This window comes from Streptomyces sp. NPDC039609, from assembly GCF_055596705.1.
In genome coordinates, this window is sequence record NZ_JBVIUJ010000001.1 from 815,752 (window position 1) to 931,094 (window position 115,343).

92 protein-coding genes and 8 pseudogenes (2 of these 100 only partly in view) are annotated in these 115,343 nt (G+C 71.0%); 54 read left to right on the plus strand and 46 right to left on the minus strand.

The window, feature by feature from the left end; translation table 11 throughout:
* Positions 1-894, minus strand: the 5' portion of a protein-coding gene (locus ACZ561_RS03620; protein ID WP_470989166.1) for an MFS transporter. It extends 378 nt beyond the left edge of the window; only the first 894 of its 1,272 coding nucleotides appear in the window; the start codon lies at positions 892-894; its stop codon lies beyond the left edge, outside the window.
* Between the two features lie 105 nt (positions 895-999).
* Between ACZ561_RS03620 and ACZ561_RS03625 the strand changes: the two genes are divergently transcribed.
* Positions 1,000-1,515 (plus strand): hypothetical protein, encoded by a 516-nt coding sequence (locus tag ACZ561_RS03625; protein WP_470989169.1) that lies wholly within the window; start codon positions 1,000-1,002, stop codon positions 1,513-1,515.
* Here the strand turns inward: ACZ561_RS03625 and ACZ561_RS03630 are convergent.
* Positions 1,458-2,903 carry a purine-cytosine permease family protein gene (locus ACZ561_RS03630; RefSeq protein ID WP_470989171.1) on the minus strand — a complete coding sequence of 482 codons (1,446 nt, stop codon included), beginning with the start codon at positions 2,901-2,903 and terminating at the stop codon, positions 1,458-1,460. The genes ACZ561_RS03625 and ACZ561_RS03630 overlap by 58 nt on opposite strands.
* 69 nt (positions 2,904-2,972) lie before the next feature.
* On the opposite strand from ACZ561_RS03630, the pseudogene ACZ561_RS03635 reads away from it, so the two are divergent.
* Positions 2,973-3,602 (plus strand): annotated as a pseudogene (locus ACZ561_RS03635) (TetR/AcrR family transcriptional regulator); the annotation flags it as partial.
* 231 nt (positions 3,603-3,833) lie between these two features.
* Positions 3,834-5,446, plus strand: a pseudogene (locus tag ACZ561_RS03640) (amidohydrolase).
* A gap of 19 nt (positions 5,447-5,465) precedes the next feature.
* Here ACZ561_RS03640 and ACZ561_RS03645 read toward each other — a convergent pair.
* The 4 genes from ACZ561_RS03645 to ACZ561_RS03660 all read right to left on the minus strand — a co-directional run bounded on the left by ACZ561_RS03645 (position 5,466) and on the right by ACZ561_RS03660 (position 9,887).
* Complete coding sequence (locus ACZ561_RS03645) at positions 5,466-7,103, minus strand: amidohydrolase (protein WP_470989174.1); 1,638 nt, start codon at positions 7,101-7,103, stop codon at positions 5,466-5,468.
* A gap of 115 nt (positions 7,104-7,218) precedes the next feature.
* Complete coding sequence (locus ACZ561_RS03650) at positions 7,219-7,911, minus strand: formylglycine-generating enzyme family protein (RefSeq protein WP_470989177.1); 693 nt, start codon at positions 7,909-7,911, stop codon at positions 7,219-7,221.
* The gene (bla, locus tag ACZ561_RS03655; RefSeq protein ID WP_470989179.1) at positions 7,908-8,879 is read right to left on the minus strand and encodes a class A beta-lactamase; all 972 of its coding nucleotides are present in this window, start codon (positions 8,877-8,879) and stop codon (positions 7,908-7,910) included. The genes ACZ561_RS03650 and bla overlap by 4 nt, the downstream gene beginning before the upstream one ends.
* A 60-nt stretch (positions 8,880-8,939) precedes the next feature.
* On the minus strand, positions 8,940-9,887 hold the full coding sequence (locus ACZ561_RS03660) for a hypothetical protein (RefSeq protein WP_470989182.1): 948 nt from the start codon (positions 9,885-9,887) through the stop codon (positions 8,940-8,942).
* A gap of 206 nt (positions 9,888-10,093) precedes the next feature.
* Here ACZ561_RS03660 and ACZ561_RS03665 point away from each other — a divergent pair, with 206 nt between their 5' ends.
* Together ACZ561_RS03665 and ACZ561_RS03670 are read left to right on the plus strand one after the other, a co-directional pair.
* On the plus strand, positions 10,094-10,477 hold the full coding sequence (locus ACZ561_RS03665) for a hypothetical protein (RefSeq protein ID WP_470989185.1): 384 nt from the start codon (positions 10,094-10,096) through the stop codon (positions 10,475-10,477).
* A 104-nt stretch (positions 10,478-10,581) separates the two neighbouring features.
* On the plus strand, positions 10,582-11,469 hold the full coding sequence (locus ACZ561_RS03670; protein ID WP_470989188.1) for an alpha/beta fold hydrolase: 888 nt from the start codon (positions 10,582-10,584) through the stop codon (positions 11,467-11,469).
* A gap of 101 nt (positions 11,470-11,570) precedes the next feature.
* On the opposite strand, the gene ACZ561_RS03675 is transcribed toward ACZ561_RS03670, so the two are convergent.
* Positions 11,571-12,224: a Tat pathway signal sequence domain protein gene (locus tag ACZ561_RS03675; protein ID WP_470989190.1), complete on the minus strand. Its 654-nt coding sequence runs from the start codon at positions 12,222-12,224 to the stop codon at positions 11,571-11,573.
* A 478-nt stretch (positions 12,225-12,702) separates the two neighbouring features.
* On the opposite strand from ACZ561_RS03675, the gene ACZ561_RS03680 reads away from it, so the two are divergent.
* From ACZ561_RS03680 to ACZ561_RS03700, 5 genes and pseudogenes are all read left to right on the plus strand, one after another.
* Entirely contained in the window at positions 12,703-13,377 is a 675-nt protein-coding gene (locus ACZ561_RS03680; protein WP_470989192.1) for a TetR/AcrR family transcriptional regulator, read from the plus strand.
* A 211-nt stretch (positions 13,378-13,588) separates the two neighbouring features.
* Positions 13,589-14,245 carry a DUF6230 family protein gene (locus ACZ561_RS03685; RefSeq protein WP_470989194.1) on the plus strand — a complete coding sequence of 219 codons (657 nt, stop codon included), beginning with the start codon at positions 13,589-13,591 and terminating at the stop codon, positions 14,243-14,245.
* A 2-nt stretch (positions 14,246-14,247) separates the two neighbouring features.
* Positions 14,248-14,706: a DUF6114 domain-containing protein gene (locus ACZ561_RS03690; RefSeq protein ID WP_470989196.1), complete on the plus strand. Its 459-nt coding sequence runs from the start codon at positions 14,248-14,250 to the stop codon at positions 14,704-14,706.
* Between the two features lie 459 nt (positions 14,707-15,165).
* Positions 15,166-16,378: pseudogene (locus ACZ561_RS03695) on the plus strand (LamG domain-containing protein); the annotation flags it as partial.
* A gap of 256 nt (positions 16,379-16,634) precedes the next feature.
* Entirely contained in the window at positions 16,635-17,777 is a 1,143-nt protein-coding gene (locus ACZ561_RS03700) for a S1 family peptidase (protein WP_470989199.1), read from the plus strand.
* Positions 17,778-17,875: 98 nt separating this feature from the next.
* Here ACZ561_RS03700 and ACZ561_RS03705 read toward each other — a convergent pair.
* Positions 17,876-18,406, minus strand: a pseudogene (locus ACZ561_RS03705) (substrate-binding domain-containing protein); the annotation flags it as partial.
* On the opposite strand from ACZ561_RS03705, the pseudogene ACZ561_RS03710 reads away from it, so the two are divergent.
* Positions 18,399-19,280, plus strand: a pseudogene (locus ACZ561_RS03710) (flotillin domain-containing protein); the annotation flags it as partial. The pseudogenes ACZ561_RS03705 and ACZ561_RS03710 sit on opposite strands and share 8 nt — an antisense overlap.
* A 439-nt stretch (positions 19,281-19,719) precedes the next feature.
* Here the strand turns inward: ACZ561_RS03710 and ACZ561_RS03715 are convergent.
* The 3 genes from ACZ561_RS03715 to ACZ561_RS03725 form a co-directional block, all read right to left on the minus strand.
* The gene (locus ACZ561_RS03715) at positions 19,720-20,034 is read right to left on the minus strand and encodes a DUF3040 domain-containing protein (protein WP_470989202.1); all 315 of its coding nucleotides are present in this window, start codon (positions 20,032-20,034) and stop codon (positions 19,720-19,722) included.
* Between the two features lie 109 nt (positions 20,035-20,143).
* Positions 20,144-21,403 carry a cation:proton antiporter gene (locus ACZ561_RS03720; protein ID WP_470989205.1) on the minus strand — a complete coding sequence of 420 codons (1,260 nt, stop codon included), beginning with the start codon at positions 21,401-21,403 and terminating at the stop codon, positions 20,144-20,146.
* Positions 21,404-21,407: 4 nt separating this feature from the next.
* Positions 21,408-21,893: a cation:proton antiporter regulatory subunit gene (locus tag ACZ561_RS03725; RefSeq protein WP_470989208.1), complete on the minus strand. Its 486-nt coding sequence runs from the start codon at positions 21,891-21,893 to the stop codon at positions 21,408-21,410.
* A 257-nt stretch (positions 21,894-22,150) separates the two neighbouring features.
* On the opposite strand from ACZ561_RS03725, the gene ACZ561_RS03730 reads away from it, so the two are divergent.
* Both ACZ561_RS03730 and ACZ561_RS03735 read left to right on the plus strand, forming a co-directional pair.
* Positions 22,151-23,107, plus strand: a complete 957-nt coding sequence (locus ACZ561_RS03730) for a sensor histidine kinase (protein WP_470989211.1) — start codon at positions 22,151-22,153, stop codon at positions 23,105-23,107.
* On the plus strand, positions 23,104-23,763 hold the full coding sequence (locus tag ACZ561_RS03735) for a response regulator transcription factor (protein WP_470989214.1): 660 nt from the start codon (positions 23,104-23,106) through the stop codon (positions 23,761-23,763). The genes ACZ561_RS03730 and ACZ561_RS03735 overlap by 4 nt, the downstream gene beginning before the upstream one ends.
* A 94-nt stretch (positions 23,764-23,857) precedes the next feature.
* Here ACZ561_RS03735 and ddaH read toward each other — a convergent pair whose 3' ends face one another.
* Both ddaH and ACZ561_RS03745 read right to left on the minus strand, forming a co-directional pair.
* Positions 23,858-24,670 (minus strand): dimethylargininase, encoded by an 813-nt coding sequence (gene ddaH, locus ACZ561_RS03740; RefSeq protein WP_470989216.1) that lies wholly within the window; start codon positions 24,668-24,670, stop codon positions 23,858-23,860.
* 17 nt (positions 24,671-24,687) lie between these two features.
* Positions 24,688-25,635: a methionyl-tRNA formyltransferase gene (locus ACZ561_RS03745; protein ID WP_470989219.1), complete on the minus strand. Its 948-nt coding sequence runs from the start codon at positions 25,633-25,635 to the stop codon at positions 24,688-24,690.
* A 248-nt stretch (positions 25,636-25,883) separates the two neighbouring features.
* On the opposite strand from ACZ561_RS03745, the gene ACZ561_RS03750 reads away from it, so the two are divergent.
* From ACZ561_RS03750 to ACZ561_RS03765, 4 genes are all read left to right on the plus strand, one after another.
* Positions 25,884-27,236 (plus strand): lysine N(6)-hydroxylase/L-ornithine N(5)-oxygenase family protein, encoded by a 1,353-nt coding sequence (locus ACZ561_RS03750; RefSeq protein WP_470989222.1) that lies wholly within the window; start codon positions 25,884-25,886, stop codon positions 27,234-27,236.
* 128 nt (positions 27,237-27,364) lie between these two features.
* Positions 27,365-28,414, plus strand: coding sequence for an iron-siderophore ABC transporter substrate-binding protein (locus ACZ561_RS03755; RefSeq protein ID WP_470989225.1), 1,050 nt, complete (start codon positions 27,365-27,367; stop codon positions 28,412-28,414).
* A gap of 99 nt (positions 28,415-28,513) precedes the next feature.
* Positions 28,514-42,790, plus strand: coding sequence for an amino acid adenylation domain-containing protein (locus ACZ561_RS03760; RefSeq protein WP_470989228.1), 14,277 nt, complete (start codon positions 28,514-28,516; stop codon positions 42,788-42,790).
* The gene (locus ACZ561_RS03765; RefSeq protein ID WP_470989230.1) at positions 42,787-42,996 is read left to right on the plus strand and encodes an MbtH family protein; all 210 of its coding nucleotides are present in this window, start codon (positions 42,787-42,789) and stop codon (positions 42,994-42,996) included. Before ACZ561_RS03760 ends, ACZ561_RS03765 begins: the two co-directional genes overlap by 4 nt.
* Before the next feature lie 194 nt (positions 42,997-43,190).
* On the opposite strand, the gene ACZ561_RS03770 is transcribed toward ACZ561_RS03765, so the two are convergent.
* Positions 43,191-44,987, minus strand: coding sequence for an ABC transporter ATP-binding protein (locus ACZ561_RS03770; RefSeq protein ID WP_470989232.1), 1,797 nt, complete (start codon positions 44,985-44,987; stop codon positions 43,191-43,193).
* A gap of 113 nt (positions 44,988-45,100) precedes the next feature.
* A complete protein-coding gene (locus ACZ561_RS03775) occupies positions 45,101-46,789 on the minus strand; it encodes an ABC transporter ATP-binding protein (RefSeq protein ID WP_470989235.1) in 1,689 nt (562 codons plus the stop codon).
* A 277-nt stretch (positions 46,790-47,066) separates the two neighbouring features.
* Between ACZ561_RS03775 and ACZ561_RS03780 the strand changes: the two genes are divergently transcribed.
* The 8 genes from ACZ561_RS03780 (at position 47,067) to ACZ561_RS03815 (ending at position 54,913) form a co-directional block, all read left to right on the plus strand.
* Positions 47,067-48,134, plus strand: a complete 1,068-nt coding sequence (locus tag ACZ561_RS03780) for a FecCD family ABC transporter permease (RefSeq protein WP_470989237.1) — start codon at positions 47,067-47,069, stop codon at positions 48,132-48,134.
* A complete protein-coding gene (locus ACZ561_RS03785; RefSeq protein WP_470989240.1) occupies positions 48,131-49,234 on the plus strand; it encodes a FecCD family ABC transporter permease in 1,104 nt (367 codons plus the stop codon). Before ACZ561_RS03780 ends, ACZ561_RS03785 begins: the two co-directional genes overlap by 4 nt.
* A gap of 5 nt (positions 49,235-49,239) precedes the next feature.
* Positions 49,240-50,136 carry an ABC transporter ATP-binding protein gene (locus ACZ561_RS03790; RefSeq protein ID WP_470990056.1) on the plus strand — a complete coding sequence of 299 codons (897 nt, stop codon included), beginning with the start codon at positions 49,240-49,242 and terminating at the stop codon, positions 50,134-50,136.
* A gap of 18 nt (positions 50,137-50,154) precedes the next feature.
* Complete coding sequence (locus ACZ561_RS03795) at positions 50,155-51,735, plus strand: amidohydrolase (RefSeq protein ID WP_470989244.1); 1,581 nt, start codon at positions 50,155-50,157, stop codon at positions 51,733-51,735.
* A gap of 105 nt (positions 51,736-51,840) precedes the next feature.
* On the plus strand, positions 51,841-52,497 hold the full coding sequence (locus ACZ561_RS03800) for a hypothetical protein (protein ID WP_470989246.1): 657 nt from the start codon (positions 51,841-51,843) through the stop codon (positions 52,495-52,497).
* A 157-nt stretch (positions 52,498-52,654) separates the two neighbouring features.
* Entirely contained in the window at positions 52,655-53,080 is a 426-nt protein-coding gene (locus ACZ561_RS03805) for a hypothetical protein (RefSeq protein WP_470989249.1), read from the plus strand.
* A complete protein-coding gene (locus tag ACZ561_RS03810) occupies positions 53,080-54,438 on the plus strand; it encodes a hypothetical protein (RefSeq protein ID WP_470989252.1) in 1,359 nt (452 codons plus the stop codon). The genes ACZ561_RS03805 and ACZ561_RS03810 overlap by 1 nt, the downstream gene beginning before the upstream one ends.
* Before the next feature lie 4 nt (positions 54,439-54,442).
* Positions 54,443-54,913, plus strand: coding sequence for a hypothetical protein (locus tag ACZ561_RS03815; protein ID WP_470989254.1), 471 nt, complete (start codon positions 54,443-54,445; stop codon positions 54,911-54,913).
* A gap of 364 nt (positions 54,914-55,277) precedes the next feature.
* On the opposite strand, the gene ACZ561_RS03820 is transcribed toward ACZ561_RS03815, so the two are convergent.
* The 9 genes from ACZ561_RS03820 to ACZ561_RS03860 all read right to left on the minus strand — a co-directional run bounded on the left by ACZ561_RS03820 (position 55,278) and on the right by ACZ561_RS03860 (position 65,406).
* Positions 55,278-55,730, minus strand: coding sequence for a hypothetical protein (locus ACZ561_RS03820; RefSeq protein WP_470989257.1), 453 nt, complete (start codon positions 55,728-55,730; stop codon positions 55,278-55,280).
* 117 nt (positions 55,731-55,847) lie between these two features.
* Positions 55,848-57,248 (minus strand): aminobutyraldehyde dehydrogenase, encoded by a 1,401-nt coding sequence (locus ACZ561_RS03825; protein WP_470989259.1) that lies wholly within the window; start codon positions 57,246-57,248, stop codon positions 55,848-55,850.
* Positions 57,241-58,557 carry a flavin monoamine oxidase family protein gene (locus ACZ561_RS03830; protein WP_470989262.1) on the minus strand — a complete coding sequence of 439 codons (1,317 nt, stop codon included), beginning with the start codon at positions 58,555-58,557 and terminating at the stop codon, positions 57,241-57,243. Before ACZ561_RS03830 ends, ACZ561_RS03825 begins: the two co-directional genes overlap by 8 nt.
* Positions 58,558-58,593: 36 nt before the next feature.
* A complete protein-coding gene (locus tag ACZ561_RS03835) occupies positions 58,594-59,706 on the minus strand; it encodes an ABC transporter ATP-binding protein (protein ID WP_470990059.1) in 1,113 nt (370 codons plus the stop codon).
* 5 nt (positions 59,707-59,711) lie between these two features.
* The gene (locus ACZ561_RS03840; RefSeq protein WP_470989265.1) at positions 59,712-60,533 is read right to left on the minus strand and encodes an ABC transporter permease; all 822 of its coding nucleotides are present in this window, start codon (positions 60,531-60,533) and stop codon (positions 59,712-59,714) included.
* 218 nt (positions 60,534-60,751) lie between these two features.
* Positions 60,752-61,624: an ABC transporter permease gene (locus tag ACZ561_RS03845; protein WP_470989267.1), complete on the minus strand. Its 873-nt coding sequence runs from the start codon at positions 61,622-61,624 to the stop codon at positions 60,752-60,754.
* A gap of 1 nt (position 61,625) precedes the next feature.
* Positions 61,626-62,756, minus strand: a complete 1,131-nt coding sequence (locus tag ACZ561_RS03850; protein ID WP_470989270.1) for a polyamine ABC transporter substrate-binding protein — start codon at positions 62,754-62,756, stop codon at positions 61,626-61,628.
* A gap of 249 nt (positions 62,757-63,005) precedes the next feature.
* Complete coding sequence (locus ACZ561_RS03855) at positions 63,006-64,421, minus strand: aromatic ring-hydroxylating oxygenase subunit alpha (RefSeq protein WP_470989273.1); 1,416 nt, start codon at positions 64,419-64,421, stop codon at positions 63,006-63,008.
* A gap of 727 nt (positions 64,422-65,148) precedes the next feature.
* Positions 65,149-65,406 carry a hypothetical protein gene (locus ACZ561_RS03860; protein ID WP_470989276.1) on the minus strand — a complete coding sequence of 86 codons (258 nt, stop codon included), beginning with the start codon at positions 65,404-65,406 and terminating at the stop codon, positions 65,149-65,151.
* Positions 65,407-65,525: 119 nt separating this feature from the next.
* Here ACZ561_RS03860 and ACZ561_RS03865 point away from each other — a divergent pair, with 119 nt between their 5' ends.
* The 9 genes from ACZ561_RS03865 to ACZ561_RS03905 all read left to right on the plus strand — a co-directional run bounded on the left by ACZ561_RS03865 (position 65,526) and on the right by ACZ561_RS03905 (position 74,607).
* On the plus strand, positions 65,526-66,845 hold the full coding sequence (locus tag ACZ561_RS03865; RefSeq protein WP_470989278.1) for an NADH-ubiquinone oxidoreductase-F iron-sulfur binding region domain-containing protein: 1,320 nt from the start codon (positions 65,526-65,528) through the stop codon (positions 66,843-66,845).
* On the plus strand, positions 66,842-67,033 hold the full coding sequence (locus tag ACZ561_RS03870) for a ferredoxin (RefSeq protein ID WP_329124485.1): 192 nt from the start codon (positions 66,842-66,844) through the stop codon (positions 67,031-67,033). Before ACZ561_RS03865 ends, ACZ561_RS03870 begins: the two co-directional genes overlap by 4 nt.
* 1 nt (position 67,034) lies before the next feature.
* Positions 67,035-69,308, plus strand: coding sequence for an acetate--CoA ligase family protein (locus ACZ561_RS03875; RefSeq protein WP_470989281.1), 2,274 nt, complete (start codon positions 67,035-67,037; stop codon positions 69,306-69,308).
* Between the two features lie 149 nt (positions 69,309-69,457).
* On the plus strand, positions 69,458-70,630 hold the full coding sequence (locus ACZ561_RS03880) for an acyl-CoA dehydrogenase family protein (protein WP_470989283.1): 1,173 nt from the start codon (positions 69,458-69,460) through the stop codon (positions 70,628-70,630).
* Positions 70,631-70,730: 100 nt separating this feature from the next.
* Positions 70,731-71,918, plus strand: a complete 1,188-nt coding sequence (locus ACZ561_RS03885) for an acyl-CoA dehydrogenase family protein (RefSeq protein WP_470989286.1) — start codon at positions 70,731-70,733, stop codon at positions 71,916-71,918.
* Positions 71,915-72,799 (plus strand): 3-hydroxybutyryl-CoA dehydrogenase, encoded by an 885-nt coding sequence (locus ACZ561_RS03890; protein WP_470989289.1) that lies wholly within the window; start codon positions 71,915-71,917, stop codon positions 72,797-72,799. Before ACZ561_RS03885 ends, ACZ561_RS03890 begins: the two co-directional genes overlap by 4 nt.
* A 70-nt stretch (positions 72,800-72,869) precedes the next feature.
* Positions 72,870-73,481, plus strand: coding sequence for a TetR/AcrR family transcriptional regulator (locus ACZ561_RS03895; RefSeq protein WP_470989291.1), 612 nt, complete (start codon positions 72,870-72,872; stop codon positions 73,479-73,481).
* Between the two features lie 246 nt (positions 73,482-73,727).
* Positions 73,728-74,018 carry a hypothetical protein gene (locus tag ACZ561_RS03900; protein ID WP_470989294.1) on the plus strand — a complete coding sequence of 97 codons (291 nt, stop codon included), beginning with the start codon at positions 73,728-73,730 and terminating at the stop codon, positions 74,016-74,018.
* A 106-nt stretch (positions 74,019-74,124) separates the two neighbouring features.
* Positions 74,125-74,607 (plus strand): GNAT family N-acetyltransferase, encoded by a 483-nt coding sequence (locus tag ACZ561_RS03905; protein WP_470989297.1) that lies wholly within the window; start codon positions 74,125-74,127, stop codon positions 74,605-74,607.
* Positions 74,608-74,661: 54 nt separating this feature from the next.
* Here ACZ561_RS03905 and ACZ561_RS03910 read toward each other — a convergent pair whose 3' ends face one another.
* Positions 74,662-75,561: an aminoglycoside phosphotransferase family protein gene (locus tag ACZ561_RS03910; RefSeq protein WP_470989300.1), complete on the minus strand. Its 900-nt coding sequence runs from the start codon at positions 75,559-75,561 to the stop codon at positions 74,662-74,664.
* Between the two features lie 836 nt (positions 75,562-76,397).
* On the minus strand, positions 76,398-77,519 hold the full coding sequence (locus ACZ561_RS03915; protein WP_470989303.1) for a serine hydrolase domain-containing protein: 1,122 nt from the start codon (positions 77,517-77,519) through the stop codon (positions 76,398-76,400).
* 130 nt (positions 77,520-77,649) lie between these two features.
* On the opposite strand from ACZ561_RS03915, the gene ACZ561_RS03920 reads away from it, so the two are divergent.
* Positions 77,650-78,306 carry a TetR/AcrR family transcriptional regulator gene (locus ACZ561_RS03920; protein WP_470989306.1) on the plus strand — a complete coding sequence of 219 codons (657 nt, stop codon included), beginning with the start codon at positions 77,650-77,652 and terminating at the stop codon, positions 78,304-78,306.
* 319 nt (positions 78,307-78,625) lie between these two features.
* On the opposite strand, the gene ACZ561_RS03925 is transcribed toward ACZ561_RS03920, so the two are convergent.
* A complete protein-coding gene (locus ACZ561_RS03925) occupies positions 78,626-78,841 on the minus strand; it encodes a hypothetical protein (protein ID WP_470989308.1) in 216 nt (71 codons plus the stop codon).
* A 10-nt stretch (positions 78,842-78,851) separates the two neighbouring features.
* Here ACZ561_RS03925 and ACZ561_RS03930 point away from each other — a divergent pair, with 10 nt between their 5' ends.
* The 4 genes from ACZ561_RS03930 to ACZ561_RS03945 all read left to right on the plus strand — a co-directional run bounded on the left by ACZ561_RS03930 (position 78,852) and on the right by ACZ561_RS03945 (position 83,191).
* Positions 78,852-79,217, plus strand: coding sequence for a DUF4253 domain-containing protein (locus ACZ561_RS03930; RefSeq protein ID WP_470989310.1), 366 nt, complete (start codon positions 78,852-78,854; stop codon positions 79,215-79,217).
* Between the two features lie 498 nt (positions 79,218-79,715).
* Positions 79,716-80,441, plus strand: a complete 726-nt coding sequence (locus ACZ561_RS03935) for an ATP-binding cassette domain-containing protein (RefSeq protein WP_470989313.1) — start codon at positions 79,716-79,718, stop codon at positions 80,439-80,441.
* A gap of 110 nt (positions 80,442-80,551) precedes the next feature.
* Positions 80,552-81,709 (plus strand): serine hydrolase domain-containing protein, encoded by a 1,158-nt coding sequence (locus ACZ561_RS03940; RefSeq protein ID WP_470989316.1) that lies wholly within the window; start codon positions 80,552-80,554, stop codon positions 81,707-81,709.
* 132 nt (positions 81,710-81,841) lie between these two features.
* Positions 81,842-83,191, plus strand: coding sequence for a S1 family peptidase (locus ACZ561_RS03945; RefSeq protein WP_470989319.1), 1,350 nt, complete (start codon positions 81,842-81,844; stop codon positions 83,189-83,191).
* A 207-nt stretch (positions 83,192-83,398) separates the two neighbouring features.
* On the opposite strand, the gene ACZ561_RS03950 is transcribed toward ACZ561_RS03945, so the two are convergent.
* Both ACZ561_RS03950 and ACZ561_RS03955 read right to left on the minus strand, forming a co-directional pair.
* Complete coding sequence (locus tag ACZ561_RS03950; protein WP_470989322.1) at positions 83,399-84,928, minus strand: hypothetical protein; 1,530 nt, start codon at positions 84,926-84,928, stop codon at positions 83,399-83,401.
* A 138-nt stretch (positions 84,929-85,066) separates the two neighbouring features.
* Positions 85,067-86,113, minus strand: coding sequence for an alpha/beta hydrolase (locus ACZ561_RS03955; protein ID WP_470989324.1), 1,047 nt, complete (start codon positions 86,111-86,113; stop codon positions 85,067-85,069).
* 227 nt (positions 86,114-86,340) lie between these two features.
* On the opposite strand from ACZ561_RS03955, the gene ACZ561_RS03960 reads away from it, so the two are divergent.
* Positions 86,341-86,808, plus strand: coding sequence for a MarR family transcriptional regulator (locus ACZ561_RS03960; RefSeq protein WP_470989327.1), 468 nt, complete (start codon positions 86,341-86,343; stop codon positions 86,806-86,808).
* A gap of 67 nt (positions 86,809-86,875) precedes the next feature.
* Here ACZ561_RS03960 and ACZ561_RS03965 read toward each other — a convergent pair whose 3' ends face one another.
* Positions 86,876-87,850: a helix-turn-helix transcriptional regulator gene (locus ACZ561_RS03965; RefSeq protein WP_470989329.1), complete on the minus strand. Its 975-nt coding sequence runs from the start codon at positions 87,848-87,850 to the stop codon at positions 86,876-86,878.
* 127 nt (positions 87,851-87,977) lie between these two features.
* Between ACZ561_RS03965 and ACZ561_RS03970 the strand changes: the two genes are divergently transcribed.
* The 4 genes and pseudogenes from ACZ561_RS03970 to ACZ561_RS03985 form a co-directional block, all read left to right on the plus strand.
* Positions 87,978-88,718, plus strand: coding sequence for an NIPSNAP family protein (locus ACZ561_RS03970; protein ID WP_470989332.1), 741 nt, complete (start codon positions 87,978-87,980; stop codon positions 88,716-88,718).
* Between the two features lie 47 nt (positions 88,719-88,765).
* The gene (locus tag ACZ561_RS03975; protein ID WP_470989334.1) at positions 88,766-89,146 is read left to right on the plus strand and encodes a hypothetical protein; all 381 of its coding nucleotides are present in this window, start codon (positions 88,766-88,768) and stop codon (positions 89,144-89,146) included.
* 218 nt (positions 89,147-89,364) lie between these two features.
* The gene (locus ACZ561_RS03980; RefSeq protein WP_470989337.1) at positions 89,365-89,745 is read left to right on the plus strand and encodes a nuclear transport factor 2 family protein; all 381 of its coding nucleotides are present in this window, start codon (positions 89,365-89,367) and stop codon (positions 89,743-89,745) included.
* An 86-nt stretch (positions 89,746-89,831) separates the two neighbouring features.
* A pseudogene (locus tag ACZ561_RS03985) lies at positions 89,832-90,485 on the plus strand (hypothetical protein); the annotation flags it as partial.
* Positions 90,486-90,563: 78 nt separating this feature from the next.
* Here the strand turns inward: ACZ561_RS03985 and ACZ561_RS03990 are convergent.
* The 4 genes from ACZ561_RS03990 to rhaI all read right to left on the minus strand — a co-directional run bounded on the left by ACZ561_RS03990 (position 90,564) and on the right by rhaI (position 96,109).
* Positions 90,564-91,112: a GNAT family N-acetyltransferase gene (locus tag ACZ561_RS03990; RefSeq protein WP_470989340.1), complete on the minus strand. Its 549-nt coding sequence runs from the start codon at positions 91,110-91,112 to the stop codon at positions 90,564-90,566.
* Between the two features lie 280 nt (positions 91,113-91,392).
* Complete coding sequence (locus tag ACZ561_RS03995) at positions 91,393-92,856, minus strand: rhamnulokinase (RefSeq protein WP_470989342.1); 1,464 nt, start codon at positions 92,854-92,856, stop codon at positions 91,393-91,395.
* Positions 92,853-94,892 (minus strand): bifunctional aldolase/short-chain dehydrogenase, encoded by a 2,040-nt coding sequence (locus tag ACZ561_RS04000; RefSeq protein WP_470989344.1) that lies wholly within the window; start codon positions 94,890-94,892, stop codon positions 92,853-92,855. The genes ACZ561_RS03995 and ACZ561_RS04000 overlap by 4 nt, the downstream gene beginning before the upstream one ends.
* A 56-nt stretch (positions 94,893-94,948) precedes the next feature.
* Positions 94,949-96,109, minus strand: coding sequence for an L-rhamnose isomerase (rhaI, locus tag ACZ561_RS04005; RefSeq protein ID WP_470989347.1), 1,161 nt, complete (start codon positions 96,107-96,109; stop codon positions 94,949-94,951).
* 375 nt (positions 96,110-96,484) lie between these two features.
* Here rhaI and ACZ561_RS04010 point away from each other — a divergent pair, with 375 nt between their 5' ends.
* The gene (locus ACZ561_RS04010; protein WP_470989349.1) at positions 96,485-98,077 is read left to right on the plus strand and encodes an MFS transporter; all 1,593 of its coding nucleotides are present in this window, start codon (positions 96,485-96,487) and stop codon (positions 98,075-98,077) included.
* Positions 98,078-98,109: 32 nt separating this feature from the next.
* On the opposite strand, the gene ACZ561_RS04015 is transcribed toward ACZ561_RS04010, so the two are convergent.
* Entirely contained in the window at positions 98,110-99,273 is a 1,164-nt protein-coding gene (locus ACZ561_RS04015) for a Rieske 2Fe-2S domain-containing protein (RefSeq protein WP_470989351.1), read from the minus strand.
* Positions 99,274-99,402: 129 nt separating this feature from the next.
* Between ACZ561_RS04015 and ACZ561_RS04020 the strand changes: the two genes are divergently transcribed.
* Entirely contained in the window at positions 99,403-99,642 is a 240-nt protein-coding gene (locus ACZ561_RS04020; protein WP_470989354.1) for a hypothetical protein, read from the plus strand.
* Complete coding sequence (locus ACZ561_RS04025; protein WP_470989357.1) at positions 99,642-100,019, plus strand: fic family toxin-antitoxin system, toxin component; 378 nt, start codon at positions 99,642-99,644, stop codon at positions 100,017-100,019. The genes ACZ561_RS04020 and ACZ561_RS04025 overlap by 1 nt, the downstream gene beginning before the upstream one ends.
* A 28-nt stretch (positions 100,020-100,047) precedes the next feature.
* On the opposite strand, the gene ACZ561_RS04030 is transcribed toward ACZ561_RS04025, so the two are convergent.
* The 3 genes and pseudogenes from ACZ561_RS04030 to ACZ561_RS04040 all read right to left on the minus strand — a co-directional run bounded on the left by ACZ561_RS04030 (position 100,048) and on the right by ACZ561_RS04040 (position 101,607).
* On the minus strand, positions 100,048-100,620 hold the full coding sequence (locus tag ACZ561_RS04030) for a GNAT family N-acetyltransferase (protein ID WP_470989360.1): 573 nt from the start codon (positions 100,618-100,620) through the stop codon (positions 100,048-100,050).
* 107 nt (positions 100,621-100,727) lie between these two features.
* A complete protein-coding gene (locus tag ACZ561_RS04035) occupies positions 100,728-101,078 on the minus strand; it encodes a hypothetical protein (RefSeq protein ID WP_470989363.1) in 351 nt (116 codons plus the stop codon).
* A 108-nt stretch (positions 101,079-101,186) separates the two neighbouring features.
* Positions 101,187-101,607: pseudogene (locus tag ACZ561_RS04040) on the minus strand (MerR family transcriptional regulator).
* Between the two features lie 55 nt (positions 101,608-101,662).
* Here ACZ561_RS04040 and ACZ561_RS04045 point away from each other — a divergent pair.
* Positions 101,663-102,634: an oxidoreductase gene (locus ACZ561_RS04045; RefSeq protein WP_470989366.1), complete on the plus strand. Its 972-nt coding sequence runs from the start codon at positions 101,663-101,665 to the stop codon at positions 102,632-102,634.
* A 335-nt stretch (positions 102,635-102,969) separates the two neighbouring features.
* Here ACZ561_RS04045 and ACZ561_RS04050 read toward each other — a convergent pair whose 3' ends face one another.
* Both ACZ561_RS04050 and ACZ561_RS04055 read right to left on the minus strand, forming a co-directional pair.
* Positions 102,970-104,853, minus strand: coding sequence for an FG-GAP-like repeat-containing protein (locus ACZ561_RS04050; RefSeq protein WP_470989369.1), 1,884 nt, complete (start codon positions 104,851-104,853; stop codon positions 102,970-102,972).
* A 425-nt stretch (positions 104,854-105,278) separates the two neighbouring features.
* Positions 105,279-105,737 carry a PaaI family thioesterase gene (locus ACZ561_RS04055; RefSeq protein ID WP_470989372.1) on the minus strand — a complete coding sequence of 153 codons (459 nt, stop codon included), beginning with the start codon at positions 105,735-105,737 and terminating at the stop codon, positions 105,279-105,281.
* 254 nt (positions 105,738-105,991) lie between these two features.
* Here ACZ561_RS04055 and ACZ561_RS04060 point away from each other — a divergent pair.
* Positions 105,992-106,087, plus strand: a pseudogene (locus ACZ561_RS04060) (Lrp/AsnC family transcriptional regulator); the annotation flags it as partial.
* A gap of 119 nt (positions 106,088-106,206) precedes the next feature.
* On the opposite strand, the gene ACZ561_RS04065 reads toward ACZ561_RS04060, so the two are convergent.
* Positions 106,207-106,500, minus strand: a complete 294-nt coding sequence (locus ACZ561_RS04065) for a hypothetical protein (RefSeq protein WP_470989374.1) — start codon at positions 106,498-106,500, stop codon at positions 106,207-106,209.
* A 168-nt stretch (positions 106,501-106,668) separates the two neighbouring features.
* Positions 106,669-106,974 (minus strand): hypothetical protein, encoded by a 306-nt coding sequence (locus ACZ561_RS04070; protein WP_470989377.1) that lies wholly within the window; start codon positions 106,972-106,974, stop codon positions 106,669-106,671.
* A gap of 246 nt (positions 106,975-107,220) precedes the next feature.
* Here ACZ561_RS04070 and ACZ561_RS04075 point away from each other — a divergent pair, with 246 nt between their 5' ends.
* A complete protein-coding gene (locus ACZ561_RS04075; RefSeq protein WP_470989380.1) occupies positions 107,221-107,607 on the plus strand; it encodes a helix-turn-helix transcriptional regulator in 387 nt (128 codons plus the stop codon).
* Positions 107,608-107,754: 147 nt separating this feature from the next.
* Here ACZ561_RS04075 and ACZ561_RS04080 read toward each other — a convergent pair whose 3' ends face one another.
* Positions 107,755-108,564: a DUF4232 domain-containing protein gene (locus tag ACZ561_RS04080; protein WP_470989382.1), complete on the minus strand. Its 810-nt coding sequence runs from the start codon at positions 108,562-108,564 to the stop codon at positions 107,755-107,757.
* A 315-nt stretch (positions 108,565-108,879) separates the two neighbouring features.
* Between ACZ561_RS04080 and ACZ561_RS04085 the strand changes: the two genes are divergently transcribed.
* Together ACZ561_RS04085 and ACZ561_RS04090 are read left to right on the plus strand one after the other, a co-directional pair.
* Positions 108,880-109,473, plus strand: coding sequence for an NAD(P)H-dependent oxidoreductase (locus ACZ561_RS04085; RefSeq protein ID WP_470989385.1), 594 nt, complete (start codon positions 108,880-108,882; stop codon positions 109,471-109,473).
* 218 nt (positions 109,474-109,691) lie between these two features.
* Positions 109,692-109,964, plus strand: a complete 273-nt coding sequence (locus ACZ561_RS04090; RefSeq protein WP_470989387.1) for a hypothetical protein — start codon at positions 109,692-109,694, stop codon at positions 109,962-109,964.
* Positions 109,965-110,088: 124 nt separating this feature from the next.
* Here the strand turns inward: ACZ561_RS04090 and ACZ561_RS04095 are convergent, their stop codons facing one another.
* Positions 110,089-110,610, minus strand: coding sequence for a hypothetical protein (locus ACZ561_RS04095; protein ID WP_470989390.1), 522 nt, complete (start codon positions 110,608-110,610; stop codon positions 110,089-110,091).
* A 76-nt stretch (positions 110,611-110,686) separates the two neighbouring features.
* A complete protein-coding gene (locus ACZ561_RS04100) occupies positions 110,687-111,553 on the minus strand; it encodes a PhzF family phenazine biosynthesis protein (protein ID WP_470989393.1) in 867 nt (288 codons plus the stop codon).
* Positions 111,554-111,794: 241 nt separating this feature from the next.
* Here ACZ561_RS04100 and ACZ561_RS04105 point away from each other — a divergent pair, with 241 nt between their 5' ends.
* On the plus strand, positions 111,795-112,124 hold the full coding sequence (locus ACZ561_RS04105; RefSeq protein ID WP_470989396.1) for a hypothetical protein: 330 nt from the start codon (positions 111,795-111,797) through the stop codon (positions 112,122-112,124).
* Between the two features lie 236 nt (positions 112,125-112,360).
* Positions 112,361-114,037: a long-chain fatty acid--CoA ligase gene (locus ACZ561_RS04110; protein WP_470989399.1), complete on the plus strand. Its 1,677-nt coding sequence runs from the start codon at positions 112,361-112,363 to the stop codon at positions 114,035-114,037.
* A 237-nt stretch (positions 114,038-114,274) separates the two neighbouring features.
* Here the strand turns inward: ACZ561_RS04110 and ACZ561_RS04115 are convergent, their stop codons facing one another.
* Positions 114,275-115,343 carry the 3' portion of a chloride channel protein gene (locus tag ACZ561_RS04115; RefSeq protein ID WP_470989402.1) on the minus strand. The gene runs 284 nt beyond the window's last position, so 1,069 of the gene's 1,353 nt are visible here — the last part of the coding sequence; its start codon lies off the right edge, out of view — the gene reads right to left on this strand; the stop codon is at positions 114,275-114,277.

Below are 115,343 nucleotides of genomic sequence, written 5' to 3' on the forward strand. Positions count from 1 at the left end.
CGTCGGCGCTCCCGCGGCCAGCGAGATCAGTGAGCAGGAGACGAGGAAGGCCACACCCGATCGTCGGTAGGCGGCTCCGCCGGCGGCGGGGGAGTCGACGGCGCGGCTGGCGCGCACCTGGCAGGCGATGACGATGACGGTGTTGACGAGCATCGTGCCCGAGATGAGCCAGCGCGGTGCGGTGACGGCGGTGATCAGCCACAGAGGGATGGCCACGGTGAGCACCTTGAACTGGATGGCCATGATGCCGTCGAGAGCCGTGATCAGAAGATAGGGCCGGTCCCGCAGGGCGACCCAGCGCGGGCCGTCCACGGCGGGGCCCGGAGCGACCGGCGGCAGGAGGACCAGGATCACCGCGGAGGCCGCGAAGGCGACCGTGTTGCCGACGATCAGGAGCTGGTACGCGGTGTGCGTGCCCACCTGGACGACCCAGCCCGCCAGCAGGGCTCCGAGCGAGATGCCGATGTTGGTCACCGAGCGGAGATAGGCGCGGAACCGCTGCGGCCGATCCCCTCCGTAGTGCCGGATGAGGGGACTCCGTGCGGCAAGCCCCGCTGCCTGAGCCCCGGTGGCCGCGCAGACCGCCATGACGAACAGCCGGAAGTCGTCGGCGAACACGAATGCCGCCGTCGCCGCCGTGCGCACCACGAGGGTGACCGCGTACACACCGCGTGCTCCGCGAGTGTCCGCGAGGCGGCCCACGGCGATGCCCACGGCGAGCGAGACGAACCCGGCGATCCCGAGCCCCAGGCCCACCTGGCTCGCCGGAAGGTGCACCGCCTGGGTGAAGTACAGGACCCCGGCGGTCAGATAGAGGCCACTGCCGACCGTGTTGACGAAGTTCGAGGCGGCGATGACGCGTTGAGGTCCGGTGTCCGGCAACAGAGGGGGCATGACGGGGCTCCGTGTCCAGGCAGGGAGTAAGGACCCGGATAGCTTGTTGCATATTACTTGCAACAGCAAGAGGAATGCGGAAAGTGAACCCCTTACGCTGGCGGCATGGACCGGAACCGGAGGCGCGACCGCAGGCTCACCCGGCGCGCGCGGGTGGGCGCGGCCGGGGTGACTGCCGTGCCGGACGTGGTTGTTGCCGGGAGCGGCCTGGTTCTGGTGGGGTTCTTCTCCGCCCGCCGGAAGGACTTCGGCGCCCTCATGGAGGCCGCGACCGGAGAGGTGGCGGCGCGGGGCGGGCGGGTCGTGGGGGAGGTCGTCCAGCGCCGGGGCGTGTCCAGTGGCGGGGCGCGGCTGATGGGGTCGCCGTACTCCTCACGGACCGTGCTCGGCTCCGGCAAGCTGCGCGAAGCCGTCGAGCTCTGTGAGCGGACCGGGGCCGACGCCGTCGTCTTCGTCACGCCGCTGACGGAGCATCAGCGTCACGTGCTGGCGGGGATCTTCGCCCGTCCTGTGGCGAGCCTGGCCGACGCCCTCCGAGGCCACGCCCCGTCCGACGCCGACGCTCAGGCGCCCGCGCGGGCGGCGCGTACGGAGGCGGAGTTCCGCATCAGCAGTGCGTAGACCGCGGAGGTGACCGCGATGCCGGCGGGCAGCGCCAGGTCCACGCCGGTCAGGGCGGCGGCGACCGGGCCCGTGTACGCGGTGTTGACGCAGAGGGCGGCCGCGGTCACGCCGGCGCCGAGTGCGATGGCGCCGGACCGGTTGACACCACCGGAGTACCAGAACGGGCTCTGTCGGGTCTCGTCCATGAGCGCGAGCCCGTCGTAGCGGTTGCGGCGCAGCAGGATGTCGGTGGCGTAGAGGGCCGTCGCCGGGCCCAGCAGGACGACGGTCAGCTGGAGCACGTTGCTGACGGTGTCCAGGAAGTTGGACACCAGCAGCGCGTACAGGGTCAGCGCGGAGGCGACCGTGCCGTCGACGATCACGCTGAGCGAACGGCGGATGCGGATACCGACGGCCTGGAGGGCGAGACCGGCGCTGTACGCGGTCAGGGCGTTGATCGAGATCGTGCCGAGGACCAGGGCGATCAGGAAGACCGGGTAGAACCAGCCGGGCAGGATCTCCTCCAGTGCGGTCTGCGGATCGGTCATGTCGACCGCCGTCGCGGCCAGCGCGCCGAGCGAGCAGACCACGACGCTCGGCAGGAAGCCGCCGAGTGCGGTCCAGCCGACGACCGCCCTCGGGGAGGCCGTGCGGGGCAGATAGCGGGAGAAGTCCGCGCTCGTCGTGTACGAGAGCGGGCCGGAGGCGATGACGGTGACGCCGGCGAGGAGGGTCGCCCACAGGTCGACACCGGTCAGCGGCGCGACGGGTCCGTGGCCGAAGTCCGCGCGCATCAGCACCGCGTAGGCGACCACACCGAACGCGGCGGTCAGGGCGATCGTGATCGGCAGGTACAGCTTCACGATCAGGGCGTGCCCGTAGACGCTGATGGTCAGGGTGAGCGCGGCGATGGCCAGGACGACGGCGGTCTTGACGGCGGTGTTCGTCGGGAGGCCGACCTTCTCGACGAGGGCGAAGGCCGCGCTCGCGGCCGCGGCCAGATTCAGGGCGAAGTAACAGACGGAGATCATCCAGCCGGTGACCGCGTTGTTCACACGGTTGCCGCGGATGCCGTACATCGCACGCGTGATCACCTCGCTGGGCGCGCCCGCCGCCGGCCCGGACATCGCCAGCACTCCGGTGAGCAGCCAGAACAGATTGCCCACCACGATCACCAGGAGAGCCTGCCCCAGGCTCAGGCCCATGAGGATCAGAGCCCCGCCGATGACCAGGCTGAGGTAGTTCACATTGGCCGCCGCCCAGATCGCGAACAGCTCCCGAGGCCGTCCATGACGCTCGCCGTCGGGGATGTGATCGATGCCGTGGACCTCGACCCGTCCCGCCCGGTCGGTGACCGGCGGCGCGCCATCGGCGCCGGGGCGCGGGTCGGGAATGGTGGAAGTCATGAGGTCCTCCGGATACGTGCGGTGCGCACCTGCTTGCTTATTGGTCGCACACTCAATAGCATCGTCGGTATGTCGTCAAGCGTCCAGCGCAAACGAGTTCGCAAGTCACCGGAGGCCCGGCGGGCGGAGATCGTCGAGGCCGCGGCCCGGGTCGCCCTGACCGAGGGCCTCGAAACCGTCACCCTCCGGCGGATCGCCGAGGAGCTCGACGTACGACCGGGTCTGATCAGCCACTACTTCCCCTCGGTGGAGGATCTCGTCGCCGAGGCGTTCAGCACGGCGGCCACCGGCGAGCTCGACGCGCTGCTGCCTGCGGACCGGTCCGACGGGACCCCCACGCAGTACCTCGCGCGCTACTTCGCCCTCTCCGTCGGAGAGGCGTACGACGACATCAGCCGGCTCTGGATCAACGCCCGGCACCTCAGCCGCTACCGGCCCCTGCTCCGCGACCGGGTCGCCGAGCAGGAGCTGGCCTCCGACGACAGGTTGGAGGGGCTCATCCGGGACGGAGTCGGTACCGGGGAGTTCCGTACGGACGACCCCCGCGCGACGGCCATCCAGATCCTGGTCGTCCTCGACGGCCTCGGCGCCCACGCGAACACCGATCGCAGCAACCGGCCGGAGGTGGTGACGCGTATGGCCGTCACCACGGCGGAACGCGAACTCGGTCTGGTGAGCGGCAGCCTCGACCGGGCCGCCCCGCTACGGGATCAGGGCGCCGGGGAAGTCTCAGGCACCGGCACCGCGGCGCCCTCCGGCGAGGACATTTCCCCCGGCGGGGACGCTTCTCCCGGCGGGGACGCTTCTCCCGGCGAGGATGTCTCCCCCGGCATGGCTTCGTCCGACGAGGCCGACGGCCGCCCCGTGCCCACCACCCCCCACTGACCGACCACTGCCCCACCCCTCCTCCCGCTTCTTTCTGGAGCCCCTGTGCGCACCTCTCTCGTCCTGCTCTCCGCCCGCCTGCTCGATCCGGTCACCGGACGTCTCCTGCCGGAGAGTGCCCTGGCGTTGGCCGGAGGGCGGATCTCGGCCCTGGGGGACGACCGCGAGATCCGCGCGCTCGCCGACTCCTCGACGACCGTCGTCGACCTCAAGGGAAGCGTCGTCACCCCTGGCCTGACCGACGGCCATCTCCACCCCGTCTCCGGCGCCGAACTCACCCACGGCCTCGACCTGTCGGGCTGCACCGACCTCGACTCCGTACGCGAGGCCCTCGCCCGCGAAGTCAGGACGCTGGAGCGCGGCGCATGGCTCTTCGGCTGGGGCCTGGACCCGAACGTGTTCGGCGACCGGCCCGTCGAGTCGGCCGCACTCGCCCCCGTACTCGACGGCGTACCGGCCCTTCTCCAGCTCTTCGACGCCCACTCCATGCTCGCCAGCCCCCGCGCGCTCGAACTGGCCGGCGTCGACGGACCCCGAACCTTCGACCAGGCCGCCGAGATCGTCTGCGACGACGCCGGCCGGCCCACCGGCCTGCTTCTCGAGGACGCCGCCTGCGAGCTCGTCGAGCGCGCGGCACCGCAGCCCACGCATCCCGAACGCCGGGAGCGCCTCGCCGCCGCGCTGCGCGCCATGGCCGCGGCCGGCCTGACCGGCGGGCACGCCATGGACGCCAACGGCGAGAGCCTCGCCCTCTACGCCGAACTCGACGCGGTCGGCGCTCTTCCCCTGCGCCTGCGCGTCGCGCCCTGGTGCCAGCCCGGCAGCGACGCGGACGTGCTGCGCGCGCTGATCGAGCAGCAGGGCACCGGCGGCGCGCTCTGGCGCACCGCCGGAGTCAAGCTCTTCATGGACGGCACGATCGACAACGGCACCGCCTGGCTCGAGCACCCGGACTGCCACGGCGAGTCCACCCACGCCTTCTGGCCCGACCCCGCCGCCTACACGGCGAGCTGCACCGGGCCGGGGTGCCGACCGCCACGCACGCCATCGGCGACGCGGCCGTCCGCCACGTCCTCGACTCGGTGGAGAAGGCCCAGGCCGGCGACCGCAGCGGGGTACGACACCGCATCGAGCACATCGAGAGCGTGCCCGACGACACGCTGCGCCGCTTCGCCGAGCTCGGTGTCATCGCGTCCATGCAGCCCACGCACTGCTGCGACTTCACCCGCGCCGACCACACCGACAACTGGTCCCGCCGCCTCGGCGAGGAGCGGGCCTCCCGCGCCTGGCGCTGCCGCGACCTGCGGGACTCCGGAGCATCCGTCGTCCTCGGCTCCGACTGGCCCATCGCGCCGTTCCCGCCGCTCGGCGTCATGGCGGGCGCCCGGCACCGTCGCCCGAGCCGCGACCTCACCCAGCCGCCGCACGGCCTCGAGCAGGCGCTCACACCCCTGGAGGCGCTCCAGGGCATGACTCTCGGCCCCGCGTTCGCGGCGGGCGAGGAGCGCGAAGCGGGCCGACTGGCCGTCGGATACCGCGCCGACCTCACCGTCCTCGCCGACAACCCGCTCACCGTCGCCGCCACCGAACTGCCGGACCTGCCCGTCCTCCTCACCGTCCTCGGCGGCCGGTCCACCCACCGCGACGCGAGCCTCTGATCCGGGCGATCGGGACGGTTCAGCCCTCGAAGACGCCGAGGCCGCCGACATACGTGGCCTCCACGCGCAGGCCCGCCAGTTCCGGGGCGGACACGGCGTACGGGTCGCGGTCCAGGACGACGAGGTCGGCGAGCCCGCCCGGCCGCAGTGTTCCCGTGTCGTCGAGCCCGTTGACGTACGCGGAGCCGGCCGTGTAGGCGGTGAGCGCCGTGGAGAGGTCGAGCCGCTGATGCGGCAGGAAGATCCGCTCGGGGTCACGGCCCGGCTCGACCCGGTTGACCGCGACGTGAATCCCCTCCAGGGGCGCGGCGGAGCTGACCGGCCAGTCGCTGCCGGCCGCCAGCCGCGCGCCGCTGCGGTGCAGATCCAGGAAGGGGTACTGCCAGGCCGCGCGCTCCGGGCCGAGGAACGGAATGGTCAGCTCGTCCATCTGCGGCTCGTGGGCCGCCCACAGGGGCTGCAGATTCGCGACCGCGCCGAGCTGTGCGAAGCGGCCGATGTCGTCGGGGTGCACGACCTGGAGATGGGCGAGGTGATGACGGTTGCCGCGCTGTCCGTTGGCCTTCCGGGCGGCCTCGACGGCGTCCAGTGCCTCACGGACGGCGCGGTCGCCCAGGGCGTGGAAATGCACCTGGAAGTCGAGGGCGTCGAGCTCGGTGACGTACGCGCGCAGGGCGACGGGGTCGACGAAGCTCAGGCCGGCGTTGCCCGTGGCGCAGCCGCAGGAGTCGAGGTACGGAGCGGTCATGGCGGCCGTGAAGTTCTCGGCCACGCCGTCCTGCATGATCTTCACCGAGTCGGCCCGGAACCGGCCGTGGCGCAGCGCCTCGCGCCGCTCGACGAGGTGGGGGATCTGCTCGGCCCCGGCGTCGCGGTCCCACCACAGGGCGCCGTTGACACGGGCGGTCAGCAGACCGCTTTCGGCGGCCGTCAGATAGGTCTCGGAGACATCGGGATGGCCGCCGTACGAGCCGAGGATGGCGTCCTGCCAGGCGGTGACGCCGTACGAGTGCAACAGCCGCTGGGCGCGCTCGAGTCCGGCCAGCAGGTCCTGGGCGGTGGGAGCGGGCACGACCTGGCCGACCACGAGGACCGCGCCCTCCTGCAACATGCCCGAGGGGGTGCCGTCCGGCTCGCGTTCGATGCGCCCGTCAGCCGGGTCGGGCGTTGCGGCGGTCACGCCCGCCAGCTCCAGGGCGCGGGTGTTGGCCCAGGCGCCGTGGTGGTCCCGGTTGGTCAGCAGGACCGGACGGTCGGGCACCAGCTCGTCGAGCATCTGCCGGGTCGGCAGTCCGCCGGGGAAGCTCTCCATCGACCAGCCGGCCCCGGTGATCCACGGTCGCTCGGGATGGGCGGCGGCGTAGGCCGTGATCCGCCGCCGGTACTCGTCGAGGTCCGTGGTCCCCGACAGGTCGCAGGCCCCCAACTCCAGCCCCGCGTACACCGGATGCACATGCGCGTCCTGGAATCCCGGCAGCAGCGCGCGCCCCGCCAGGTCCACCACCCGAGTGTCCGGCCCGACCAGCTCACGTACCTCGTCGTCGCCGCCGACCGCGACGATCCGCTCCCCGGCGACGGCCAGGGCCGTGGCGCGGGGAGCTGAGGGATCCATGGTGAGGACGGCACCCGAGAGGAAGACGAGATCCGCGTGACGCATGGGGAGTTGCTCCTTGACGAGATGGTACGAGGTCGTACGAAGTGGTACGGGGCGGTAGGTGGTGGTTCGGGGTGGCGCCGATGGCGACGGCGTTCGTGGTCGCGCCCGTGCGCGGTCAGCGCGCGACGGAGCGTGCGACGCGGAAGCCGACGTCGTCGACGCGGAACGTCGGGTGGCTGCGGCGGCGCGCGGACGCCCGGCAGCTCCAGTGCTCGTCGAACCAGCCGCCGCCGCGCAACACCCGGTAGGACCCGTAGACCTCGGCGTCGTAGACGTCCCAGCACCAGTCCCACACGTTGCCGAGCATGTCGTGGAGCCCCCATGCGTTGGGCCGCCTGCCACCCACCTCGTGAAGGCGCTCGCCGGAGTTGCCGCGGTACCAGGCGACCTCGTCGAGGGGCCCGTAACGCGGTCCGTCCGAACCGGCGCGGCAGGCGTGCTCCCACTCGGCCTCGGTCGGCAGCCGGTAGCCGTCGGCCGAGCTGTCCCACCCGATGCCGTCGCCTTCACCGGTTTCGTCGATGGTGTAGGCGGGTGCGAACCCTTCCCGCTCGGACAGGTCGTTGCAGAACCGGACGGCATCCCACCACGACACCCCCTCGACGGGGAGCCGATCCCCGTGGGCGGAACTCGGCCGCTGTCCGGTGACGTCGGCGTAGCGCCCCTGCGTGACCGGGAACCGCGCGAGCTCGTACGGGTCGACGTCCACCGACCAACGGCGCTGCGTCCGCCGGTCCGACAGCGTCACCTGCCCGGCCGGGACGGAGATCATCGAGGTGTCCTCGGCGGCTGCGCTCGTGCGCGTCATGACAGGGACTCGGCGACGACGGCGGCAGCGTCGGCGATCAGCTTGTTGTCGTAACGAGCGTCCTCTGTGGGGCGGTTGGACATGACGGCCAGGACGACGGGCGCGCGACCGGGCGGCCATGCGACGGCGATGTCGTTCCGCGTGCCGTACGTGCTGCCCGCCCCGGACTTGTCACCGATCACCCAGCCCTTGGGCATCCCGGCCCGGATGAGTTCCGTACCAGTGGTGCTCGACTTCAGCCACGCCGCCAACCGGGCGCGTTCGGCGGCGCCCAGGACGTCACCCACGACCAGGGCGCGAAGGTCCTGGGCGAGGGCCTTCGGCGTACTGGTGTCGCGCGTGGCACCCGGCGCCCATTCGTTCAGCTGCGGTTCGCGGCGCTCCATCCGGGTGACCGGGTCGCCCCATTCGTCGAGCATCGCGTCGAGCCTCTCGGGGCCGCCGAGTTGATCGAGGAGGAGGTTGGCCGCGGTGTTGTCGCTGTGGCGCACGGCGGCGTCGCACAGCTCGTTCAGGCTCATCCCGGTGCCCACGTGCTTCTCGGTCACGGGGGAGTGGTCCACCAGGTCGCCCTGGGAGTAGGAGACCTTCTTCTCCATCCCGCTCGAGGTGTACGTGTCCAGCACGGCACCGGCGGCGAGGGCCTTGAAGGTGGAGGCGAAGGGGAAGCGGGCGTTGTCGTTGTACGCGACCTCACGACCGCTGCCGGTGTCGATGGCGTACACACCCAATCGTGCGTCGTAGGCCCGCTCGAGCTCCCGCAACCGCGCACTCACGGGCCGCGCGGCGGCCGCCCCGGGCGCGGACGCCCGCGGGGCCGAGGGCGGCGCTGACGACGGCGTGGCCGCGGTGCCGTCCCCGCCGCAGGCTCCGAGCGGGACGAGTGTCAGGACGGCGACCACGGCGAGAAGACAACGCCGGGTGCGGCCGACGGGGCGGGCGAGGGTGCGGTTGGGGACATGCGGCATGTCCCCAACCTACCGACCCCGCCGATCAACTGCGGCGAGCGGCGGGGCCGTGCGCCCGGATCAGCGGCCGAGGCGCTCGTCGCCCCCGAGGGCCGCGGTCACGGCCTGACGCACGGACTCCGGCGACGCCGCCTGCATCCAGCCGACCCAGTCGGAGGGCGAGGGCGGCCGTGGGGACCAGTGCTCCAGGGCCTCGCTCCTCACTTCGGCACGGGCCTGCTCAGGCACGACCACCGAGGGAACGAACCGTCCGCCCGCCATCCGTACATGCTCCGCCCAGTGGTCCTGCCAGAACTCGACCGTCCAGCCCGGCCAGCGGCCCGCCATGTCGGGCGCTCCCGCGACGGAGTCGAGCAGCCACCAGCCGACGCGTCGCCGCGCGGGATCGACATGGATCCCGGAATCGGCGGCGAGCGCGTACACACCGTGGTCCGGCGCGTCGGCGAGACGGTCGACGAGAGCGGGCCCTTCGGTGATGGGATGGTCGTTGACACCGGAGAGCACATGGCAGCGGGCGGTGTCCGGACCGCCGATCGTGACGATGCGCACCAGCGGGTCGGGATCCGCCAGCTCCTCGTCGTCGAGGTTCAGAGCCGACTCCGGGCAGATGGTGCGATGCGGTTCACGCACCTCCTCCGGGTCCATGCCCAGACGAGCAGCGAGCTCGGCCGAGCCGTCGTACGACCAGCGCAGCTCCCAGCCCGGCCACGCGCGCCGCAGCAGCTCCCAGGTGGCGGCCCGATGGCGCATCTGCGTGACCGGACCTTCCAGCGCGAAGAACAGAAGAGTTCTGCTCCGCAGATCGATCAGCGCGCCCGCCTCGCACATCCCGTCGTCACGCCACCGTCCCTCCACCCGGCTGCGTGAGCGGAGGAGAGGAACGACGACATCGGGCCCGGCCAGCAGGTCGAGGTCGAGGCCCACCGCTCCGAATCGCGCCTCGTACACCTCGTGGCCGTCGGTACCGCCGTCCTCCGGCACCACCACATACGTCGCCCAATCAGCCATGCCGGGAATGATCCCCCGGGGCGGACCCGGACGCCCAGCGAAATTCGGCGAGCCCGGCGTGCCGACGGAGGGTTCCCGGAGCATTCTGGAAGGACGAGAGGGGGCGCAGCGAGGACGGAGAGGACACCATGACGTCTCCTCCCAGCGGTCCGCGATGGGCCGCTCAGCCGCCTCCGCCCGGCCCGCAGCGAGGGCGTCGCACCTGCTTGACCACGACCCTGATCGTCCTCGTCGTGCTTGCCCTCCTGGTCGTCGGTGGCATCGTGGCCGTGATCCTCTCCTTCGACGACCCGGAGAGTGACGACCCCGACGGCCCGCTCGGCGACGTGCGGATCACCGCCTGCCAGGTCGACTTCGCCACGAAGTTGCCGCACGCGGACGTGACGGTCACGAACCGCAGCAGCAAGCCCAGCGACTACCTCATCAGCGTGGAGTTCGTGGTGCCTTCCGGCGACCGCGTGGCGGAGGCCAACGCGACCGTCGACCACCTGGCGCCGGGCCAGGCCTCGCAGGGCCGAGCGCAGAGCCTGTCGCAGGTCGCGGGCACGGTCGAGTGCAGGGTGACGGACGTGATCCGCACGGCCTCGTGACCGCCGGACCGACTCCGGAAACTCGTCTCGAGGGATCGCCGCGCGAGCGATGATTTCCTGGGGCGGAGGCGGTCTGAACCCATGACACCGTTACGTTGGAGGGAATGGTCATGGTTGATGTCGAGACCCGTACGCTCGAGGCCGCCGGCGCCACACTGCACTACGACATCCGGGGCACCGCGGACGGAGGAGCGGCCGATCACCCCACGTTGTTCATGATCGGCTCGCCCATGGACGCCACCGGCTTCGCGACGCTGGCGTCGCACTTCACCGACCGGGTCGTCGTCACGTACGACCCGCGGGGCGTCAGCCGCAGCGACCGCACCGACGGCGCGACGGAGTCCACCCCCGAGGAGCACGCCGACGACCTGCGGCGTGTGATCGAGGCGCTGGACGCGGGGCCGGTGGATCTGTTCGCGAGCAGCGGCGGGGCGGTCAACGCGCTCGCTCTGGTGGCCCGGCACGGAGACCTGGTGCGTACGTTGGTCGCGCACGAGCCGCCGACGGCGCAGGTCCTCCCGGACCGGGAGACCGCGCTGGCGGCCTGCGCGGACATCCACGACACCTATCTGCGGGAGGGGATGGGGCCGGCGATGGCGAAGTTCTTCGCGGTGGCGAGCCGCAAGGGACCCTTCCCGGCGAACTGGGCGGACGAGCCCGCGCCCTCTCCGGCCGACTTCGGTCTGCCGACCGAGGACGACGGCTCGCGCGACGACCCGCTGCTTGGCCAGAACATGCGCGGCTGCACGAGCTACCGGCCCGACTTCGACGCGCTGCGGGCGGTGCCGACACGCATCGTCATCGCGGCGGGCGAGGAGTCGGAGGGAGAGTTCCCCGCGCGCGCCGCTGCGGAGATCGCCACCGGGGTCGGCACCGGACTGACGCGCTTCCCGAGCCACCACGGTGGTTTCCTGGGCGGCGAGTTCGGTCAGGAGGGTGCGCCGGCGGACTTCGCGAAGACCCTGCACGAGGTGCTGGACAGCGACCACTGACGAGCCGTCACGGCATCGGGCATGTGCTGGGGAGACATACGTTCCCCGGACCTGAATCGGTCCGGGGAACGTACGTCTGCGGGGTGTGCGGCCGGTCCGGGTCAGTTCACGAAGACCGGGGCGCCGGCCTGCGTGGTGTCCTGGACGGGGCCGTACTTCGCCGAGAAGTAGCCGTTGGCCGGGCAGGTACCCGGGCCACTGGCCTTGGTGAACAACTGGTTCGTGAAGGTGAGCGAGTTGTCGGTGTTGGAGGGGGACGCGGTCAGTCCGGTGGCCCGATAGATGCAGGTCGTCACGCCCAGGACGGTGTTGATCTTCAGCGTGGTCTGGATCGGCCCGGTGCTGCCCGCGCTCACCGTGAGACTGCCGCCGGAGGTCACGGACGTGGTGTACGGCAGGTTGTTGACCGTGATGCTCTGCACACCGGTCGCCCCGAAGATGTTGGTCGTACAGCTGCTCAGAGTGTGGGAGTTGAGCGTCTCGGTGGCGGTACCGGGCGCCGCGGGGTTGCTGGTGACGGTGGCCGAGAAGGCCGAGGCGTTGCAGGTGATGCCGGTGCTGCCGCCCAAGGCGGTGGCGATCTTGGCGGTCGTGCCGGAGGACAGCGACGCGGCGACGACATCGCCGACGGCGACGGCGGGTCCGCTCGCGCTGCCGGTCGTCAGCACACTGCCGGCGGCGGTGGCCGCAGAGGTGGCCGCCAGGACGGCGGCGACGGCGGCACCGGCGGTTGCTAACAGGGCTCGCTTGTTCATGGTGGGGGTTCCTTTCGATCCTGCGGTGAGGGTGGTGGGGCTCGGCTCTGCCCCGGGGGATGCCGGACAGCGCCGAGCACGGCTCCCAGCGGCGTCCGCCGGGGGTTCGGCGGGCGTGGGCGGCGGGGGGCGTGGGGAAGGGGGCTGGGGGAAGAGGAGCGAGAGAAGGAACGGTGCGGCCGGGCAGCGTGGGGTGCGGCACGGCGGAGAACGCCGATCGAGGGGGAACACGGCTCGTACGGGCGTGCAAGCGGTACGCGATCACCACCGGGCCGATCCGGCGCCACGGATCGGCGGAGCGGTGTCGCGGGGCACGGTGGAGCGTGATACACGGAGGAGCGGGATACGCCGTGCGGTGTGTGGTGGTGGAGACGATCCCGTCCCGCGGAGCTCCTCCACCGGACACACGAGAGGAAAACCCATCAGGGTTGTAAACCTGCCGAGTATGTGACGTCAACAGCCCTGGGAGATGTGGCCGATGAAGAGCGCTCGCCCGACCGAGGAGAGACCGATCCTGCCGGGAGCCCGCACGGGCCGCGAACCGGAACGCTCCCTGCGCCCGGGACCGCGGCGGCTGACGCCCGAACAGGTCGCGTCGCGGCAGCGGGAGCGGCTGCTCGACGGTGTCGCCCGAACCGTCGCGGCGAACGGGTACGGCGGTGCCCGGATCAGCGACATCTGTGCTGCCGCGGGGGTGACCCGTCCGGTGTTCTACGCCCTGTTCACAGGCAAGGAGGACGCCGTGCTGGCCGCGTACCGCGGCGGTACGCAGGTGGTGGTGGGGGCCATGCAGGAGGCTTACGACACGGCGGGCGGCGGAGCGCAGTGGCCGACGGCCGTACGGGCCGGGCTGCGGGTGATGCTGACACTCCTCGGGCAGACGCCCGCCTTCGCGAGAATGGTGGTCGAGATCGAGTCCACGGGGCCGGCCGGGCGACGGACCCGTGCCGAACTTCTGGCCAGTTTCCGGCGGTTCTTCGTGGACGCACCCCCCGCTCCGCCCGGTGTGGAGAGGGAGGAGCTGGTGGCGACCGTCGTCGGGGCCGTGCACGCGGCGGTCCACCGCGCGGTCGACGAGGACCGGACCGGGGAGCTTCCGCGGCTCCTCGACATCCTGGTGCATGTCGTCGTGTCACCGTTCACGAGCCCCTGAGGCCCCACCGGCACCATCGGTCTGCATCGCCAACACCCGCTATTCGCACAGTAGTTGACTCGGGAGTAATGTCGGGCGTACGGTCCGAGAGGTTCCCTGCGGCATGCCGCCTCGGCACGAGTCCGAGGAAGACCCAGGCAGGTGGGGGAACCGTCCGCGCCAGGACATCGCCGCCACAGGTCTGTTTCCTCACTCATGTCAGGAGCACCTCATGGCTCTGTCCGAAGACCCCACGGGCACCACCTCCCCCTTATCCCCGGCCGACGGCTCCGAGCGCCGTGGCAGAGTGCGCTTCCGGCGCGCGGCCCTGATGGGCGCACCCGCGTTCGCGATCGCCTCCACCCTCGTCGTCCTCACCGCGCAGGGCGCGCTCGCCGCCCAGTTCGCCATCTCCGGCATGCCGTTCACCGTGACGGCCGACACCCTGCAGGGCACCGGCTTCGGTCAGTTCGGGGGCCTGGACAACATGCCCGAGGGCAGCCCCAACGCCGGCGACACCGGCGGGCAGGTGCTGGTCATCATCACCGCCATCCGAGAGGCGGAGCTCACCAACCTCTGCCAGAGCGTGGAGCTCGGCGGCACCTTCCTGCACATCACTGCGGGCAACAAGGGCACACCGGTGAAGGCGTCGGGGCTGACCACGGACTCCACCGAGATCTCCGGCAAGGTCGCCGCGTTCGACAACATCGAGATCGGCGGGGACGCCAGCACCTTCGACAAACCCCCGGTCAAGGGGCCGCTCGGAGTCTTCGGCCAGCAGGCGGACACCGTCACCATCAAGAATGTACGCCAGACCAACTACGCCACCACCGCGACCCGGTTCACCCTGCCCGACCTGCACATGAGCTTCAGCTCGAAGGGCTGCTGACCATGGCGGCCGGGTCGGATACCACCGTCGAACCCGCGGACACCGGCCCGCCCGCCCCGAGCGGGCGGCACCCCTGGCGGACGTTCCGCCGATGGCGCCACCGCCGCCCCTTCGGGGCGGGCCTCGCCATCGCCCTGGGCGGCGCCGAGATCCTGCTCACCCAGCAGGCGAGCATCTCCGTCGTCCTCACGGCGGGCGCGGACAGTCTCGTCGGCTACGTACTGCCGGTGATCATGATCCTGTGCGGCGCACTCATCGTCCTCAACCCACGTCAGCGGCTGTTCTACTCGATCGTCGCGGTCCTGGCCTCGCTGGCGACCTGGGTCACGTCGAACCTGGGCGGCTTCTTCGTCGGCATGCTCCTCGGCCTCCTCGGCAGCTCACTCGCCTTCGGCTGGCTCCCCGACCAGCCGAGGCGCCGATGGCGCCGCGCGGGCACGCCCCGGGAGAAGCAGGCGTGACACCCTGACCGATACCTGACCCACGCACCCGCCGGGCGCCGGCTCCACAGAGCCGGCGCCCGGCAGCACGGTCGGCCACCGTCCCTGTCCTCCCGTCGGCCCACGGGGGCGATGTCGGTGGGGCATGCGACGATCCAGGCGTGATCGTCTCGCTTGATTCCTTGGTGCCCACTGCCGATACGCATCTCTCGACGACCTATGCCGACTGGGTCGCCCCACACGACCCGGACGCGGCCGTGACCGCCCGTGACCTGATCGACGACATGGGCTCCGAACGCAACCGGTCCTGGACCAAGCCCGGTCGGTTCGTCGACTCGATGGCCGCACACGCGCGGCGGCTGCCGCCGGCCCACCTGCCGTGGTTCTGGGACACCGTGGGCCACCGGCTGATCGGCTACGGCAGCAGGCCGGGCGTACGCGGCGGCGCGGGCGGCGGAGGCGCAGCACGGGTTGCCATGTGTCGACCAGGGGCGGGAGATGATGCGCCAGCACCACAACGCGCCGTCCGTCATCGGCTGGATCGTCTTCGACGAGGGCTGGGGCGAGTGGAACCGCGAGGAGACCGGCCGTATCGCCGAGTCCGTGAAGCAGGCCGACCCCTCCCGTGTCGTCAACGCCCACAGCGGTGTCAACTGCTGTAACTCCAAGGGTGATTCGGGCAAGGGCGACATCATCGACCACCACGACTACAACAACACCGACCCGGCCTTCCCCGATACGAAACGGGCCGCGATGGACGGTGAGCACGGCGGCTTCACCCTGCGCACCCCCGGCCACATGTGGCCTGGCGCCCCGACGGTGATCTACAGCGGTGTCGCCGACAAGGAGGCACTGACTCGCACGTACGTCGAGAACACCGAGAAGTACTACCTGGAGGCCGCCGGCGCCGAACTCTCCGGTTCGTCTGCACCCAGATCTCCGACCTGGAGAACGAGCTCAACGGCCTCTACACGTACGACCGTCGGGACATCAAGATCGACCCGGTGCGGGTACGGGAGATCAACCTGAAGGTCATCGCGGCGGGCGCCGCCGCCGGCGAGCGCGACCAGCTGAAGGGCGGCGGATCCTGGGCACTCGACGAGGGCGCAGGCACCACGGCACGGGACGCGGGCCCAACGCCAAGCCCCTGAAGCTCACCGAGGGCACCACCTGGACCGCCGGGGTGAGCGGCAGCGCCCTGACGTTCGACGGCCAGGGTCGGTACGCCCAGACCGACGGCCCCGTGCTCGACACCACCACGAGCTACTCCGTCTCCGCCTGGGCGACGCTCGACTCCCTTCCCGGCAACTACGCCACCGTGGTCAGCCAGGACGGACGGCGCCAGGAGAACCCCTTCTACCTGCAGTACGGGCAGGGCGCCTTCGCCTTCAGCACGCCCGGCGGCAACCGCGCCCGCTACGTCACCACCCCCGAACCGGGCCGCTGGTACCACCTCGTCGGCGTCCGTGACGCCGCGAAGAACGAGATCAGGCTCTACGTCGACGGCGCTCTCGTGGCGACCGCCATCCCCGGACCGGCGGACGTGAGCACCGGACCGTTCTCCGTGGGCCGCGCTCGGTGGAACGGCGGGAACGTCGACTTCTGGAACGGTTCGGTCGACCAGGTCCACGCCTACGACAGGGCCCTCACCACCCAGGAGGTGGCCGCATTCAACGCCCAGGAGAAGCCGTAGTACCGAGCGGCGCGGCCGGAGGGCCGTGCCGCTCGATCCGTCGCTGCCCGGCGCACGCCCCGCGCGTGTGCCGGGGGAGCGCATGCCGGTGCGGTGGCTCCGCGTGTGTGCCGCCCCGTCGCGAGCGAGCCTCGCGACGGGGCGGTTGCCGCGAGTGTGCTTGGTATGGACCTGACAAGCATCTCCCGCTAGCGTGGTCGTGACGCTCGCTGAGAGCGCTCTCAGATGGTTCCGACTTCCCTCACCAGGAGGCTCCGTGAGACGCACATCCGCCCTCCGCGCCGCCGTCGCGGCCCTGTTGCTGACCGTCGGACTCGGCGGTGCCCACTCCGGAACCGCGAGCGCCGCCCCCGCGGCCGATCCGCCCACGGTGTCGTCCGGACTCCTCGATGCCATGCAGCGGGACCTCGGTCTGACGAAGTACCAGGCCGAGAAGCGGTTACGGGCCGAGCAGGCGGCGACGCGCGTGGAGAGCGACGCACGCCGCATTACGGGCCGCTCCTACGGCGGAGCATGGTTCGAGGCGACCACGGGACGACTCGTCGTCGCCCTCACCGACCGGAACGAGGAGGCCGACGTCCGCGCGCTGGGCGTCGACACACGCCTCGTACGCCACAGCGCCGCCACGCTCGACCGCGCCAAGTCCCGCCTGGACGCGCTCGCCGCTCCCGCCGGCGTCGCCGGCTGGCACGTCGACCCGAGGTCCAACAGCGTCGTCCTCACGGTGATCCGGGCTGCCCGCGCCGAGCCCGCCGTGCGCGCCTTCGTCGCACGAGCGCGCACGACGGGCCCCGTCACCGTCGTCGAGACGGCGAACGCTCCGCAGACCTACGCCGCGGGCACCGTGGGCGGCGATCCGTACTACACCGGCAACGTCCGCTGTTCCATCGGCTTCTCCGTGCACGGTGGATTCGTCACCGCCGGGCACTGCGGGCGGGCCGGCGCCGCCGTACGCGGCTGGGACGGCTCCGCCATGGGCACCTTCCAGGGCTCCTCGTTCCCCGGCGACGACTACGCGTACGTCAGCATCCACAGCGGCTGGTGGACGGTGCCCGTGGTGCTCGGCTGGGGGACCGTACCGGACCGGCTCGTCCGCGGGTCCGCGGAGGCTCCCATCGGCGCGTCGATCTGCCGCTCGGGCTCCACGACCCGCTGGCACTGCGGAACCGTCCTGGCCAAGAACGAGACCGTCAATTACAGCCAGGGCGCCGTGCACCAGATGACGAAGACGAGCGTGTGCGCGGAAGGAGGCGACTCCGGCGGGTCCTTCATCAGCGGCGACCAGGCCCAGGGGGTCACCTCCGGCGGCTGGGGCAACTGCTCCTCCGGCGGTGAGACGTGGTTCCAGCCCGTCAACGAGATCCTCGGACGTTACGGCCTGACCCTCCACACCGCCTGATCGGCCGGTCGACGACGCCCGGTCCGCGCGGACGCACGCGCGCAGGCTCGGGGCGGGGGAGTACGCAGGTGGTCGCGGACCGTCCGGGGTCCGGGCGGTCAGCGACGGCCGAGCGTGCTCTCCCGCTCCACCGCTCGAAGTCCGCCTGCACACGTCGGGGCACGTACTCCTTGTCCAGGAGACCGGCGAGGACGGCCTCGACGGCGGCCCGTGCGATGGCCGGCTTGTCGGGCGAGACGGACGTGAGGGTCACCGCGCCGTAGCGCCCTTCGACGACGGCGTCGAACCCCACCACGGCGACGTCCTCCGGCACGCGTAGTCCACGCTCGGACAGTACCCGCATGGCGCCGATGGCGATCAGGTCGTTGTACGCGAACACGGCGTCAGGGCGCCGCCCCGAGTCGAGGAGATATGCCATGGCGCGCGCCCCGTCGGCGTGCCCCCAGCCCTCCGTGGTCGCCACCAGGCCCTCGTCGTGGGGCAGACCCGAGGCGTCGAGCTCCTCACGCCACCCCCGCAGCCGCAGCAAGGGCGGGACGGCTCTGCTGCCCGCGCCGTGCCCCCAGGAACGCCAGGTCCCGGCGGCCCAGGTCGATCAGATGCCGCACGGCGACCCGAGCGGCGGCGACGATCCAGGACATCACCACCGAGGGCTCCTATCTGGAGGACCTCGGCCGTCCGGAGGCCGCCCGTGCCAAGCAGGAGGCCGACATCGCCGAGGCCGTCGCCCGCCGTGCGGCCGAGCAGGCCCGGTTGAAGGCCGAGGAGGAGATCGCGATCGCTCAGCGGACTCTCTACCTGAAGCAGGCCGAGATCAAGGCCCAGACCGATGAGGCCGCCGCTCAGGCGAACGCCGCCGGTCCGCTCGCCGAGGCCGACCGTCAGCAGCAGATCCTCGCCGAGCAGGAGAAGGTCGCCGAGCGTCAGGCGGCCCTGACCGACCGTCAGCTCGACACCCAGGTCCGCAAGCCCGCCGACGCCGCCCGCTACCAGGCCGAGCAGGAGGCAGAAGCCCGCCGGATCGCCCTGGTCAAGGAGGCCGAGGCCGACGCCCAGCGCTCCCGCCTGACCGGTGAGGGCGAGAAGGCCCACCGCGCCGCACTCGCCGACGCCGTACGCATCGAGGGCGAGGCGCAGGCCGCCGCGATCGCCGCCAAGGGCTCCGCGGAGGCGGAGGCGATGCGGAAGAAGGCCGACGCGTTCGCGCAGTACGGCGACGCGGCCGTCCTGCAGATGCTCGTCGAGATCCTGCCCCAGGTCGTCGCCAAGGCGTCCGAACCCCTGTCCGCCGTCGACAGGATGACCGTCATCTCCACCGACGGCGCCAGCCAGCTGACCCGTACCGTCACCGACAACGTCACCCAGGGCATGGAACTCCTCTCCTCCACCACCGGCATCGACCTCGCCGCCCTCCTCCAAGGCATCACACGGCCCAAGCCGGCACCGGACACCACAACGGCCACACCGACCGACAACGGAGCCGTCGAGATCACCGACCACTGAGGCGTCCTGGGAGGGGAGGCATGACTCCCCTCCCTCTCAGCCACGATCGTCCACCACAGCCACGATCGTCCGCGGCCGCGGTGTCCGAAGGGGAGTCATGTCCGTAGTGCCGCCGACCGAGTGGCCACAGTCCGGTGAGCACATGCTCGTGTGTGGGGACGACGCACTCGCGCACCGCATCGCGGCGGAGCTCGCCGATGTCTACCGGCAGAGCGTCTCCTTGATCGTGCCCCCGGCCCGGGGTCTGGAAGGCGCGACAAGCTCGCCCGCGGGCGTACGAGAGGTGAACGCCTCCGCACCCGGCGAGCAGACCCTCAGGGAGGTCGGTGTCGGCCGGGCCGCGGCCCTCGCTCTGCTCTACGAGGACGACGAGATCAACATGCGGGCCGCGTTCCTCGCCCGGCCCGGGCGCGTGAGCGCGGCGGGGCGGACACGGGTGCTACATCCACGTCGTGGACGCGGGTGCGGACAGGGTGAGCGGGCCCGGCCCGGTGTCGTCGGCGGGCGGGGCCGGGGAAGCGCTCCAGATCATGGTGAGAAGGAGAGCCAGCACCGCGATGACGGCCAGGACGATCGCCACGACCACGCGGCGATCCCGCTTCGGGCGTACGTCCTCACCGCCTGACTCCGGTTCAGGCTCTTGAGGAACCCGCTGCTCCAACGTTCCGAACAGCGATGCCAGGCGGGGGTCCTCGCGTATGAGACCCTGCTCGATCTCCGAGAGGATCTGTCGGTCGTCTGCATGAGGACTCATAGCGGCCCCCTCCGGGTCGGCACACGAGCCGCGTCCTCTTCCATTGTGAACGCCAAGTCCCGATCCGGCAGCCCAGTGCCCGGCACCCTCGCTCACGTGGGACGCTCGCTCACGCGCGCTCCGCCGCGCCGCGTTCGTCCGCGCCGTCCACGATCTGCGACGCCCCGGGCATGGGGACGGTTTCCCTGGTGGTGAGCGCGGCCGGGGACGGGCCCCGGCCGCGGGTGAGGCGGGTGGCGATCGGCTCGGCGTAGCGGGCGGTGAGCGGTCCGATCACGACGAGGACCAGGACGTACGCGGTGGCGAAAGGGCCCAGCTCGGGCTGTACGCCGGCGGTGACGGCGAGGCCTGCGATGACGATGGAGAACTCTCCGCGCGCCACGAGGGTGCCGCCCGCCCGCCAGCGCCCCTTCGCTCCGATGCCGGCGCGCCGGGCGGCCCAGTAACCCGTGGCGATCTTGGTCAGGGCGGTGACGACGGCGAGGACGAACGCCGGGAGGATCACCGGCGGGATGCTGGCCGGGTCGGTGTGCAGGCCGAAGAAGACGAAGAAGACCGCCGCGAACAGGTCCCGCAGGGGGCTGAGCAGGGCGTGGGCCCCTTCGGCGACCTCACCGGACAGGGCGATGCCGACGAGGAACGCCCCCACCGCCGCCGAGACCTGGAGCTGCTGCGCGATGCCCGCGACCAGCAGGGTGAGTCCGAGAACCACCAGGAGCAGCTTCTCCGGGTCGTCGCTGGACACGAAGCGGGAGATCACCCTGCCGTAACGGACCGCGACGAAGAGCACCAGGCCCGCCACGCCGAGCGCGATCGCCAGGGTCGCGCTGCCGGCCGCGAGGCTCACCCCCGCGAGCAGCGCCGTGATGATGGGCAGGTACACGGCCATCGCGAGGTCCTCGAGCACCAGGATGCTCAGGATCACGGGCGTCTCACGGTTGCCGAGCCGCCCGAGGTCGCCCAGGACCTTCGCGATGACGCCGGACGACGAGATCCAGGTGACGCCGCCCAGTACGACGGCGGCCACCGGGCCCCATCCCAGCAGCAGTGCCGCCGCCGCGCCGGGCAGCGCGTTGAGCGCGAAGTCGACCAGCCCGGCCGGGTATTGGGTCTTCAGATTGGAGACGAGATCGCTCGCCGTGTACTCCAGGCCCAGCATGAGGAGCAGCAGGATCACACCGATCTCGGCGCCGATCGCGACGAACTCCTCGCTCGCCCCCAGCGGCAGCAGACCACCTTCGCCGAAGGCGAGTCCGGCCAGCAGATACAGCGGTATCGGTGAGAACTGGAAGCGGCCGGCGAATCGTCCCAACAGGCCGAGAGCGAGGATGATCGCGCCGAATTCGATCAGGAAGATCGCGGAATGCACGCGATCACTCCTGTCCGAGTATCAGGGCGGCGGCGTCGACACCCTCGCGGGTGCCGATGACGATGAGGGTGTCCCCGCCGGCGAGCCGGAAGTCCGGCGTCGGGGAGGGGATCGCACCGGACCGGCGCAGTACGGCGACGATGGATGCTCCCGTCTCGGTACGCATCCGCATCTCGCCGAGCATCCTTCCGTTCCAGTGGGACTGCGCGGACAGCTCGATGCGCTCCGCGACCAGTCCCAGATCGGTCGTGTGCAGCACGTTCGGACTGTGGTGGGCGGGCATCAGCGCGTCGATCAGCGAGGCCGTCTCCGCCTCGGTCAGATGGAGCGACTGGGCACATGCGTCGGGGTCGTCGGCCCGGTAGACGTTCACCGACCGGGTGCCGTCGCGGTGCGCGATGACCGACAGATGGCGGTGCTCACGCGTGGTGAGGTCGTATTGGACACCGATGCCGGGCAAGGGTGTCGTTCTCATCCGCGGAGCAGGCACAGGCCCGTCCCTTCTGCTCGTCACAACCAGGGTTCCGCCACGGGGGAGCGACGCTTCCGTCGCCCCGTGGCCCCGACATGGTGCCATCCGCGCCGAGGTGCGGGACATGGGTGTCGGTACGGATGGACATGACCCTGGGACACTGGTCAGGATGGAGCGGGGACATGGGCCCCGCCGCAGGTCACCGGGTGCCTGCGGGACGAAGAACATGCGCAAGGGGCCGGGCGGACGACGCGCCGGCCGGGAGAGGCAGGACCGTGTCGCTGTACTGGCGGATCTTCCTGCTGAACGCCGCTGTCCTCGTTGTCGCGGTGCTCCTGCTGCTGGGCCCGGTCACCGTCTCCACCCCTGTGCTCTTCGGTGAGGCCGTCGTCCTCGTGGCCGGGCTGGTCGCGATGCTCATCGTCAACGCATTCCTGCTCCGGGTCGGCCTCGCACCGTTCCAGCGGCTCACCCGGGCGATGCTGACCGCCGACCTCCTCAAGCCCGGCCGACGCACCGAGGTGACGGGCCATGGCGAGATGGTCGAGCTGACCCGCACGTTCAACACGATGCTCGACCGCCTCGAAGCCGAACGAGCCACCAGCAGCGCCCGTGTCCTGTCGGCACAGGAGGCGGAACGCCAGCGCATCGCGCAGGAGCTCCACGACGAGGTCGGCCAGACCCTGACCGCCGTACTCCTTCAGCTGAAGCACTCCGCCGACCACGCGCCGGACGCGCTCCGGGACGAACTGCGGCAGGCGCAGGAGACCACCCGCGGGAGCCTCGACGAGATCCGGCGCATCGCGCGCCGCCTGCGGCCCGGAGTTCTGGAGGAGCTGGGACTGCTCAGCGCGCTCAGGTCCCTGGCCACCGAGTTCTCCACCCGCGGAGTGACCGTACGGCCCCACATCGACGCCGGCCTCCCGAGGCTCGACCAGGAGACCGAGCTCGTCCTCTACCGCGTCGCCCAGGAAGGGCTCACCAACACCGCGCGTCACTCGGGCGCGAGCCGCGTCGATCTGCACCTGAGCGCTCTGCCCCAAGGCGGAGTACGGCTGCGGGTCCGGGACGACGGCCGGGGGATCGGACGGGTGGCCGAAGGAGCCGGCATCCGAGGGATGCGCGAGCGCGCCCTGCTCATCGGCGCGGATCTGACGATCGGTCCCGGCGAGGGCGGAGGGACCGAGGTCCGCCTGGACGCCACGGGCGGAGCGAAGGGGAGGACAGCATGACCACGGCGGGCTCCACCCGCATCCTGCTGGCGGACGACCACGCGCTGGTGCGCGGCGGTGTGCGTCTCATCCTGGACGCCGAGCCCGACCTCACCGTCGTCGCCGAAGCCGCGGACGGAGCCGAGGCGGTCGCCCTCGCCCGGACCGAGCAGATCGATCTGGCCGTCCTCGACATCTCCATGCCCCGGCAGACGGGCCTCCAGGCGGCCCGCGAACTCAGCCGTCTCCAGCCGCAGGTGAGGATCCTGATCCTCACGATGTACGACAACGAGCAGTACTTCTTCGAAGCGCTCAAGGCCGGCGCGAGCGGTTACGTGCTCAAGTCCGTCGCCGACCGCGATCTCGTCGAGGCGTGCCGGGCCGCGATGCGCGACGAACCCTTCATCTACCCGGGCGCGGAGACGGCCCTGATCCGCAAGTACCTGGACCGGGCCGAGCAGGGCAGACCGCTGCCCGACAAGGCCATCACGGACCGGGAGGAGGAGATCCTCAAACTCGTCGCCGAGGGACACACCTCGAAGGAGATCGGCGACCTGCTCTTCATCAGCGCCAAGACGGTCGAACGACACCGTGCCAACCTGCTCCAGAAGCTGGGGTTGCGCGACCGACTGGAACTCACCCGCTACGCCATACGCGTCGGACTGATCGAACCGTAGACGGGTTCGGATCCGGAGTGGTGCCGCGCGGGGCTTCGCGCCCTGCGCGGCACCACCCGCCGGTGGGCCCAGGACCGGCTGGGCCCACCGGTGCTCAGCCGGCGCTGCGCAGCTCCAGCGTGCAGCACTTCACGCTGCCGCCCGCCTTGAGGAGCTCCGACAGGTCCACCCCGATCGGGTCGAAGCCACGGGCGCGGAGCTGCTCGATCAGCGCCGTGGCGTTGTGCGGCAGCACCACGTGCCTGCCGTCGGACGTGGCGTTGAGACCGAAGACGGCCGCGTCCTCGTCCGTGGCGATGACGGCGTCCGGGAACAGGCGCCGCAGCACGGCCAGGCTCCCCGGCGAGAACGCGGGCGGGTAGTAGGCGATCGTCTGCTCGTCCAGGACCGAGAGAGCGGTGTCCAGGTGGTAGTAGTTCGGATCCACCAGGGTGAGGCCGACGACGGGACGTCCGAAGAACTCCTGGGCCTCGTCGTGCGAGCGGGGATCGCTGCGGAAGCCGGTGCCGGCGAGCAGCCAGTCCCCGGTGAGGAGATAGTCGCCCTCACCCTCGTTGACGAAGTTGGCCGTGCGCAGGTCCGGGAAGCCGTTGTCGCGCAGCCAGTCGTGGTACGCCGGGCCCTCCGCGATGCGCTCGGCGTCGCGGAACCTGGCCACCAGGGCGCGGCCGTCGACGACCGTGGCCCCGTTGGCGGCGAAGACCATGTCGGGCAGCCCGGGCACGGGGTCTATCACGTCGACGGTGTGCCCGAGGCTCAGGTAGACCTCGCGCAACCGTTCCCACTGGTCGATCGCCAGCTGGGTGTCGACGGGCTTCGCCGGGTCCATCCACGGGTTGATGGAGTAGACCACGTCGAAGTGGGTGGGCGGGCACATGAGGTAGTGCCGCGGCCGTGCGGTACGCATGAATGCGGGTCCGATCGTCAGGGGCGGCTGGAGAGGTAGCCGCCCATGGAGGTGAAGTACTCGGTCGCGCCCATCTCGTGCCCCTCCTCGGTGCGGACGCGAGTAATGGCCAGGCCGTGGTTGCGGCCGGTGCGGGCGTCGGCTCCCGCGACGATGACGACACCGTCGCCCTCGCGGTAGAAGATCCGGCCCGGAGTGCCTCCGTACCGGCCCTCGGAGACCACGGCGGACAGCACTTCGAGGCGCTTGCCCTTGTGGAAGGTGAACGCGGCCGGGTACGGGGCGGACTGGGCGCGGATCAGGCGCTCCAGTACATCGGCGGGCCAGTCCCAGTTGATCCGGATGTCCTCCTCGGCCCGCTTGTGGAAGAAGCTGGCCTGGGAACGGTCCTGCCGGGTGAACTCGGTCTGCCCGGAGGCGATCAGGTCGAGGGCGCCGATCGTGACGGGGGCGATGAGGTCCACCGTCTTGTGGAACAGATCCGTGGTCGTGTCGGTCTGCCCGACGGTGACCGCCCGCTGCACGACGATGTCGCCGGCGTCGAGCTCGTCGTCCATCAGATGGGCCGTGACGCCCACTTCGGGCTCGCCGTTGATCAGCGCCCAGATCAGGGGTGAGAAGCCGGCGTACTTGGGTAGCAGGGAGTCGTGGACATTGAGTGTGCCGTGACGGGGGAGGTTGAAGATGCGCGGCGGGATCCAGGTGCGCCAGTTGTTGGCCACGATGATGTCCGCGTCGGCCTCCTTGAGGCGCTCGAACAGTTCCTCGTCGTCGGGCCGGTTGCGGATGACGACGGGGACGCCGTTCGCCTCGGCCAGCTCGGCGACCGAGTCGCTCCAGATCTTCTCGTAGGCGTGCTCGCTTTTCGGGTGTGTCACGACAAGGACCACGTCGTGCTCGGAGTCCAGGAGTGCTTGCAGGGTGCGATGCCCCCAGGTCTGGTAACCGAACATGACGACCCGCATGGGGATCCTCCTCGAGAGAGCGACTGACCGGCGCCAAGTAAAGCAAGGCTTACCTAAGTGTGCAACAGTCGTGATTTTGAAGGGCGTTGAGGGCGATTTTCAGCCAAGGCGCCTCGCTCAACCGTCTCGACAGGTCGCTCAGATCAGGTTAGCCTCACCTAAGTTCCAGTTGGGTGTCGCTCTTGGCGTGCCCGACTCCTGTTCTCACCCACGCCTCACAAGCGGCCGTCCTGCACGATGGGAGTGACATGTCTCAGGTTCATCCTGGCGACGCACCTCTGGTCCACGACCTCATAGGAATCGGCTTCGGGCCGTCCAATGTGGCCATGGCGATAGCGCTCAGCGAGCACAACGCGCGTGTCGGCAGGCAGGAGGCGGTCACCGCTCACTTCTTCGAGCGCCAGGCCGGCTTCGGCTGGCATCGCGGCATGCTGATCGACGACGCGACCATGCAAGTGTCGTTCCTCAAGGACCTGGTGACGCTCCGGAACCCGGCCAGCGAGTACAGCTTCCTCTGCTACCTGCAGAGCAGGGAACGCCTCATCGACTTCGTCAACCACAAGAACCTCTTCCCGCTGCGCGTGGAGTTCCACGACTACTTCGAGTGGGCGGCGGCGAAGGTCGACGACATGGTCTCGTACGGACACGAGGTCATCGCCGTCGAGCCCGTCGTACGGGACGGGCTGATCGAGTACCTGGACGTGACGGCCCGCTCCGGATCCGAGACGGTGGTCCACCGGGCCCGAAACCTGGTCATCGGCACCGGACTTCGCCCGCTGATGCCGGAGGGCGTCGAGCGCACGGACCGCGTCTGGCACAACTCCGAACTGCTGGCGAAGGTCGACGGCCTGGAAGGCGCCGACCCCACCCGGTTCGTCGTCGTCGGCGCCGGCCAGAGCGCCGCCGAGAACGTCGCCTACCTGCACCGGCGCTTCCCCGAGGCCGAGGTCTGCGCGGTGTTCTCCCGCTACGGCTACAGCCCCGCTGACGACAGCAGCTTCGCCAACCGCATCTTCGACCCCGTCGCGGTCGACGAGTACTTCACGGCCCCCGACGCCATCAAGCGCAAGCTGATGGACTACCACGGCAACACCAACTACTCCGTGGTGGACATCGACCTGATCGACGACCTGTACCGGCAGGCGTACCAGGAGAAGGTCCTCGGGAAGGAGCGGCTGCGCTTCATCAACGTCTCCCGCCTCACCGGCGTCGAGGAGACCGACGGCAAGGTCCGTGCCACCGTCACCTCCCTCGTCACCGGGGAGGAGTCGACCCTGGACGCCGACGTCGTCGTCTACGCCACCGGCTACAGCCAGGCCGAGCCCCTCGGCCTCCTCGGCGAGGTCGGCGACCGCTGCCACCGGGACGACCAGGGCCGCGTCCGCGTCGAGCGGGACTACCGCCTCGCCACCGACCCCGCACTGCGGTGCGGCATCTACCTCCAGGGCGGCACCGAGCACACCCACGGCATCACCTCGTCGCTGCTCTCCAACACCGCGATCCGGGTCGGCGAGATCCTCGACTCGATCGTCGACCGGCGCCCGCAGAGCGACCCCGACGACCTGCGACCGGTCGCCGACGGGATCGGCACGGCCCGCTAGGAGCGCCGCTCCCGGGCCCGAAGCCCCACCCCCCCCCGCACGCCACCCCCACACTCCCCGCCCGCCGCAACGCCTTCGTGCACGGCGGTCGTGGCACGCACCGTGAAACCCCCGTGAAAGGAACATACGTGTCCACTGGAGCACGTCCCGCGCTCGCGCGGTTCGCCAGAAACATCCCCCGCGTGGCCATCGCCGCAGTCGCCGCGCTCGCTCTGGCCGCCTGTGGGGGCGGCACCGAGAAGACGGAGTCCAAGCCGTCGGCCGGGGCCGGTGACGGCTCGAAGGCCGCCGCCTTCCCGGTCACCGTCGCGCACAAGTACGGCAGCACGACGATCGACAAGGAGCCGAAGAAGATCGTCACGCTCGGCCTCTCCGACCAGGACGCCGTGCTGGCCCTGGGGATCAAGCCGGTCGGTTCGGTGGACTGGTTCAAGGAGAAGCCGTACGGCAAGTGGCCCTGGACGAAGGACAAGTGGGGATCCGAGCAGCCGCAGATCGTCGGTGAGCGCGACGAGTACAACATGGAGAAGATCGCCGCGCTCCAGCCGGACCTGGTCATCGCCCAGTACTCCGGCATGAAGAAGGAGCAGTACGACACGCTCTCCAAGTTCACCAAGGTCGTCGCCCAGCCCAAGGAGCACCCCGACTACGGCGCGCCCTGGCAGGTCATGACCCGGCAGATCGGCAAGGCGCTCGGCAAGGACACCGAGACCGAGAAGCTGATCACGGACATCGACACCCGCTTCAAGGCCGTCCGGGACAAGCACCCCGAGTTCGCGCAGAAGACCCTGGCCGTCGCCGACAGCTTCGAGGCCGGCAAGTACTCCGCGTTCACCAAGACCGACCCCAAGGCGATCTTCTTCTCCGAGCTCGGTTTCAAGCTGAAGCCCGAGATCGACTCCCTGGCCAAGCCGGGCTACAACGTCGCCGAACTGAGCGCTGAGAAGCTGAACGTGCTCGACGTCGACCGGCTCGTCTGGGTCACCTCCAGCACCGAGGCCAACGACCGGATCAAGGCCGAACCGCTCTACACGAAGCTGAAGGTCCAGCAGGAGAAGCGCGATCTGTTCGTGCCCTACCAGGACCCGGACATCGGCGCGGCCTTCTCCTTCAACACGGTCCTGTCGATTCCGTACGCGATCGACCAGATCGAGCCGCTGCTGGCGGCCATCAAGTAGTCGCAGCACCACCGCGGGTCCCACCCCGCCGCCATTCCGCGGCGGGGTGGGACCCGCACCGACCACTGGCGCACCACCAGGGAAAGGCCCTTTCGAACGATGTTTGACGTCGAGTCGGACCGGACGTCCGCCGCTTCCGGGATCCCCCTCACCGGTGGGCAATCCGGGATCTGGCTAGCCCAGCAGATCGAACCGGACAGCTCCGCCTACAACATCGTGTTCGTCCTTGACCTGCGCGGCGACACCGACCTCGACCGCCTCGGCGCCTCGGTGCGAACGGCCGTCGAAGAGGCCGAAAGCCTGCACATACGCGTCCGCGCCGACGACGGCGCACCCCGACAGACCCTCCACCGCGCCCCCGTCGACGTACCCGTCGTGGACCTGCGCGGCGCCCCGGACCCCGAGGCGGCCGCCTCCGCCTGGATGGCCGCCGACCGCGACCGGCCCGTCGACCTCGCCGGTGACCCGCTCTTCGCCCAGGCACTGCTCCGGCTCGCGGACGACCACGTCGCCTGGTACCAGCGGTACCACCACATCGTCACCGACGGCATGGGCGTCGCCTTCATCACCCGCCGGGCCGGAGAGCTCTACACCGCCGAGGAGCGGACACCCGCCCCGTGCGACTGGTCCCTGGCCAGCCTGGTGGACGCCGACCGCGCCTACCGCGCCTCCGACCGCCACGAGCAGGACCGCGCCTACTGGCTCGGCCGCATGGCCGGACGGCCCGAGCCCGTACGCCTCGTCGAGCGCGCGCCCTCGCCCATGACGCGTCGGCTGCGCCGCACGGCGGAGCTGTCCGCCGAGGCCACCGAACGGCTGAACGCCGCCGCCGACAACGCCGGCGTACGCCCCTCCCGCCTGCTGATCGCCGCCGTCGCCGCCTACCTGCACCGCGCCACAGGTGAGCAGGACCTCGTGCTCGGCCTGCCGATCGCCGCCCGCGAGGACGCGGTGTCCGCCACCGTCCCCGGCATGGTGTCCAACATCGTCCCGCTGCGCGTGTCCGTACGCCCCGGCACGACCGGCGCCGAGCTCCTGACCGACATACGGCAGGCGATCTCCGAAGCCGTCGCCCACGGACGCTACCGAGCCGAAGACCTGGCCAGGGAGCTGGGACTGGCCGACGGCGTGCCCGAACTCGTCGGCCCGACCGTGAACATCCTGCCCCGCGCCGAGGACCTGCGATTCCCCGGCCAGGAGGCCGAACTCGCCCCGATCTGGCTCGGTCCGGTCAGCGACCTGGCCCTGTGCTTCGCCGAGCGCGCGCCGGGCAACGGCGTCCGTGTCTACTTCGACGCCGACGCCGAGGTCTGCGACGAGGAGGCACTGCGCCACCACGAGCACCGCTTCCTCGCCGTCCTGCACGCCCTCACCACGAACCTCGACCGCCCGCTGGGCCACATCGAGCTGACCTCGGATGCGGAGCGCGTCCAACTCCTCGACGAGTTCGGCGTGTCACCGCGCGAGGTCCCCGAGCTGTCCTGGCCGGCCGCCTTCGAGCGACAGGCGCGCCGGGCGCCCGACACCGTCGCGCTCGTGTACGAGGACCGGGAGCTGACGTACGCCGAACTGAACGCGGCCGCCAACCGGCTGGCCCGTCTCCTCGTCGCCCGCGGAGTACGCACCGAGGACGTCGTCGGCGTGGCGCTCCCGCGCTCGCCCGAACTCGTCGTCTCCCTGCTGGCGGTGATGAAGGCCGGGGCCGCCTATCTGCCGCTGGACGCCGACCACCCGCAGGACCGCCTCGCCTACATGCTGACCGACGCGGGCGCGCGCACCGTCATCACCACGCGCGATCTGTCCGGCACGCTCCCCGACGCGCCCGGCGTCGCTCACCTGCTGCTCGACGAACCGTCCGTGACGGCCGAGTGCGCCGGTCTCGGCGACGCGGACCTCGACCTGCCGATCGCCCTGGACCAGGCCGCGTACGTCATCTACACCTCGGGCTCCACCGGCCGCCCCAAGGGGGCCGTGGTCTCGCACGACGGCGTCGGCAGCCTCATCGCCACCGCCACCGACCGCATCGGCATCACCGCCGACAGCCGTGTCGTCCAGTTCGCCTCCGTGGGCTTCGACGTGACGGTCTGGGACCTGATCATGTCGCTGTGCGTCGGTGGCCGCGTGATCGTCGTTCCCGCCGAGCGCCGCGTCGCCGGACCGGCCCTCACCGACTACATCGCCCGCCATCGCGCCACCCACATGATCCTGCCGCCGTCACTCGTCTCGGCGCTGCCCCGGGACTGCGAGCTTCCCGAAGGCTCGGTCCTGGTCGTCGGCACCGAGGCGGTGCCCGGTGAACTCATCGCGCGCTGGGCCGGACGGGTCCAGGTCGTGGTCGCGTACGGCCTCACCGAGGCGACGGTGAACTCCACCCTGTGGCTCGCCGAACCCGACCGTCCGGGACCGGCGCCCATCGGCCGTCCGGACCCCAACACCCGTGCCTACGTACTCGACTCGGCGCTCCGACCCGTGCCCGTGGGCGCCGAGGGCGAGCTGTACGTCGCCGGGCGCGGCCTCGCCCGTGGCTACCTCGGCAGGCCCGCGCTGACCTCGGAGCGCTTCGTCGCCGATCCGTACGGCGAACCGGGCAGCCGCATGTACCGGACGGGCGACCGGGTCCGCTGGGGCGCCGACGGCAACCTGGAGTTCCTCGGCCGCGCGGACGGCCAGCTCAAGATCCGAGGGCACCGGATCGAGCCCGGCGAGATCGAGAGCGCCTTCATGGCCTGCCCCGGCATCGCCCAGGCCGCCGTCCTCGTCCGCCAGGACCACCGGGGCGTCAACCGGCTCGTGGCCTACCTCGTCACCGAAGGCGGAACGACCGCCGCGGACCCCGACGCCGCCGTGACGCGGGCGCGAGCCCAGGTCGCCGAGACCCTCCCGGACCACATGATCCCCTCGGCCCTCGTACGCCTCGACGGGCCGCTGCCGCTGACGCCGAACGGCAAGCTCGACAGCCGCGCCCTGCCCGCTCCGCAGTGGACGGCGATGGCTGGGGACGACGCGCCCACGACGCCCACGGAGACCGCGCTGGCGGCGCTCGTCGCCGAGGTGCTCGACCTGCCGTCGGTCGGCGTGCACGACAGCTTCTTCGAGCTGGGCGGCGACAGCATCGTCGCGATCCAGCTCGTCAACCGCGCCCGCGGCGCCGGACTCGCGATCACGCCCCGGGACGTGTTCCGGCAGCGGACCGTGGCGGCGCTCGCCAGGAGCGCCGACCGGACGGCGGCCGACAGCACCCCGTCGACCACCCGGAACGTGCTGCTCGACGAGGACGCCCTGCCCGTCTCGCCGCTCCAGGAAGGTTTCTTCTTCCACTCGGAGTTCGACCAGGAGGCCGGCGACCTGTACGTCGTCCAGGAACTCCTCGACCTCGCCGACGCCGTCGAACCGGACCGACTGCGCCGGGCGCTCCAGCTCCTCCTGGACCGGCACCCCCTGCTGCGCGCCTCGTTCCGCCAACGACCCGGCGGTGACGTCGTCCAGCGGCTCGCCGACCACGTGACCCTTCCCTGGCACGAAGCCGACACCGAGCGGACCGCCCTGGAGGACATCCTGCGGCAGGACCGCTCCGAGCGGTTCGACCTGTCCCTGCCACCGCTGATGCGGGCCACGCTCATCAGGGACGGACAGCGCCACCGGCTTCTGCTCACCCTGCACCACATCATCGCCGACGGCTGGTCGGTCTCCGTCCTGCTGCGGGAACTGACCGCCGCCTACCGGGGCGGGACCCTGCCCACGCCCGCCGACCCGCACGCGTACCTGTCCTGGCTGGCCGGCCGGGACCGGGACGCCGCCCGCGACGCGTGGCGCCAGGCCCTGTCCGGCCTCGAGGGCCCGACCCGGCTGCCCGCCCTCACCACCGCACGCGGCGACGACCCGTCGACGCCTGCCGGGCACGAGCGCGTCGACGTCCGGCTCTCCGAAGCGCTCACCGACGAACTGACCGGCCGCGCCCGCACCCTGGGCGTCACCCTGAGCACCGTCGTCCACGGCGCCTGGGCCCTGCTGCTCGGCGGTCTCACCGGCAGCCAGGACGTCGTCTTCGGCACCACCGTGTCCGGGCGCACCACCGAGGTCGAGGGCCTGGACTCCGCCGTGGGCCTCTTCATCAACACCGTTCCGGCCCGGGTGAACCCGCTGCCCGAAGAGTCCCTCGCCGATCTGCTGCGCCGGATCCAGGACGAGCACGCGGCACTCCTGGACCACCAGCACCTCGGACTCGCCGACATCCAGCGGATCGCCGGCCAGGGACCGGGCGAACTCTTCGACACCCTCGTCGTGTTCGAGAACTACCCGACCGGCGACGGTCCCGCCGCCGAGGACGCCTTCGTCACCGGCGCCGAGGTGCTCGACACCGTGCACTACCCGCTCGCGTTGATCGTCGACCCGCGCGAGGGGCGTCTGTCGCTGCGACTCATGTACGACGCGGCCCGGCTCGACCGGATCGCCGCCGCCGTGCTCGCCCACCGCCTCGAAGCGCTGCTGTGCACCCTCGCCACCGACCCCGACCGCCCCGTCGCCCGCACGGGCCTGCTGTCCGAGCGCGAGCGGGAGCGTCTCACCGAGCTCAACGCCACCGAGCACCGGCTCCCCGAGGCGGACGCCACCCTCACCACGCTCTTCGCCGCCCAGGTGGCGAGGACCCCGGACGCCCCCGCCGTCGTCTTCGAGAACACCACCCTGACCTACGCCGAACTCGACCGGCGCGCCGAAGCCCTGGCCCGCCGACTGCGGGCGCGCGGGGCAGGCCCCGAACAGTTCGTCGCCGTCGCCGTGCCGCGCTCGGCGGAGCTCATGGTCGCGCTGCTCGCCGTGCACAAGACCGGCGCCGCCTACCTGCCCGTGGATCCCGACTACCCCGCCGACCGGGTGGCGTTCATGCTCGCCGACTCCGGGGCCCGCACGGTCGTGACCACCGCCCAGGCGGCCCGGCGACTGCCCGACGCGCCGGGACTCGAGCACGTGCTGGTGGACGCGGACGTCTCCGACACGCCCGTCGCCCACGGCGCGGACGCCCCGGACACACCGCTGGTGCAGCCGGGAGCCGACCACCCGGCGTACCTGATCTACACCTCCGGCTCCACCGGCCGGCCCAAGGGAGTCACCGTCACTCACCGGGCCGTCGTGAACCGACTCGCCTGGATGCAGGGCGAGTACGGGCTCGGCACCGACGACCGGGTCCTCCAGAAGACCCCGTCCAGCTTCGACGTCTCGGTGTGGGAGTTCTTCTGGGCCCTGACCGAGGGCGCGACCGTCGTCCTCGCCCGGCCCGACGGCCACCGCGACCCCGCCTACCTGGCCGAGCTGATCCACACCCGGCGGATCACCACACTGCACTTCGTCCCCTCCATGCTGGCCGCCTTCGTCCAGGTCATGGAGGCCGGCACGGACACCCCGGACTGGGCGGCGAGCCTGCGCCGCGTCTTCTGCAGCGGCGAGGCGCTCAGCGGCCCGGACGCCCGCCGCTGGTCGGAGCTGACATCCCGCCACGGACGAGGCCCGGTACCCCTGCACAACCTGTACGGGCCCACCGAGGCCGCCGTGGACGTGACCTACTTCCCGTACGAAGGCGGCACCGAGCCCGCCGTCCCCATCGGCCGGCCGGTGTGGAACACCCGGCTGCACGTGCTGGACACCCTTCTGCGTCCCGTGCCGGACGGGGTGCCCGGCGAGCTCTACCTCGCCGGGGTCCAGCTGGCACGTGGCTACCACGACCGGGCCGGCACGACCGCCGAGCGCTTCGTCGCCGACCCGTTCGGCGAGCCGGGCACTCGCATGTACCGCACCGGTGACCTCGTCCGCCGCCGCGTCGACGGCGCCGTCGAGTACCTCGGCCGCACCGACCGGCAGGTGAAGATCCGGGGCAACCGGATCGAGCTGGGCGAGATCGAGACCGCCCTGGCAGACCTGTCGGGCGTCGCCCGAGCGGCCGTGATCGTCCGCGACGGTGCGCTCCTCGGCTACGCGGTTCCCCGCCCCGGAACCGCCCTGGACGCCGCCGCCCTTCACACCGCGCTCGCCGAGGCGCTGCCCGCGGCGATGGTGCCGACCGCCGTCATGGCCCTCGACGAGCTGCCGCTGTCACCCAGCGGCAAGCTCGACCAGAACGCCCTGCCCTCGCCCTCCGTCGCTCCCGCGGCCGGCGGCCGGGCGCCCCGCGACGAGCGGGAAAGCGCCCTGTGCGCGATCTTCACCGACGTCCTCGACCTGCCCGGCATCGGTGCCGACGACGACTTCTTCATGCTCGGCGGCGACAGCCTCACCTCGATCGCCGTCGCCACCCGGGCCCGTGAAAGGGGACTGACCATCAGCCCGCGCGATGTGTTCGAGCACCGCACGCCCGCCGCGCTCGCCGCGGCGGCCGCGAGCGTGCCGGACGAGCCTGCCGAGCAGACCGCACCGACCGCGGAGACGCCCGCCACCGGTGTCACCGTCTCCGCCGCCGACGCCGGACAGGCCGCCGCCGCCCTCCAGGCGATGCTGGCCGCCCAGGCACAGTCCGGTGCGGCGGTCGACCCCGCCCTGCAGGCGCTGCTCGCCCAGTTGACCGCCGGAGCGCCGGCGGAACCCGAGGCCCCCGCCCCGCTGGGCGGACTCGAGCTCTCCCCGGAGGAGACCGCCCGCGTCGAGTCCGCCGCCGGTCTCCCCGTCGCCGACATCTGGCCGCTCTCCCCGCTCCAGGAGGGCATGTACTTCCACGCCACCTACGACGCGGGCGACGCGCTCGACGTCTACCTGTCGCAGGAGACCCTGGACTTCGACCACCGACTCGACACCGACCGGCTGCGCGCCGCCGGCCGGGCGCTGCTGCGGCGGAACACCAGTCTGCGCGCCGGATTCACCAGTGACGGCCTGCCCCGGCCCGTGCAGTTCATCGCCGACGGCGCCGAGATCCCCCTGGTGGAGATCGACGTGTCCGGGCTGCCCGCCGAGGAGCAGCGCGCCCGCGTGGACGAGCTGCTGGCCGCCGACCGCCGACGCCGCTTCGACCTCTCCGCGGCGCCGCTGTGCAGGCTGCTGCTCATCCGGCTCGGTGACGGCCGGGACCGTCTCGTCGTCACCCACCACCTCATCCTGTGGGACGGCTGGTCCGCGTGGCTGTTCCTGGAGGAGCTGTTCACGCTGTACGAGAGGGCCGGCGACGCCACCGGTCTGCCCGCGCCCGGTTCGTACCGCGACTATCTGGCCTGGCTGGACGAGCAGGACACCACGCAGGCCCTCGCCGCCTGGCGCGGCGCGCTCTCCGGATTCGACGAGCCGACCCTGGTCGCCCCCACCGGGCGCGACGCGGGCCCGGTCATCCCGGCCGACTTCGACGCCGTGCTCACCAGGGAGACCAGCGACCGGCTGCGTCACCTGGCCCGCCGCCACGGACTCACCCTGAACACCCTGCTGAACGCGGCCTGGGGCCTGGTCCTCTCGGCGATGACCGGCCGCGGCGACGTCGCCTTCGGCACGGCCGTCGCCGGACGGCCCGCGGACGTACCGAACGTCGCCGGCATCATCGGCATGTTCCTCAACACGATTCCGGCACGGGTCGCGTTCGCCCCGGACGAGCCGCTGCTCGACCTGCTGCGGCGGATGCAGTCCGAGCGCGCGGCCGTCATGCCGTACGAGCACGTCGGCCTCGGCACGCTCCAGCAGGAGACCGGCCACCGCCGTCTGTTCGACACCCTGTTCGTGCTCCGCTCCGCCGACGGCGAGGACCGGGCCGCGGCGCTCCGGCAGCGGTACGGGATCACCGACGTGTCGAACGTGGACGGCACCCACTTCCCGCTCACCCTGATCGTGACACCCGAGACCCGGCTCAAGGTCACGCTGGCGGCCCGTCCCGATCTGTTCGCCCCGGAGGACGCCACCGCGATCCTCGGACGGTTCACGGCCGTCCTGGAGCGGCTCGCCGAGACCCTCGACGACGCTGCCGCCGCCACCGCCCGGACCGTCGACGTCGACCTGCTGCTGCCCGCCGAGCGCGCCGCTCTGCGCGCCGGCTGGGAGGCGGGCCGCGAGTCCGTACCGAACGAGACCGTCGCCGACATGCTCGCCGACCAGGTCGCCCGCACCCCCGACGCGGTGGCCCTGGTCTTCGGCGAGCGCGCCCTGACGTATGCCGAACTGGACGCGCACATCAACCGGATCACCCGGCTCCTGCTCGCCCGCGGCGCGGGCCCCGAGAAGGCCGTCGCGCTCGCCCTGCCCCGCTCCATCGACATGGTCGCCGCCCTGTTCGCCGTCCTGCGCACCGGCGCCGCCTACCTGCCGCTCGACCTCGACCACCCGGCCGACCGGCTACGGCTGATGGCCCAGGACACCGGGCCTCTCTGCCTGGTGTCCACGACCGCCGTCGCGCCGACCCTGCGCGGCGGTACCGGCCCCGTCGCCCCCGAGCTCCTCCTGGACGACGAGGCCGTGGCCGCCGAACTGGCCGCCCTGCCCGGCAGCGAGATCACCGACGCCGAACGGCCCGCGTTCGCACACGATGTGGCGGACCGCCTCGAGTACCCGGCGTACATCATCTACACCTCCGGCTCGACCGGCCGGCCCAAGGGCGTCGTCACCCCCTACCGGGGCCTGACGAACATGCAGCTCAACCACCAGAGGGAGATCTTCGACCCGGCCATCGCCTCGGCGGGCGGGCGGCGGCTGCGTATCGCGCACACCGTCTCCTTCGCCTTCGACATGTCCTGGGAGGAGCTGCTCTGGCTCGTCGAGGGCCACGAGGTCCACGTCTGCGACGAGGAACTGCGCCGTGACGCCGAGGCGCTGGTCGCCTACTGCGACCGGCACCGCGTCGACGTGGTCAACGTGACCCCCACCTACGCCCAACTCCTCATCGAGGAAGGCCTGCTCGACCGGGACGAGACGACCGGGAAGCACCGCCCCGCGCTCGTCCTGCTCGGCGGAGAGGCCGTGTCCGACACGGTCTGGACCCGACTCCGCCGCACCGAGGGCACCTACGGCTACAACCTGTACGGCCCCACCGAGTACACGATCAACACGCTCGGCGGTTCCACCACCGACAGTGCGACCCCCACGGTCGGCATCCCCATCCGCAACACCCGAGCCCACGTCCTGGACGAGATGCTGCGGCCGGTCCCGCCCGGCTGCCCCGGCGAGCTGTACATCGCCGGCACCGGCCTCGCCCGCGGCTACCACGACCGCCCCGGCCTGACCGCCGAGCGCTTCGTCGCCGATCCGTTCGGTGAGCCCGGCGAGCGGATGTACCGCACCGGAGACCTCGTACGGCAGCGCCCCGACGGCCTCCTCGACTTCCTCGGCCGCACCGACGACCAGGTCAAGATCCGCGGCTACCGCATCGAGCTGGGCGAGATATCCACCGCCCTGTCCGCGCACCCCGACGTCGCCCACGCGGCGGTCGTCGTGAACGAGAGCACCGGGACGAAGCGCCTGGTCGGCTACTTCGCGCCCGAGGACGGCTCCGAGGCGGACGACGCCCTGATCCAGCGGCTGCGCGAGCACCTGAAGGCCGGCCTGCCCGACTACATGGTCCCCACCGCGCTCGTCCCCGTGGACACACTCCCGATCACCGTCAACGGCAAGCTCGACGTCAGGGCCCTGCCCGCCCCGGACTTCGGCGGCACCGGCACCATCCGCCCGCCCCGCACCCCGCGCGAGGAGACGCTCTGCGCTCTCTTCGCCGAGGTCCTGGGTCTGGCGGAGGGCAGCGTCGGCATCGACAGCGACTTCTTCGAACTCGGCGGCCACTCGCTGCTCGCCACCCGTCTCGTCAGCCGCGCCCGCACCGCCCTCGACGCCGAACTCGCCATCCGTGACCTGTTCGAGGCACCCACCGTCGCCGAACTCGTGCAGCGCGCCGCCGCCTCGCAGGGCGCCGCCCGCCCCGCACTGACGGCGACGGTGCGGCCCGACGAGCTGCCGCTCTCACACGCCCAGCAGCGGCTGTGGGTCATCCAGCAGATCGAGTGCACCTCGGCCGCGTACAACTTCCCGCTGGTCATGCGGCTGCGCGGCCACCTCGACATCGAGGCGTGGGGGACCGCCCTCGCCGATGTGACGGCGCGGCACGAAGCCCTGCGGACGGTGTTCGTGGAAACGGACGGCCAGGCCGTCCAGCGCGTGCTGCCCGCCGACGAGGCGCGGCCCGTGGTGGAGCGGCTGCAGGCCACCGAGGACCAGGTGCCCGCGCTCGTCGAGGCCGCCGTCAACCGGCCGTTCGACCTGGCCACCGAGCTTCCGCTGCGCGCCACGGTCGTCGACCTGGCGCCCGAGGACCACGTCGTCATCCTGCTGCTGCACCACATCACCACCGACGAGTGGTCGGACCGCCCCTTCCTCCGCGACCTGGCCACCGCCTACGCGGCCCGCGTCTCCGGTACGGCACCGGGCTGGGAGCCGCTGCCCGTCCAGTACGCCGACTACGCCCTGTGGCAGCAGCGTCTGCTCGGTGATCCGGCCGAGGCGGACAGCCTCGCCGCCCGGCAGCTGGAGTACTGGCGCACGACCCTGGACGGCGCCCCCGAGGAGCTGGAACTGCCCACGGACCGGCCCCGGCCGGCGCGGCCGGCCTTCTCCGGCGCCGAACTGGACATCGCGTTCGACGCCGACGTCCACGAGGGGCTGAAGCGGCTCGCCCGCGAGACCGGGGCCAGCATGTTCATGGTGGTGCACGCGGCCGTGGCCGCCCTGCTCCACCGCATGGGCGCCGGTACGGACATCCCCCTCGGCTCGCCCATCGCGGGGCGCGGCGACGAGGCCCTCGACAACCTGGTCGGGTTCTTCGTCAACACGCTCGTGCTGCGCACCGACCTGAGCGGCGACCCGAGCTTCACCGAGCTGCTCGCCCGGGTCCGGGAGACCGACCTGGCCGCGTTCTCGCACGCGGACGTGCCGTTCGAGTCCGTGGTCGAGAAGCTCAACCCGACCCGCTCCCTCTCACGCAACCCGCTGTTCCAGGTGATGGTCGGCTACCACGCCCGTACAGGCGACGGACTGGAACTGCCCGGCCTCCACGCCGACTATGTACCGTTCCGCATCCACTCGGCCAAGTTCGACCTGGTGTTCAGCTTCACCGAGCACAACCCTGCCGACGGCGGCACCGGTTCCCTGGGCTGCCGCCTGGAGTTCGCCACGGAGCTGTTCGACCACCGGACCGCCGAGCGCCTCGCCGACCGCCTCCAGAGCCTCGTCGCGGCCCTCGTCGCCGCACCCGAGCAGCCCGTCTCGACGGCGGAGATCCTCGGTGACGACGAGCGGCAGCTGGTCCTGGAGGGCTTCAACGCCACGGCCCGTGAGGTCGACGAGGAGTCCTTCCCGGCCCTGTTCGCGCAGCGGCTCGCGGAGCGCCCCGACACGGTCGCCGTCGTCGACCGCGACCGGTCCGTGACATACGCGGAGCTCGACGCCCGCGCCAACCGCCTCGCCCGGCTCCTCGCCGCGCGCGGTGCCGGCACCGAGAGCGTGGTCGGCGTGGCCGTGCCCCGCTCGGCCGACATGGTCGCCACGGTGCTCGCCACGCTGAAGCTCGGCGCCGCGTTCCTGCCGCTGGACCTGGTCCACCCGGCCGACCGCCTCACGTACATGATCGAGGACTCCCGGACCGCGCTCGTGGTCGGCACCGAGCCGGTCGCGGGCAAGATCCCCGAGGTCGCGGGCGTCCCCGTCGTGCTGCTCGACGAGCCCTCGGTGGTCGCCGAGTTGGAGACCCTTCCGGAGACAGCGCTCGACAGCAAGCCTGTCCTCCTGGACCAGGCCGCGTACGTCATCTACACCTCGGGCTCCACCGGCCGCCCCAAGGGTGTCGTCGTCCCGCACGAGGGCATCTCCAGCCTGGTCGCCACCGCCGTGGACCGGATGGGCCTGGAGAGCGACAGCCACGTCCTCCAGTTCGCCTCGATCGGCTTCGACGTCTTCGCGTTCGAACTGGCGATGGCGCTCTGCCACGGCGGCCGACTCGTCCTCATCACCGACGAGGCACGGGTCGCCGGACCGGCGCTCACCGACTTCCTCGCCGAGCAGCGGATCACCCACATGATCCTGCCGCCGTCCCTCGTGTCGGCCCTGCCGCCCGGCTGCGAGCTGCCCGAGGGGTCGACCGTCCTGGTCGGTACGGAGACGGTGCCGCCGGACGTCTTCGAGCGGTTCGGCGCCACGGCCCACCTCATCTGCGCCTACGGACTCACCGAGGCGACGGTCAACTCCACGCTGTGGCCCTCCCGCGAGCACGGCGGCCGCCCGTCCGGGCGCGTGCCGATCGGCCGGCCCGACCCCAACACCCGCGCCTACGTCCTGGACGACCACCTGCGGCCCGTCCCGCCGGGTGTCGTCGGCGAGCTGTACGTCTCCGGACGCGGCCTCGCCCGCGGCTACCTCGGCAAGACCGCGCTGACCTCCGAGCGGTTCGTCGCCGACCCGTACGGCCCGCCCGGCAGCCGGATGTACCGCACCGGTGACCGCGCCCGCTGGCGCGCGGACGGCAACCTCGACTTCCTCGGGCGCGTCGACACCCAGGTGAAGGTCCGCGGCTTCCGCATCGAGCTGGGCGAGATCGAGGCGGCCCTCGCCGGTCACCCGGCGGTCGCCCAGGCCGCCGTACTGCCCGACCGCGATGGCGACATCGTCCGCCTCGTCGGCTACGCCGTCCCCGAGGCGGGGGAGCTCGTCGAACTGGACCCGCAGGAGCTGCGCGCCCATGTGGCCGGGCAGCTGCCCGAGTACATGGTCCCGGCACTCGTCGTGCCGTTGGACGGCCCGCTGCCGCTGACTCCCAACGGCAAGCTCGACCGCAAGGCCCTGCCCGTGCCGGACTGGGCCGCGATGACCGGCGACACGCAGCCGGTCAACGAGACGCAGGCCAGACTCGCCGGACTGTTCGGCGAGATCCTCAAGCTGGAGAAGGTCGGCATCCACGACAACTTCTTCGCGCTCGGCGGCCACTCCATGGCCTCGATGCGACTTCTGGGCCGCATCCGTGCCGAGTTCGGCGTCGAGCTGAGCATCCGGGACGTCTTCGACGCGCTGACCGTCGCCGGGATCGAGGGCAAGCTCAAGGGCGCGTCCACGGCCCGCCCGGCGCTGCGCCCGGTGGAGGACCGTCACGAGCCCCGCCTCGCCGCCCCCGTCCAGCGACGGCAGTGGGACGCCTACAGCCGTACCCCCCGCTTCGACCACGCGCTCGTGCTGCGCTCGCTCGGCGGTCTGGACGCGGACGCGCTCTCGGCGGCCCTGGCCGACGTGGCGGGCCGTCACGAGCCCCTGCGGACGGCGTTCACGGAGGAGGACGGCACGCTGCACCACCGGGCCGTCCAGCCTCCGGCGCTGCTCCTGGAGCAGTGCGCGGACCTGGAGGCGCGGCTGACCGAGCTGGCCGCCGGATCCCCGGAGCCGGAGCACACCGCCCCGTTCGTGGCCCACCTGCTGACGGCGGCCACCGGCGAGCAGGCGCTGCTGCTGACCATGCACTACCTGACGGTGGACGAATGGTCGGTGGTCCCCCTCTTCCGTGACCTGACGACGGCCTACGCGGCACGTACGGAAGGCAGGGCGCCCGAGTGGCAGCCTCTGCCGGTCTCGTACGCGGACTACGCGCTGTGGGCCCGCGCGGTCCTGTGCGACCTGGACGACCCGGACAGCCGGGGCGGCCGGCAGCTCGCCTACTGGCGCGAGACATTGAAGGACGTACCGGCCGAGCTGGCCCTCCCGGCGGACGGGCCGCGCTCGTCCTCGCCCGGCGCGGACCATGTGGGCTTCGTCCTGGACGAGGAGCTGCACGCGGCCGTGGACGACCTGGCCCGAGCGACCGGCACCAGCATGTTCATGGTGCTGCACTCCGCCCTGGCGGCGCTGCTCACCGCCCACGGCGCGGGCACCGACCTGCCCATCGGCACGATGGTCGCCGGCCGTACGGACGACCAACTGGCCGATCTCGTGGGCTGCTTCTTCAACACGGTCGTGCTGCGTACCGACACCGCCGGCGACCCGACCTTCGCGGAGCTGCTGTCCCGCGTGCGGGAGACCACGCTCGGCGCGCTCGACCGGCAGGAAGTGCCGTTCGAGGAGGTCGTCCGGGCGACCGGACTGCCTCAGGAGGGCCCGCAGGTCATGGTGATCCACCATGAACAGGCCGACCTGGAGCAGCTGGAGGGCGGTGTCGGTTCCCTCGACGCCGTACCGACCGGCTCGACCAGGGCGCAGCTGACCCTCAGCTTCTACGAGCCGCGGGGTGCCGGGCCGGTCCACTGCGGTCTGATCCACGCGACCGACCTGCTCGGCTCCGCCAAGGCACGCCGGCTCGCCGACGAACTCCAGACCCTGCTGCGCACCGCGGCAGCCGATCCCCGACAGCCGCTGTCGGAACTGTTCACCGTGACGTCCCTGAGGAGTGACCACGCATGACCACCAACCCGTTCGAGGACCCGCAGGGCCGCTTCCTGGTGCTCGTCAACGACGAGAACCAGCACTCGCTGTGGCCCTCCTTCGCGGAGGTGCCGGCCGGTTGGCGGACCGTGTTCGGTGAGGACACCCGCGAGGCGTGCACCGCGTACGTCGAGACCCACTGGACCGACCTCCGCCCGGCGAGCCTCGTGGCCCAGCAGGGCTGACGCGGAACCGAGCGGCCCACGGACCGCCGCCCTCGGGGAGAGTTGCTTCCCGAGGGCGGCGGTCTCGTGCGTCGACGTGGAGGCGCGCGTCAGGGGGCTCGGGTCGCCGGCCTCACGCAGCCGGAACGAAGCCGCCCGCGGGGAGACTTCCCCGCGGGCGGCCCGCTCTGTGACGGCGTTCTGCGCGCCCGCCGTCACCCCTGCGTGGCTCCCTGCTCCGTCGACTCCTGCCGGCTGTTCGACCAGGCGGCCCAGAGAGATGCGTAGCGGCCGCCGGCCGCCACCAGCTCCTCGTGGGTGCCGGTCTCGACCACCTGGCCGTTGTCCAGGACGACCACGCGGTCCGCGGTGGCAGCCTGGGGGAGCCGATGAGCCACCACCAGGCCCGTACGGCCCTCCAGCGCCCGCAGCGCGGCGGTCTCCAGGACCCGGGCGCCCGCGCTGCCCGCATCGGCGGTGGCCTCGTCGAGGATGGCGATCGGCGGGTCGGCGAGCACGAGACGGGCCAGGGCCAGATGCTGGGCCTGGCTCACCGTGAGCTGGTGCCCGCCCTCGCCCACGACGGTGGCGAGGCCGTCGGGGAGCCCTTCGGCCCACTCCAGGGCCCCGACCCGGTCCAGCGCCGCACGCAGATCGTCGTCGGTGGCCTCGGGCCGTGCCAGTCGCAGGTCCTCGGCGAGCGGGCCGGCGAACACATGGACCTCCTGGCTGATCAGCGTCACCGCACGCCGTACGCCCTCGGCACCCAGCTCCCGGGTGTCCACCCCGCCCAGCGAGATCTGCCCGCCGTCCGGCTCGTGGACACCGGCCACGAGCTTGGCCAGGGTGGTCTTGCCCGCCCCGCTCGCGCCCACGAGCGCGACGCGTTCTCCGCTGCGCACCTCCAGGTCGACGTCGCGGAGCACCACGTGTCCGGTGACGTAGGAGTGGCTGAGGGCGCTCACCTTGACCGAGCCGTCCACCGGCGTGCCGGGCCGCTGCGGCGCGCTCTCCGCCGGGAGGTTCGACACCCCGACGAGGCGGGCGAAGCTGGCGCCCGCGGACTGCGCGTCGTCGAGGAGGAACAGCGCGGCGTTGACCGGGTTGAAGAGGCTGTGGAAGTACAGCGCGGCGGCCGTCGCCGTACCGATGCTCACCGAGCGGTTGTCCACGAGCACGAATCCGGTGCCCAGGACCGCCGCCAGTCCGATGAACTCCGCGAGGTTCAGCCGCGAGAAGAACCCGGTGACGATGTGGATGCCGCGCAGCGCGAGATCGCGAGCCGCCCGCGACCGCTCGTCGAGGAGGCCGGTGTGGCTGTCGCTCAGCCGGAAGGCACGCACGGTCCGCACCCCGCCGACACTGTCGAGCAGCTGGTGCTGCAACGCACCGGTGGCGACGCGGTGTTCGGCGTAGACGGGAGCGGCGCGGCGCAGGTACCAGCGTACGGAGAGCACCTGCACCGGCATGGCGAGCAGCGCGGCCGGCAGGAACCGCCAGTCGAGCACGGCGAGACCGACGAGGGTCAGGACGATGGTGAGGGCGGAGCGGGAGAACTCGGGCAGCGCCTGGCGCACCGACTTCGCGATCACGGAGACGTCGCTGGTGACGCGGGAGACCAGGTCGCCCGAGCCGGCTGCCTCGACCCGTTCGAGCGGCAGTCGCAACGCTCGTTCGATGAACCGCTCCCGCAGCGTCGCGAGCACGGTCTCGCCGAGGCGGGCGACGAGCGCGCTGCCGAGCGCGGTGGCCGCGCCGCGCGTCAGGGCGACCACGATCAGCAGGACCAGCGGGACCGTCAGCGCCTGCGCCCCCTGCTTCTCCACGACCAGGTCGACGATGTGTCCGAGCAGGGGGGCCGTGAGCAGGCCGATGCCGGTTCCCGCGACGAGGACGGTGAACGCGACCACCGCGAGGCCGCCGTGTCCGCGCAGCATCGCGCGGAGCGCGGCGAGGCTCTCGGCACCGGTTGCGGTGGGCAGGAGTGCGCGCTCGGTGCCGGGTGCGGTCATGGCCTCTTCCGCCTCTGTCTCTCTCGCGGGTCGTCCGTCCTGTCGTCGTGCGGTGGAGCCGGGCCCGTCGGTCGCTTCTTCCGTCGTGTCGCGGGCCGTGGTGTGTCCGGACGTCATGCGAGGACCACCGCCCGGTACGTCGCGTCGGCGGCGGCCAGGTCGGCGTGCCGGCCCTCGGCCGTCACGGCGCCGTCGTCGAGGACCACCACGCGGTCGGCGACGGCGAGGAGCGCCGGGCTGGTCGTGACGAGGACCGTGGTGCGGCCCTCGCGGACTTCGCGCAGGCGGGAGGCGATACGGGACTCGGTCACCGTGTCCACGGCGGTGGTCGGGTCGTGCAGCACCAGGACGCGCCGGTCGGCGGCGAGCGCCCGGGCGAGCGCCACGCGCTGTCGCTGTCCGCCGGAGAGGGAGCGACCGCGCTCGGCGAGCACCGTGTCCTCACCGTCGGGCAGCAGCCGCGCGACCTCGTCGGCGGCCGATGCCCGCAGCGCCTCCTCGACCGCGGTCGTCCCCGATCCGGCGCGTACGTTGTCCAGGAGACTGCTCTCGAACAGGTCGGCGTCGTGGTGGGCGACCAGGATGTGACGGCGCAGGGCGTCGGGGTCGAGGTCGGTCAGCGGCACGCCGTCGAGCGCGACGACTCCGTCGACGGGGTCGGTCTCCCGGGACAGGCAGCGCAGCAGATCGCCGGCGGCGGCCGGGTCCCGGGTGACGATGCCCGTCACGCTGCCGGGGTGGATGTCGAGGTCCAACGAGCGCAGGGTGCCCAGCGAAACGCCCCGCAGGGTGAGGAGCCCCGCCGCTTCGGCCGGCGTGTCCTCTCCGCCTTCCACGGCGGCGGGCGAGGCCAGGACCTCCGCGATCCGGCGGGCGGACGCGCGGCCCTGGGCGAACTCGGCGTTGACGTAGGTCAGAAGCTGGAAGGGGCCCAGCAGGAACTGCGCGAGCCCGACCGCGGCCACCAGGTCGCCGACGCTGATGGAGCCCCGCATCGCGAGATAGGCGCCCACCAGTCCGATGAGCGCGATGAAGACCCCGGTCAGGGCGAGAACGGCGCCTTCGTGGCCGGCTCGGCTCCGGGCCGCCCGCAGCGCCGCGGCCAGAGAGTCCTGGCTGGTCTCGCGGTAGCGGTCCACGGCGGCGGACTCGGCGCCCATGCCCTTGAGTACGCGCAGGCCGGTGACCAGGTCGGCGGCGACTCCGGAGGCGTGCGCCGCACGCTCCTGCTCGGCCTCGCTGCGTCGTTCGAGGGGGAGGCTGATGCGGTGCCCGAGCCAGAGCAGCGGCGGGATGCCGAGCAGGACGAGCAGGCCGAGGGGGACGGAGATCCGCAGGAGCGCGATCGCGCTGACCGCGAGGGCTGCGAGGGCGGCGAGCCCGTAGGTGAGGACGGTCGCCACCGAACCCACGCGGCGTGCGTCGTTGGTGGCGATGCTGGTGAGTGCGCCCGGCAGCCGGTTGGCGTCGGCGCCGCCCCGAGGGTCGAGCACCCGTGTGGTGAGCCGGAGCCGCAGTCGGTGCGCGGCGTGCTCGCCGGCGCCCTCGGTGATCCGGGCACTGGTGCGGTAGCACGTGGACAGGACGAGGAAGAGCCCCGCGAGGACCAGGAGCCAACGCAGCAGGGTGCCGGAGGATCCGGTCGCCACCGCCGTGTCGATGATGACGCCGATGACGACAGGGACGAGCGCCTCGCACACCTGGTGGGTCATGCCCAGCAGGGAGGCCGCGACGACCCGGCGGCGTTCCCCTCTGATCGTCTCGCGGAGGACGTGTCCTCCCGTCGGCCCTTCGGCTGACATACGGCTCTCCTCCGTGAACATGGGGAATAGTTAGGTAAGGCTATACTAAGTAGATCCTTTGGGGGAGGGTCCCGGGCCTCATTGTCGACCCGACCTCGACGGTCAAGGCGGCGGCCGGGATGGAGGGTTGTCCGACTCGTCGCCGAGTGCCGCACGTTGACCGGCCTGCCGCATTCACTTAGCCTTACCTAAGTTCCGACGATCCGTCGCAGGCACGTCCTCGTCGGAACGGCCCATGTCGTGCGGTACACCTGAGTTGACACCAGGGGAGTCGTCGTTGTCGGTGGAAGCCCGGGCGGTGTCCGGAGAGCAGGCGGCCCCTGCGGCCCTCCCGCGAACGGGCAGAGGCGCGACCGCCCTCCGGGGCACGGGGCTCCTCGTGCTGCTCGGTGCCCTCGTGGTGGTCGCGCTGCTCAGCGTCTGGGTGGGCACCCGAGGCATCCCGTTCACCGCGACATGGAGCGTGCTGTGGAGTCCGGACGGTTCGGAGACCTCGATCATCATCCATGACTACCGCATTCCCAGGACCCTCCTCGGACTGCTCGTCGGCATGGCACTCGGCCTGTCCGGGGCGCTGATGCAGGCCTTGACACGCAATCCGCTCGCCGACCCCGGCATGCTCGGCATCAGCCTGGGCGCCTCCGCCGGCGTCGTCGTGGCCATCGCGTTCCTCGGCGTCGGAACCGTCCTCGGGTACGTGTGGTTCGCCTTCCTCGGCACGGCCGTGGCGTCGGTCGCCGTGTATCTGCTGGGTTCCTCCGGGCGGAAACTGGCCACGCCCGAACGGCTGGTCGTCGCGGGCGCGGCGGTGACCGCCGTGCTCTACGCCTTCAACTGGGCGGTACTGCTGCTCAATCCGCGCGCCTTCGACCAGTTCCGCTTCTGGACGGTGGGATCACTGTCGGGCCGGTACTTCGACGTCGTGTGGGTCATCCTGCCGTTCGTCGCCGTGGGCCTGCTGATCGCCCTCGTACTCGCCCCGGCACTCAACGCCCTCGCGATGGGCGACCAGGTCGGCCGGGCCCTGGGACTGAACGTCGGTCGTACCCGTGCCCTCGGCGCCGTCGCGGTCATGCTGCTGTGCGGCGCCGCCACCGCCGCGGCGGGGCCGATCGGCTTCGTCGGGCTCGCGGTCCCGCACGTCGCCCGGTTCCTCGTCGGCCCGGACCAGCGCTGGGTGCTCACGTACTCGATGCTGCTCGCACCCGTCATGTTGATCGGCGCGGACGTCCTCGGCCGCGTGCTCGGTGCGCCGGGCGAGCTCCAGGTCGGGATCGTCACCGCGGTCCTCGGTGCGCCGCTGTTCATCGCGCTGTGCCGCCGCCGGAAGCTGGTGATGCTGTGAGCCCCGTAAGTCCCGTACGGGAGACCGACGCCGCCGCCAAGACCACGCGCGAGGCGCGCGTGGTCAGCGGTCTGGTCCTGCGCACCCGGAAGGGCGGTCTGTCCGTCCGTGTCCAGGGCCGGACGTTGGCCGTCACGACGGCCATGGTCGCACTGCTCATGGCCGGTATGGTCGTCACGTTGACGAGCGGCGACTACGAACTGAGCGTCGGCGAAGTGCTCCAGGCCGTGGTGGGCAACGGCTCGGGTGGTGCGGACTTCATCGTCAACACCCTGCGCATGCCACGCCTGCTGACCGCGATGTGTGTCGGCGCGGCGCTCGCCGTCAGCGGGGCGATCCTGCAGAGCCTCACCGGCAACGCCCTGGGCAGCCCGGACATCATCGGCTTCACCAACGGCTCGGCCGTCGGGGCGCTCGTGGTCATCATCGTGCTGCACGGCAGCATGACCCAGATCGCCGTCGGCGCACTGATCGGTGGACTGGCCACCGCCGCCGTCATGTATCTCCTCATGCTGGGCAGGGGACTGCAGGGCTTCCGGCTGGTGGTCGTCGGCATCGGCGTCAGCGCCCTGCTCCTCGCCGTCAACTCCTACCTGATCACCCGGGCGACCTGGCAGGAGGCCCTGGAGGCCCAGGCCTGGCTGATCGGCAGTCTGAGCAACCGGGGCTGGCCGCACGCCAACGCCATCCTCGTCGTCGTCGCCGTACTGCTCCCACTCGCCCTCGCCCTCTCGCGTCGCCTCTCGATGGTGGAGATGGGCGACACCACGGCCATGGCGCTCGGAGTGGGCGTGGCCCGCACGCGCACGGCGTTGCTCGTCATCAGCGTGGCTCTCGCCGCCTTCGCCACCGCCGTGACCGGCCCCATCTGGTTCATCGCCCTGGCGGCGCCCCAACTCGCCCGAAAGCTGACGAGTGCGTCCGGGCCCGCGCTGCTGCCCGCCGCGCTCATGGGCGCCCTGCTGCTGACCGCGAGCGATCTCCTCGCGCAGCGCCTCTTCGCTCCCGCGCTCCTCCCGGTCGGTACGGCGACCGGCATCATCGGCGGGCTGTATCTCATCTGGCTGTTGGTCACCGAGTCCCGAAAGAGCCGCGTATGACGGGCATGACGCACACGATCGACACGACCGGCACGCCCGGGCCGGAGCGGCAGGCTCCGCGCCTGCGGGCGGAGGACCTGACGCTCTGCTACGACCAGCGCGTCGTGGCCACCGGTCTCGGAGTCGACATCCCGGACCGCTCCTTCACGGTGATCATCGGGCCGAACGCCTGCGGCAAGTCGACCCTGCTCACCGCGCTCGCGCGGATGCTCAAGCCCCGAGCCGGGCAGGTCTACCTCGACGGCGCCGCCATCGCGTCGTACCGCTCCCGTGAAGTCGCCCGCAGACTCGGCCTGCTCCCGCAGTCCTCCACGGCGCCCGGCGGAATCACGGTCGGCGACCTCGTGGCCCGCGGACGCTATCCCCACCAGCGGATGCTGAAGCAGTGGTCCGCCGAGGACGAGGCGGCCGTGGTCGAGGCGATGCGGCAGACCGGCGTCCTCGACCTCGCCGACCGGCCCGTCGACGACCTCTCCGGCGGCCAGCGCCAGCGCGTCTGGCTGTCGATGGTGCTCGCCCAGCAGACATCCATCCTGCTCCTGGACGAACCGACGACCTTCCTCGACATCGCCCACCAGGTCGAAGTCCTCGACCTGTGCGCGGAGTTGCACGCACGCAAGGGACACACCATCGTCGCGGTCCTGCACGACCTGAACCAGGCCTGCCGCTACGCCACCCACCTCATCGTCATGAAGCCCGGCGGCACGGTCGCCGCCGAAGGCCACCCCGCTCGCGTCATGACGGCCGAGCTCGTCCAGGACGTCTTCGGACTCCCGTGCCGGATCATCAAGGACCCGGAGACGGGAACGCCACTGATGGTGCCGGCCGCGCCGAGACGGTACGAGCCGTCCGAGCCGGTCGCCGGTGGCGCCGACGCGATGACGGTTGCCGAATCCTCCTAACCCAGGGACGGACCTCTCATGCTCTGCACGAGGCTGACCAACGCACACATCATCACCATGGACCCGGACCATCCCGTCGCACACGACCTGGGCATCTGGCGGGGCCGTATCGTGGGCCTGGACGAGGCCGTCACCTCGCTCCCGGCACGCGAGGTGATCGACCTCCAGGGTGCCACCGTGGTGCCCGGGTTCATCGACAGCCATGTGCACCTGGCCTGGACGGGGTTGAAGGCGAGCACGCCGAGCGTCGCACCCTGCGAACGCGTCGAGGACGTGCTGGCGATCGTCGACGAGGCCGCCTCCCGCAAGGCCTCGCCGGGCGCGTGGGTGGACATCGCCGGGTACGACCAGAGGTCCCTGGGCCGCCATCTGACCGCGAGGGAACTGGACCGGGTCAGCCACGGTCGCAAGGTGTTCATCATGCACGACTCCGGACACGCCTGCGTGGTCAACAGCGCAGTCCTGGACATGCTTCCGGCCGACATCCCGCACCAGGACGGCTTCCTGGCGGAAAGCTCCATGACCGCGGCACGGCGGCTGCGCCTTCCGTACGCGCAGACCGAACTCGCCGACGCGATCGAGCACGCCGCCCGAGTCTGTCTCTCCGAAGGAGTGACCGCCTGCGCCGAGGCCGGCATCGGCGGGGGCCTGCTGGGCCACAGCCCCGTCGAGCTCGGCGCCTACCAGTTGCTGCGCGACCAGGGCCGACTGCCCTTGAGGGTCCAGCTCATGGCGGCCGGTGACACCTTGAGGCCGCTCGGCGCCCACGCGGACGACGGCATCCCGCGCGCCCTGGACCTCGGGGTGCGCACCGGCTTCGGCGACGACTGGCTCTCCCTCGGAGCCCTGAAGATCTACACCGACGGCGGCATGATGGCGCGTACGGCCGCCCTCACCTCCCCGTACGAAGGCACGTCCCACACAGGCCAGTTGCAGGACGACCCCGACCGTCTGGCCGACCTGATCGTCGACGGACACCTCGCCGGCTGGCAGCTGGCCGTGCACGCCATCGGCGACCGGGCGGCCGACCTCGCCCTGGACGCACTGGAGCGGGCGCAGCGCCTCCGTCCCCGACCGGAAGCGCGCCATCGCATCGAACACGCCGGCCTGATCCGCCCCGACCAGCTCCCACGCATGGCCCGCCTCGGAATCAGCGCCGTGATCCAGCCCAACTTCCTGCGCTACTTCGGCGACGACTACGCGACGATCATGGGGGAGGAGCGAGCGGCCTGGATGTACCGCGGTCGCGCGTTCCTCGACCACGGCGTCACCCTCGTCGCCAGCTCCGACCGGCCCGTCACGGACGGCGCGCCGCTGCGCGCCATCCAGTTCATGGTGGAACGTGCCTCCACCTCAGGCCGGATCATCGGCCCCGACGAGACCGTCACCGTCGACGAGGCCCTCCGCGCCTACACCGTCGCCGGTGCCTACGCCTCGCACTGGAACGACACCGCCGGCACCCTCACCCCGGGCAAGCGCGCCGACTTCGTGGTCCTGGGCGACGACCCGCACCGGGTGGATCCGTCGAGGATCGGGGACATCGAGGTCGTGTCGACGTTCGTGGACGGCCGGAACGCGACGGACGGCTGGAAGGCGTGAGTACACGGCCCGTGGGCGCCCGATGTCGCCGGAGCGGGTGTCCGTAGCGCCTGCTCCAATACCCTGTGTGCGCCCGACCCTGGGTGCGTACAAGGGGGAACGCCGATGCGACACGGACTTCGCGCTGCCATGGGAGCGGCGGCACTGCTGCTCACGGTCTCGACGGGCTGCTCGGGCGGTGACGGCAGCCCTGCCGCGCCGGCCGCCTCCGGCAGCTCGGCCTCGACCGTCGCGCCGTCTCCGTCGCCTCCGGACCTGACCGAGGTGATCGACCGCACGCGTACCGAACTGATCGCCTCGGTGGGCACGGGAGCCGACGCCCCCGGCCGGCAGGGGCTGATGCTGGTGGAGGCGTGGCCGGACGGCGCCGCCTACGCCTGGGAGACCCGCGACCGGCGCCTGTGCTCGGCCACGGTCGCCGTGACCTCGGTCCGGGTACGGAGCTGCGCCCACCGCCCCCTGGACCCGCCCGTCCGGTCCCCCAGGGGAGTTCAGGCGGTCTACACCCTCTTCACCGACGGCTGGGTGCAACTCTTCGCCGCCGACCACCAGGAGGTGACCTCCGCGGCCTGCGGCGACACGCCCGTGGAAGTACGCCGGGTCGGCACGGTCGCGAGCGGGGCACGGACGCTGTACGCGGTGTGGTTCCCGGACTACACGAAGGGCAGCCTCGCCCTGTCGCTGAGCCATGACGGCGCGGCATCCGAGGCCCTGTTCGACCTCGGCCCGGCCGGGGACCACGCCTGCGTACCGACCTCCTGAGCACCGCACGCCGGCCGGGCCCGCCACCGCGCTGCCCCGGACGCAACGCCGGAGCGCGAAATCCCGTGCGACACAACGACGTTCATGCAACTCGCACGGGTGTACGTGTAGCGTGAACAGCACTCCGCAGTTGCTGATGCATGTGCAAAGGGGGGACATGTCATTCGAAGAGGAGTGGGCGCAGCTCAGGACCGAAGCCGCCCGCAAGCAGGACGCGTCCATGCAGCTCGCCTCCACAGGAGGCGGGCCCACGAGGCCGCCCAGCCTGATGGATATGGATCTGGGCCTGACGGACGGCCCGATACGGACCAAGGCATCCGGCATTCGCACGGCGAACTCCGATGCCAAGGACAAGTCCAAGCTCGATGACGCGGAAGCGGTGGGGAAGATCCACTCGGGATGGGTCGCCGGCCCCGCGAGCAACGACTGTGTGACCGCCTGGCAGAACCGGCTGCACGAACTCAGCGACCTCGTCGAGGACGCTGCCGCCGCCCTGACCACCGCCATGGACAAGCAGATCAGCGACGACGGCTCCACCGCCCAGCGACTCAGGGCGCAGGCCGACTGGCTGGAGGACGCCTGATGGTCTCCGTCAACGAACTCAGCAGCGCCAAGCCCGACAAGTGGCGGGCCGCCGCCGACGACGCGGTCGCAGCCGCGAAACAGTGCGAAGGAATCGGGTCCTACGCCCGGGACGAGGTCGCGTCCACGCTCCGCCAGTGCTGGGTGGGTGACACCGGAACGGCCGCCCGCACCCGGTTCGTGAAGCACGCCGACGACTACGAGGCGGCGGCTCTGGCCCTCAGAGCCATGGCACGGGCCTACGACGACCTGGCCGTCGACATCACCGACGCGCAACGGGATCTGACCAGCGCACTCGACTACGCCCGCACCCACGAGTTGAAGGTCGACGACAGCGGACGGGTCCAACTGGCCAAGGCCGTCGCCGTTCCCGCGGGCAGCACCGAACACCTGGAACCGGTACGCCACGCCCAGGGCATCATCGACGACGCCCTGTCGAAGGCGACCCGCGCCGACACCGAGGCAGCACGCGCCCTGCGGACCGTCGAGGGGCTCACCGCCATCACCGACCCGAAGCTCGTCAAGGAAGCGCTCAACAGCGGCAGCCCGCTGAGCATCGCCCTGCGGCTGTCGGGCGGCCTCGACGGGCTGCATCCGATCAACGTGTCGCCGGCCCAACTGGCGGCGGTGGAGCGTGCCGCCCGCGAGACCGGCATGAGCAAGCGGCTCCTCCTCGCCATCCTGTGGCAGGAGCAGCAGTGGTACCAGAACCACAACCCCAGCCTGCGCGGACCGCTCAGCTCCTTCGGCCGGTTCTTCGACTGGACTCTTCAGCAGACCATCAAGCCGGACAAGTCGCTCGGCATCACGCACATGAAGCTGGAGACCGCGAGGACGGTCATCGAGAACAACAGGGAACGCTTCACGCTCGCGGACGGCACATACCTGGGCGACCTCGACGACTCCCAACTCACCAAGTACATAGAGGAGAATCCGAACGAGGACGTCCGGCTGAGCGCCTACCACCTCAAGCAGCTCCAGGAGCAGCCCTACGGCGCCGACACCGACAAGCAGCTGTTCACCCTCTACGCCGCGGACACGCCGGACGTCCGGGAGAAGAACGAGCAGCACGGTGACGAATCCGGGGCCCGAGGCGGCGACATCAAGATCCGCGGCGAGAACTGGGACAAGATCCAGCCCCATCTCGACGACGCGATGGCGTGGGAAGCACTGACCGACGAAGAGCGGTCCCAGGCGATCAAGCAACTGGAATCGGACACCCCCGCAGGACACCATGTCTCCATCGAACCGATCTACGAGGCGGGCGGCCCCACCACAGGCACCGGCAGCGGTGAACCCGAACCGGGCACACCCTCACCCAGCCCCAACCCGCCACCGACACCGCCCGGGAACGACTGAGCACATGAAGAAGATCACCCTCGCCCTCGCGGCCGTCGCGCTCACGGTCGGCCTGACCGCGTGCGGCCCGGCGGAGACCGGCGGAGGATCCCGCCCGAAGACGCCGATGCCCACCGGCGTTCCGACCGGGCCCGAGTACGCCACGGCGGATGCCGTGATGAACGCGATGGGCACGGGTGGCCTCGAGTGCAAGCTGCTTCGCCGCGCCCAGGCCAACTTCGGCTCGGGACTCGACTGCATGGCGGAGGTCGACGGAGCGGAGGTGGAGAACGAGATCCATGTTCTCGATCCGGCGAGGTTCAGCCGCGACGACATCGGCGACTCCATCGCCGGCCGACGCCAACCCCCGTACAGCCACACCATCGTGGCCGCGGGCAACTGGTACATCTGGGTCAGAAACCCGGACTACGCCCCCCAGGTCGCCAAAGCGCTGCGGGGCGTGGTCCTGAAGCCCCTGGGGGAGAGCAAGAGCTGAGAGGCGTCCTCGTTGGTGGGCGGCCGCGCAGGTTCGCAGGCGCCGGCCCCCACCAGCGGGTGGCGCACAGCACGCGCCGCCGTCGTGTTCGCCTGAGTACCCGTACTCATGTGCCCGTCCGCGCGATTGGGCATGGTGGCGGCCATGACCCGACCCTCCATGGGATCCGACCGTACCGGCGACCACGAAGACAGGGGCGCCGACATCGGCGCAGGGTGCGGGCTGATGTTCTTGAGCTGATGCCCGAGCAGCCCGGCATCGTCGTGGGGTGCCGTAGCGGCGGCGACAACAGCGAGTGCGCCCACACCGGGGGATGAAGCCGCCGACGGCAGTGGCCACATGCCGCCGCCCCGGCACAGGCGGCTCAGCGTCCGTACGTGTCGCGGCAGAGGCTGACGATGCCGGGTGAGACGACACCGTCGGCCTGGCGGCACAGCGATCGCATTCCCGGCGTCTGCTGAGGCGTGCGCTTCGGTGTCGACTTGCGTTGCTTCTTCGGCGCGGGTGCGGAGGGCTTCACGGGCTTGCGGTGAGTCGTCTTCCTCCGCTGAGGCTGGTCGGGATGGACCGGGCGCCGGGGCGGCGCGCTCCGGTGCTGCTGCTTGTCGGGTTCGGTGGACTCGAGAGCCTCGCGTGGCGGGGCCTGCCGGGGCGCGGGCCACTCCGCCACCGGCGCCGGAGGGCGTACGGCGGCGGGTGCGAGGTCGGCTGGGCGTGCCGGAGGCGCCGGGGGCGGGGTCCGGGGGAGGGAGACACATCCGGTGGTGATCAGGAGCGCGGCCAGGAGAAGAGGTGCGGCGGTGCGGCGAGGGTGCATGCGCCCACGCTGCCTGACCTGGCGCTGTTCGTGTACGACGCCGGGCATCGGTCCACCGTGACGAGTGAACGGAGGACCCGTCGGCGCACCGCAGACGGACACCGCCCTCTGGCCGACCTACAACATGACGTGCTTGACCTGCGTGTAGTCCAGGAGTCCGGACATGGAGAGGTCACTGCCGTAGCCGGAGTGCTTGACTCCGCCATGGGGCATCTCGGAGACCGTCGTGCCGTGGGTGTTGACCCAGACGATCCCGGTGTGGAGCGCCCGCGTCGCGCGCATCGCGCGGTCGTGGTCCCTGGTCCAGACGCTCGCGGCGAGGCCGAAGCGGACGTCGTCCGCGAGGTGGAGGGCCTCGGCCTCGTCGGTGAAGGGCTGGACGGTCACCACCGGGCCGAAGATCTCCTCCTGGACGATCTCGTCGCCCTGGCGCACACCGGCGACCACCGTGGGTTCGTGGAAGAAGCCCGGGCGTGGGACGTGCCCGCCGCCGGTGACGACGTCGGCATGGGCAGGTACGCGGGCCAACAGGGCCTGGACCGCAGCTAGTTGTGACGCACTGTTGAGCGGTCCCAGGTCCGTCCCGACGCGGAGTTCTCGCGTCGCCGCCACAAAAGCCGCCAAGAACGCGTCGTGGATCCGTTCATGGACCAGGAACCGAGTCGGGGCGGTGCAGTCCTGGCCGGCGTTGTAGAAGGCGACCGCGGCGAGGGCCGACGCGGTGGACTCGATGTCGACGTCGTCATGGACGATGACGGGCGCGTTGCCGCCCAGCTCCAGGTGGACCCGCTTGAGCCCCGCCGCCGCGGCGGCAGCGATCTCCCGGCCCGCACGGACGCTGCCCGTGACGGCGATCAGGGCGACGGAGCGGTGGGCGGTGAGGGCCCGGCCCGTGTCGCGGTCGCCGCAGACCACGTTGAGGACGCCCGGTGGCAGATGGGCCGCCGCGATCCGGGCCAGCAGCACGGCGGAGGACGGGGTGGTGTCCGCGGGCTTGAGGACGCTGGTGTTGCCGGCGGCGAGGGCAGGTGCGATCTTCCACGCCGCCATCATCAGCGGGTAGTTCCAGGGGGTGATCTGCGCGCAGACCCCGACCGGTTCACGGCGTAGCAGTGACGTACGGCCCTCGGTGTACTCCGACGCGGCGGCGCCCGGCAGGTTCCGGGCCGCTCCGGCGAAGTAGCGGACGGTGTCGACGATCGCGGGCAGCTCCTCGGTCCGGAACTGCTCGGGCGGCTTCCCGGTGTCCCCGCACTCGGCGACCGTCAGGGCGTCCGCGTGCGCCTCGATCGCGTCCGCCACGGCGAGCAGGGCGCGCTGCCGGGTGGCCGGAGTGGTCGTGGACCACTGCGTGTACGCGGCCGCCGCCGCGGCGCAGGCGGCGTCCGTGTCCGCCTGGCCGGAGCGCGGCGCGTGGCCGTGCACACGCCCGGTGGAGGGGTTCACCAGCTCCATCGTCCCGCCGGAGACGGAGGGGCGGTCCTCGCCCCCGATGTGGTTCTCCAGAGTGTCAGCCACGGCGCAGCGCCTCCTCGGCGGCGGCGCGCCCGGTGCGGACCGCGCCTTCCATGTAGCCCGCCACCCACTGGTCGGAGCCGCAGACGTAGAAGGGTGGTTCGTGTGTGCCGTGCCGGGGGCCGACGGCCATGACGTCCCCGGGCGTCCACTGGGTGACGTACCCCTGGGTCCACGGGTCGGTGCCCCACAGCCGCAGGTACGTGGCGAGGGGCCGGTGCGCCTCCTCGCCGTAGAGCCGGGCGACGTCGGCGAGGAGTTCGTCCGTGCGCAGCGGGCCGGGCACACCGAGCAGGACACCGTAGCGTTCCGGCGGGACCAGGGACGAGAGAATGCCGTCGCTCTGCGGCCAGGTGCTGCCGAGGACACCTTCGCACTCCGAGAGGCCGCTGAGACCGCGGTCGCGCCAGAAGGGCCGGGCGTAGGCGGCGGTGAACTTGGCGGCGAGGGCGTGGCGTTGGCGGTGGAGCGAGGCGAGGCGCTCGTCGGTCACGCCGGTGACGGCGACCGAGCGGAGCGGGCCGACCGGGAGGGCGCTGACGACGGCGTCCGCCGTGAGTGTCTCGCCACCCGCGAGGCGGACCGTGCAGCCACCGGGCCGGCGGACCGCCACAGCCTCGACGGGCGCACCCGTGCGTACCCGGCCCTCGAGCTCCGTCGCCATGCGCAGGGCGACCGTCGCCGATCCCTCGGCCACACGCAGCCCCTCCCACGCCTCGTAGTCGTAGTGCCCGGGCCCGGGCACGGCCGCGTGCTTGCGCAGGGCGGCGAGCAGGGAGGCCCGTTCGTACGAGCCGTCGGCGAGGGCGAGTTGGCCGATCTCCCAGAGACGTACGACCGCCGGGGTCGCGCCCTGCGCGCGCAGCCAGTCGCCGACCGACAGCCGGTCGAGAGCGGTGGCGTCCGGGTGGGACCACGGGTCATCGGGGTCGACGCTGCCCGCGAGCGCGGAGAAGTCGGCGGTGACCTTCGTGTGGCAGGCGTGGTCCCCGGGACCGAACCAGTGGGGCGGGTCCCCGGCGGAGATCCCTTCCGGGGTGGCGCGGACGAGGTCGCCGGGCTCGGCGACGTAACTGGGGACGAGGGTGAGGCCCAGCTCCGCGGCGAGGGCGATGTAGGCGGTGTGGGCCCGCCCGACCACCTCGCCGCCGAGCTGGACGAGACGGCCGTCGGGCAGCGCGGCCTGTTCGACCCGGCCGCCGACGCGGTCGCGGGCCTCGACGACGAGGACGTCGGCTCCGCCCGCGGCGAGGTCGCGTGCGGCGGCGAGGCCGGCGAGCCCGGCGCCGAGCACGATGACGTCGTGGTTCATGGGGTGTTCTCCGATCGGTGCCAGGGGCGGGGCGGGTCAGTCGAGGACCAGGCAGTGTTCGGGCTTCCAGCCGATCTCGACCTGCTCGCCGCCGCTCCAGCGGTCCTCCATACGGGAGCGGAACGTGTTCTGCTCCAGTACGTGCACGGTGATGCCGGGGGCCAGTTCGATGAGATAGGTGGTGGTCGGGCCGGAGTAGACGGTCTCCCGTACGACGCCGGTGACCTTGGCCATGCCCGCTTCGAAGTCGGAGAGCCAGATCTTCTCGGGGCGGAGGGAGAGGCTGACCCGGCTGCCGTCGGCGACGCCGGTGCGGGTGCCGACCGGCAGGGCGGGGCCCTGGTCGAGTACGACCTCGCCGGAGCGGTAGGTGCCGGGGACGAGGTTGGAGGTCCCCAGGAAGGAGGCGGTGAAGCTGCTGGTCGGCCGCTCGTACACGTCCTCCGGCGTGCCGCACTGCTCGATACGTCCCTCGTTCATGACCGCGAGTCGGTCCGACATGGTCAGCGCCTCGTCCTGGTCGTGGGTGACGAACAGAAAGGTGATGCCGACCTCGCGCTGGATCTGCTTGAGCTCGACCTGCATCCGGCGACGGAGCTTCAGGTCGAGGGCGGCCAACGGCTCGTCGAGCAGCAGGACCTGGGGACGGTTGACCAGGGCGCGGGCGAGGGCGACGCGCTGGCGCTGACCGCCGGAGAGCGTGGGCGGCTTGCGGTCGGCAAGATGTCCGAGCTGGACGAGATCGAGCATGTCGGCGACCCGTTGGCGGGTCTCGGCGCGCGCGATGCGCTTGCGCTTGAGGCCGAAGGCCACGTTGTCCGCGAGCGAGAGGTGGTCGAAGAGGGCGTAGCTCTGGAAGACCGTGTTGACATTGCGCTTGTTGGGCGGGAGGCCGGTCACGTCGTCGCCGCCGAGCAGAACGCTGCCCTCGGTGGGGTCGGCGAAGCCGCCGATCATGCGGAGCAGGGTCGTCTTGCCGCAGCCGGAGGGGCCGAGGAGGGAGAAGAACTCGCCCTGGGCGATGTCGAGGCTGATGTCACGGACGGCGTAGGCGTGTGCGGGGCTGTCGGGGGAGGCATGGGTGGCGGCGGGCGCGCCGGCGTACTGCTTGCTGACCCGGTCGAGCCGGACGGCGGGGTGCGGGTGCATGGAGGTCACTTCCCGGAGAGCAGGTCGAGGCCGCCGCGCCGGCCGAAGAGGCGCGGGATGGCGAGCGCGAGGACGATGAGTCCGATGGAGCCGGCCAGCATGAGGGTGCCGACGGCGTTGATGGTCGGCTGGACGCCGAACCTGATCGCCGAGTAGATGCGGACCGACAGGGGCTGCGGGTCGACGCCGGTGGTGAAGTAGGCGAGGACGAAGTCGTCGAAGACGAGGGCGAAGATCAGGACCGCCGAGGCGAGGATGCTGGGGAGCAGCGCGGGCAGCGTGACGAGGCGCAGTGCCTGCCGGCGGGTCGCACCGAGGTCCATCGCCGCTTCCTCGATCTCCGGGTTGAGGGCGGCGATGCGCGAGCGCAGGATCACCGTCACGTAGGAGATGGAGAACGTGATCTCGGCGAGCATCACGGTCGTGGTCGACAAGGTGATGCCCAGGCCCTTGAACAGGAGCATCGCGGCGACACCGGTGACGATCTCCGGGGTGATCAGCGGCACGAGCATGACCAGACCGGCGAAGGAGCCGAGCCGGCCTCGGCTTCGGACCAGACCGAGCGCCAGAGCCACGCCGAGGACCAGCGAGCCGGCCATGGCGACGAGGGAGACCTGCAGGCTCATGCCGAGCGAGTCGAGGAGCACGTCGTCGCGGAGGAACGCCCCGTACCAGCGCAGGCTGACGTCCTCGAAGACGGTGAGGGACTTCTGCGAGTTGAAGGAGAAGAGGACGACGACGCCGACGGGGAGGTAGAGGAGGGCGAAGAAGAGCGCGGTGACCGCGATGGCGAAGCGCGGCCGGCGTTCGGCTCCGCGGCGCGCCACGGGCTTTCGGCGGACGGGGGGAGGGGCGCTCGGGGGCGTGACGGGAAGCTTCGTAGGGGCTCCGGCCGGCGGGTCCGGCTGCGGGTCCGACGGGGTGTTCGCCAGGTCGGGTTCTGGGTCAGCGGTGGTGTTCGCCGGGTCGGGTTCTGGGTCAGCGGGGGCGTTCGCCAGGTCGGGCTGCGGGTCCGCCGTGGTGTTCGCCGGGGGAACCTGTCGCGTCATCGGGCCGCCTCCGCCTCGTCCTTGCGGGTACGTCGCAGATAGCCGAGCATCCCGAGGAACAGGACCGCCATCAGCAGCATGGTCAGGGCCGACCCGAGGGGCCAGTTCTGGCCCTGGAAGAACTTGTCCTGGATCAGGTTGCCGATCATGATCTGGTCGGGACCTCCCATGAGTTGGGCGCTGACGAAGTCACCCATGGCGGGTAGGAAGACGAGGACGCAGCCGGCGGCCGCGCCCTGCCGGGTGGCGGGGACGGTGACGAAGAGGAAGGTCCGCAGAGGACCTCCGTACAGATCGCGTCCGGCCTCGATGAGCGAGGTGTCCATGCGTTCCATGGCCGCGTACAGCGGGATGATCATGAAGACGACGAATCCGTAGACGAGTCCGGCGACGACGCCGACGCCGGTCTGCAGGATCCTTGTGCCGTCGTCGGCGACGCCGATCGCGCGCAGTGCCCTCAGCAGCGGCCCGTCGTCGGAGAGAACGACGGACCAGCCGTACATCCGTACCAGGTAGTTGGCGAAGAACGGCACGACGATCGCGGCGATCAGCAGGTTCTTGAAGCGTCCGCCGCTCATCGCGATGGCGTACGCGACCGGGTAGGCCACGGCCAGGCAGATGACACAGGTGATGAGCGCGTAGCCGAGGGAGCGCAGCAGGACGGTGCGGTACGCCGGGTCGGCCAGCGCGGCGATGTTGCCGAAGTCGAGTCCGAAGTGCGGGTTTCCGAGCGGGTCCGTGGTGCCGAACGCGAGGGTGGCCACCAGGATCAGCGAGGCGACGAGAAAGGCCGTCATCCACAAGGTGCCCGGCAGCATCAGCCAGGTCCACAGCCGGTCCGGCCGTCGCCGTCGATTGCGCAGTTCCATGTCAGCCGGCCTTCACATCGGTCCAGGCGGCGTCGCGGGCCTTCTCGCCCTGCGCCGTGCCGTTGCGGTAGAACAGGTCGTCCTTCAGGTCGGACGTGGTCACCTGACACTGGGGGAAGGGCTCCACGAGCGCGGCGTACGTGTCCTCGCTGCCGCGGACCGGCATCGGGTAGCCGATGTACTCGATGTTCTTCTTCACGTTCTCCGGGCGGAGCATGTAGTCGATGAAGAGCATCGCGGTGCCGGGGTGCTGCGCGTCGGCGGGGATGGCGTAGCAGTCGGAGTTGACGGGTGCGCCCTCCCGGGCGACCTGGAAGCCGAAGACGGACGGGTCCTTCGCCTGGGCGAGCATGGCGGCCATGTCCCCGCTCCACGCCTGGGTTATGTCGGCGTTGCCGTTGAGGAGGTTGTTGTAGCTGTCGCTGGAGAAGCCGCGCAGCCGGGGGCGGAGCGAGCGGAGGGTGTCGGTGACGATTTCGAGGTCGTCGGGGCTGTCGGTGGTGAGACGGAGGCGGTGCTTGAGCGCGCCGATGGCGAGCACCTCGTCGCGGTCGTCGAGGACGAAGACCTTGCCCTTGGCCTGGTCGTTCCACAGGTCGTCCCAGGAGCCGGTCAGATCGCCGAGCCGGTCCCTGCGCCAGCCGATGCCGGTCTTGTACATGGTGAAGGGGACCGTGTGCGCGGACTGCGGGTCGTACCAGGGGTTGGCGAAGTAGTCGTAGGTGCCGAACACCGCCTCGGCGTTCTTCAGCCGGGTGTGGTCGATCCGGCGCAGTCGGCCTCCCTGGGTGAGGCGCTCCGCCCACTTCGCGGTGGGGAAGACGATGTCGTAGCGGTTACCGGCGTTGAGCTTGGCGACCATGCCTTCCATCGAGTCGAAGTTCGACTGGACGACCTTGACGCCGTACTCCTTCTCGAAGCCGGCGAAGACGGCGGGGTCGACGAAGTCGGCCCAGTTGAAGTAGACGAGGTCGCCGTCGACCTCGACGTCGATCGGCTTGTCCTCGGCCGCCTTTCCGGCCGGGTCGCCGGCGGACGAGAATCCGCAGCCGGCCGCCGTGAGGCCGAGGGCCGCGGCGCTTCCGGCGCGGAGCAGTGAACGTCGGGACAGGGAACGTGCCTCGGGGGACATCTGGGTCCTCTCCGTAGGGCCGCGGGGGGACGGCGGAGGAACGAACGGGACGTCGGGGCGCGGTGCGCGAGGACGCGGTGTGCGGAGGTGGGGTGGAGTGACGTGCGGCGGGGTTGGGGTGCGGCGGGGTGGTCTGGTGCAGCTGGCCTCGGCCGCGGTGGGTCGGATGCGGCAGGCCTTGGCCGGGTGAGACGGGGTAGCGCGCCTGGGCCACGGTGGGTCGGAGCAGCGGGCCTCGGCCGCGGTGGCTCACCCGTCCGCTGCGTCGAGATCCGCCCGGATGCGCTCGGCGAACCAACCCACCGCCGACTCCCGTCGCGACAGCGGACCCGGCTCGAACCCGGGGGTGGAGAGCCCCCGTTGGACGCGGGCGACCAGTTCGGCGTCCTCGTCGTTGGTGATCCAGCCGATGTGGATGTTGAGGCGCCGGGCGAGCCGGGTGCGCAGGCTCGTGCCGCGGCGGGTGTAGAACCCGCCTGGTACGGCCACCCGTTCCGTCGCCGTCGGGATCGCGGTCCAGGCCAGGACGTGGTCGGGGTAGAAGTCGATGAGGGTGTTGGGGTAGATCACCGCGTAACGCCAGACCCGACGGTCGGCCTCGCCGAGGCCGGGCATGGGTGCGGCGATGCGCTGGTAGAGGCGTTCGGCCCAGTTCGAGGACGGCTTGTCCCGTAGGGGCGAGGTGAAGAGCACGTAGGACTCCTCGATCTCGCAGGTGTAGCCCTGGTAGTCGAGCAGTCGCATCAGGCCGGGGTGCGCGACCGGGACGTGGTACCCCTCCAGGTAGTTGTCGACCGCCACCTTCCAGTTGGCGTCCTGTACTTCGGCCCGGGCGAGGTCGTGGATCCGGTCGCGCCCGACCGGCACCAGATCGGCTCCGGCGTAGTGGCCGACCGCCTCGGCGAGTCCCGCGCACTGTTCTGCCAGCGGTACGGCGTCGAGGTCGAGGTTGACGAAGACGAATCCGAGGAACGACTCGACGCGGGCCGGGAAGAGACCGAGACGAGGCTTGTCGAGGCAGGGGATCTGCCGCGCCTCCGGGGCTCCGACCAGGCTTCCGTCGAGTCGGTACGTCCAGCCGTGGTACGGGCAGCGGATCGCCTTGCCGACCGGTTCGGGGTCGGTGACCAGGCGCGTTCCGCGGTGGCGGCACACGTTGAGATGGGCGGCCAGGCCGCCGTCCTCGGTGCGGACGACCAGCACCTCCCGGTCCGCGACCTTGGCGGCCAGCCGGGCTCCGGGATTCGGCAGGTCGGATTCGTGACAGACGACCTGCCAGGACTTGGCGAAGACGTGCCGCATCTCCGCGGCGGCGGTGTCGGGGTCGGTGTAGTACCGGGCCGAGAGCGCGGGACCGGGGACGTCCTCGACGGGCGCGCTCCGCCTCGGAGCGTTCCGGCCCGCGGCGTCCTGTGCGGGGTCGGCCAGGGTAGGGGTGTCCTGGGCAGGGGTGTCGTTCGTGGGGTCGGCCAGGGTGGGGGTGTCCGGGGCAGGGGTGTCGTTCGTGGGGTCGGCCAGGGTGGGGGTGTCCGGGGCAGGGGTGTCGTTCGTGGGGCCGGCCAGGGTGGGGGTGTCCTGGACGGGGGCTTCCTGGGCGGGAGCCACCTGGGCCGGAGCGTCCCGGCCGGGCGGGCTGAGGGGTGTTTCGGGGGCTCTGGATTGCATCGTGTGACTCCTCCGTGCCGGCCGTGCGGCGATCGGTGTCGGGCATCGATGTCGAGACGACCCAGCTGCGGGCAGGTGGTCGGGGCGGGCGCCGGGACCAGACTGACCGATTGGACAGCCAGAGTGCTGGCTGAATTCCGTCGGGTCAAGACTTGTACGCTGACCGATTGGTCAGCTAGCGTGATTCCTGGCTGACCGATCGGTCAGTGAGTCTGCTCCATGTCGCTGCTCCGGCGTTCATCCGCCTCTGACCTGCGCATCTGCTCGTCGGATCGGACGCAGCCCGGCGCGCCCCGGCACCCGCCAGGGGGCCGCGCACCTCTTCCTCCCTCCCTCTGCCGCACGCCACCGGCACTCCCGTGGCGAGCCCCGGGCCCACATACCCCGCCCTCGGCTCCCTCGGCCACCCGTCCGGTCCGGCCACGGCATCCCACCTCTCGCGGAGGCACCCATGAGCGCTCGTCGGCGTCTGGACTGGCTCGGGCTCACCCCCGAACCCGAGCGGGAACTGCCCGCGGCGGTCGCCGCGCTGCGCGTCGCCTCCGGCGCCGCATCAGGCACTGCATCGGGTGCCGCGCACACATCGTCCGCCGACCGGGCGGAGCTGGCGGCCGCCGAGCGGTGCCGCGTGGAACGCCTGGTCCTGCGGGGCAGCCGACACAGCTGGCTGCGCTACCTCGCCGAGGTCACGGCCCTGGTCACGGCCGTGGCGGCACGGACGGTGAGGTCAGGCGACGGCCAGGGCGACAGCCAAGGCCACGGTGACAGCCAAGGCCACGGTGACAGCCAAGGCCAAGGCCCAGGCCACGGCCAAGGCCACGGCCAAGCTCAAGGCCAAGCTCAGGGCCAGTTTCAGGGCCAAGGCCAAGCTCAAAGCCAGGTGCCCAACCAAAGCCGCGACCCCGGCCACGTCAAGAACAGCCCCCCACCTCCGCCCGACGACCACGCGGCCGCCCTCCTCGCCGCCGAGGTGGTCCTCGACCATCACCACATGCTCATCGGCCTCCCGGGCGCGGGATACGGCCGCACCTCGGGGGACCGCGCCGCGCTGGAACGGGCGGTACGGACCCTGCGCACCCAGCACCCCCGCACTGGAGAGAGCCGATGACCACGATCCGGTACCCGACGGCACAGTCCCCGGGATCCGTACTCGGAGCGGCGCCGGACGTCACCGAGAGCGCCGCCGCCTACCGCGCGACCGGCGGGTACGCCGAGGCCACCGACCCGGACGAGCTGCTGCGCCATCTCGAGGCGTCCGGACTGCGCGGCCGCGGCGGGGCAGGCTTCCCGGCCGCCGTCAAGCTCCGCGCCGTACGCGAGCAGGGCGGCGCCCCGGTCGTCGTGGCCAACGGGGAGGAGGGCGAGCCCGGTTCGGTCAAGGACCGCTGGCTCTTGCGGGCCCGTCCCCACCTGGTCCTCGACGGCCTCGCCCACGCTGCCGCGATCACCGGCGCCGTACGCGGCTACGTCTACCTCTCGGACCCGGAAGCGGGCGCACGCGTCCGCCGGGCCCTCGCCGAGCACCGCTCTCCCCTGCCCGTCGAGGTCGTGGAGACCGCCCACACCTACGTCGCCGGCGAGGAGACCGCGGTCGTACGCAGGATCGACGGCGGCCCGGCCCTGCCCACCGCCAAACCGCCCCGCCCCTTCGAGAAGGGCGTCGGCGGCGCACCGACCCTGGTCGCCAACGTCGAGACGCTCGCCCGGATCGCCCTGACGGCCGCCCGACCCGGTCTGCGCGAGCGGATCGCCCGGACCACCCTGGTCACGCTGTCCGGCGGCACCACGACCGCCGTGCTCACCGAAGTCCCGTACGGCGTCCCACTGCGCACCCTCGCGGCGCTGCAGGGCACCCCCGACGCGGCCGGAGCGCTCATGGGCGGGCTGTTCGGCGGACTCGTCGACGTCCGCGCCCTGGAACTCCCCCTCGAACCCGACGCACTCGCCGCGGCCGGAACCGCGCTCGGCTGCGGAGCGATCCGTTTCCTCGCCGCCGACACCTGCCCAGTGTCCACCGCCGCCGACGCGGTCGGCCACCTCGCGGCCGAGAGCGCGCGCCAGTGCGGAGTCTGCGTGTCCGGTACGGCGGCGATCCGCGACGCCCTGGACGCCCTCGCGGCGGGCTCGGCAGGGCCCGACACCGCCACCCACCTCCACCGGTGGTCGCAGGGCCTGCCAGGACGCGGCGCGTGCGGTCTGCTCGACGCCGCCGCGGGTACCGCCGGCAGCCTCCTGCACGCCTTCCCCGACCTCGTCCCGTACCACCTCGACCTGCCGTGCGCCGCCTGCGCCGCACGCCCTCGCACGGGCGCTCCCGGGCGCCTCACCGTGGCCGTGCCCGCGGTCACGGACGCCGCCGCCGGTTCCACCACCCCCGTCACCCCGTCCCGTACTCCGCTGCCCGTGCTGAAAGGAACGCCGTGAAACTCCTGTTGGACTCCACCCTCTGCCAGGGCTACGGACTGTGCCAGGAACACGCACCCGAGCTCGTCGAACTCGACGAGTGGGGGTACGCGAACGTCATCGCCCTCTCCGTCCCGCCCGCCGCCGAGGACGAGGCGCGGGCCTGTGCGGCCAGCTGCCCCAACTCCGCCCTTCGACTGGAGCGTTGACATGGGACGCGACCTGACCTCGCTCTTCGACCCCGGCTCCGTCGCCGTCGTCGGCGCCAGCGACGACCCGGCGAAGTACGGCCACGCCGTGGCCTCCCAGGCGCTGCGCGCGCCCGACCGGCGGCCCGTGCACCTCGTCAACCGGCGTGGCGGCACCGTCCTCGGCCGGACGGCGGCCACCTCCCTCGCCGAGATCGGCGAACCCGTCGAACTGGTGGTGATCTCCGTACCGGGCGCCGGTTTCGAGGCCGCCGTGGACGACGCGCTGGCGTGTGGGGCGAAGGCGATCGTCGGCATCACCGCCGGATTCGCGGAGGCCGGCCCCGCCGGACTGGCCCGGCAGCGGGCGGTCGCCACGCGCGTCCGTGACGCCGGAGCCGTCCTCGTCGGGCCCAACTGCCTGGGCATCGCCGACAACACCACCGAGCTGTACCTCGCCTCGGACCGGTTCGCACCCGGCGGCGTCGCCCTGCTGAGCCAGAGCGGCAACCTCGCCCTCGAACTACAGCTCCGCGGCGCGCCGCACGGTCTCGGCTTCTCCCGCTTCGTCTCCCTCGGCAACCAGGCCGACGTCACCCTCGTCGACCTCGTCGAGGACTGCGCCCGCCACGAAGCCACCTCGGTGATCGCCGTGTACGCGGAGGACTTCGGCGACGGCAGGGCGTTCGCCCGGGCGGCGGCCGAGGCGGGCAAACCGGTCGTCCTGCTCACCGCCGGCCGGGGCACCGCCTCGGCACGCAGCGCCCAGTCGCACACCGGAGCGCTCACCACCTCGGCGGACGTGGTCGCCGCCGCCTGCCGCGACGCGGGCGTCGAACTCGTCCGTACACCGAGGGAGATGACCATCGTGCTGGCCGCCCTGAGTGGTGGGGCGCGCACGAGCGGACGGCGGACCGCGGTCTTCACCGACGGCGGCGGCCACGGCGCCGTCGCGGCCGACGCCGCCGAGGACGCCGGGCTCGACGTGCCGGAGCTCGACGCGCCGGCGCAGGACCGGCTGCGGACGGTGCTCTGGGAGCAGTCCGCGGTCGGCAACCCAGTCGACCTGGCCGGGATGGGGGAGCAGCGCCCTCTCTCCTACGCCGACACCGTCGCGGAACTGCTCGCGTCGGAGGAGGTCGACGCCGTCCTCATGACGGGGTACTTCGGTGGCTACGCCGCCTCCGACGGCGGCCTGGGCGGGAGCCCCGCCGGCGGCTCCGTCCTGGCGGAGGGCGAGACGCGGGCGGCGAAGGAGATCGTCGCACACCTCGCCGCCACGCCGAAGCCCCTGGTCGTGCAGTCGATGTACCCGCAGTCGCCGAGCTGTCGGGTGTTGGTGGAGGGCGGAGTCCCGGTGTTCTCCGCCACCGAGGACGCCGCCCGCGCCTTGGCGGCGATGACGGGCAGGGCGGTGGTCTGTCCGCCATCGGAGGCGACGCCCGAGGCATCCGCCGAGGCGACCGCTGAGGTGCCCTGCGGGGCCTCTTCCGAGACGCCCTCCGGGCCTTCGTCCGGGGCGTCTTCCACGTCTTCCGCGTCTTCGTCCGGGGAGTCTTCCGGGACCGCGTCCCTTGCGGCCCCCGGAGCGTCGGCACGGCCGTCGTCCGGATCCGCATGCGACACGTCGTCCCGCATCGCGCCGCTGCCCGCTGCTCAGCCGCCGCTGCGGGACCCCGGCTACCACGGGATCCGGGCGCTGCTGGAAGACGCCGGAGTGCCGTTCCCGTCCGCCCGCGAGATCACCGACGAGGCCGGACTGCTGGCTGCGGCAGGGGAGTTCGACGGCCCCTACGTGCTGAAGGCCCTGCACGTACTGCACAAGTCCGACGCCGGCGGAGTGGCGCTGCGCCTGGCCGACCGCGACGCCCTCCTCGCCGCGTACCGGGACATGCATGCCCGGCTGGGCGCCCCCTCGTACTCGGTCGAGGCGATGGCCGACCTCTCGGACGGTGTCGAGCTGATCGTGGGTGTGAACCGCGACCCGCGGTTCGGGCCGGTGGCCATGGTCGGGCTCGGAGGGGTTCTCACCGAGACCCTGCGCGACGTCGCCTTCTCGCTCGCGCCCGTACCCGCCGGGCGGGCCGAAGAGTTGCTCCGCGGGCTGCGGACCGCCGCGCTGCTTGCGGGCGTACGCGGCCGACCGGCCGTCGACGTGGCCGCCGCGGCCGCCGTGATCGAACGCATCACCGCCGTGGCCGCCGCCCACCCGGAGATCGCCGAGCTGGAGGTCAACCCCCTCCTTGTACGCCCTGAGGGCGCCCTGGCCCTGGACGCCCGGGCCGTCCTCGGCTGAGATCGCCCACCCCAACCCCAACCCCAAACCGGCCCGGCCCAGGCCACGGCATCAGCCCGGCCCCGCCTCCAGCCCGGCCCCAGACACACGAGCCGCTTCACCGGCCGCCCGCCTCACGCCCCCTCCCACCCCCTTTCCCTGGAGGACACATGGACTTCCGCTACACACCCGAGCAGGCCGACCTCAAGGCGCGTGCCGCCGCCTACACCCGGCTTCTGATGAGGTACGAGGACCAGTCCGAGGAGGCCGGCGGCCCGCTCCCCGCCGACACCGTCCGCGAACTGACGCGTGCCGCCATCGACGCGGGCGTCTACGCCATCAACATGCCCGCCGAATGGGGCGGTGCGGGTCTGTCCCTCCTCGACCAGGTCATCGTCGAGGAGGAGTTCGGCAAGGTCACCAACTGCCTCTGGGACATCCCCTGGCGGCCCGCGAACGTCCTCGCGTACGGCACCGAGGCGCAGCGCGAGAAGTACCTGCTGCCCGTGATCCGCGGCGAGCGCTTCGACGCCTTCGCGGTGACCGAGCCCGGGGCCGGCTCCGACCCCGGATCGGGTACCAGCACCGCGACCCGCACCGAGGGCGGCTGGCTGCTGAACGGCGAGAAGTGGTTCGTGACCTGCGGGGACATCGCCGACTTCCTGCTGGTGCAGGCCGATGCCGGTCCGGAGCGGGCCGCGACCCTGTTCTTCGTGGACAAGCAGGCGCCCGGCGTGGAGATGACCCGGGTCCCGCGCTTCATGCACTCCGCGGTCAACGGGCATCCCGAGTTCACTTTCACGGACGTGTTCGTTCCGGACGAGGACGTGCTCGGCGGGGTCGGCAACGGCTACGAGCTGACGAAGGAGTGGTTCACCGACGAGCGGCTGATGATCGCCGCCAGGACCGTGGGGGCGGCCGAGCGGGCTCTGGAGCTGGCCCGCGACTGGGCGGTGGAGCGCCGCCAGTTCGGTTCCCCCATCGCCGACTTCCAACTGATCCAGGGGATGCTCGCCGACTGCGCGGTGGACATCGCCGTCAACCGCGCCTACACCCACCAGGTCGCCTGGGAAGCCGATCAGCCGCACACCGACCGCAAGACCCTGCACGCCAAGGCCTCGACGGCGAAGCTCGCGGCGAGCGAGGCCGCGGGGCGGGTCATCGACCGGTGCGTGCAGATCTTCGGCGGCCGTGGCTACGACCGCTCGTACCCCGTCGAGCGGATGTACCGCGAACTGCGCGTCGACCGCATCTGGGAAGGCACCTCCGAGATCCAGCGTCTGATCATCGCCAACGAGTTGATCAAGCGCGGCACACAGGCACTCGCGCTGCCCGGCAACTGACGACCGTCCCCCTGCCACGACGCCCCTCCGCACGACGTCCCACGACGTCGTCCCGCCTCCCCACCCCGCCGTCCCCACCACGACCCAGAGGAATCACCCCATGGACTTCCGTCTCACCACCCGTCAGGAAGAGCTCAAGGGCGCGGCGCGTGCCCTGACCGACTTCATCACCAAGTACGAGCTCGACTGCGAGGAGAACAACGGCCTGCCCCCGCAGGCCCACACCGAGATCCGCGACGCCGTCCTCGACAGCGGTCTGCAGGCGGTCAACATGCCGGCGGAGTGGGGCGGCGCCGGCCTCACCATCCTGGAGCAGGTCACGGTCCAGGAGGAGCTGGGCAGGCTCACCGGCGCACTGTGGGACATGGTGTGGCGCCCGGCCAACGCGCTTTCCTTCTGCACGCCCGAGCAGCGCGAGCGGTACCTCGTGCCAGTGATCCGGGGGCAGCGCCGTGACTGCTACGCGGTGAGTGAGCGGGAGGCCGGTTCCGACCCGCAGAGCCTGCGGACCACGGCGACGCGGACCACCGGCGGCTGGGTGCTCAACGGCGAGAAGTGGTTCGTCACCGTCGGCGACCACGCCGACTTCGTGATCGTGCTCGCCGTGGCAGGGGAGGAGCGGGCTCCCACCCTCTTCCTCGTCGACAAGGACACACCGGGCGTCGAGATGACCCGGGTGCCCCGCTGGATGCACACATTCGTCTACGAGCACCCCGAGTTCACCTTCACCGATGTGCACGTCCCCGACGAGGCCGTGCTCGGGGAGGTGGGCAACGGTTACGACATCACCCGTTCCTGGTTCTCCGAGGAACGCCTCATGATCGCCGCCAGGACCGTGGGGGCGGCCGAGCGGGCTCTGGAGCTGGCCCGCGACTGGGCGGTGGAGCGCCGCCAGTTCGGTTCCCCCATCGCCGACTTCCAGCTGATCCAGGGGATGCTCGCCGACTGCGCGGTGGACATCGCCGTCAACCGCGCCTACACCCACCAGGTCGCCTGGGAGGTCGACGAGGGCCGGATCGACCGCAAGACGCTGCACGCAAAGGCGGCCATCGCCAAGCTGTCGGCGAGCGAGGCGTCCGGCCGCGTCATCGACCGGTGCCTGCAGATCTTCGGCGGCCGTGGCTACGACCGCTCGTACCCGGTCGAGCGTCTCTACCGCGAGCTGCGCGTCGACCGCATCTGGGAAGGCACCTCCGAGATCCAGCGCCTGATCATCGCGGGCGAACTCGTCAAGCGCGGCACGGGTGTTCTGCAGATGCCGGCCGCGCGGGAGAGGGCCAACCGATGACCGACGTCGAACGGGTCGGGATCGTGGGTTGCGGCCTGATGGGCTCCGGCATCGCCGAGGTCTGCGCCCGCGCCGGCCGGGACGTCGTGGTGGTGGAGTCGGACGGGCCGGCCGCGGAGGCCGGCCTGCGCCGCATCACCCGCTCCCTCACGCGGGCCGCGGCCGCCGGAAAGCTGACGGCGGCCGAGCGGGACACCGCGACCGACCGGATCACGCTGACCACCGACTGGGACCGGATGGCGGACCGGGACCTCGTCGTCGAGGCGGTGGCCGAGGACGAGCGCGCGAAGCTGGAGGTCTTCGCCCGGCTCGACGCGACGGTGGAACGCCGGGACGCCGTGCTGGCGACGAACACCTCTTCCATCCCCGTCATCCGGCTGGCCGCCGCCACTTCGCGGCCGGCGCAGGTGGTCGGACTGCACTTCTTCAACCCCGTACCGGTACTTCCGCTGGTCGAGCTCGTACCGTCGCTGCTCACCGGGGAGGAGACCGCCCTGAGGGCGCGCGTCTTCGCCTCCGATGTCCTGGGCAAACGGGTCATCCGGGCACAGGACCGGTCCGGCTTCGTCGTGAACGCACTCCTCGTGCCGTACCTGCTGGCGGCGGTGCGGATGGCGGAGTCCGGCACGGCGTCCGCGGAGGACATCGACCAGGGCATGACCCTGGGCTGCGCCCACCCGCTGGGACCGCTCGCACTGGCCGATCTGATCGGCCTGGACACCGTCCAGGCCATCGCGCGGTCGATGTACGCGGAGTACCGGGAGCCGCTGTACGCGCCGCCTCCGCTGCTGGCCCGGATGGTGGACGCGGGCCTGCTCGGCCGCAAGACGGGCCGGGGGTTCCACACCTACCCGGCCCGAACGGGCGACGGGCAGGGATGATGGTCCGGCGGGACCGGCCGCCCGGGCCCGCCCACCCGCACCACAAGCACTGACACGGGGAGTAGCCAACGTGACCAAGGCCGAGCGCGCACTCGAGACGCGCGAGCGAATCCTCACGGCCGCGTGCGAGGTGATCGCCGACATCGGCTTCGAGAACATCAGTATGCGCAAGGTCGCCGAGCACGCCGGTGTGTCGAAGGCCCTGCTGCACTACCACTTCGACACCCGCGAGAAGCTCTTCGCCGAAGCGATGACACACTCCTTCGCCCAGACCGGCACGGACCTCGACGCCGACGCCGACCAGGTCCCGGCGGCGGTCGTCCTGGCCCGCATCGTGAGCACCATGCTCCCGACGGACGCCGAACTCCGCCAGGACTGGAAACTCTGGCAGGAGCTCTGGGTACGCGCGGGCCGCGACGCGACGGCCCGGCACCTCGCCGTCGACCTCTACGACCAACTCCACACCTGGGTCGGCGGGGCGGTCGAACGGGGCATCGCCTCAGGTGAGTTCACCGAGTGCGACGTCGCTTCGGTCAGCACCCTGACCCTGGCGCTCTGCGACGGTCTCGGCATCCGCGTGATGATCGACGACCCCCGTGTCGATCTCGCCACCGCCAGATCGACGATCTGGCGAACGATCGCCCCCACCCTCGGAATCGCGCCGGACTTTCCGGCGGTCTGACGCGACACGACGAGGGCGCCTTGGACGAACACGTCTCTCGTGGAGGGGGAGATCGATCGTGGGTGCGGATCCGGCTCCCTTCGTGGCACGATGACGACATGCTGATCAGAAAGGGCGATGCCGCGTAGGCGCCCGAAGGCCGTCCGCGCAGAGCGCTGGCGGCCTCGCAGACATGTTGTGGTTCGTCGGATCGGTGGGGTCTCCGCGAGGACGCGTGCAGCCGTCCGCCGCGTCGAGAACGAGCGGATGTGGACCGACGCGGTCGCCGACGCGCTCGACCGCTTCGAGTGGGCGTTCCAACAGCCCGGCCGCTATCTGAACGCGTCCCCCGTCTGGCAGCCGGGACTGGAGGTCGAATATGCGCGCGACGATCTGGAGGAGGCCATGCTGCACCTCCCTCGCGGTGCCCGGCATGATCTTGGCCGGCTGATCGCTCGCATCGACGACGAGTTCGAGCGTCGCACTCTGCCGAACCCTTGGCAGGTGAACGATCGGACAGCGGGCGGCTGGTGGTGGTCGAGGATCCGCGAGCACTGAGCCGAGGGTGCGCGACGGCCGCAGGGTTCGCCGGGTCCCGACCCGGTGCGAGCGTCACGGAGAAGTCGCGTGCGGCCGCGTCGCATGTCTGCGAGCATGCGTCGCTGTGGAGATCAACAACTGTGTCGTCCGTCGTGCGGTCGACTCCGATGCCGCTGCGATGGCCGAGGTGTGGCTGCGTTCCTTCACAGCAGCGCTGCCGAGCGTGCGCCGGGCGCATACGGACGACCAGGTCCGGTCCTGGATCAGAGAGGTCGTCGTGCCCCGCCAGGACGCGTGGGTGGCGACGGTCGGGGACTCGGTGGTCGGGATGATGGTCCTCGACGGCGAGGACCTGGACCAGCTCTACCTCGATCCGGACTGGCAGGGTCAGGGCATCGGCGGCCGCCTCGTGCAGCAGGCGAAACAGCGTTGTCCGGCCGGGTTGGCGCTGTGGACGTTCCAGGTCAACGAGTCGGCACGTCGCTTCTATGAGCGGCACGGCTTCATGGCTGCCGAGTGCACCGACGGTCACCGCAACGAAGAACGTGAGCCGGACATCCGGTATGTGTGGCGCCCCGGGCAGGTTCGCGCCGGCGACACCCGGTGACAGCGGCAGTCCGTTTCGATGACATGGCCGCTTGCGGACGCGAGGTGCGGACGGTCACACCGAGGCGCGCACCATGCGCGTGAGGATGGTCCGGCCGCGATGGACGAGGTTCGGTTCCTGCTTCGTGATCCCCGCGGTGAGGTAGGAAATGCCCAGACGTGCGGTGAAGAGGGGCAGAGCCCGCCGCTCGGTGTCGGACAACCAGCGTCCGTAGCCGTCGAGGAAGGCCGGCTTGAGATCCGGGCGTGTGGGCCAGGACGTGCAGCACAGCCAGACGAAGTCCTCGACGGCGATGCCGTAGTCGGACTTCTCGAAGTCGATCAGGCTGTGGGTGCCGCGCCTGTGGTCCCAGAGCCAGTTGCGAGTCGAGTAGTCGCCATGTCGGAAGACCAGCGGGAGATCATCGGCGAGCCCGGGCAGCTCGCGGCCCGCTCGCTGGACCAGGTCACGCTGGGCGTCGGTGAGGTACTCGGAGACGCGCTCCACACAGGCTGTGGCCTCGTCCGCCTTCTGGGCGACCGACGTCATGATGTCGTCGCGTACCCCCCGGGTGGCCGGCACGGGATGATCGTGCCACCGCCTGAGCAGCCGGCCGGCGAGCTCGTGTACGCGGGTTTCGGCATCGGCGGTGAGAGGGAAGCCACGGACGACGTGACCCGACAGAGGCGAGGTCATGATGGCCCGCAGGCCGAGATCCGAGGCCAGGAGACGAGGTGCCTCACCGGTGGCGAGACAGCGGGCCGCATGGCGGTAGCCGCGTACCTCGCGCGCGAAGTCCTCCGGGGTCGGGCTCAACTTCACGTACGCCGCTGCCGTGTCAGAGGCCACGCGCCAGACCTTGGAGTCGCCGCGCGGCCAGGAGACGTCCAGGACGTCCATGACGTTCGCATGGCCGGGCAGACGGTGTGCGACCCACTGCTGCAGGTCGGCGGGCATGGGGGCGTCGAGCGTCACGTACGACCCTTCTCCGGATCGCACGGACACAGGGGAGTGGGTGGGGGTGTCCGCAAAGGTGGCCTCCTCTTGCTCTGTGCCGCTCGCCCCGGCGATCGATCCCGCTGCCGGTCGCATCTAAAGGGGCGGCCGCGAGGCCGCTGAACGGCAAGCGCGCACGGCTACGGCGACTCTGGCCTTGTACGTGACCTCGACCGAGGGGCTCGAGCCACCGGCGCGGCGACTTCGCTCGTGAAGCGGCTCCTCGCACTCCCGTCCTACGGCTGCGCTATGAGACATGGGTACCGGCCTCGTGATCAGGGGGCGGACGTCGGCACTCCGACGTTTCCGGCCTACCCGCGCCACAAGCCGTCCTACGCGGTGATCGCCCCAGGTTCATCCGAACAGGAACACCTCGCAGCCATCCGCTGACGCCTGCGAGCGCGGCACGGGGCCCCGTACGCCAGATGGTTCACCCACCCCAGCGACAACCTGCGTCACACATCCACCCTGGGGAAGTCGCCCTACCCCTCCACGCCCTGGCGCCCGCGGCTCGCCGCACGATGGGCGGGCGCACCCCCGGCCGATGCGACCATTCGGCGGCGGTCGGCTCGGATCTCGGCGTCCTGCTGCAGGAACTCTGGAAAGGCCGCGAGCCGAACCCGGCCCCCACCCCGCCGGCCGATCCGCTCCCGTACCCGTCCCGTACCAGGGCGAGGAGCAGGGCGCCGCCGTCGCGTGCGGGGACACCCCCACCCCCCGGGGCTGCTCGTGGCTGCCCGCCCGGGCCCGGACCACGGCCCCGGCGCGGCGGCTGCCGGGCTCCCTCCAGTCGTACAGGCGCAGTGCGCGGCCGGTCATTCGGGCTTGCTGCAGTACCCCTGCTGAAAGGCGGCCCAGAAGTCGGTGTCGATCCCGGTATCGACGAACGAGCTCCAGTTGGTGTGGGCGACGAGCTGGCCGCGCCCGTCGCGGCTGTTGAGGGCGAAGGTCACGTACCCCGGCGCGGTACCGCCGTGGCCGTACGCGAGACCGCATTCGGTGGCGTAGACGTACATGCCCAAGCCGTACGCGACGGCCGGTGGGGCGCTGCCGGTCGTGGGGACCATGTCGGTGAGCATGGCGCGGAGGAGGGTCGAAGGAAGCAGACGTCCTTGCAGCAAGGCCCGGTAGAAGCGTGCGGTGTCGGCCGCGGTGGTCACCAGAGCGCCCGATGCGCCGGCCTCGGACGGGCTGAACGCGGTGACGTCGAATCGCGTGGCGTCCGGCGCTTTCGGCAACAGGAGCGAGACGTCCGCGTAGCCGTGGACATGCGCTCCGTCGATCGTGGTCCGCGCCAGCGGATACGAGGTGTCGCGAAGTCCGAGAGGCTGGAAGATGCGGCGTTCGAGATTGGTGCGCAGGTCGCGGTCGGTGACCCGTTCGACGATGAGGTCGAGTAGCAGATAGTTGGTGTTGGAGTACCGGAATCGGGTGCCGGGAGCCGGGAAGTAGCGCGGTTGGGCAAGGCCGATGCCGATGAGCTGCTCGCGGGGCCAGTACTGGTCGATGCTGCGGAAGTGCGGAAGCAGCCCGTCGATGTAGTCGTACAGCCCGCTCGTGTGGTTGAGCAGCTGGCGCACCGTGATGGGCTCGCCGGACAAGGCGTTGTCCGAACGGACCTGATCGGGCAGCAGACTCTGCACGGTGTCGTCGAGCCGTACCCGGTGCTCGGCGACGAGTTGCAGGACGACCGTCGCGGTGAAGGTCTTGGTGACGCTCCCGGCGCGGAACCTCAGGTCCGGTGTCATCGGCGAACCGGTGGCCCTGTCGGCGACGCCGGCGGCGCCGAAGCGGGCGGTCAGACCGTCGCGGACGAGCAGGAACGCGCCCGGGTTGGGGTTCGGGTCGGCCACGACCTGGTCGACCAGGGCCTGCAGAGCCGGGTCGCGATGGCTTCCCGCCGACCGTCCTTCGTGGGCCTGGCCTGCGGAGGCCATACCCGGTGGCAGGAGGAGGGCGAGGGCAAGTGCCGGACCTAACAGGCGGGTTGAGCGTCGTCGGAACATCGAGAGCTCCTCTCTGATAACAATATAGGCGTACGGTTATAGCACGCGGTACGGTCCTCTCGTGCCGAGAGTTGCCGACCATGACGCCCGCCACGGGCAGATCACCGACGCCGTCCAACGCCTGATCGTGCGGGACGGCCTCGCCGCCGTGACCGTTGCGCGGACCGCCGCTGAAGCGGGCGTGTCCGTCGGTCTGGTACAGCACTACTTCACGGCGAAGGACGAGATGCTGCTGGCCACGTTCACCCGGGTCAACGAGCGTTTCACCGCACGAGTGGAGGAGCTGGTGGACCGGGGCGAGGCCGAGGGCCGCACCATCGCCGAGATGCTGCGGCAGGCGCTGGCCGAGTTGATTCCGCTCGACGACGCCCGCCGCGCCGAGTTCCTGGTCCGACTCGCTTTCGGGGGGCAGGCCGCGCACAACGCCCGCCTTGCCGCCGTCCAGCGAGAGACCCTCGCGGGCATCCGTTCACGCGTCGCTCGGGCCATCGGCAATGGCACGGTGTGTGGCGAGGTCGCCCAGGAGGCCGACGCGGACGACGCGGCCCGGCGGATCGTCGCGTTCACGGAAGGGCTTGCCCTGCACACCCACATCGACCCCGACCGCACGCCGGTGTCAGCGACACTCGCCGCACTGGACGATCAACTCGGCGGCGTATTCACCGGAACCTGCCGACGTCCACAGCTCGGCCGGGTGAGGCAGGGATCCGCTCAGTGACAGGGTGGGTCACAGCGACCACCAGCAGTACAACTGCAGGCCGTCTGCTGGCAGGGGCCGGCGGCGGGCGGTCGGCTCCTGGCCCCGCCGGTTGCGCTTCGGATACCGCGGTCTAGGGTGCGGCCATGCCGTTCGCCCTGCCCGATGGTCTGCCTCCAGGCCGGTTCCTGTCCGTTGGTCCCGTGTGCGTGTGGGTCTCCGACGCACTCCCTCACGGCGTCGAACGGCTGTGGCCTCGCCTGCTGAGCGAGCACAGCGCACACGGTCTGGTCCCGCTCGTGTGCTCGCCCGAAGCCTTCGGGAGGCGGCTCAGCCTGGATCAGGTCGACTCCGTCCGCTTGGAGGAGGTGTTGGCCGCGGACTTCGCGGAGTACCGCCGCAGGAGGCTGCGGTCCTGGACGGACCCGACACCGGCCCCGGCACCTGAGGGAATCGAGCCGTGGCCGCACGATCCCGGGCCGCCCTTCGAGCAGTGGCCGGGCCTGGCACCGGAGATGCCGGTGAGGTCCGCAGGCCCGACGTCCGAGGTAGTCACGTCAAGCCTGTTGACCGGGCTCATCGAGACGGGCCAGTTGGGGCCGGACGAGTCTCACCTCGTTCTCGTCCCCGCCCGATGCGGCAGCGATGCCCTGGCGTCGATCGGCTGGTCCGCGGAGGCACCCCTGCCCCTGCTGTGTGCACTTCTGCGGAGCTGGGAGGACCGCTTCGGCGCACAGGTCGTTGCGGTGCTCCGCAGTGAGCTGCATGTCTCGGTCGCGAGACCACCCGTGGAAGCGGAGCATGCGAACCTGCTCGCGCTGGAGCATGTGCTGTCGACTGCGAACAACATCGTCGACGACCCGCCCACGCCATTTCCCGAGTACGCCACGGAACTGCTGGGACGGACTTCCTGGTCGTTCTGGTGGGATTAGGCGTGGACGGCCGGGCTGTTCCGCTTGGCCAGGTTCACTGCATCCGGTCCGACGGCGCGCCGGCGCCATCGGACCGCCATAGTCATGGCGTCGCTTGCGGATCCGCGCGACCGAGCATGTCGGCGAGCTGCGTGCCGGTTCGGGCTGCCGCGATTCGGCGCGCTCGCAGTTGGGCTCGGGTACGGGGGCGGAACTTGGGCTCCTTGCCGCAGCCGCAGGATTCGCGGCCCTCGTACCGCAGTCCGGCGTTCAACACCGCGGCCACCACACTCCATGCCCGGGTGTCCCGGCGCCGCGGGGCCGCGAAGTCGTGGCCGGCGCAGAGCATGGGCGCCGAACATCGGGGGCATCGGTGCTCTCCGGGCCTGGGGTGCCGCTTGAACGCGACGCGACAGGGCACGCACGCGTAGTGCAGCTTGTAGGGCTTCTCGGCGTAATGGCACACGAGGTGACCGTACCCCGTCAGGAAGTGCCGCCGCCGTGTCGGGTGTTCCCCGGGTGCGCCTGCAACTGGCTGCGCAGTGCGTTGAGTTGATGGGAGTGCTCGATGGCGGAGGTCTCGTCGAGTGCGGTGAGGCGAGCACGAGTACGTCGGCGACGGCGAGGCCGGTCAGTGGTTCGTTGGTGTTGCCGGTGGGGGGTAGGGGGCGAGGCCGGGGCCGACCCGCCCGCCGCGGCCGGCTGGCCCGTGCCCGCGAGATCCAGATGGTCTTACAGGACCCGTACGTCTCGCTCGACCCACGGCTGACAGCCCGCCAGTGCCTCCGCATCGCACTGCGCCTGCACGGTCACGATGCGACGGACGAGCGCATCGCCACGCTTCTGGACCAGGTCGGACTCGGTGCGCGCGAAGCGGACGCGAAGCCCCACGAGCTGTCGGGCGGCCAGCGCCAGCGCCTCGCCATCGCCCGGGCGCTCGCCGTGGACCCGCAGATCCTCGTCCTCGACGAAGCGGTCGCCGCGCTCGACGTCTCCATCCAGGCCCAGATCCTCCGACTCCTCGACGAGATCAGGCACGACACCGGTGTGGCTCTCGTCTTCGTCAGCCACGACCTGGCGGTCGTCCAGCACATCACCGACGAGACGGTGGTGATGCGCCGGGGCGTCGTGGTCGAACAGGGCCCGACCGGCCGGGTACTGACCGCCCCCGAGCACTCGTACACCCAACGCCTGCTCGCCTCCGTACCGCAGGAAGGCTGGGACCCCGCAAGCGCCTCCCCCTAAGGGAAGCGAGGCCCGTGGCTCATCCCTTCTCGTGATCACGGGAACGCCTCCACAGTCCTACGGTGAAGCCAACTCCACACGCCTCAACGACAGATGAGGAAGCCTCACCCATGTCGCACCGCAAGACCACCGCCGCGTCCGTACTCGTCGCCGCCGCCTTACTCGTCCCCACCGTCACCCCCGCCACGGCGGCCGCGCCGACAGTCGGCGTCGGTGCCGATCGGACCGCGCTCCAGCAGGCCCTCGACGCCACCGTCGCCGCCGGCGTCCCCGGAGCCGTGGCCGAGGTGCGGGACGGGCGCGGGCTGTGGCGTGGCAGCAGTGGGACTGCCGACGTGGGCACCGGCCGCGACGCCCATGCCGGGGACCGGTTCCGGGCCGGGAGTGTGACCAAGAGTTTCGTGGCCACCGTCGTACTTCAGCTCGTGGCCGAGGGCAAGGTGAAGCTCGACGACGACATCGAGAGCCGGCTGCCCGGTGTGGTTCCCGAGGGTGAGCACATCACCGTGCGGCAGCTGCTCCATCACACCAGCGGCCTGGCCGACTACACCGACGTTCTGCTGCAGAAGCCCGACCCGGTACGGGACGCGCAGAAGGCGACGTACACCCCGCGCCAGCTCATCGAGCTCGTCGCCGACCTGCCGAACAGGCCCGCCCCCGGCACGACCTGGGAGTACTCCAACACCAACTACGTCGTCCTCGGGCTGCTCATTGAGTACGTCACCGAGAAGCCGCTCCGTCACGAGATCGACCGACGCATCCTGAAGCCCCTTCACCTGAAGGGCACTTCTTTTCCGAGCACCCCGAGGGTTTCGGGTCCGCATCTGCACGGCTACGAGTGGCTCGAGGGCAGGGGAGCGGGTGCCGAGCCCACCGACCTCACCGTCTTCAGCCCCGCCGCCTACTGGGCCACGGGGACGCTGATCTCCACCACCCACGACCTGAACTCCTTCTACAAGGCGCTGTTCGGCGGCCGGCTGCTGCCGCCCCGTCTGATGAAGGAGATGCGTGAGATGCAGCCCATGAACCCCGCGAGGCCCGGGCGCTTCTACGGCCTGGGGCTGGAGAGCAACGGCAACACGTGCCCGTCCGACGGGCCGATCGTCGGACACACGGGGGAGGTCGTCGGATACCAGACCTTCAGCTTCACCTCGGCGGACGGCAAGCGGCAGGTCACTCTGTCCGTCAACACCGGCCTGACCATGCCCGACGAAGCGGCGAAGGCCGCGATGAAGGTGCTCTCCACCGCTCTGTGTCGAGCCCAGTGACCCACATGACTTCAGGTTCTTTGCGGAGGCGATGAACAGATCTCCTCCCGCCCCCGTATGAAAGGCCGGACGCGTCCCCCCGGTTGCCCTCGCGGCGACTGCAGTCCGTACCCCCACACAGGAGGCGAAGAGTTGAGTCACAGGCGAATACCCAAGCGGAAGGCCATTCTTGCGGGTGCAGGGGCGGTGGGCATCGTCGCGGCGGCGATCGTGCTGCCGCAGGCCAATGCCTCGCAGGACGGCGCGGGGGAGCAGTCGGGCTCGCCGAGAAAGATGAGCGCCGCATCGGCCACGCGACTCCTCCAGCAGCTGGGCAAGGAGCTCGGTGACTCCTACGGCGGCGCCTACTACGACGCGGACAAGCAGCAGCTCGTCGTGAACGTCGTGGGTGACAACAACAATGTCAACGTCGAGGTCACGAGGGCCGGCGCGGTTGCGCGCAGCGTGCAGAACAGCCGCTCGGCACTCACCTCCGCGATGAACTCGCTGAGCGACAAGGCATCGGTTCCCGGCACCGCGTGGGCGATCGACCCGAGGACGAACCAGGTCCTGGTCACCGCCGACCGTACGGTCACCGGTGAGCGTTGGGACAAGGTCGAGGACGCGGTCCGCGCGCTGGGCGAGGGCGTCGCCCGCATCCAGAAGTCCAAGGGCGAGTTCAAGCCCTTCATCGAGGGCGGGGATGCCATCTTCGGCGGCGGCTCGCGCTGTTCGCTCGGCTTCAACGTCACCACCCAAGACGGTCAGCCCGGCTTCCTCACGGCGGGACACTGCGGCGTCGCCGTCGCGCAGTGGTCGGAGCAGCAGAACGGCGAGCCGATCGGCACCGTGCAGGAGGCCGTCTTCCCGGGTGAGGGCGACTTCGCACTCGTGACGTACGACGACCCGAACACCGAAGCCCCGAGCGCTGTGGACATCGGCGACGGCCAGATCGTGGAGATCGGGCAGGCGGCCGACGCGGCGGTCGGCCAGGAAGTGTTCCGCATGGGTAGCACGACCGGTCTGCGGGACGGCCAGGTGACCGGCCTCGACGCCACCGTGAACTACCCCGAGGGCACGGTCTCGGGGCTCATTCAGACCAACGTCTGTGCGGAGCCCGGCGACAGCGGCGGCGCCCTGTTCACCCGGGACGGGAACGCCGTCGGCCTCACCTCCGGCGGCAGCGGCGATTGCACCTCGGGCGGCGAGACGTTCTTCCAGCCGGTGACGACCGCCCTGGCCGCCGTCGGCGCCCAGATCGGCGCGGGTGGCGCCGGTGACGGTGGCGCCGGTGACGGTGGCGCTGACAACGGTGGCGCCGGTGACGGTGGCGCTGACAACGGTGGCGCCGGTGACGGTGGCGCTGACAACGGTGGCGCCGACAACGGTGGCATCGGTGACGGTGGCGCTGACAACGGCGGCGATGTCGGCGACGGCAACGGCGACGTCGGCGACGGCAACGGTGGCATTGAGGAAGGCGCAGACGGGCACGGCGTCGGCTGACGGCGACGGAGGGGAGCGGCCCTGGGCACGGATGGCTGCCCAGGGCCGCAGCCCGTTGTCCAGGGCGGCGACGGATCGCGACGCGGTCCCTCCTGGACCTTCACCCCAGTCCCCCGAGATGCGGCGGGCCTCCACCCCCCTGCGGGGTCGCTCGTGTCGGGTGACAGAGACCGCACCGTACGGCGACGCAGCCGGCGGCCCGCCCGTTCAGCGGCCCGCTTCCGGCGGTCGAACGCCCGAGACGTAGGCGCGCAGGCCGGTCCAGTTGCCGAGGTCGGGCAGGGGATGGGCCGACCAGGCTGCGGCGTACGGCGGAGGCCGACCCCCGCCCCACACCACGATCGCGACCGGCTGGTCGAGGGCGGTGGCGGCCAGTCGTTCCGGCGTGATGCTCTCGTCGTGGCCGTCGGGCTGGCGGGAGGCGCAGCCGGCGCGGAACGCGACGCGGATGGCCTCCACGCCGCTGACCACGCACGGCGGCCGTACACCCAGAGTGTTGAGTTCGGCGGTGACGCGCCCGAGGTCGACCGTGTCGCGGCGCACCCGGTCGGCCGTGCCGTCGGCCATCGCGTACTGGATCGCCAGGTGCGCGGTCACGGTCAGGACCATGAGACCGACCACGATCCGGCGCCCGCGCGGCCGGGGCCGGCATGCCCGGACCAGGCCGTACGCGACGGGCAACGCGAGCAGCGCGTAGGCAGGCAGCAGGAAGCGCGGTGCCGCGTATCCGACGGTGAACAGGTACGGGGCGGCGAGCACCGTACCGACCACGGTCGCCACCGCCAGCTCGGTACGGTGGTGACGGGCGCGGACGGCGGCCCGTACACCCGCCGTGACCAGCAGCGGCAGCGCGACGAACCACAGGGTGGCGACGGGATATCGCCAGGGAACGTCACACGGGCGGCACAGCAACCGCCCGCCCAGGGCGCGCACATGGTCGTCGACGGAGAAGTACCAGCCGAGCCGGCCCTGGATCTCGCTGGCCCGGTCCAGTCTCTCGGCGAGCCCGTCGTACGACACGTACGCCTCCGCGATCCATTCGGCTGATCCGACAGCCAGACCCGCGCCGAGCGCGACCATCAGCAGCCACCACCGCCGAGCCCGCATCGCGGCGGCCGCGACGGCCAGCGGCAGGGCGAGCCACACGGCGTCCGTGGGACGCATCAGCGCGGCGAACGCCACCCCGGCGGCCATGCCGGCCGGCGCCCACCGGTCGTTCGGGTCCCGTACGGCCCGCAGGAAGCAGCCGACCGCGGCGAGCGCCCCGTAGGCAACCCAGAGGTTGGGCATTGCCTGCGAGGCGTAGAACATGGTGACCCACAGGCCGGCGAACAGCCCGCCCGCGAACCCGAGAACGGGTGCGGGCAGCAGTCGGCGCCACACCCACAGCGCGAGGAACAGTCCGCAGCCGGCCAGCACGGCCATGTAGACGCGTAGCGCTGTGATGGAAGGGGTCAGCGCGGTGAGAGGTGCGACGAGGTAGGTGATCCCGCGGGCGCGTGGGGCGCTGAAGAACGCCGCCGGTGCCTCTCCGCTCACCTGGCTGACGTACACCGTCTCGTCCCAGCCGAGCCCGAGCCCCGGCGCGATCAGGGCGAGATGGAAGAGTGTCAGGGCGGCGGAGACGCCGGCGAGCCACGGCAGCGGATCGCCGGCGGCCGTGCCGGCAGGCCGCCTCTCCCACGCTCTGCCCGCCACACCGGCCCGCACCTGGCTGATCACGCCGTTGTCACGCATGACAGTCAGGCTGCCGTCGGCGGCGGGCCGACTCCCGACCCGACGCGCGTTCCATTCAGGTGAGCCACTCCTGCGGGTGCCGACGGCCGCACGGCACGGGGGACAGCGGACACCACCCGCCCGGCGGCCGAACCGTGCTCAGCGGACGGGCCCGCCGTTCGCCTCGGGCTGAGTGAGGATTCGCCGAAGCCAGCGGGAACGGGTCTCGCGGGCATCCCGACTCAGCGCTGCCTCTGGCGCGAAGGTGTCGAAGCCATGGAAGGCCCCGGGCCATACGTGCAATTCGGCCTGGCCGCCGGCCCGCCAGATCGCGTTGGCGTACGCCACGTCTTCATCCCTGAAGGTCTCGGCCGACCCGACCTCGATGTACGCCGGCGGCAGCCCGGACAGATCCGTGGCACGGGCGGGAGCCGCGTAGGGCGGCAGGTCCGCGGCGCCGTAGCGGTCGCCCAGCAGCGCCTGCCACGCGGTCGCGTTGGAGGTCCGGTCCCAGGTGTCGACACCGGCCATCTGGCGGCTGGAGAACGTGTCGTCACGGTCGTCGAGCATCGGACACAGAAGCAGCTGACCGATCGGGGTGGGACCGCCCCGGTCGCGGGTCAGCAGAGCGAGCGCCGCGGCGAGACCAGCGCCGGCACTCTTCCCTCCGATGACGATGCGGTCCGCGTCGATGCCCAGTTCGGCCGCGTGCGCAGTCACCCAGAGAAGTCCGGCGTAACAGTCCTCCACGGGCCCGGGATACTGCACCTGCGGAGCCAGCCCGTACTCGACGGAGACGACCGCCAACCCCAGCGGGAGTGCCCATTCGCGCAGGACCTGCGGAAGCACGGACCACGCGTTGCCCATGATCATCCCGCCGCCGTGCACGTAGTACAGCAACGGCAGGGGGCCGGAGAGCGCGGCGGGCCGTGCGCTCACGAGCGTGACGTCCCGCCCGCCCGAGGCTCCCGGCACCCGCAGCTCATCCACCTCGAAGAGGCCATCCGCCCGGAGATCGCCGACCGTCGGCCTCGGCCGGGCCGCGGCATCCCGCTCCTGCCGCTCCGCAAGGTTCTCCGGCGTGATCGGCTCCCTCGCCTCGTCCCCGAAAGCCGCCAGGACCGCACGCAGTTCGGGGTCGAACGGGGGTGCAACCCACGTCGTCGGGACAGCACCCGGCTCCGACCACGCACCACCGCCACTCACGACAGGCCGCCTCGCCGAGGAAGGGAGTACCGGGCGACACCCCGACCGGAACTGGTTGTCGGCACAGCCGCCGTGCACGCAGGGAATGCTCGCGCGAGGTCCATGCGGCGTAGTCAATCACCTCGGTACGACACTGCCGCCCCAGAGCCACGTCGTCTCTTGACCTCAACCAAGCTTCAGATTTTACGGTGCTTGCACCAACGATTCGTACAAGGGGAGCACCGCACATGACGACACGACACCTCTCCGACACGGACCTCGCCGCACAGCCCGCCGCGTACTGGACCGGACTGGCCTACGAAGCCCTCATCGCGTCCACACGAGCCCATCTGGTCGAACTGGGCTTCACCCAGCCGCAGTTCTGGCTGCTGCGCAACCTGTCGAAGCGTGACATCTCACCCGACGGCCATGGCATGACGATCCCCGAACTCCGGCAGGCCATGAGCACCTACATCAGGCCCGAAGACGACCTCGGAGCCGAGGCCGAAGCGCTCCTGGAGCGCGGCTTCCTCACCCGTGACGACAGGGGACGACTGTGGATCACCGAATCGGGGGACGAGGCCCGGGTCGAGATCAAGCGGCACGCCCCGGCACTCCGCGGCCGTATCCACCGGGGCATCGACGACGCCGACTACGTCACCACCCTCAAGGTGCTCCGGCAGATGATCCGGAACACCGGCGGCACCCTGCCCTAGCCGTCCGCACGCCGACCCAGGCCGCGGAGCCCGGTCCGGCCACGCCCCTCGGAAACGCGTGCGGACGTCAGAGCCCGTATGTCCGGGCGAGTACGTCCACGATGCCGGCCATGGCCCGGCGCAGTTCGGGCGGTGCGACGACCTCGACGTCGATACCGAGCCGCAGCAGCTCGCCGCAGGCATGGTCGGTGCTCTCGGTCGGGATGACGGCCTCGACCCAGCCGTCGTCGCCGACAGCGGTGGCGGTGGATTCAACGGCCCGCACCACCTCGGGGGACACGTTGTCGGGCAGGCGTTGCAGTCCCCGCGGGGAGAGGCGAATGGTGGCTGTGCCGGTGTAGCGGCGGCTCCTGAAGTCGTCGAGGTAGGAGGCCCAGTACGTGCCCAGGTCGAAGTCCCGCGGCCGTTCGAACTGCTCGTCGCTCGGCGCGGCGTCGAGAACCTGCGTGATGCGGTAGGTCGCGATCCGGCTCCTCGTGGCGGCCACGAGGTACCAGACGCCGGACTTGAGTACCAGGCCGTAGGGGCGAACGCGGCGATTCACCTCCTGAGGCGCGCGCCAGCGGCGGTAACGCACGTCCACCGCATGTCGGGCGAGGACCGCATCGACGAACAAGCGGAGATGAGGCGTCTCCTCGGGCTCCCGGTACCAGCCGGGTGCGTCCAGGTGGAATACGGCCGCGGTCCGCGCCGCCTCCTCGCGCAGTCCCGCCGGCAGCGCGGCCAGTAGCTTCAGCCGCGCCGCCGTCACCTCCGCCGCCAGGCCCAGATCGGCGGCCGGCCCGGGCAGTCCGGCGAACAGCAGCGCCCGCGCCTCGCCCTCGGTCATCCCGGTGAGTCGTGTGCGATAGCCGTCGAGCAGCTGATAGCCGCCACCGGGGCCCGGCTCCGCGTAGACCGGGACCCCGGCGGTCTGCAGACGCGCCACGTCACGGTAGGCGGTCCGCACGGACACCCCCAGCTCGTCGGCGATGCCTCGCGCGGACATGCGGCCACGGGATTGCAGCAACAGCAGCAGCGACAGCAATCGACCGGCGGACATGGACACATTCTCCTCGGAAACACTGACAGCCCCTGACACGCGGCTTGCCTACCTTCGATACGCGCCCGGCTCCGCCCGAACGAGCCGGAAGCCACATCCGGGAACGCCCACCGAACAGGAGCCCGCCGTGCCCTCCACCGACCCCGTCGGCCACCCCGCAGTGATCGAGCTCCGCCAGTACACGCTGCGTCCCGGCCGGCGAGACGAGCTCATCGACCTGTTCGACCGAGAGTTCGTCGAGACCCAGGAAGAGACGGGGATGATGGTGCTCGGCCAGTTCCGGGACCTCGACGATCCGGACCGCTTCGTCTGGCTGCGCGGATTCCGGGACATGACGGTGCGCCACCGCGCGCTGACGGCCTTCTACGGCGGACCCGTCTGGGCCGAGCACGGACCCCAGGCCAACGCCACCATGATCGCCTCCGACGACGTCCTGCTGCTGCGTCCCCTGTCGACCGAGACCGGATTCACCGTCTCTCCGGCCCAGCGGCCGCGCGGCAGTGCGACCGCACCTGACCGGTTCATCTCCGTCACTGTCTGGTCCTTCCCGCCCGGACGGTCCGACGGCATCGCACTGATCCGGGACGGCCTGGTTCCCGTCCTACGCACGACGGGGCCCGCGCCGCTGGCCGTCCTCACCACGGAGACGGCGCACAACACATTCACCAGACTGCCGGTCCGTACGGGAGAGAACGTCACTGCGGTCTTCACCTCGTACCCGGACGAGGAAGCTCATCGCCGACACGTTGCCTCGATCCAGGTCCATCCCCTCGTGCGGGACGAGATCCTGCCGGGTATCGGCCGGGAACAGGCATCAGCCCCCCACACGCTCCGACTGGCGCCCACCGGCCGCTCACTCATCCGCTGAGCGGCCGGGCGGCCGATCCAGTCGGTGGGTGACGATAGTGTTCCGGCGTGACATCCGTGCCGCGCCGGTTCCCGCCCTACCCGATCCGTGGCGTGCGTGTGCGGCATCAACGGCAGAACTGCGCACCGCACTTCGCCCAGATCGAGGTGGACTTCGAGCCCGCGGACCAGGGCTTCTCGTTCGAGGTGGCCGAAGGGCTGACGGTGGACTTCGAACCCCGGGATCGCCTGCCCGGATTCTTCACCGCGATCGCCGAAGGGCTCGAGGAGCAGCTGAGCCGACCCGAGCACGGAATCGTGACCGCCACCCACGTGGTGTTGCGCCACGTCCGGGCCGAGGAGTTCGGCTCGCACGAACTGGCGTTCAGAATCGCCGGCTACCTCGCAGCCCGAAAGGCTCTGGAGCACACCGAGCCACCGCGCGCCTGAGGGCGGAGACGACGGCTGCGAGGATGGGAGACTCGGAGCTCGCCGGGCCGCCCGGAGCGGGGCCGCCCGGAGCGGGGCCGCCGGGAGCCGGGTCGCCCGGAGCGGGGCCGCCTGGAGCCGGGTCGCCCGGGAGGCGTGTCGCTCGCTCGGCTGCGCTGCCGCTCGCTCGTGGGTGTGCCTCTGCCGTTCGCCCGACGCCCGACCCTACGGTGAACACCATGAGCGACCCGGAGCAGAACAAGGACACCGCCAAGGCGTTCTACGACCTGATGTTCAACCAGTGCCGTCCCACCGAGGCCATCGATCAGTACGCCGGCGACACCTACACTCAGCACAATCCCGATGTTGCCGATGGCAAGCAGGCGTTCATCGACTATTTCGACCGCATGACTGCCGAGTACCCGGGCAAACGTGTCGAGTTCAAGCGCGCCCTCGCGGAAGGTGACCACGTCGTGCTGCATTGCCACCAGATCTGGCCCGACGACGAGTACGCGGGCATCGACATCTTCCGCTTCGACGAGAACGGCAAGATCGTCGAGCACTGGGACGTCCTCCAGGTCATCCCGTCCACGTCCAAGAACGCCAACACTATGTTCTGACTGCCGACGGTCAGGTCGCCCATCGGCCCCTGCCGCGGACGAAATCCACGAGCCAACGGGGCCGCCGGCCGGGCAGGATGCCCTCCGTGAACCCTGTCCTGCGTGGCCTCGCCGCCAATACCTCACTGCCGTCCGAGCTGGTCGACCGGCTGATCGCGGTCGCCGACACCGACATCGCCACAGCGCTGGCCGGTCGCTCGGACCTCAGCCAGGCGCAGGCGGTCGAGTTGACCTCGCGCGTCGAAGAGAGCGCAGGTCGGCTCGCGCACGAGGGCACGCTGACCGTCGCAGACATCGACCCCGTGGCGCAGCCGCACATCGCCCTCGCCCTGCTCCGTGAAGGCGCCGACCGCCCGGAATGGGCGCGCCGTCTCGCGGACGATCCGACGGCCGAGCGCCGGGAGCAGCTGGCTGCCTGCCCCGGCCTCCCGCTCGACGTGGTGGAGACGCTTGCTGTGGACACGGACGTACGGGTCGTCGCTGAGCTCGCTCTATGGACGACGCCGGAAGTCGCTGCGCGACTCGCGGCCCATCCGCACGCCGAGGTCCGCAGTGGGGTAGCGGCCAACGAGGCAACGCCCCCAGCCGTGCTTGAGGCGCTGATCACCGGCGAGGGGCTGCCTCTCGCACAGCGGTGCCTCGTCTGCGACCACGAAGAGACGCCGTTCGTGCATGATCCACAATGTCCCCGGCTCGACTGCGATCTGCGGCCGGGCGCGTCCTGCGACGGCTCCCACGACCGAAGCAGCGGCCGCCAACCCGTCGCTACCGCTTGCCGTGATGGCGGAGCTGGTGCCCCGGCCGCCGAGGCCGTAGAGCTACTTGGCCCGAATGGTGTCCGCCGGGACCTCGAAGATGATCTCGAGTCCGTCGTGCTCGTTCCCGCGCTCGCCGACGCGTGTGAACCCCAAGCCCGCGATGGTGGCCAGGGAGGCGTTGTTGTCGGATCTGATGGCGGCCCGAACCGTCCTGACGCCGGGTTCGGCAGCGGCCCTGTCGAGCAGCGCCGCCACCATGGCACGGGCGTAGCCCTGACGGCGGTACCCGGGCACGACGGTGTAGCCGATCTCGACCGTGCCGGCCTCGTCCGGCGGCCCGTGGAATCCGGCATCGCCTACGACGGTTCCGTCCGGCTCGGACACCGCGGCCCGCGTGATCCAGGGCGCGACGGAAGGGTCCTGGGCGAGCTGGTCGGCGCGATAGCCGAAGATCCAGCGGGCCCGTTCGCCGACGAAGTGTTCGTCGAGGGCGACCCCGGCCTCGGCGCTGCCGCCGGCGAGATCGCCGTCGGCAAGCGCCCGCAGCGCCTTTGCGTTGAGTTCGACGAAGCGGACGCGCTTGGGAAGGGAGTGAGGGGCGTGGTTCATCGCGGCGATACTCGCCCAGCGCCAGAGAGCTGTCCATCGCTTTACGGCGTCGGCGGGCGCCGTACCGGCCCAGGATGCGTTCCGTGCTGCTCACACGGCCCGGACCCGGCACCGTACGGGGGTGGAAGCGGCGGGTGCGTGCGACCAGGCGTCGGCCGGTGGCGAGCCGACACGCGGCCGATCGTTCCGCCATGCGCGCCGCGCAGTGGGCGTTCCGCCACCCCGCCTTGGCGGGTTCGAGGGTGACCCTGCCGCCGTCGCCTGCCGCCACCGACGGCGTTCATGCGCGGGCGAGTCGTTCCTCGGCCGCGCTCCAGGCAGCGGTGTCGCCTTGTGGCTCGTACCGTTCCAACGGCTGTGTGCCCGCGATCAGTTGGCGCATCGATGCCAGGTCGCCCACCAGGCCACGGCCCCTGGCCTGCACGAGCACGTTGCCGAGCGCGGCGGCCTCGGGCGGGCCGGCCACGACGGGCAGTCCGCAGGCATCGGCGGTGAGCCGGCACAGCAGCGCGTTGCGCGTGCCGCCGCCGACGATGTGGACCACGTCGACGGGGTGGTCGGCGAGTCGTTGGGCGTCCTCGATGGCCTTGCGGTGGGCGAGGGCGAGGGATTCGAGAATGCAGCGGGTGACTTCGGCGGGTGTCACGGGGACCGGCTGCCCGGATCCGCGGCACGCCTCGGCGATGCGCTCCGGCATGCGGCCCGGCGCGAGGAAGGCGGTGTCACCCGCGTCGACGACCGAGCGCAGTGCCGGGACCGCGGCTGCCTCGCGCAGCAGCCCGCCCAGGTCCGGGTCGCCCCAGGCTCGTACGCATTCCTGGAGCAGCCACAGGCCCATGATGTTGCGGTGGTAGCGGACGGTGCCGTCCAGTCCGAGTTCGTTGGTGAAGTTGGCGGCGCGGCTGTCCTCCGTGAGCACCGGCGTCGTCAGCTCCAGGCCGGCGAGGGACCAGGTTCCGGTGCAGATGTAGGCGAAACGTTCCCCGGTGGCCGGGACGGCGGCCACGGCGGAGGCGGTGTCGTGCGACCCGACGGCCGTCACCGGTACGGGACCGGCCAGCCCGGTCTGCTCCAGCACCTCGGGCCGTAGGACACCCGCCGGATCGCCGGGCTGACGCAGGGGTGCGAACAGGCGCAGGTCGATGCCGAGCCGGGTGGCGATGTCGCGGGACCAGTCCCGGGTCCGGGGGTCGATGAGCTGGGTGGTGGAGGCGTTGGTCAGCTCGGTCCCCTGCTCACCGGTCAGCCAGTACGTCAGCAGGTCGGGGATGAGCAACAGGCGCCGAGTTTGCGCCAGTTGGGTCGAGGAGGCTGCGGCCGTCAGTTGGTACAGGGTGTTGAACGGCGCGTACTGCAGACCGGTCGCCGCGTACAGCTCGGCTGCCGGGACGGTCGCCCACACCTTCTCCGCGACCCCGTCGGTGCGCGTGTCCCGGTAGTGGACGGGATTGCCGAGCAGAGCCCCGTCTGCGTCGAGCAGTCCGTAGTCCACGGCCCAGCTGTCGATGCCGACGGAATCCACCACCGCGCCGGCCGCCCTCAGCCCGTCCAGGATTCCCGTGTACAGGGACAGCACGTCCCAGCGCAGCCCCTCGGGCACCCGGACGGGCCGGTTCGGGAAGCGGTGCGCCTCGCTCAGCTCCAGGCTGCCGGGGCCCACGCGGCCGACCATGACGCGCCCGCTGGACGCGCCGAGGTCGACCGCCGCACAGTTCGCCGCCTTCGACTTCACGGCCGCGCTCACCGCAGGAAGGCGGCCGCGACGCCGGCGTCGACCGGAACGTGCAGCCCGGTGGTGTGCGTCAACTCGCCTCCGGTGAGGGCGAATACGGCGTTGGCGACATGCTCGGGCAGGACCTCACGTTTGAGGATGGTCCGCTGCGCGTAGAACTCGCCGAGCTTCTCCTCCTCGATGCCATACGTCGCGGCTCGCTGGGCGCCCCAGCCGCCGGCGAAGATGCCCGAACCGCGCACCACGCCGTCCGGGTTGACTCCGTTGACCCGGATGCCGTGCTCGCCCAATTCGGCTGCCAGGAGCCGGACTTGATGTGCCTGGTCGGCCTTGGTCGCGGAGTAGGCGATGTTGTGGGGACCGGCGAAGACCGCGTTCTTGGAAGCGATGTAGACGATGTCGCCGCCCAGTTCCTGCGCGATCATCACGCGGGCCGCCTCGCGGGAGACGAGGAAGGAACCGCGGGCCATGATGTCGTGCTGGAGGTCCCAGTCCTTCGCCGACGTCTCCAACAGCGGCTTGGAGATGGAGATTCCGGCGTTGTTGACGACGAGGTCGACCCCGCCGAAGGCGAGCGCGGCGACCTTGAAGGCATCGGCGATCTGCGCCTCCGAGGTGACGTCGACGGTCACGGCGACGGCCCTGTCCGGCCCGCCCAGTTCGTCGGCCACGGCGGTGGCGTTCTCGGTGTTGAGGTCGGCGACGACGACACACGCGCCCTCGGCCACGAGCCGGTGCGCGATCGCCTTCCCGATTCCGCTGCCCGCGCCGGTGACCAGGGCCACCCGGGTCGCCAGCGCCCTGGGCGCGGGAAGCCGCTGGAGCTTGGCCTCCTCCAGTGCCCAGTACTCGATGCGGAACTTCTCCGACTCCTCGATCGGTGCGTACGAGGACACCGCCTCGGCGCCCCGCATCACGTTGATCGCGTTGACGTAGAACTCGCCGGCCACGCGTGCCGTCTGCTTGTCCTTGCCGAAGGAGAACATGCCGACACCGGGGACGAGCACGATCGCGGGATCGGCGCCCCGCATGGCGGGGGAGTCGGGCTCGGCGTGGCGCCGGTAGTAGGCGGCGTACTCCCCGCGGTAGGCCGCGTGCAGTTCCTTGAGACGCGTGATCGCCTCGTTCAGCGGCGCGGTGGGCGCCACGTCCAGGACGAGGGGTCGCACCTTGGTGCGCAGAAAATGGTCCGGACAGGAGGTGCCGAGCGCGGCGAGTCGGGGGTGTTCGGCCCGCGCCACGAAGTCGAGCACGGTGTCGGAGTCGTCGAAGTGTCCGACCTGCGGCCGGTCCTGGGAGGCGATCGCCCGCGCGTACGGCGCGAGTGCGGCGGCCCGCTCACGCCGCTGGACCTCGGGCAGCGCATCGTAGCCCTCGATGACGGGGCCGAAGGGCTCCGGCTTCCCCCGCTCGGCGAGGAACACCTCCGAGGTCCGGATGATGTGCAGAGAGTTCCGCTCGCACTCCTCGGAGGTGTCACCCCAGGCGGTGATGCCGTGCCCGCCGAGAACGCACCCGATGGCCTGCGGATTGGCTTCCTTGACCGCCGCGATGTCCAGTCCCAGCTGGAATCCGGGCCGCCGCCACGGCACCCACACCACACTGTCCCCGAAGCACTCGGCGGTCAGCTTCTCCCCGTCGGCGGCGCAGGCCAGCGCGATCCCGGAGTCGGGGTGCAGATGGTCGACGTGGGCGGCGGCGACGAGCCCGTGCATGGCGGTGTCGATCGAGGGAGCCGCACCGCCCTTGCCGTGGAGGCAGTAGTCGAACGCGGCGACCATCTCGTCCTCGCGCTCGACACCCGGGTAGACGTCGACAAGTCCCCGCAGTCGGTCCACGCGCAGCACGGCGAGCCCGGCGTCGGTGAGCGTGCCGAGGTCACCGCCGGACCCCTTCACCCACATCAGCTCGACGTCCCGCCCGGTGACGGGGTCGGTGTCGGTGCCCTGAGCGGAGGCGTTGCCGCCGGCGTAGTTGGTGTTGCGGGGATCGGCGCCGAGCCGATGGGAACGGGCCAGAAGAGCTGCGGCCTCGGGATGGGGCGTCATGATCGGACTTCTTCCTTGCGTCATCGGAATGGTGCGGGTGTACGCGAGGCGAGGAGTCAGGCGCCCCAACCGGCCTGGGTGCCGCCGACCCGCTCGTCGGTGATGTGCTGCTGCCAGCCGGAGCGGCGGTAGGCGGCGACCGGGTCGGGGGCGAGCCCCGACTCCTCGCGGAGCTCGGCGAGCAGGGGCCGTACGTCCGTGTCGTAGGCGTCCATGAGCACGGCGTTCGCCGCGAGGACATCGCCTTCCCGCTGCGCCGCGGCGAGCGCGTCCCCGTCGACCAGCAGCGCCTTGGCCGTCGCCTCCTGCACGTTCATCACGGACCGGATGATCGCCGGGATCTTGGCCTCGACGTTGTGGCACTGGTCGAGCATGAACGCGACGTCGGAGGTGAGACCGCCGCCCCGCACCACCTCGTACATGATCCGGAAGAGCTGGAACGGGTCGGCCGCGCCCACCATGAGGTCGTCGTCGGCATAGAAGCGGGAGTTGAAGTCGAACCCGCCCAGCCTCTCCTCGCGCAACAGGGTGGCGACGATGAACTCGATGTTGGTGCCGGGCGCGTGGTGGCCGGTGTCGACGACGACCTGGGCCTTGTCGCCGAGCTTGAGGCAGTGGGCGTAGGCCGTGCCCCAGTCCGGTACGTCGGTGGTGTAGAAGGCCGGCTCGAAGAACTTGTACTCCAGGAGCATCCGCTGCCCCTCGCCGAGCCGCTGGTACACCTCGGCAAGTCCTTCGGCGAGCCGGTCCTGGCGCTGGTGGATGTCGTCCTGGCCGGGATAGTTCGTGCCGTCGGCGAACCACAGCTTCAGATCGCGCGAACCGGTCGCGTCCATGATGTCGACGCACTCCAGCAGATGATCGACGGCCTTGCGCCGTACGGCCGCGTCCGGATGGCAGATGCTGCCCAGCCTGTAGTCGTCGTCCTGGAACGTGTTGGAGTTGATCGCTCCGAGCTTCACACCGCGCTCTCCGGCGTACTTCGCGAGCGCCGCGTAGTCGTCGACCCTGTCCCAGGGGATGTGCAGGGAGACCGTGGGGGCCGCGCCCGTGAACTCGTGCACTTTGGCGGCGTCGGCCAGCTTCTCCTGCGGGGTGCGGGGCACGCCCTCCTGGGTGAACACCTTGAAACGGGTCCCCGAATTCCCGTACGCCCACGACGGCGTCTCGACGGCCTGGGTCTTCAGCGCGGCCTTCACCGCGGCAAGGTCGGTCACTCGAGGGCTCCTCCGGCTTGGCGCTCTGAAACGATTCAAGCGGAAGCTAGGGGTTGGCTGCTGAAGGTGTCAACCCCGCCTCAGCGCAAGCCCGATGGCAGAGCTCGGAAGTGCACGCGCCGCACGGAACCACCGCACCGGCCGTGGCCCCCGGTGGGCGCGGGGCGCCGCTCACGAGGCCGGCAGCACGGCATCGCACGTCTCGTGCCGGGGGGCGAGCGGGTCGGGCCGGTGGAGCGGATGCCGGCCGACGCCGACATCCGGGTGACGGCACCACGAAGGGGCGAGGAGGGCAGCCGACAGGCAATTCACGCCCACGGTCGCGGTGCGTCGCCCCGGCATGCACGTGCGACGGTCCGGGGAGATCATCCCTACATGGTTGGTACTTCCACGCCGTCCGGGCCGCCCGGAGTCGCGACCCCGCAGGCGCCCCGTCAGAAGCTCGCCCTGGCGGCCATGCTCTTCGCGGTGTCGATGACCTTCATCGACCAGACCATCGTCTCGATCGCCGCTCCGAGCATCACCGACGAGCTCGGGCTGTCCGCCTCCGGAATGCAATGGGTGGTCAACGCCTACCTGCTCGCCCTCGCCGCCTTCTTCGCCCTCGGCGGACGGCTCTCCGACCTCTTCGGGCACCGTCTGATCATGCTGCTGGGCACGCTGCTCTTCGTCGTCTCGTCCGTCCTCTGCGGCTGCGTGCCCGCCGGCGACTTCGCGCAGACCTGGCTGATCATCTTCCGCGCCACCCAAGGCCTCGGCGCCGCCCTGATGTTCCCCGCCGCGCTGGCCGTCGTCGTCGCCGTCTTCCCAGTCGACCGGCGCGGCCGGGCCCTCGCCCTGTTCTTCGGGCTGTCCGGGGCCCTGACCGCCATCGGTCCTCTGCTCGGCGGCTGGCTCACCCAGTGGACCTGGCGGGCGATCTTCTGGGTCAACGTGCCTGTCGCAATCGTCGCGATCGTGCTCACCGTGCTGGCCCGGATTCAGGAGAATCGCCGCCCGGAACGGCTGGACGTCGTCGGCGCCGTGCTCGTCGCCGCCGGCATGGGCCTGAGCGTGCTGGGCTTCCAGCAGGCGTCGGCCTGGGGCTGGAGCAGCTTCGCTACCTGGGCCTGCATCGTCGGCGGTCTGGTGATCCTGCTGCTGTGCTTCGGCTACGAGCGGCGCACGACGCACCCGCTGATCAATCTCGACGTCTTCCGGGACCGGGCCTTCACGGTCGACAGCCTCGTGCTGTTCTTCGCGATGCTCGCCTTCGTGCCGGTGTTCTTCTTCGCGTCCGTGTACGCCCAGGTCTCGCTGAGCGCCTCGCCGAACCAGGCCGCGCTGTTCCTGCTGTACTTCTTCCTCGGCTTCGGCCTCGCCTCCCAGTGGGGCGGGAAGATCCTCGACAAGCGTGGCGCCCGCCCGGCCATGAAGATCGGCTGCGCGCTCGGTGCGGTCGGCTTCTTCCTCTGGGCCCAGAAGCTGACCGACCTGTCGATGCACGACCAGTGGCCGTACGCGGCCATGGCGGGCGCGGGCATCGGATTCCTGCTGGCCCCCGCATCCACCGACGCAGTGAACCGCTCCATCGGCGCCTCGTACGGCGAGGTCACCGGGATCACCCAGACGATCCGTAACTACGCGGCCGCCGTCGGCATGGCCGTCTTCGGTACCGTCCTGACCCACGTCTCCACGGACCGGATCGCCGCAACGCTCCAGGAACGCGGTCTGCCACCGGCGGAGGCCGAATCGACGGCCGGTCAGGTCGCCGAGGCGATCACCGGCCACCCGGACGGTCAGGGCCCCACCGGCGACGGGCCGGTGGCGAAAGCCCTGCAGGGCGCGGGCGACGCGATCCGCATGGACTTCGCCGAGGCCAACCAATGGGTCTTCTACGGCATGGCGATCGCGCTGGCCGTCGCCTTCCTGTGCGCACTGGCGCACCCCGGAACGCGAGTCACCGATCAACCGCCGCAGAGCAGCTGACCCCACGTAGCTCCGCGAGCGCCGGCCAGGCCTCAACCATGTGTGGGAGACGACGAGAGTCCTGCGATGCCGCCGCATGAGCCAGGAGTGGCTGCGGGTGTGGGGCGGAGCGGGACACCGTTGGACCGCAACATGTCGCGGACATGGAGGATCAGCGGGAACACCTCCTGGTTCCAGTCCGCACCCTGCTCGTCCCAAGCGCGTTGTTCTGCCTCGACGGCCATCCGGTCCTCGGCGAATACCCGCTCGGTGAAGCGCCGGATCAACGGCCATGCGAGATGAAGGGCCCCGGGGATGGACGGTTTGGCGATCGACAGCAGCCCGAAGGTGTGGTTGACGCGCTGCTCGGCATCCTGGGGAACGTAGGCCGCCCACAGCGAGAACACCGGGAGCGCGGCATTCTCGGGGACCGCTTGCAGGGTCTGGTAAGGGTACTGGGAGCGGACGGTGACGACGTCGGGCGTCGAGGTGCCGCTCATCCCCTCGGCGGACAACAGGCCGGCACCGCGGTCCTTCCGGCCCCCGCCCGGTACGAACAGGTACCGAGCCTCTACGAAGTCCGGGCCCGTTTCGTACCCGAGGAGCTTCGGCTGGATTCTGCCGAGCACGCCCCGGTGCAGGAACTGGTGATTCATGTCCAGCAGGTTCTCGTGCATGAACGTGTAGTGGCAGCGAACGGTGCGGGAGAAGGTCATCGTCCTGTGCCCGGGGGAATGGAACGCGGGCAGCTCAGGGAGCCCGGATCCGAACGCCTTCTCGGGATCACCGGGAAAGACGAAGACGAGACCGTACGCCTCGCGGACCGGATATGCGCGCACACCACGCGGCGGCCGATCCGTCCCCTTGGGGAGATAGGGGATCTGCGAGATGCGGCCGTTTCCCCGATAGGCCCAGGCGTGATAGCAGCAGCGCAGCGCCTCGCCTTCCACGACGCCCATGCTCAGCGGTACCTGACGGTGGGCGCAACGGTCCTCCAGCGCGTAGACCGTCCCGCCCTCGCCCCGGTACAGGGCGATCCGCTCACCCGCGAACACGGCGGCAAACGTCCCTCCCTTGGGGACGCTTCCCGACACCGCCACCGGGTACCAGAAATCCGGATCGATTCCCGTGCGGCGAAGGTCGGCGACCTCTTCGGAGCTGCGATCCGACCCGGCAGGCATCGTCCCATCACCCCTGTCAGTTCGGGCCTCGGTCATGTGCTGCTCCCTCGCGAACAGGCCAGGCTCTTGCTCATGCCTTCCCCTGCGCCGCGCCGGGCAGGCTCCCCCCACCGAGTGACAAGGCGGCCTGGCAGCCAGCCGGTAACATCTGTTACCATGCGTGTCATGGCGAAGACACAGCTCGGTGCGCGAGTGGATCAGGACGTCGCGGAACTGGCGAAGAAGCGCGCCGCGGACCTCGGTCTGAGCGTCGGCGACTACCTCGCCCGCCTGGTGCAGGACGACGCCAGCGGCCTGCGCGCCCGCGCGGTGGACGCCGCCACCCGGTTCCTCGCCGAGCACCAGGACGTCTTCGACGAAGCCGAGAACGCACAGCAGGCGTCCCCCGGGGTGCGCGCCGCCTGATGGAACTGCACATCGACATCCCCTGGATCCTGCAGGTCGCCGAAGCAGCCGGGGCGAACGATCCCGCCCCCGACGACTACGGCGTCCCCGTCGCTGCCGTCGCGCGCCACCGCGCCGAGATCTTCGAGCAGTCCGTCTACGACAGCCCCTACGCCAAGGCCGCAGCCCTCGTACACACCTTGGGCCGCTGCCGCTGGCTGGAACGATCCAACATGGCCGTCGCCGCTGCCACCGGCGTCATGTACCTGGAAGCCGCCGGTATCACGGTCAAGCCCACCCGCGACGACGCCATCGCCCTCAAGAACCTCCTGATCGACCCCACCTGCACCGTCGGCAGGATCAACGCGCTGCTGCGCACCTGGTCGCGCGCGAACTGAGGACGTGGCCGGCCGGGACATCGGCGTATCAGCGCAGGTCGAGTCGCATCAGTACCCTCGGAAAGCCGGCCAGTACCGAGGTGGTGTCAGCGGCATGGGCGAACCCGGCACGCTCGAAGTTCTTTCTGATCCCCGCGTACGCCATCGTCATGTCGACCTTCGCGCCACCGCTGTCGATCGGGTACGCCTCGATCACCGGCGCGCCGTGCCCGCGGGCGAACTCCACCGCCCCGGCGATGAGAGCGTGCGAGATGCCGCTCTTGCGATGGCCGGGCCGCACGCGGATGCACCACAGCGACCAGACCGGCAGATCGTCGACGTGCGGGATCCTGCGACTGCGCGCGAACGACGTGTCCGAGCGCGGGGCCACGGCGGCCCAGCCGACCGGCTCGTCGCCGTCGTAGGCCAGCACCCCGGGAGGAAGCTGCCCGCGGCACAGCTCGGCGACGTACTCACCGCGCGCCGGCCCGCGCAGCTCCTGGTTGAGCTTCGACGGGATCCGGTAGCTCAGGCACCAGCAGACATTGGCTCCGGCCGACTTCGGGCCGAGCACAGCCCGGACATCCTCGAAGACCGAAGCAGGTCGAACCTCGATCGCCATGCCCACCACGATGCCACGCCCCGCGAGCCGATGCCGCCCGGCGGGCGAGGCCTGCCCGTTCCCGGGGAGCTGTGTCCTGCTTGACGCGTCCGACTGATCTTGTGACGTCATGTCTCGTACGGGTGGAGGCCGACGCTGTCCGCTCCCACGGTGATCTCCACCCACGTCTTGTCCCTGTCGCGGGGGACCGGTGAGGCGAGATCGAACAGCACGAGCCAGGAGCCCAACCGGAGATGGGCGGCGCCATCCGTCGTGAGCTCGAGGAGGCCGCGCATGACGACCTGGGCACCGTCCTGTCGGAGTTCCGGCTCGGCGACAGAGGCCGGCAGCGCGTTCTCGCCCCAGTCGATGTCGTCGTCGACGGTCCATTCGACGAGGTGGTGGCCGTTCGCTTCGTGCGGATCGCCATGCCAGAGCACGACGGCGACGCCGATCGGCGTGTGAACACGAACCGTCATGTGCCGTTCCGACGCCTGCGGCAGGCTCTCCGTGCGGACCGACATCGCTGCGCCTTCCATGATTCATGCTGCCTGCGTCAGGCCCGGCTGGTCCCGCTTGTTCCTGTCTCAGCCCGTAGGGTCCCAGAGTCCGCCGGCCCCGCCGCGGGCGAGGTGGTCGGCGTAGACGCCGACCTTCCTGGCGAAGACGGAACGGCACTCCTCCAACGCATGGATCTGCGCGTCGACGCGCTGCCGATGGGTGTCGAGCAGCCGCAGCCGTTCCGCCTCGTTGCCCGGACCGTGCCGCACCAGCGCGGCGAAGCGCTTGAGGTCGGCCGGCGGCATCCCGGATTCACGCAGCTTGACGCAGATCAGCAGCCAGTCGACATCCGACGCGGTGTACCTCCGCCAACCGCCGGAGGTGCGCCGGACCGGTCCGACCAGCAGGCCCTCACGCTCGTAGAAGCGCAGTGCGCACGCTGAGCCCGGTCCGCTCTGCCACTTCGCCGATGCTCAGTGGGTCCGAAGAGGTCTCGGGAGGCGCCATGCCGGCCAGTCCAGGACTTGATCTAGACCTCGCTCCAGATCGTAGCTTCGACGGCATGACCAGCACTCATCAGCAGCCGCTCGGCTCCCTCCTCTCTGCCACCAGCACCGCCGAGGACGTCATGACCGGCCTCGACCTCTCCGGCACGAGCGCCGTTGTGACCGGCGGCCACTCCGGACTCGGCCTGGAAACCACCCGCGCCCTCACGGCCGCCGGGGCCCAGGTCGTCGTTCCGGCATGCCGACCCGGCATCGCCCGCGCCGCGCTCGCCGATGTGGACGGCTGCGAGATCGTCCCCATGGACCTGGCGGATCTCGACAGCGTGCGCGCCGCGGCCGCTCGGATCAGCGACTTCCGCACCGGCCTCGACCTCTTCATGGCCGTCGCCGGAGTCATGGCCACCCCCGAGCGGCACGTCGGCCCCGGCTGGGAGAGCCAGCTCGCCTCCAACCACTTCGGACACTTCACCCTCGCCTGCGAGCTCTATCCACTCCTGGCCGCGGCCGGCGGTGCGCGCGTCGTCGTCAACAGCTCCGCCGGACACGCCCTGACCGACATCCGCTGGCACGACCCGCACTTCCGTGCCGGCTACGACAAGTGGCTGGCCTACGGCCAGGTCAAGACCGCCAACACCCTCTTCGCCGTACAGCTCGACGCCCTCGGACGGGGCGACGGCGTCCGGGCGGTCGCTCTCCATCCGGGCAAGATCATTACCGGTCCTCAGCGGGAGATGACACTCCGGGAACAGATCGAACGCGGCTGGGTCGACGCGCACGGCAATGTGATCGGTGCCGACTTCAAGACGCCCTCCCAGGGCGCCGCCACCGGTCTGTGGGCAGCCACCTCCCCACTCCTCGACGACCGCGGCGGCCTCTACCTCGAAGACTGCGACGTCGCGCGCGTCTCCGCCCCCGACGCGCCGATGGACGACGGAGGCGTCCGCGCGTACGCCATCGACCCCGACGCGGCCGCACGGCTCTGGGACCTGTCCCTCACCCCGACCGGCGCCGCCCCGATCACCCGATGAACCCACGCGCGCGACCCGCACCGAGCCCGTGTGATCCAGCCGTCGGGGCCCTCACCGACGCTGCCGTCGGCCCCGTCGGCCCCGTCGGCCAGGTCCGTGCTGGAGGGGCTGACATGCGAAGGGATCAGCCGCAGCGCTTGACACCGACGGCAAAAAGGGGCACCGGACCGCCCGTTAGGACGGCTGGTGCCCCTTTGCCGTCCATGACTACGCCGTGGTCAGACTGCCGTCATCGAGGCTGATGTCGGATGTACGCCCCGTACAGCTCCCATGGGCCCCAGACCTCTCCATTCGATCCGAGGCCGCACAGCAGCAACACCGGGAGGGCGGCTGGCTCAGCTGATGGCGGTGATCGTGTCCCAGCCGCTGTTGCCGACCACTGCCGTCGAGCTGCTGGCCGGGTTGCTGTAGAAGTTGAGGGTGCCGGTTCCCGTGGTGGCCCACATGTCCGCAGCACCGTCGACGTTCGCATCGGCGGCGCCGGCGATCAGCGGTCGGCTGGTCGTGGTGAACGCGAAACCGATCTGGGCGCGCGTGCTGAACATGGTGCTTCCGTCGTAGCGGTAGAGGAGACCATCCCGGGTGTCGCGGACGAGCAGGTCAGGGTGGCCGTCCTTGTCGAGATCGCCCGGTGCGGTGATGGTCATGGGCGACCAGCCGCCGTTTCCGATCTCCACGCGGGGCCAAACGGCCGGCGAGACAGCCGCGTTAGAGTCGTTCTCGTACAGCCACAGCTTGCCGCCGGCGGAGACGACGAGGTCCGCGTCGCCGTCGCCGTTCATGTCTCCGGCGGTGACGACCTGGGCGTCTGTCGGGAGGCCGTCGGCGATGACGGTGGGCGGCGCGAGGCGGGTGCCGATGAAGCGGCTCGGGTAGACACGAAGCTGGGTACCGACACGTGCCACGACATCTTCCAGACCGTCACGGGTGAAGTCCCCGCGGTGGCTGATCGACGCGCCGAGCCAGCCGCTGTTGCCGATCACCTCGGAATTCGTCGTAACGCCATTCACTGTGTGGGGGGCTGTGCCGCCCTTTCCGTCACCGTGGTACAGGTGCAGCTTTCCTGTGCTGTCGATGGCGAGCAGGTCGGGCTTTCCGTCGCCGCTCAGGTCGCCGGCAGCACGGGCACCGCCCAGACGGGCGATCACCGGGGCGTGGTCGGACCAGCCGTTCACCGCTTCGTTCGCCTCGTTCGGCGAGGTGTCCATGCGGCTCGTGTCGATGTCGCACGAAGAGAACGCACTGCCTTCGTCCCGCCGGGTGACGAAGAAGTGATCGAACTCGTGCCAGGTGTGATGGTTGTTGGTCGTCTGCCAGCCGTGGTGGGTGGTGCCGTCGATGCAATTCTCGTACGTGTCGGTCAGCGGCTTCAGGAGCTGCTCGTCGCGCTCCTTGCTTCCATCTGCGGACCTGACGTGGACTTGCTCGGTAGGTCGGTTGAAGTCGCCTCCCAGAGCGGTGTACTGAAGATCATGCTGGGCCCTGAAATTCTCGACGAATGTCCTGACCTTCTTGACTTGATCCTCGACCCGGGCGTCATCCAAGCCATTGCTTGCGATGATGTGCGTGTTGCACACCCCGACCGGCTTGCCCGCCACCGCCACGCACTGGACCGGAAGCACCAGCTTGTCCTTGGCCGGTGTCGTCACAGGTACCGAGTTCGTCGAGTCGGCCGCGCTGATCGTGCCCTTGACGGCGATCAGATTACCGAGCCTGCCCTTCGTGCCACCACCAAAGGCTTCGCCCCTGCAGGCACTGCCCCACTGATCCGCATTGGGGTCGAGCGTGTCGTCCCCTCGCCTCACCGAGCTGAAGTAGAAGCTCCACGTTTCCCCGGTCTTCTGGAGTGCCTTCTCCAGTTCGGCCTGGTGGGTACCTGGCCCCAGATTCTCAGGGAGCCCCTCCGGTGTGCCGCAGACCTCCTGGAGCACGATGGCGTCCGCGCTCTGCTCACTGACCAGCTCCGCGATCTCCTGGGCCTTGAGGACGTTCTGATCAATCGTCGCCCCGGTCTCGTCCTTGACGAGCCGGCGGTAAGGGCAATAGCCCTCCGATCCTCTGGGCGCGCCTGCTTCACCGCAAATGTTCCAGGAGACGACTGTCATGGTCGGTGGAGCGGGACTGTACGGGGTATCCGTTGCCACCGCTGCTGTCGCGGGGAGTCCGAGCAGCGCCATGGTGCCGGCCAGCGCTCCCGCCAGGAGCCCGGTAAGTTTCATCCCTGTCCGTCCGTCAGGCGCACCGAACGACAACCCCCGTTGCACCGGTGGTCACGGTGCCGGATGTTCACGCTCTGGGCGCCGGTCTACTGATTACCTGGCGGAGACTCGTACCCGAGTCGGATGGTTGTACGGATGAATGTGACGTTCCGTATACCCCGGTAGAGCGTGGAGAGTATGCGGGCGACGGGGCCTCAGTCGGACATTGCCGCAGGCCATACAGCAAGTCCGAGTCGGGGGTGCCGATCGCGCTCCCGAGTGTTGCGAGCCATGGGTCGTCAAGCTCGAAGCCTCTGGCCGTGAAGCCGGGAGTCCGGGGCCGCCAACACCAGGACCCGCCGAGACATGCTCACTCAGGAGCGGCGCCGCGCTCGCCGACCTCGGCGTCTCATGGGCGTGACGCGACGGCGCTCGACGTTGCGGGCCTACTGTTCCGGCCTGTTCACGCGGATGAGTGTCTGCTGGCCGTTGGCGACGAGCGTGCGTGCCCCGTCCTCCTGGACACCGAACACCTCCAACTGGCACACGGTCAACGTGCGTCCGGCCTTCAGCACGGATCCGACCGCCTCAAGGTGGTCGCCAGTGGCGGGCGCGAGAAGGTTGATCTTGTACTCGACGGTGAGCACCTCGGTGTCCTCGGGGAACAGCGTGTAGGCGGCGTAGCCGCCGGCGGTGTCCGCGACGGCGCTGGTGGCGCCGGCGTGGAAGTAGCCGTGCTGCTGGGTCACTTCGGGCCGGCTCGGGAGGACGATGTGCACGCGGCCGGGGCCGATGTGGGTTATCCGGGCACCGAGGTGTGCCATCAGCCCCTGGCGATCGAAGCTCGCCTGGATGCGCTTCTCCACCTCGGGGCCCGCCTGTTCGTGCTGCGTCCGGTCGTCCATGCGCTCTCCTTCGTATGTTCACAGGGTGAGGTGGGCGCGTCGGCCGGCCAGATGTCGCACCGGCAGGACCCTCCGATGGCGATCATCATGCACCGTATGCGCGGGTGACCGCCCGGGCGGCCGAGGGCCTGGCCTTCAGGACGGTGCGGGCCGGCACACCGACGGCGAGGTGGACCAGCGTGCAGGCCGTCAAGCGCAGCGTGCCGAGCAGCCCGGTCTGCGCGGCCACCGGCCAACCGCCCACGGTATCGATGCGGCTGTACGACCAGCGGCAGGCCAAGCTGCCCGGCGTCCAGCGCCTGAACTCCACGCTCGTCATGAAGAGCGGCATCGCCGACCGGCCGCTGCCGGAACGCCGGGTACGGCGCCGGAGCGCGCCTCCCGGCCGACTATGGAGTGCGGCCGGGCGGGCCGAAGCTCCGTCGAGTCCCGTGGGGTGCTCCGGTGCCGAGCTCTGCTCCGCTGTCGCTCACGCGGCGGCACCCGGCGCCGAGGGGCCCGCCTCGGGAATGGCCGCCTGTGCGGGGCCGACGACGCTGAGAGGGATCCCCAGGTGCTCGCACAGCCGCCGGGCGCGCGTGAGCGCGCTGAGAGAGGCCGGCGACGGATCAAGGGTGGGCAGCTGTACGCGGACGTGCCGTGGGCGGTGGGCGTGGACGAGCGCCTCGGTTTCCAGGGAGGCCGCGGCCCGGGTGGTGATGTCGAGGTCGCGCAGCAGTGTCACGTGCAGGACGCCGTCCTCGATGGCGTAGGTGATGAGCATGACGGTCTCCTTCTGTGCCGCGTCCCTGCTGGGTGGGACGTTCCATGCCCAACGGGGGCGGCCCGGGAGGGGCCATCGATCATTGTCCGGGGTCGAGCGGACTTCTGCACGCCACGGAAATCCGCGTGCGGTGCAGCTCCCGCGCGGGACGCTGATCTGCGAAGGGATTCAGGCGGCACCGCGATTGCGGGCCGTGGAGCGCGGGCCGTGGTCGAGATGGGTGATCCACAGAGCCCCGGCTTCGAGCTGATGCAGGTCGAGTCCGGTTTCCCGGCTGAGATCGGCCATGCTGATGCCGTAGTGGTGCCGTGCCATGACCTGGGTGATCTTCGCGAACCACAGCTCCGCCTCGTGGTACGGACGGCCTCGTACCTTTTCCTCGAGGCGCGCGAGGTGCTCGCTGCTACAGGCCAGCAAGGGGCGCCGGCCGTCGTGACGGGGGTCGTGCGGGTCTACGTACGAGGAATCAGGCACACGTCCCTTGTGCGGGTGCGGGCCGATGGGGCATCCGCATACCCCACAGGGGATGTGGCGGTCGTCGGAGGTCATCATGCACCCCCAGCAGGACTGCGAGGCGGTGTGTACCGCTCGGGGCCGGGTCGGAATCTGTCGGAGCACTCCACCCGCAATGGTGCCCGTATCTCCGATATACGTCAAGGAATACGTGAAAAACAGGACGTATGCTGAATGATCCACCACAGAGAGGGGCAGTGGTAGGACATGGCACATGGTGCTCACCACCACCCGAGCTGGACGTTTCTCACCAATCACGCCCGGGTCCTCCTCATGCTCGCCAGGGATCCCGGTATCCGGCTGAGGGACGTCGCGACCGAGTGCGGGGTGACCGAGAGGACCGTGCAGGCGATCGTCGCCGATCTGGAGGCGGACGGATACGTCACGCGCACTCGCGGCTCGGACGGCCGGCGCAACCGCTACGAGATCAACGCCAGGGCCCGGTTCCGGCACCCTGCCGAAGCGGGCCATGAGATCGCCGGCCTCCTGGCCCTGCTGTCCGCTCCCGCCGGGGCGACCAGCGCCCCGGCGGGGCGTACGCCTGCCACGACCGGGACGGGCCACGGCGGGCCGGACCCGAGACGATCGGCCTGACCGCCCGGCCCCGGGAGTGAATGCAGGCACTCCGGCACACCGGGCCTTCGGCGCGGGCGCGCGTTTCCAGGACGCGAAAACGGCCCGGAAGCCTTTGTGTGGGGTCCCGGTGCGGTTCTGGAACGCGGTCGCGCCGCAGGCGACGCGCTAGCTCTTGCCCGACCTGAACAAGAAGTCCTCGATCGCGCGGAGATCGCGGTTCCAGTACGTGACCCGGGGGTTGGAGCCGACGTTGAGGAAGCCGATCTCGTCGGACAGCGAGATGTCGAGCATCGCCACATCTCTGTTGCTGCCGAGGGCACGGTCCTGGTAGCCGATGGAGAACGCCTCGACGGCGACGGTCGCCTCGCTGCCTCGGAAGAGGAACACGCCCGCGTACGCCTTCTCCTTCGGCCCGATCGTGGCGATCGCCCGCGGCTTGGCCCCCATCTGGCTGATCGGGGCCTCGATGTCGGCGCCGAAGCCGACGTGCGGATAGTGGTAGAGGGTGCAGGCCTTCTCGGTGAAGTTGACGGCCGTGATGAGGAGGTGCTGCCCCGAGTCCTGTCGCCAGACCGACGTGCCGATCGAGAGGTCGTTGTCGTTGCAGGCCGTGGTGGCACTCGTCCCGCCACCACCGGGTTCGGCCGAGCCGCTCCCCGGTGTCTTCGAGGCGCCGGTCGTGCCCCGGTCACCGGGCTGCGCGGTGCCGCCTGTACCCGGCGTCCCGGAGGGGCCGGGCGTACCGGTCGCCCTGGGGGTGTTGGAGGCGGTGGGGCCCTTGCCCTTGCCCTTGTCCGTGCCGCCGCCGGACTCGCAGGCCGTGGACGAGAGGAGCGCGGCGAGGGCCGCGACCCCAAGGGCGTAGGACCTCCAACTGTTGCGGACAGTACGCCTGGTGGCCCCCGTTTGCCTTGGCTCGAACGGATCGGTCGACTGCCCGTTGCATGCCCCGGCGGATTCGCTGAAGCCCCTCATCCGGGGGACCGTTACGGACACAGGACGTGAAGGAAACCATTCCGTTCAGGCGGTCACGGAACTCCGCCACAGCTTCCGCGAGCATGCATCCCGACGCCCTCCCCGCACGCGGCCGGCCTCGTCCTCGCGACGCCGACCGCCGACCGCCGTTGAGATCGGACCGGAAGTCGATGGGCCGACCAACGACGGTGGATTCCGCGGGTAGTTGTGGTCATCGGTGATGGTGATCGATCCAGTGGCGGTCGATCGTCCCGGTTGCATAAGCTGCTCGCGATTCGTTGGCCAGCGGCTACTGATGTCTTCGGGGGATGAGCAATGCGCGCAGGGGTCTATCTCGCACACCCACGGCCGGGCAGCTTCAACCATGCTGTCTTCGACGCCGTCGTGGAAGAACTGCGCGACCGAGGGTGCGAGGTGCTCGCACACGACCTCTACGCCGAAGGGTTCGCACCCGCGCTTGCCGCCGACGAGACGCGGACGGTCCAGCCGGTCTCGGACGCGGCTGACTCGCAGGTGGCGCTGCATCGTGCGGAAGTGGCCACACTCGACGCCCTGGTGTTCGTACACCCGAACTGGTGGGGAATGCCGCCCGCAGTCCTCACGGGCTGGGTGCAGCGCGTACTGGCGCCCGGCGTCGCGTACAAACTCAGCACTGCGGAGGGCGAGCCCGCCGGGCTGCTGAATGCCGGCCGGGCCCTCGTCCTGAATACCTCGGACACTCCCGCCGACCGCGAAGAGAGCGAGTTCGGCGACCCGCTGGACAGGATCTGGTCGGCCTGCGTGCTGCCGTACGTGGGGGTGACCGAAGTCCGTCGGGTCGTCTTCCGTACAGTCACCGATTCAACCGATGAAGCGCGCGCGTCCTGGTTGCACCAGGCGCGTGAGCAGGCAGCCGCACTGCTGGTGTGACATCGCCGGAGCCGAGCAGTCCGCGCCCGGCCGTCGTACGAAGGACCGCCGAGTATGGCGAGGTGAACGCATGTCCTTGATCTGTGTGCGGCTAGCAAGGAGGGCGCAAAGGGCTGGTTCTTTTCCCGGGCGACGGAGACAACCGTAGTCCGGATGTCTCCTGGTCCTACAGCGGCTTTGCCGCGTTCCGGCGGCGCCTGGCCGAGACCGAGGGGTTCGTGCTCTCCGAGATGTGGGGCTTCGGCGGCGAGCGTCCGTGGAGCGAGGTGTCCACCGCTCTGGAGCCACTTCTCGATCATCCGGATGGCGGCGGTGACGACATCTCGCCTGCCGAGTGTGTGTCGATCCTGGTCCGGCTGGAGGCGATCACCGACCAGTGGGCACGGGAAGGCGGCGACCAGCTCCTCAGAGAGCACATCGAGGACGCCCGCCGGCTGGCGGGCGTCCTGCGGCTCTGCATGGAGAAGGACGTCCCGCTGGTCTTCCTCTGAAGCCCACCGCCAACGGGACCACTTGCAGGACAACTCTCAGGCGCCCCACCGGCTTCGAAACCGGAAGCAGCACGGCCACGCTGATCTCTCCGGTGTCTCCGCCGTAATCGGCCTGCTGATCTGCTCAGTCGTCGGCGGCGACGAGCAGAGTGATGTGCCCCGCCGAGCAGTTGATGATCACCAGCTCGTGGAACTCCCCGTGCACACCACCCCAGTCGTGAAACGCCTCGCTCCCGAGCCCGGTCAGGTAGTGGACACGGTCGGCTGCGGCCAGGCGGTCGAACACCTCGCGCCGTAGATCCGCCTCCAACTCGGCGGGCACGGCTCCGAACTGGTTCACCCACTCCCGCAGGATGAGCTCGCTCTTCTCCCGACTGACCGCTTCGTACGCGTCGGGGGTGACCAGCCTCAGCCAGTACGGGCCGTGCCTGGTTCCCTCCGGAAGGACTCCACCACCTGCGTAGTCGTCCCGGAACTGTTCATGCCCGATGAGCGCGGCAAGCAGTTCTCTGTCACCGACAGACTCCGCGGGGAACCGCAGATGCTTGGCATCGACCCACCTGAAGGCGTGCGAACTCGCATCCTGGAACTTGTAGTCCCGAAAGTTGATGAAGGCGCTGCCTTCGTGGGTGAGCCTGTTCTCCATAGGACCTCAGCTTAGGAGCGGGGCCAGGCACGGCCTGCGGACCCATCGGACACTCCCCGCACCGGGGCGGGGCCGCTCAGGCGATGCGAGTCCCGGTTCCGCTCACCCGCACCCGGGCGTCGCCTTCGCGTAGTTCCACGGTCAGGACGCCAGGGCGGCCCATGTCGGCGCCCTGGTGGAGCGTGAGGACCGACGCGTCCGGGATCAGGCCGAGTTCGCGGGCGTACGCGCCGAAAGCGCCGGCCGCCGCACCGGTCGCCGGGTCCTCCACGACGCCGCCGACGGGGAAGGGGTCGCGTACGTGGAAGACCGTGCGGGACTCGCGCCACACCAGCTGCACGGTGGTCAGGTCGAGTCGGTGCATGAGCGTTTCGAGACGCGAGAAGTCGTACGCGAGGTCTGCGAGGCGCTCCCGGGTCGCCGCACCGACGACGAGGTGGCGGGCGCCCGCGAAGGCGATACGCGGGGGCAGGGCGGCGTCGAGGTCTGCGGCGGGCCAGTCGAGGGCGGCGAGTGCCTCGGCGAGGTCCGCGTCGCCGACCGCCTCGATGTGCGGCTCGACGGTCGTGAGCGTGGCCCGCATGACGCCGGCGTCCTCGGTCACGCTCACCGGCACGGTCCCAGCCCGGGTGGCGAACACCAGGTCGCCGGGGCCGATGTGCTCGCCGAGGGCGACGGCCGTCGCCACGGTGGCATGACCGCAGAACGGGACCTCGGCCCTGGGACTGAAGTACCGGATGGTGAAGGCCCGCCCACTCGCGTCGCCGAGGTCCTCGGGCGGGGCGGTGAGGAACGCCGACTCGCTGTAGCCGAGATCCGCCGCGATGGCGAGCATCGCGTCGTCGTCGAGTCCGGCCGCGTCCAGGACGACCCCGGCAGGGTTGCCGCCGTGGGGGTCGGAGGAGAACGCGGTGTATCGCAGGACTGCGTGCTGTGTGGTCATGATCGACGCAACTCCGCGGCCCGGCGGATTGTTCCCGTCCCGGTCCTGAGCCACCTGAGCCGATCGGGACTTGGCGGCTGCGGCAGGATGCACTGTCCGACGTCCCGACGTCCCGACGTCCCGACGTCCCGACGTCCCGACGTCCCGACGTCCCGACGTCCCGACGTCCCGACGTCCCGACGTCCCGACGTCCCGATATCCCGGTCGCCCAGAACGGGGCGGGCCTGGCAGGGTGTCCGCCATGAGCTCCGAGCCCGCGCACTCCCAACCGGTCCGCCACCACGACCACGGCAGGTGGCTCGTCCAGTACACCGGCCGGATGCTCGTGGTCTGCCCGAAGTGCGGTGGTCGCGCGCTCGTCGTGCCCCTACCCGCCGGGCACGTCGCCTTCTGGGACAACCGGGTCACCGCACACCTCGCACCGCGCGATCTGGAACACCTCGTCGTGGACCGGCGGCTGCACCGTGTCACCCTGCTCGGCGATGTCCCGGTGGGGCCGGACGGGCGCGAGTCCGAGCTCGTCGCCGGACGTCCGTTCACCGCCGACAACCGGGCCGTCACCGCCTCCTGACTCCGCGACAGCGGAAAGGAACAGAACACGGTGTCCGCCGGCACGAAGCCCGCGGTCGAGGTCCCGCCCGACCGTGCTTCCCCGGCGGACACCGCCACCCTCACTCGTCGGCGCCGCACCCGGGAACCGCTCCCCGGGCGGCGCCGGCGGCCGGCTCCGGTGGCCCGGCTGTTCCGGCTCGGGGATGACCGGCAGCGGTGCGGCGGGGTGCAACCGACAGATCAAGGAGGACCCGAGTGCTCAGCACGATGCAGGACGTACCGCTCACCGTCGGCCGGATACTGGTGCACGGCTCGACCCACCATGGCAGCTCCACCGTCGCCACCTGGAACGGGGACTCGGCCGAGCACCGCAGCTACGCCGAGGTCGGTGCCCGCGCCGCCCAGCTCGCGCACGCACTGCGAAACGAGCTCGGCGTCACCGGCGACCAGCGGGTCGCCACGCTCATGTGGAACAACACCGAGCACCTCGAGATCTACCTCGCCGTACCCGGCATGGCCGCGGTGCTGCACACCCTCAACCTGCGGCTGCCCACCCACCAGCTGGCCTTCGTCATCAACCACGCCGCCGACCACGTGATCCTTGTCGACGACACCGTACTGCCGCTGCTCGCCCCGGCGCTTCCGCTGCTCCAGCCCACCCTCAGACACATCGTCGTGGTCGGAGACGGCGACCGCTCGGCGCTGGCCGACTTCACCGGCGCCGTCCACGGCTACGAGGAGCTGATCGCCGACCGGCCGACCGAGTTCCCCTGGGCCACCGAGATCGACGAGCGCACAGCCGCCGCCCTCTGCTACACCTCCGGCACCACCGGCGACCCCAAGGGCGTCGCCTACAGCCACCGCTCCATCTATCTGCACTGCCTCCAGGTCAACGCCGGGGAGAGCTTCGGCCTCGGCACAAGCGACCGGGTCTTCCCGGTGGTGCCGATGTTCCACGTCAACGCCTGGGGCATTCCGCATGCCGCCTTCATGTCCGGCGCCAACCTGCTGATGCCCGACCGCTTTCTTCAGCCCGAGCCGATCGCTCGCATGATCGCCGCCGAGCGTCCCACCTTCAGCCTCGCCGTCCCCACGATCTGGACCGGCTTGCTCGACGCACTCGATCGGGGGTCGTACGACACCTCGTCGCTGACCCGGGTGGTGATCGGCGGCTCGGCCTGCCCGCCCGCCCTGATGCGCGCCTTCAAGGAACGCCACGGCATCGAGCTGATCCACGCCTGGGGTATGACCGAGACCTCCCCGCTGGGCTCGGTCGCCCACCCCCCGGCAGGACTCACCTCCGAAGAGGAGCAGGCCTACCGGATCACCCAGGGCCGCTTCCCGGCCTCGGTGGAGGCGCGGCTGTCCGGCCCCTCCGGGGACCTCCTGCCGCACGACGGCCGGTCGGCCGGCGAGCTGGAGGTCCGCGGTCCGTGGATCGCCGGCGCGTACTTCGGCGGAGCGCACCCCGGCGGCGCCGACGCGCATCCCGAGCGGCCGGACGACAAGTTCACCCCGGACGGCTGGCTGCGCACCGGGGACGTGGGCGTCATCTCCCGCGACGGCTACCTGACCTTGACGGACCGGGCCAAGGACGTGATCAAGTCCGGCGGTGAGTGGATCTCCTCCCAGGAGCTGGAGAACCACCTGATGGACCACCCTGATGTACGCGAGGCCGCCGTGGTCGCGGTACCCGACGACAAATGGGGCGAGCGTCCACTGGCCACTGTGGTGCTGCGTGACGGTGCCTCGGTCGACTTCACCGTGCTACGCGCTTTCCTCGGCGGGCGGGTCGCCTCCTGGCAGCTGCCGGAGCGTTGGTCACTGCTGCCGGCGGTGCCCAAGACCAGCGTCGGGAAGTTCGACAAGAAGCTGATCCGGGCCCAGTACGCCGACGGCGAGCTGGAGGTCGTCCTGGTGGACAAGGCGTAGCCCAGACAGAGGGTGGCGTCAGCCCGTGACGCCGCCCTCTCGCGCGAGAGGTACCCGCCCGCCGCCCGGAGACAGGGGCGCGCGTTTGGAGGGGGGCACAACGGCGGATCTGGAGCGCTCTCCGGGGACGCGTCTTCAGAGGGCGGGCCCGTATGGACTCCAGCCGCGCATGAACGGCCGCGAATCTCTGGCGTGACGTTCAGGATGCCGGGCAGGCGAAGTTGAGGGGGTTTCTACCTAGGACTGCTGTCGGCTCGCCCTCGGTTCGCCTTCCGGCTCCGGGGGAGGAGGGGTGAGTCTGGCGGACGCGACATGCGCGACCACGACCGCGACGATCACCAACGGCATGACGGTGAGCCCCTGTGACCCGAGCAGCAGGGTGGCCAGCAGGACTGAGACCAACGGAAGTCTGAGCATCGCGACAGTCGTCGCGCCGACGCCCATGGCGAACCCTGCGACGAGGGACAGCCCCGGGGCGTGGGAGAGCAGGATGCCTCCTGCCGCGCCCACGAACATCGCGGGGAAGACGGGGCCTCCGCGGAAACTGCTGAGCGAAGCGCAGTAGGCCAGGCCCTTGCACAACACCAGCAGCAACAGTGCTCCGATGGAATAGGCGGTGCTCTGTGAGAGGAGTGGACCCAACGCCGACTGGCCCGAGTACAACACGTCGGTTGCCGGCTTGCCGGTGCCCTCCGCATAGCCGATCGCCAATCCCGCCACGACCAGGCCCATGACCACCGTGGCCGGCACACGTCGACGATCCACCTGCGTCTTCAGACGAACGGCGAGCCATCGGATTCCCACGCCCAGATAGGCGGCCGACAGACCGATGACCAACGCCCAGCCGAACTCCGCGACTGTCGGCTTCGTGGCCTCGGGCAGGTCGGTCAGTGCCAGCGAGTAGGTGCCCAGCCCGGTCCAGGATCCCAGGCCGACGAAGATGAGCGCGCCGATGCCCGCGGCGAGCAGGCCGGGCACCAGCACCAGGGCCAGCGTCGCCCCACCGAGCCCCGAAGCCTCCATCAGCAGGAACGCGCCGAGCAGGGGTGATCCCAGCAGTGAGCTGATCGCCGCGAAACTGCCTGCCGCGCCCATCATCGTGCTCACCTGTTCCGGGACGTCACGCTTGACGAGGCGCACGGCGCCCGCGGCCAGTCCGCCACCGAGAGCGATGAGAGGTGCTTCCGGTCCGAGGACCGCGCCGAAGGCCAAAGTCGCCAGGGCGGCGAACAGGATGCCGGGGAGCTCGACAAGTGTGGGCGTGCCGGAGACCTTGAGTCCGCCCGACGGTTCGTGGCCTCCGCGC

Bases quoted from the DNA above. Each gene is read 5' to 3' on its own strand.
- ACZ561_RS03800 (WP_470989246.1), top strand. From the start codon at position 51,841: ATGCGACACGGACTTCGCGCTGCCATGGGAGCGGCGGCACTGCTGCTC.
- ACZ561_RS03770 (WP_470989232.1), bottom strand. From the start codon at position 44,987: ATGACCGCACCCGGCACCGAGCGCGCACTCCTGCCCACCGCAACCGGT.
- ACZ561_RS03765 (WP_470989230.1), top strand. From the start codon at position 42,787: ATGACCACCAACCCGTTCGAGGACCCGCAGGGCCGCTTCCTGGTGCTC.
- ACZ561_RS03775 (WP_470989235.1), bottom strand. From the start codon at position 46,789: ATGTCAGCCGAAGGGCCGACGGGAGGACACGTCCTCCGCGAGACGATC.
- ACZ561_RS03645 (WP_470989174.1), bottom strand. From the start codon at position 7,103: ATGCGTCACGCGGATCTCGTCTTCCTCTCGGGTGCCGTCCTCACCATG.
- ACZ561_RS04035 (WP_470989363.1), bottom strand. From the start codon at position 101,078: ATGACGGTTCGTGTTCACACGCCGATCGGCGTCGCCGTCGTGCTCTGG.
- ACZ561_RS03745 (WP_470989219.1), bottom strand. From the start codon at position 25,635: ATGCGGGTCGTCATGTTCGGTTACCAGACCTGGGGGCATCGCACCCTG.
- ACZ561_RS03690 (WP_470989196.1), top strand. From the start codon at position 14,248: ATGGCGGCCGGGTCGGATACCACCGTCGAACCCGCGGACACCGGCCCG.
- ACZ561_RS04025 (WP_470989357.1), top strand. From the start codon at position 99,642: ATGGAACTGCACATCGACATCCCCTGGATCCTGCAGGTCGCCGAAGCA.
- ACZ561_RS03815 (WP_470989254.1), top strand. From the start codon at position 54,443: ATGAAGAAGATCACCCTCGCCCTCGCGGCCGTCGCGCTCACGGTCGGC.
- ACZ561_RS03865 (WP_470989278.1), top strand. From the start codon at position 65,526: ATGACCACGATCCGGTACCCGACGGCACAGTCCCCGGGATCCGTACTC.
- ACZ561_RS03915 (WP_470989303.1), bottom strand. From the start codon at position 77,519: ATGGCCTCCGCAGGCCAGGCCCACGAAGGACGGTCGGCGGGAAGCCAT.
- ACZ561_RS03625 (WP_470989169.1), top strand. From the start codon at position 1,000: ATGGACCGGAACCGGAGGCGCGACCGCAGGCTCACCCGGCGCGCGCGG.
- ACZ561_RS04020 (WP_470989354.1), top strand. From the start codon at position 99,403: ATGGCGAAGACACAGCTCGGTGCGCGAGTGGATCAGGACGTCGCGGAA.
- ACZ561_RS03790 (WP_470990056.1), top strand. From the start codon at position 49,240: ATGACGCACACGATCGACACGACCGGCACGCCCGGGCCGGAGCGGCAG.
- ACZ561_RS03805 (WP_470989249.1), top strand. From the start codon at position 52,655: ATGTCATTCGAAGAGGAGTGGGCGCAGCTCAGGACCGAAGCCGCCCGC.
- ACZ561_RS04000 (WP_470989344.1), bottom strand. From the start codon at position 94,892: ATGACGCCCCATCCCGAGGCCGCAGCTCTTCTGGCCCGTTCCCATCGG.
- ACZ561_RS03950 (WP_470989322.1), bottom strand. From the start codon at position 84,928: ATGCGTGACAACGGCGTGATCAGCCAGGTGCGGGCCGGTGTGGCGGGC.
- ACZ561_RS04075 (WP_470989380.1), top strand. From the start codon at position 107,221: ATGGCACATGGTGCTCACCACCACCCGAGCTGGACGTTTCTCACCAAT.
- ACZ561_RS03660 (WP_470989182.1), bottom strand. From the start codon at position 9,887: ATGGCTGATTGGGCGACGTATGTGGTGGTGCCGGAGGACGGCGGTACC.
- bla (WP_470989179.1), bottom strand. From the start codon at position 8,879: ATGCCGCATGTCCCCAACCGCACCCTCGCCCGCCCCGTCGGCCGCACC.
- ACZ561_RS04100 (WP_470989393.1), bottom strand. From the start codon at position 111,553: ATGACCACACAGCACGCAGTCCTGCGATACACCGCGTTCTCCTCCGAC.
- ACZ561_RS04065 (WP_470989374.1), bottom strand. From the start codon at position 106,500: ATGCTCATCACCTACGCCATCGAGGACGGCGTCCTGCACGTGACACTG.
- ACZ561_RS03685 (WP_470989194.1), top strand. From the start codon at position 13,589: ATGGCTCTGTCCGAAGACCCCACGGGCACCACCTCCCCCTTATCCCCG.
- ACZ561_RS03980 (WP_470989337.1), top strand. From the start codon at position 89,365: ATGAGCGACCCGGAGCAGAACAAGGACACCGCCAAGGCGTTCTACGAC.
- ACZ561_RS03670 (WP_470989188.1), top strand. From the start codon at position 10,582: ATGGTCATGGTTGATGTCGAGACCCGTACGCTCGAGGCCGCCGGCGCC.
- ACZ561_RS04050 (WP_470989369.1), bottom strand. From the start codon at position 104,853: ATGAAACTTACCGGGCTCCTGGCGGGAGCGCTGGCCGGCACCATGGCG.
- ACZ561_RS03675 (WP_470989190.1), bottom strand. From the start codon at position 12,224: ATGAACAAGCGAGCCCTGTTAGCAACCGCCGGTGCCGCCGTCGCCGCC.
- ACZ561_RS03990 (WP_470989340.1), bottom strand. From the start codon at position 91,112: ATGAACCACGCCCCTCACTCCCTTCCCAAGCGCGTCCGCTTCGTCGAA.
- ACZ561_RS03830 (WP_470989262.1), bottom strand. From the start codon at position 58,557: ATGAACCACGACGTCATCGTGCTCGGCGCCGGGCTCGCCGGCCTCGCC.
- ACZ561_RS03750 (WP_470989222.1), top strand. From the start codon at position 25,884: ATGTCTCAGGTTCATCCTGGCGACGCACCTCTGGTCCACGACCTCATA.
- ACZ561_RS04085 (WP_470989385.1), top strand. From the start codon at position 108,880: ATGCGCGCAGGGGTCTATCTCGCACACCCACGGCCGGGCAGCTTCAAC.
- ACZ561_RS03880 (WP_470989283.1), top strand. From the start codon at position 69,458: ATGGACTTCCGCTACACACCCGAGCAGGCCGACCTCAAGGCGCGTGCC.
- ACZ561_RS03900 (WP_470989294.1), top strand. From the start codon at position 73,728: ATGTGGACCGACGCGGTCGCCGACGCGCTCGACCGCTTCGAGTGGGCG.
- ACZ561_RS04010 (WP_470989349.1), top strand. From the start codon at position 96,485: ATGGTTGGTACTTCCACGCCGTCCGGGCCGCCCGGAGTCGCGACCCCG.
- ACZ561_RS03850 (WP_470989270.1), bottom strand. From the start codon at position 62,756: ATGTCCCCCGAGGCACGTTCCCTGTCCCGACGTTCACTGCTCCGCGCC.
- ACZ561_RS04045 (WP_470989366.1), top strand. From the start codon at position 101,663: ATGACCAGCACTCATCAGCAGCCGCTCGGCTCCCTCCTCTCTGCCACC.
- ACZ561_RS04055 (WP_470989372.1), bottom strand. From the start codon at position 105,737: ATGGACGACCGGACGCAGCACGAACAGGCGGGCCCCGAGGTGGAGAAG.
- ACZ561_RS04105 (WP_470989396.1), top strand. From the start codon at position 111,795: ATGAGCTCCGAGCCCGCGCACTCCCAACCGGTCCGCCACCACGACCAC.
- ACZ561_RS03890 (WP_470989289.1), top strand. From the start codon at position 71,915: ATGACCGACGTCGAACGGGTCGGGATCGTGGGTTGCGGCCTGATGGGC.
- ACZ561_RS03845 (WP_470989267.1), bottom strand. From the start codon at position 61,624: ATGGAACTGCGCAATCGACGGCGACGGCCGGACCGGCTGTGGACCTGG.
- ACZ561_RS03835 (WP_470990059.1), bottom strand. From the start codon at position 59,706: ATGCACCCGCACCCCGCCGTCCGGCTCGACCGGGTCAGCAAGCAGTAC.
- ACZ561_RS03760 (WP_470989228.1), top strand. From the start codon at position 28,514: ATGTTTGACGTCGAGTCGGACCGGACGTCCGCCGCTTCCGGGATCCCC.
- ACZ561_RS03855 (WP_470989273.1), bottom strand. From the start codon at position 64,421: ATGCAATCCAGAGCCCCCGAAACACCCCTCAGCCCGCCCGGCCGGGAC.
- ACZ561_RS04015 (WP_470989351.1), bottom strand. From the start codon at position 99,273: ATGACCGAGGCCCGAACTGACAGGGGTGATGGGACGATGCCTGCCGGG.
- ACZ561_RS03680 (WP_470989192.1), top strand. From the start codon at position 12,703: ATGAAGAGCGCTCGCCCGACCGAGGAGAGACCGATCCTGCCGGGAGCC.
- ACZ561_RS03885 (WP_470989286.1), top strand. From the start codon at position 70,731: ATGGACTTCCGTCTCACCACCCGTCAGGAAGAGCTCAAGGGCGCGGCG.
- ACZ561_RS03960 (WP_470989327.1), top strand. From the start codon at position 86,341: ATGACGACACGACACCTCTCCGACACGGACCTCGCCGCACAGCCCGCC.
- ACZ561_RS03795 (WP_470989244.1), top strand. From the start codon at position 50,155: ATGCTCTGCACGAGGCTGACCAACGCACACATCATCACCATGGACCCG.
- ACZ561_RS03810 (WP_470989252.1), top strand. From the start codon at position 53,080: ATGGTCTCCGTCAACGAACTCAGCAGCGCCAAGCCCGACAAGTGGCGG.
- ACZ561_RS03735 (WP_470989214.1), top strand. From the start codon at position 23,104: ATGACCACGGCGGGCTCCACCCGCATCCTGCTGGCGGACGACCACGCG.
- ACZ561_RS03820 (WP_470989257.1), bottom strand. From the start codon at position 55,730: ATGCACCCTCGCCGCACCGCCGCACCTCTTCTCCTGGCCGCGCTCCTG.
- ACZ561_RS03715 (WP_470989202.1), bottom strand. From the start codon at position 20,034: ATGAGTCCTCATGCAGACGACCGACAGATCCTCTCGGAGATCGAGCAG.
- ACZ561_RS03630 (WP_470989171.1), bottom strand. From the start codon at position 2,903: ATGACTTCCACCATTCCCGACCCGCGCCCCGGCGCCGATGGCGCGCCG.
- ACZ561_RS04095 (WP_470989390.1), bottom strand. From the start codon at position 110,610: ATGGAGAACAGGCTCACCCACGAAGGCAGCGCCTTCATCAACTTTCGG.
- ACZ561_RS04080 (WP_470989382.1), bottom strand. From the start codon at position 108,564: ATGAGGGGCTTCAGCGAATCCGCCGGGGCATGCAACGGGCAGTCGACC.
- ACZ561_RS04030 (WP_470989360.1), bottom strand. From the start codon at position 100,620: ATGGCGATCGAGGTTCGACCTGCTTCGGTCTTCGAGGATGTCCGGGCT.
- ACZ561_RS03965 (WP_470989329.1), bottom strand. From the start codon at position 87,850: ATGTCCGCCGGTCGATTGCTGTCGCTGCTGCTGTTGCTGCAATCCCGT.
- ddaH (WP_470989216.1), bottom strand. From the start codon at position 24,670: ATGCGTACCGCACGGCCGCGGCACTACCTCATGTGCCCGCCCACCCAC.
- ACZ561_RS03875 (WP_470989281.1), top strand. From the start codon at position 67,035: ATGGGACGCGACCTGACCTCGCTCTTCGACCCCGGCTCCGTCGCCGTC.
- ACZ561_RS03860 (WP_470989276.1), bottom strand. From the start codon at position 65,406: ATGGTCGAGGACCACCTCGGCGGCGAGGAGGGCGGCCGCGTGGTCGTC.
- ACZ561_RS03650 (WP_470989177.1), bottom strand. From the start codon at position 7,911: ATGACGCGCACGAGCGCAGCCGCCGAGGACACCTCGATGATCTCCGTC.
- ACZ561_RS03940 (WP_470989316.1), top strand. From the start codon at position 80,552: ATGTCGCACCGCAAGACCACCGCCGCGTCCGTACTCGTCGCCGCCGCC.